At 72.7% G+C, this 115,343-nt stretch carries 91 protein-coding genes, 1 pseudogene and 1 riboswitch (1 of these 93 only partly in view); of the genes and pseudogenes, 29 read left to right on the forward strand and 63 right to left on the reverse strand.

The annotated features are described in order from the left end of the window. Positions 1-711: 711 nt before the first annotated feature. Positions 712-2,205 carry an exopolysaccharide biosynthesis polyprenyl glycosylphosphotransferase gene (locus ACFZA0_RS20690; protein ID WP_391018853.1) on the forward strand — a complete coding sequence of 498 codons (1,494 nt, stop codon included), beginning with the start codon at positions 712-714 and terminating at the stop codon, positions 2,203-2,205. Between the two features lie 110 nt (positions 2,206-2,315). Here the strand turns inward: ACFZA0_RS20690 and ACFZA0_RS20695 are convergent, their stop codons facing one another. Continuing rightward, a complete protein-coding gene (locus ACFZA0_RS20695) occupies positions 2,316-3,296 on the reverse strand; it encodes an NAD-dependent epimerase/dehydratase family protein (RefSeq protein WP_391018856.1) in 981 nt (326 codons plus the stop codon). Between the two features lie 104 nt (positions 3,297-3,400). On the opposite strand from ACFZA0_RS20695, the gene gmd reads away from it, so the two are divergent. The 4 genes from gmd to ACFZA0_RS20715 all read left to right on the forward strand — a co-directional run bounded on the left by gmd (position 3,401) and on the right by ACFZA0_RS20715 (position 10,219). Continuing rightward, positions 3,401-4,414 carry a GDP-mannose 4,6-dehydratase gene (gene gmd / locus ACFZA0_RS20700; protein ID WP_391018859.1) on the forward strand — a complete coding sequence of 338 codons (1,014 nt, stop codon included), beginning with the start codon at positions 3,401-3,403 and terminating at the stop codon, positions 4,412-4,414. Next, positions 4,411-7,188 carry a LamG-like jellyroll fold domain-containing protein gene (locus ACFZA0_RS20705; RefSeq protein WP_391018862.1) on the forward strand — a complete coding sequence of 926 codons (2,778 nt, stop codon included), beginning with the start codon at positions 4,411-4,413 and terminating at the stop codon, positions 7,186-7,188. Before gmd ends, ACFZA0_RS20705 begins: the two co-directional genes overlap by 4 nt. Positions 7,189-7,313: 125 nt before the next feature. Then, positions 7,314-9,554 carry a LamG-like jellyroll fold domain-containing protein gene (locus ACFZA0_RS20710; RefSeq protein WP_391018865.1) on the forward strand — a complete coding sequence of 747 codons (2,241 nt, stop codon included), beginning with the start codon at positions 7,314-7,316 and terminating at the stop codon, positions 9,552-9,554. Further along, on the forward strand, positions 9,551-10,219 hold the full coding sequence (locus tag ACFZA0_RS20715; protein WP_391018868.1) for a hypothetical protein: 669 nt from the start codon (positions 9,551-9,553) through the stop codon (positions 10,217-10,219). Before ACFZA0_RS20710 ends, ACFZA0_RS20715 begins: the two co-directional genes overlap by 4 nt. A 59-nt stretch (positions 10,220-10,278) precedes the next feature. Here ACFZA0_RS20715 and ACFZA0_RS20720 read toward each other — a convergent pair whose 3' ends face one another. Together ACFZA0_RS20720 and ACFZA0_RS20725 are read right to left on the reverse strand one after the other, a co-directional pair. Further along, a complete protein-coding gene (locus ACFZA0_RS20720; RefSeq protein ID WP_391018871.1) occupies positions 10,279-11,394 on the reverse strand; it encodes a glycosyltransferase in 1,116 nt (371 codons plus the stop codon). After that, complete coding sequence (locus tag ACFZA0_RS20725; RefSeq protein ID WP_391018873.1) at positions 11,391-11,987, reverse strand: WcaF family extracellular polysaccharide biosynthesis acetyltransferase; 597 nt, start codon at positions 11,985-11,987, stop codon at positions 11,391-11,393. Before ACFZA0_RS20725 ends, ACFZA0_RS20720 begins: the two co-directional genes overlap by 4 nt. Positions 11,988-12,123: 136 nt before the next feature. Here ACFZA0_RS20725 and ACFZA0_RS20730 point away from each other — a divergent pair, with 136 nt between their 5' ends. After that, complete coding sequence (locus tag ACFZA0_RS20730) at positions 12,124-13,608, forward strand: hypothetical protein (RefSeq protein ID WP_391018876.1); 1,485 nt, start codon at positions 12,124-12,126, stop codon at positions 13,606-13,608. On the opposite strand, the gene ACFZA0_RS20735 is transcribed toward ACFZA0_RS20730, so the two are convergent. Genes ACFZA0_RS20735 through ACFZA0_RS20745 form a run of 3 tightly spaced genes read right to left on the reverse strand, consistent with a single transcriptional unit; the run spans position 13,568 to position 17,666 of the window. After that, positions 13,568-14,797: a hypothetical protein gene (locus ACFZA0_RS20735; protein WP_391018879.1), complete on the reverse strand. Its 1,230-nt coding sequence runs from the start codon at positions 14,795-14,797 to the stop codon at positions 13,568-13,570. The genes ACFZA0_RS20730 and ACFZA0_RS20735 overlap by 41 nt on opposite strands. Then, a complete protein-coding gene (locus ACFZA0_RS20740) occupies positions 14,794-16,440 on the reverse strand; it encodes a lipopolysaccharide biosynthesis protein (protein WP_391018881.1) in 1,647 nt (548 codons plus the stop codon). The genes ACFZA0_RS20735 and ACFZA0_RS20740 overlap by 4 nt, the downstream gene beginning before the upstream one ends. After that, on the reverse strand, positions 16,437-17,666 hold the full coding sequence (locus ACFZA0_RS20745; RefSeq protein ID WP_391019459.1) for a glycosyltransferase: 1,230 nt from the start codon (positions 17,664-17,666) through the stop codon (positions 16,437-16,439). Before ACFZA0_RS20745 ends, ACFZA0_RS20740 begins: the two co-directional genes overlap by 4 nt. Before the next feature lie 205 nt (positions 17,667-17,871). Between ACFZA0_RS20745 and ACFZA0_RS20750 the strand changes: the two genes are divergently transcribed. After that, positions 17,872-18,324: an adenylyltransferase/cytidyltransferase family protein gene (locus ACFZA0_RS20750; protein ID WP_391018883.1), complete on the forward strand. Its 453-nt coding sequence runs from the start codon at positions 17,872-17,874 to the stop codon at positions 18,322-18,324. Here ACFZA0_RS20750 and ACFZA0_RS20755 read toward each other — a convergent pair. After that, entirely contained in the window at positions 18,287-19,015 is a 729-nt protein-coding gene (locus ACFZA0_RS20755; RefSeq protein WP_391019461.1) for a CDP-alcohol phosphatidyltransferase family protein, read from the reverse strand. The genes ACFZA0_RS20750 and ACFZA0_RS20755 overlap by 38 nt on opposite strands. Positions 19,016-19,377: 362 nt before the next feature. On the opposite strand from ACFZA0_RS20755, the gene ACFZA0_RS20760 reads away from it, so the two are divergent. Next, positions 19,378-20,397 (forward strand): substrate-binding domain-containing protein, encoded by a 1,020-nt coding sequence (locus ACFZA0_RS20760; protein WP_391018886.1) that lies wholly within the window; start codon positions 19,378-19,380, stop codon positions 20,395-20,397. A gap of 90 nt (positions 20,398-20,487) precedes the next feature. Here ACFZA0_RS20760 and ACFZA0_RS20765 read toward each other — a convergent pair whose 3' ends face one another. From ACFZA0_RS20765 to ACFZA0_RS20790, 6 genes are all read right to left on the reverse strand, one after another. Then, complete coding sequence (locus ACFZA0_RS20765) at positions 20,488-21,201, reverse strand: hypothetical protein (protein WP_391018889.1); 714 nt, start codon at positions 21,199-21,201, stop codon at positions 20,488-20,490. Beyond that, entirely contained in the window at positions 21,171-23,474 is a 2,304-nt protein-coding gene (locus ACFZA0_RS20770; protein ID WP_391019464.1) for a glycoside hydrolase N-terminal domain-containing protein, read from the reverse strand. The genes ACFZA0_RS20765 and ACFZA0_RS20770 overlap by 31 nt, the downstream gene beginning before the upstream one ends. 101 nt (positions 23,475-23,575) lie before the next feature. Next, positions 23,576-25,597 (reverse strand): beta-galactosidase, encoded by a 2,022-nt coding sequence (locus ACFZA0_RS20775; RefSeq protein ID WP_391018892.1) that lies wholly within the window; start codon positions 25,595-25,597, stop codon positions 23,576-23,578. 92 nt (positions 25,598-25,689) lie between these two features. Then, positions 25,690-26,670, reverse strand: coding sequence for an ABC transporter permease subunit (locus ACFZA0_RS20780; RefSeq protein WP_391018895.1), 981 nt, complete (start codon positions 26,668-26,670; stop codon positions 25,690-25,692). Further along, entirely contained in the window at positions 26,667-27,740 is a 1,074-nt protein-coding gene (locus ACFZA0_RS20785) for an ABC transporter permease subunit (RefSeq protein WP_391018898.1), read from the reverse strand. The genes ACFZA0_RS20780 and ACFZA0_RS20785 overlap by 4 nt, the downstream gene beginning before the upstream one ends. A gap of 26 nt (positions 27,741-27,766) precedes the next feature. Beyond that, positions 27,767-29,440: a Tat pathway signal sequence domain protein gene (locus tag ACFZA0_RS20790; RefSeq protein ID WP_391018901.1), complete on the reverse strand. Its 1,674-nt coding sequence runs from the start codon at positions 29,438-29,440 to the stop codon at positions 27,767-27,769. A gap of 356 nt (positions 29,441-29,796) precedes the next feature. Between ACFZA0_RS20790 and ACFZA0_RS20795 the strand changes: the two genes are divergently transcribed. Continuing rightward, positions 29,797-32,703: a glycoside hydrolase family 3 C-terminal domain-containing protein gene (locus ACFZA0_RS20795; RefSeq protein WP_391018904.1), complete on the forward strand. Its 2,907-nt coding sequence runs from the start codon at positions 29,797-29,799 to the stop codon at positions 32,701-32,703. A gap of 84 nt (positions 32,704-32,787) precedes the next feature. Here ACFZA0_RS20795 and ACFZA0_RS20800 read toward each other — a convergent pair whose 3' ends face one another. From ACFZA0_RS20800 to ACFZA0_RS20815, 4 genes are all read right to left on the reverse strand, one after another. Then, positions 32,788-34,245: an aldehyde dehydrogenase family protein gene (locus ACFZA0_RS20800; protein WP_391018906.1), complete on the reverse strand. Its 1,458-nt coding sequence runs from the start codon at positions 34,243-34,245 to the stop codon at positions 32,788-32,790. 141 nt (positions 34,246-34,386) lie between these two features. Next, complete coding sequence (locus ACFZA0_RS20805; RefSeq protein WP_391018909.1) at positions 34,387-36,447, reverse strand: restriction endonuclease; 2,061 nt, start codon at positions 36,445-36,447, stop codon at positions 34,387-34,389. 182 nt (positions 36,448-36,629) lie between these two features. Next, positions 36,630-38,192, reverse strand: coding sequence for a PucR family transcriptional regulator ligand-binding domain-containing protein (locus ACFZA0_RS20810; protein ID WP_391018912.1), 1,563 nt, complete (start codon positions 38,190-38,192; stop codon positions 36,630-36,632). Between the two features lie 129 nt (positions 38,193-38,321). Then, the gene (locus ACFZA0_RS20815; RefSeq protein ID WP_391018914.1) at positions 38,322-40,829 is read right to left on the reverse strand and encodes an ATP/GTP-binding protein; all 2,508 of its coding nucleotides are present in this window, start codon (positions 40,827-40,829) and stop codon (positions 38,322-38,324) included. 258 nt (positions 40,830-41,087) lie between these two features. Here ACFZA0_RS20815 and gabT point away from each other — a divergent pair, with 258 nt between their 5' ends. Further along, complete coding sequence (gabT, locus tag ACFZA0_RS20820) at positions 41,088-42,422, forward strand: 4-aminobutyrate--2-oxoglutarate transaminase (RefSeq protein WP_391018917.1); 1,335 nt, start codon at positions 41,088-41,090, stop codon at positions 42,420-42,422. Between the two features lie 594 nt (positions 42,423-43,016). Continuing rightward, on the forward strand, positions 43,017-43,757 hold the full coding sequence (locus tag ACFZA0_RS20825; protein WP_391018920.1) for a phosphatase PAP2 family protein: 741 nt from the start codon (positions 43,017-43,019) through the stop codon (positions 43,755-43,757). Positions 43,758-43,798: 41 nt separating this feature from the next. Here ACFZA0_RS20825 and ACFZA0_RS20830 read toward each other — a convergent pair whose 3' ends face one another. The 7 genes from ACFZA0_RS20830 to ACFZA0_RS20860 form a co-directional block, all read right to left on the reverse strand. Continuing rightward, positions 43,799-44,317, reverse strand: a complete 519-nt coding sequence (locus ACFZA0_RS20830) for a hypothetical protein (RefSeq protein ID WP_391018922.1) — start codon at positions 44,315-44,317, stop codon at positions 43,799-43,801. 211 nt (positions 44,318-44,528) lie between these two features. Then, the gene (locus tag ACFZA0_RS20835) at positions 44,529-45,947 is read right to left on the reverse strand and encodes an FAD-dependent oxidoreductase (RefSeq protein WP_391018925.1); all 1,419 of its coding nucleotides are present in this window, start codon (positions 45,945-45,947) and stop codon (positions 44,529-44,531) included. A 105-nt stretch (positions 45,948-46,052) separates the two neighbouring features. Next, positions 46,053-46,853, reverse strand: coding sequence for an ABC transporter permease subunit (locus tag ACFZA0_RS20840; RefSeq protein ID WP_391018928.1), 801 nt, complete (start codon positions 46,851-46,853; stop codon positions 46,053-46,055). Next, complete coding sequence (locus ACFZA0_RS20845; protein WP_391018931.1) at positions 46,854-47,783, reverse strand: ABC transporter permease subunit; 930 nt, start codon at positions 47,781-47,783, stop codon at positions 46,854-46,856. Continuing rightward, a complete protein-coding gene (locus ACFZA0_RS20850) occupies positions 47,783-48,934 on the reverse strand; it encodes a polyamine ABC transporter ATP-binding protein (protein WP_391018934.1) in 1,152 nt (383 codons plus the stop codon). Before ACFZA0_RS20850 ends, ACFZA0_RS20845 begins: the two co-directional genes overlap by 1 nt. A gap of 5 nt (positions 48,935-48,939) precedes the next feature. Next, entirely contained in the window at positions 48,940-50,187 is a 1,248-nt protein-coding gene (locus tag ACFZA0_RS20855) for an extracellular solute-binding protein (protein WP_391018937.1), read from the reverse strand. 49 nt (positions 50,188-50,236) lie between these two features. Beyond that, entirely contained in the window at positions 50,237-51,829 is a 1,593-nt protein-coding gene (locus ACFZA0_RS20860; protein ID WP_391018939.1) for an aminobutyraldehyde dehydrogenase, read from the reverse strand. A 210-nt stretch (positions 51,830-52,039) separates the two neighbouring features. Here ACFZA0_RS20860 and ACFZA0_RS20865 point away from each other — a divergent pair, with 210 nt between their 5' ends. Both ACFZA0_RS20865 and ACFZA0_RS20870 read left to right on the forward strand, forming a co-directional pair. Further along, positions 52,040-52,597 (forward strand): NADAR domain-containing protein, encoded by a 558-nt coding sequence (locus ACFZA0_RS20865; RefSeq protein WP_391018942.1) that lies wholly within the window; start codon positions 52,040-52,042, stop codon positions 52,595-52,597. A gap of 220 nt (positions 52,598-52,817) precedes the next feature. Next, positions 52,818-54,053, forward strand: a complete 1,236-nt coding sequence (locus ACFZA0_RS20870; protein ID WP_391018944.1) for a hypothetical protein — start codon at positions 52,818-52,820, stop codon at positions 54,051-54,053. On the opposite strand, the gene ACFZA0_RS20875 is transcribed toward ACFZA0_RS20870, so the two are convergent. Further along, positions 54,013-55,143, reverse strand: a complete 1,131-nt coding sequence (locus tag ACFZA0_RS20875) for a DUF4190 domain-containing protein (protein WP_391018947.1) — start codon at positions 55,141-55,143, stop codon at positions 54,013-54,015. The two genes, ACFZA0_RS20870 and ACFZA0_RS20875, sit on opposite strands and share 41 nt — an antisense overlap. A 31-nt stretch (positions 55,144-55,174) precedes the next feature. Here ACFZA0_RS20875 and ACFZA0_RS20880 point away from each other — a divergent pair. The 5 genes and pseudogenes from ACFZA0_RS20880 to ACFZA0_RS20900 all read left to right on the forward strand — a co-directional run bounded on the left by ACFZA0_RS20880 (position 55,175) and on the right by ACFZA0_RS20900 (position 59,597). Then, a pseudogene (locus tag ACFZA0_RS20880) lies at positions 55,175-56,385 on the forward strand (adenosine deaminase). A gap of 19 nt (positions 56,386-56,404) precedes the next feature. Beyond that, on the forward strand, positions 56,405-57,082 hold the full coding sequence (locus ACFZA0_RS20885) for a glycerophosphodiester phosphodiesterase family protein (RefSeq protein WP_391018949.1): 678 nt from the start codon (positions 56,405-56,407) through the stop codon (positions 57,080-57,082). Between the two features lie 268 nt (positions 57,083-57,350). Beyond that, positions 57,351-58,523 (forward strand): serine hydrolase, encoded by a 1,173-nt coding sequence (locus tag ACFZA0_RS20890; protein WP_391018952.1) that lies wholly within the window; start codon positions 57,351-57,353, stop codon positions 58,521-58,523. 289 nt (positions 58,524-58,812) lie between these two features. Further along, positions 58,813-59,100 (forward strand): hypothetical protein, encoded by a 288-nt coding sequence (locus ACFZA0_RS20895; RefSeq protein WP_391018955.1) that lies wholly within the window; start codon positions 58,813-58,815, stop codon positions 59,098-59,100. Between the two features lie 104 nt (positions 59,101-59,204). Beyond that, positions 59,205-59,597 (forward strand): DUF805 domain-containing protein, encoded by a 393-nt coding sequence (locus tag ACFZA0_RS20900; protein ID WP_391018958.1) that lies wholly within the window; start codon positions 59,205-59,207, stop codon positions 59,595-59,597. A 77-nt stretch (positions 59,598-59,674) separates the two neighbouring features. Here ACFZA0_RS20900 and ACFZA0_RS20905 read toward each other — a convergent pair whose 3' ends face one another. Together ACFZA0_RS20905 and ACFZA0_RS20910 are read right to left on the reverse strand one after the other, a co-directional pair. After that, positions 59,675-60,874, reverse strand: a complete 1,200-nt coding sequence (locus tag ACFZA0_RS20905) for an extracellular solute-binding protein (RefSeq protein WP_391018960.1) — start codon at positions 60,872-60,874, stop codon at positions 59,675-59,677. 221 nt (positions 60,875-61,095) lie between these two features. Then, positions 61,096-62,544, reverse strand: a complete 1,449-nt coding sequence (locus ACFZA0_RS20910) for an aminobutyraldehyde dehydrogenase (protein ID WP_391018963.1) — start codon at positions 62,542-62,544, stop codon at positions 61,096-61,098. Between the two features lie 193 nt (positions 62,545-62,737). Here ACFZA0_RS20910 and ACFZA0_RS20915 point away from each other — a divergent pair, with 193 nt between their 5' ends. The 7 genes from ACFZA0_RS20915 (at position 62,738) to ACFZA0_RS20945 (ending at position 69,738) form a co-directional block, all read left to right on the forward strand. Beyond that, complete coding sequence (locus ACFZA0_RS20915; protein ID WP_391018966.1) at positions 62,738-63,247, forward strand: Lrp/AsnC ligand binding domain-containing protein; 510 nt, start codon at positions 62,738-62,740, stop codon at positions 63,245-63,247. After that, positions 63,232-64,614, forward strand: coding sequence for an aspartate aminotransferase family protein (locus ACFZA0_RS20920; protein ID WP_391018969.1), 1,383 nt, complete (start codon positions 63,232-63,234; stop codon positions 64,612-64,614). Before ACFZA0_RS20915 ends, ACFZA0_RS20920 begins: the two co-directional genes overlap by 16 nt. 235 nt (positions 64,615-64,849) lie before the next feature. Continuing rightward, positions 64,850-65,590 (forward strand): ATP-binding cassette domain-containing protein, encoded by a 741-nt coding sequence (locus ACFZA0_RS20925; RefSeq protein ID WP_391018971.1) that lies wholly within the window; start codon positions 64,850-64,852, stop codon positions 65,588-65,590. Further along, positions 65,572-67,053 (forward strand): hypothetical protein, encoded by a 1,482-nt coding sequence (locus tag ACFZA0_RS20930; RefSeq protein WP_391018974.1) that lies wholly within the window; start codon positions 65,572-65,574, stop codon positions 67,051-67,053. The genes ACFZA0_RS20925 and ACFZA0_RS20930 overlap by 19 nt, the downstream gene beginning before the upstream one ends. 128 nt (positions 67,054-67,181) lie before the next feature. Next, positions 67,182-67,595, forward strand: coding sequence for a VOC family protein (locus tag ACFZA0_RS20935; RefSeq protein ID WP_391018976.1), 414 nt, complete (start codon positions 67,182-67,184; stop codon positions 67,593-67,595). Between the two features lie 121 nt (positions 67,596-67,716). Next, positions 67,717-68,880, forward strand: coding sequence for an LOG family protein (locus tag ACFZA0_RS20940; RefSeq protein ID WP_391018979.1), 1,164 nt, complete (start codon positions 67,717-67,719; stop codon positions 68,878-68,880). A 180-nt stretch (positions 68,881-69,060) separates the two neighbouring features. Further along, positions 69,061-69,738, forward strand: a complete 678-nt coding sequence (locus ACFZA0_RS20945; protein WP_391019467.1) for an LAETG motif-containing sortase-dependent surface protein — start codon at positions 69,061-69,063, stop codon at positions 69,736-69,738. Positions 69,739-70,406: 668 nt separating this feature from the next. Here ACFZA0_RS20945 and ACFZA0_RS20950 read toward each other — a convergent pair. The 9 genes from ACFZA0_RS20950 to rpsB form a co-directional block, all read right to left on the reverse strand. Further along, complete coding sequence (locus tag ACFZA0_RS20950) at positions 70,407-71,477, reverse strand: ATP-binding cassette domain-containing protein (protein ID WP_391018982.1); 1,071 nt, start codon at positions 71,475-71,477, stop codon at positions 70,407-70,409. Then, on the reverse strand, positions 71,477-73,078 hold the full coding sequence (locus ACFZA0_RS20955) for an ABC transporter permease subunit (RefSeq protein ID WP_391018984.1): 1,602 nt from the start codon (positions 73,076-73,078) through the stop codon (positions 71,477-71,479). Before ACFZA0_RS20955 ends, ACFZA0_RS20950 begins: the two co-directional genes overlap by 1 nt. A 95-nt stretch (positions 73,079-73,173) precedes the next feature. After that, entirely contained in the window at positions 73,174-74,214 is a 1,041-nt protein-coding gene (locus ACFZA0_RS20960; protein WP_391019470.1) for a thiamine ABC transporter substrate-binding protein, read from the reverse strand. Between the two features lie 140 nt (positions 74,215-74,354). Then, a riboswitch (TPP riboswitch) is annotated at positions 74,355-74,458 on the reverse strand. Between the two features lie 200 nt (positions 74,459-74,658). Next, a complete protein-coding gene (gene rlmN / locus ACFZA0_RS20965) occupies positions 74,659-75,768 on the reverse strand; it encodes a 23S rRNA (adenine(2503)-C(2))-methyltransferase RlmN (RefSeq protein ID WP_391018987.1) in 1,110 nt (369 codons plus the stop codon). 190 nt (positions 75,769-75,958) lie between these two features. Beyond that, the gene (locus tag ACFZA0_RS20970) at positions 75,959-77,083 is read right to left on the reverse strand and encodes a phosphatidate cytidylyltransferase (protein ID WP_391018989.1); all 1,125 of its coding nucleotides are present in this window, start codon (positions 77,081-77,083) and stop codon (positions 75,959-75,961) included. After that, on the reverse strand, positions 77,083-77,640 hold the full coding sequence (gene frr / locus ACFZA0_RS20975; protein ID WP_391018991.1) for a ribosome recycling factor: 558 nt from the start codon (positions 77,638-77,640) through the stop codon (positions 77,083-77,085). The genes ACFZA0_RS20970 and frr overlap by 1 nt, the downstream gene beginning before the upstream one ends. 180 nt (positions 77,641-77,820) lie before the next feature. Continuing rightward, entirely contained in the window at positions 77,821-78,579 is a 759-nt protein-coding gene (gene pyrH / locus ACFZA0_RS20980; protein ID WP_391018994.1) for a UMP kinase, read from the reverse strand. Positions 78,580-78,760: 181 nt separating this feature from the next. Continuing rightward, positions 78,761-79,597 (reverse strand): translation elongation factor Ts, encoded by an 837-nt coding sequence (gene tsf / locus ACFZA0_RS20985; protein WP_391018997.1) that lies wholly within the window; start codon positions 79,595-79,597, stop codon positions 78,761-78,763. 179 nt (positions 79,598-79,776) lie between these two features. Next, positions 79,777-80,703, reverse strand: a complete 927-nt coding sequence (gene rpsB, locus ACFZA0_RS20990; protein WP_391019000.1) for a 30S ribosomal protein S2 — start codon at positions 80,701-80,703, stop codon at positions 79,777-79,779. A 552-nt stretch (positions 80,704-81,255) separates the two neighbouring features. On the opposite strand from rpsB, the gene ACFZA0_RS20995 reads away from it, so the two are divergent. Next, positions 81,256-81,795 carry a peptidoglycan DD-metalloendopeptidase family protein gene (locus ACFZA0_RS20995; RefSeq protein WP_391019003.1) on the forward strand — a complete coding sequence of 180 codons (540 nt, stop codon included), beginning with the start codon at positions 81,256-81,258 and terminating at the stop codon, positions 81,793-81,795. A 79-nt stretch (positions 81,796-81,874) separates the two neighbouring features. Here the strand turns inward: ACFZA0_RS20995 and ACFZA0_RS21000 are convergent, their stop codons facing one another. From ACFZA0_RS21000 to proS, 18 genes are all read right to left on the reverse strand, one after another. Continuing rightward, on the reverse strand, positions 81,875-82,432 hold the full coding sequence (locus ACFZA0_RS21000) for a TetR family transcriptional regulator (RefSeq protein WP_391019473.1): 558 nt from the start codon (positions 82,430-82,432) through the stop codon (positions 81,875-81,877). Positions 82,433-82,507: 75 nt separating this feature from the next. After that, positions 82,508-83,350: an RNA polymerase sigma factor WhiG gene (gene whiG / locus ACFZA0_RS21005; protein WP_391019005.1), complete on the reverse strand. Its 843-nt coding sequence runs from the start codon at positions 83,348-83,350 to the stop codon at positions 82,508-82,510. A gap of 282 nt (positions 83,351-83,632) precedes the next feature. Continuing rightward, entirely contained in the window at positions 83,633-84,748 is a 1,116-nt protein-coding gene (dprA, locus tag ACFZA0_RS21010; RefSeq protein ID WP_391019476.1) for a DNA-processing protein DprA, read from the reverse strand. A 350-nt stretch (positions 84,749-85,098) separates the two neighbouring features. Further along, positions 85,099-86,724: a YifB family Mg chelatase-like AAA ATPase gene (locus ACFZA0_RS21015; protein ID WP_391019008.1), complete on the reverse strand. Its 1,626-nt coding sequence runs from the start codon at positions 86,722-86,724 to the stop codon at positions 85,099-85,101. A 1-nt stretch (position 86,725) separates the two neighbouring features. After that, positions 86,726-87,070, reverse strand: a complete 345-nt coding sequence (locus ACFZA0_RS21020; RefSeq protein ID WP_391019479.1) for a YraN family protein — start codon at positions 87,068-87,070, stop codon at positions 86,726-86,728. A gap of 373 nt (positions 87,071-87,443) precedes the next feature. Further along, on the reverse strand, positions 87,444-87,752 hold the full coding sequence (locus ACFZA0_RS21025) for a DUF2469 domain-containing protein (protein ID WP_003965949.1): 309 nt from the start codon (positions 87,750-87,752) through the stop codon (positions 87,444-87,446). A 56-nt stretch (positions 87,753-87,808) separates the two neighbouring features. Continuing rightward, on the reverse strand, positions 87,809-88,351 hold the full coding sequence (locus ACFZA0_RS21030; protein ID WP_391019010.1) for an NUDIX domain-containing protein: 543 nt from the start codon (positions 88,349-88,351) through the stop codon (positions 87,809-87,811). Continuing rightward, a complete protein-coding gene (gene lepB / locus ACFZA0_RS21035) occupies positions 88,341-89,123 on the reverse strand; it encodes a signal peptidase I (protein WP_391019013.1) in 783 nt (260 codons plus the stop codon). The genes ACFZA0_RS21030 and lepB (ACFZA0_RS21035) overlap by 11 nt, the downstream gene beginning before the upstream one ends. A gap of 362 nt (positions 89,124-89,485) precedes the next feature. Then, positions 89,486-90,502, reverse strand: coding sequence for a signal peptidase I (lepB, locus tag ACFZA0_RS21040; protein ID WP_391019016.1), 1,017 nt, complete (start codon positions 90,500-90,502; stop codon positions 89,486-89,488). After that, positions 90,396-91,478 carry a signal peptidase I gene (gene lepB / locus ACFZA0_RS21045; RefSeq protein ID WP_391019018.1) on the reverse strand — a complete coding sequence of 361 codons (1,083 nt, stop codon included), beginning with the start codon at positions 91,476-91,478 and terminating at the stop codon, positions 90,396-90,398. The genes lepB (ACFZA0_RS21040) and lepB (ACFZA0_RS21045) overlap by 107 nt, the downstream gene beginning before the upstream one ends. Then, positions 91,471-92,187: a signal peptidase I gene (lepB, locus tag ACFZA0_RS21050; RefSeq protein ID WP_391019021.1), complete on the reverse strand. Its 717-nt coding sequence runs from the start codon at positions 92,185-92,187 to the stop codon at positions 91,471-91,473. Before lepB (ACFZA0_RS21050) ends, lepB (ACFZA0_RS21045) begins: the two co-directional genes overlap by 8 nt. A gap of 57 nt (positions 92,188-92,244) precedes the next feature. Beyond that, positions 92,245-92,595, reverse strand: coding sequence for a 50S ribosomal protein L19 (gene rplS, locus ACFZA0_RS21055; RefSeq protein WP_391019024.1), 351 nt, complete (start codon positions 92,593-92,595; stop codon positions 92,245-92,247). Between the two features lie 134 nt (positions 92,596-92,729). Beyond that, positions 92,730-93,563 carry a tRNA (guanosine(37)-N1)-methyltransferase TrmD gene (trmD, locus tag ACFZA0_RS21060; protein WP_391019027.1) on the reverse strand — a complete coding sequence of 278 codons (834 nt, stop codon included), beginning with the start codon at positions 93,561-93,563 and terminating at the stop codon, positions 92,730-92,732. Next, a complete protein-coding gene (gene rimM, locus ACFZA0_RS21065) occupies positions 93,563-94,216 on the reverse strand; it encodes a ribosome maturation factor RimM (RefSeq protein WP_391019029.1) in 654 nt (217 codons plus the stop codon). The genes trmD and rimM overlap by 1 nt, the downstream gene beginning before the upstream one ends. A 118-nt stretch (positions 94,217-94,334) precedes the next feature. Then, on the reverse strand, positions 94,335-94,574 hold the full coding sequence (locus ACFZA0_RS21070; protein ID WP_005479813.1) for an RNA-binding protein: 240 nt from the start codon (positions 94,572-94,574) through the stop codon (positions 94,335-94,337). Position 94,575: 1 nt separating this feature from the next. Next, positions 94,576-95,004 carry a 30S ribosomal protein S16 gene (gene rpsP / locus ACFZA0_RS21075; protein ID WP_391019031.1) on the reverse strand — a complete coding sequence of 143 codons (429 nt, stop codon included), beginning with the start codon at positions 95,002-95,004 and terminating at the stop codon, positions 94,576-94,578. Between the two features lie 389 nt (positions 95,005-95,393). Then, positions 95,394-95,990, reverse strand: coding sequence for a hypothetical protein (locus tag ACFZA0_RS21080; RefSeq protein WP_391019035.1), 597 nt, complete (start codon positions 95,988-95,990; stop codon positions 95,394-95,396). A 323-nt stretch (positions 95,991-96,313) separates the two neighbouring features. Further along, positions 96,314-97,729, reverse strand: a complete 1,416-nt coding sequence (proS, locus tag ACFZA0_RS21085) for a proline--tRNA ligase (protein ID WP_391019038.1) — start codon at positions 97,727-97,729, stop codon at positions 96,314-96,316. Between the two features lie 197 nt (positions 97,730-97,926). Between proS and ACFZA0_RS21090 the strand changes: the two genes are divergently transcribed. Continuing rightward, positions 97,927-98,781 carry a methyltransferase domain-containing protein gene (locus ACFZA0_RS21090; RefSeq protein WP_391019041.1) on the forward strand — a complete coding sequence of 285 codons (855 nt, stop codon included), beginning with the start codon at positions 97,927-97,929 and terminating at the stop codon, positions 98,779-98,781. Positions 98,782-98,802: 21 nt separating this feature from the next. Here the strand turns inward: ACFZA0_RS21090 and ftsH are convergent, their stop codons facing one another. The 6 genes from ftsH to ACFZA0_RS21120 all read right to left on the reverse strand — a co-directional run bounded on the left by ftsH (position 98,803) and on the right by ACFZA0_RS21120 (position 108,682). Continuing rightward, on the reverse strand, positions 98,803-100,737 hold the full coding sequence (gene ftsH / locus ACFZA0_RS21095; protein ID WP_391019043.1) for an ATP-dependent zinc metalloprotease FtsH: 1,935 nt from the start codon (positions 100,735-100,737) through the stop codon (positions 98,803-98,805). A gap of 161 nt (positions 100,738-100,898) precedes the next feature. Then, positions 100,899-102,467: a signal recognition particle protein gene (ffh, locus tag ACFZA0_RS21100; protein WP_391019046.1), complete on the reverse strand. Its 1,569-nt coding sequence runs from the start codon at positions 102,465-102,467 to the stop codon at positions 100,899-100,901. 225 nt (positions 102,468-102,692) lie between these two features. Next, positions 102,693-105,191, reverse strand: coding sequence for a [protein-PII] uridylyltransferase (locus ACFZA0_RS21105; protein ID WP_391019049.1), 2,499 nt, complete (start codon positions 105,189-105,191; stop codon positions 102,693-102,695). A gap of 25 nt (positions 105,192-105,216) precedes the next feature. Further along, entirely contained in the window at positions 105,217-105,555 is a 339-nt protein-coding gene (locus ACFZA0_RS21110) for a P-II family nitrogen regulator (protein ID WP_391019052.1), read from the reverse strand. After that, a complete protein-coding gene (locus ACFZA0_RS21115; RefSeq protein ID WP_391019055.1) occupies positions 105,552-106,889 on the reverse strand; it encodes an ammonium transporter in 1,338 nt (445 codons plus the stop codon). The genes ACFZA0_RS21110 and ACFZA0_RS21115 overlap by 4 nt, the downstream gene beginning before the upstream one ends. A gap of 314 nt (positions 106,890-107,203) precedes the next feature. Next, positions 107,204-108,682, reverse strand: a complete 1,479-nt coding sequence (locus ACFZA0_RS21120) for a hypothetical protein (protein ID WP_391019057.1) — start codon at positions 108,680-108,682, stop codon at positions 107,204-107,206. A 469-nt stretch (positions 108,683-109,151) separates the two neighbouring features. Between ACFZA0_RS21120 and ACFZA0_RS21125 the strand changes: the two genes are divergently transcribed. Next, a complete protein-coding gene (locus ACFZA0_RS21125) occupies positions 109,152-109,823 on the forward strand; it encodes a bifunctional DNA primase/polymerase (protein ID WP_391019060.1) in 672 nt (223 codons plus the stop codon). Between the two features lie 174 nt (positions 109,824-109,997). Here the strand turns inward: ACFZA0_RS21125 and ftsY are convergent, their stop codons facing one another. Beyond that, entirely contained in the window at positions 109,998-111,200 is a 1,203-nt protein-coding gene (gene ftsY / locus ACFZA0_RS21130; RefSeq protein ID WP_391019063.1) for a signal recognition particle-docking protein FtsY, read from the reverse strand. An 86-nt stretch (positions 111,201-111,286) separates the two neighbouring features. On the opposite strand from ftsY, the gene ACFZA0_RS21135 reads away from it, so the two are divergent. Further along, positions 111,287-112,705 (forward strand): cytosine permease, encoded by a 1,419-nt coding sequence (locus tag ACFZA0_RS21135; RefSeq protein ID WP_391019065.1) that lies wholly within the window; start codon positions 111,287-111,289, stop codon positions 112,703-112,705. Between the two features lie 147 nt (positions 112,706-112,852). Here the strand turns inward: ACFZA0_RS21135 and ACFZA0_RS21140 are convergent, their stop codons facing one another. Together ACFZA0_RS21140 and smc are read right to left on the reverse strand one after the other, a co-directional pair. Continuing rightward, positions 112,853-114,271, reverse strand: coding sequence for a sugar porter family MFS transporter (locus ACFZA0_RS21140; RefSeq protein ID WP_391019068.1), 1,419 nt, complete (start codon positions 114,269-114,271; stop codon positions 112,853-112,855). Between the two features lie 360 nt (positions 114,272-114,631). Beyond that, positions 114,632-115,343: the 3' portion of a chromosome segregation protein SMC gene (gene smc / locus ACFZA0_RS21145; RefSeq protein WP_391019070.1), read on the reverse strand. The gene runs 2,843 nt beyond the window's last position; only the last 712 of its 3,555 coding nucleotides appear in the window; its start codon lies beyond the right edge, outside the window — the gene reads right to left on this strand; it ends in the stop codon at positions 114,632-114,634.

Raw genomic sequence — 115,343 nt, forward strand, 5'->3', positions numbered from 1 at the left:
CCTGGGCGGATGCCGGCCGGGCGGGGCCGGGGCCGGCGGGCGGGGCGGTCCGCGGAGTCCTCGCCGGGGCGGCGGGGCGGGGGGAACCCGCGGCGGGCGGGTCACCGGATCGGACGACGGAGGGTGTCGCGTGCCTCACGTCACGGCGCGCGCACGGAAGGCGCCGCGGGCACACGGCGGGTGTTTCCGGCGGCGCGGCTGACGCTCCGTGACCGCGGGGCGCGGGCGGGCGCGGGCGCCGTGCGTCCGTTCCCAGAAAGGGGAATGGTGCGGTCTGTGACACTGCGGCGTCCCGCCGTAGACTTTCGCTCGTTACCGGCGGTTCCACCGGGTCGTGCCCGGACGTCCCGCGCGGGGGACACCGGACGGGGCGGACCGGCACCCGGGGTACGGCGGCTGTTTCCGCCGCGTTTCCCCCTGCCTGTCGTGGCGATGTCGTGAAGACACGCCTTCAACTTCTCCACCGAATTTCTGTGAATTCCACGAAAACTCCAACCAACGCGCACAGTTGTGCCATAGGGTCCACGATCACTTGGGTCTGTCCGTCCGGTGGGGAACGGAGTGCGGCGGCGGGACCCTGACGACCGTATGGCTGGGGGGCACATGCGAGATGTCGGCGTGTCGGAATCCGCGGGGGAACCGGGGGCGGAGACGACCAGTGAGCCGGTAGAGGAAACGAATCGTCGGACCACGACGGCGCAGTTGCGCGGCGTGGCCGCACGGAGCGTGACGGCGGGACCACCGTCCCGCTCCCAGGAACGGCGCGGAAGGACCCTCGAACGGGGCGGGGACGGACTCGGCAAGGCCCGCTGGTACCGCCCGTTCGCCCTGCTGACGGACGCGGCCGGGGCGGGCGTCCCGCTCGGCCTGCTGCTGGCCGCGGGCGAGCGTCAACTGCCCTGGCTGGGCGGCCTGTTCGGGGCCGCCGCCTGGACGGGCATCCGGGGCCTGCGGCGCCGGTACGCGTCCCGGCGGCTCGGTGAGTCGTTCGGCGTGCTGGCCACGGCGCGGGACTGGGTCCTGCTGGCCGGTGCGATGGCGCTGGCGCTGCTGCTCACGGACGTCTACGGGAGCACCCGGCCCACGACCGTGTTCGCGGCGACGCTGCCGGCCCTGCTGCTGACCGCGACGGCCACTCCCGTCGTGCGGCTCCACCTCAACAGGCAGCGCAGGCAGGCCCGTTCGGTCCGCCGGGCGCTGGTGGTGGGCGAGTCGGCCGCGGTCGACCAGGTCGTGGGGCGGCTCGCCTCGCGCACCGATCATCCCTACGTGGTGGTGGGCGTGGTGCCGGTCGGGCTGCAGAGCCCGCAGGCCGGGGTCCCGCTGCTCGGCAGGCTGGCGGCGGGCGCTGAGCCCGGCGACCGGGACGCCGACATCGTGCTCGGCGCGGTCGAGGACTGCGGGGCCGACGTGGCACTGGTACTGCCGGGGTTGAGGATGACGGGCGACCGGCTGCGCCGCGTGACCTGGGCGCTGCACGGCGCGGGGCTCCAACTCGCCGTGGTGCCGGGGCTGACGGAGGTCGCGCAGGCCCGGGTGCGGCCGACGTCGGCGGCCGGGCTGACGGTGCTTCAGATCGTGGCTCCGGCACAGCAGTTCGGGACGCCGTTCTTCAAGTCCGCGCTCGACAAGGTGGGTTCGGCGTTCGGGCTGCTGCTGCTCGCGCCGCTGTTCGCCGTGATCGCGCTGGCGGTGCGGTGCTCCTCACCGGGGCCGGTGTTCCACCGGCAGACCCGCTGCGGGCTGCACGGGGAGGCGTTCCTGATGTGGAAGTTCCGCACGATGGTCGTCGACGCGGAGGAACGGCTCGCCGAGCTGACCCGTTCGGGCGCCAACCAGAACGACGGGCTCATGTTCAAGATGCGCCGCGACCCGCGGGTGACACGGGTCGGGGGCGTGCTGCGCAGGCTCTCCCTGGACGAACTGCCGCAGCTTTTCAACGTACTTCGTGGTGACATGTCCCTGATAGGGCCGCGTCCGCCGCTGCCGGCGGAGGTCGCCCGCTACGACCGGACCGCGCTGCGGCGGCTCGCCGTGCGGCCCGGGATGACGGGCCTGTGGCAGGTCAGCGGCCGGTCCGACCTGTCCTGGGACGAGACCGTGGCGCTGGACCTGTTCTACGTGGACAACTGGTCGGTCGCCGCCGACATGGAGATCCTGACCCGGACCCTGCGCGCCGTCGTCGACGGCCGCGGGGCCTACTGAGGGGACCGCCGATGGGCGGAACCCACGGGCCGGGCGTGCCCGCCGCCGGTTCGCCGTGCTCCCGCGCCGCCTCGGCGGTGCGGGAGGGCGGGGCCCCGGCCCGGCACCGCTCAGGCGGCCCGGCGCCGCTCCTCCAGCCACCACGCGTACGTCGCGGCGATGCCGTCGCGCAGCGCCACCGCGGGCTTGAAGCCCAGGGAGGTCAGCCGGGTCACGTCCAGCAGCTTGCGCGGGGTGCCGTCGGGCTTGCTCGTGTCCCACACGATCTCGCCCTGATAGTCCGTCACCTCCCGTACGACTCGGGCCAGTTCGCTGATCGGCAGATCCTCGCCGCAGCCGATGTTCACCGGGCCCTCGTCGTCGTAGCGGTCGAGCAGCAGCGCGCAGGCGGCGGCCACGTCGTCGACGTGCAGGAACTCGCGGCGCGGGGTGCCGGTGCCCCAGAGGGTCACCTCGGGCGCCCCGTTCTCGCGGGCCTCGTGGAAGCGGCGGATCAGCGCGGGCAGGACGTGCGAGGTGGCGAGGTCGAAGTTGTCGCCGGGGCCGTACAGGTTGGTCGGCATGGCGCTGATGTACGCGGCGCCGTACTGGCGCCGGTACGACTGGACCTGCGCGATGCCGGCGATCTTGGCGATGGCGTACGCCTCGTTGGTGGGCTCCAGGGCGCCGGTCAGCAGCGAGTCCTCACGGATGGGCTGGTCGGCGAGTTTGGGATAGATGCAGGACGAGCCGAGGAACAGCAGGCGCGGGACACCGGCGGCGTGCGCGCCGGCGATCACCGCGAGCTGTATCCGGAGGTTGTCCTCCAGGAACTGCACGGGGTACGTGCTGTTGGCCATGATCCCGCCGACCTTGGCGGCGGCCAGCACGACGGCGTCCGGACGGACGTCGCGCAGGAAGGCCCCGGTCTGCCCGGCGTCGCGCAGATCGAGCTGCTCCCGGCCGCGAGTGACCACCTCGTGGCCGTCGGCCTCCAGCCGGCGGGTCACCGCCGAGCCGACGAGGCCCCGGTGTCCCGCGACGAACACGCGGGCCGGGCGCGGGAGCAGAGGGGGTGTGGACGGGGGCGTGGGCGAAGCGTCAGCAGTCATGGGCGGATTGTGCCAGTGACCGGCCACGCCGGGGGATGTTCCACGAAAAGTCGGGTCAATTCGCATGAAACGCGGCCCAGTTGGCCGCTCAGGAGGGGGTAGGGATGGCCAAGTCGGCTCTCATCACCGGAGTCACCGGTCAGGACGGCTCGTATCTCGCGGAGCTGCTGCTCGAAAAGGGATACACGGTGCACGGCCTGATACGCAGGTCGTCGAGTTTCAACACCGAGCGGATCGACCACATATACCAGGGCCCCGACCAGCCCGAACGCTCCTTCGTCCTGCACCACGCCGACCTCTCCGACGGGGTGGCGCTGGTGAACCTGCTGCGGGACATCCAGCCCGACGAGGTCTACAACCTCGGCGCGCAGTCCCATGTCCGGGTCTCGTTCGACGCGCCGCTGTACACGGGCGACGTCACGGGGCTCAGCACGATCCGGCTGCTGGAGGCGGTGCGGGCGAGCGGGGTCAACACCCGTCTGTACCAGGCGTCTTCGTCGGAGATGTTCGGCGCCACCCCGCCGCCGCAGAACGAGGGCACGCCGTTCCACCCGCGCAGCCCGTACGGCTGCGCGAAGGTCTACGGCTACTGGGCCACGGTCAACTACCGCGAGGCGTACGACATGTTCGCGGTGAACGGCATCCTCTTCAACCACGAGTCGCCGCGCCGCGGCGAGACCTTCGTGACCCGGAAGATCACCCGCGCCGTCGCCCGTATCAAGGCCGGTCTCCAGGACCGGCTGTACCTGGGCAACCTCGACGCGGTGCGCGACTGGGGCTACGCGCCCGAGTACGTCGACGCGATGTGGCGGATGCTCCAGCGCGACACCCCCGACGACTACGTGGTGGCCACCGGCGAGGCGGCGACCGTGCGGCAGTTCCTGGAAGTCGCCTTCGCCCATGTCGACCTGGACTGGGCCGAGTTCGTGCGCTACGACCCCAAGTACGAGCGGCCCAGCGAGGTCGACGCGCTGATCGGCGACGCCTCCAAGGCGGAGGAACTGCTCGGCTGGAAGCCGTCGGTGCGGGTGCGGGAGCTGGCCGGCATCATGGTGGACGCGGACGTGCGCCGACTGGAGAGCGAACTCACCGGCAGCGCCGTACGGGTGGACAGATGAGACACGGGGGCCGGCTGCGCGGCGCCCTGCTGTCCGTCGTCGCCCTGACCGCCGGTCTGCTGGGCGGCGCGGCGGCGACCGCGCCGCAGGCCGGTGCCGTCACCGCGCCGGTCGCGTTCAGCGCGGACAACCTGTCCACGTGGCAGACCAACGGCATCGTGTGGGCCCTCGCCCGAAGCGGGTCCACGGTCTTCGCCGGCGGCACCTTCTCCGCGATCCGGCCGCCCGGCGTCGCGGCCGGCGGCACCGGCACGCGCTCCGCCGTCAACTTCGCCGCGTTCAACGCCGCCACGGGCGTGCCGACGAGCTGCGCCCTGTCGTTCACCCGCACCTCCGGGACCGCGACCGTGCGGGCGCTCGCCGTGTCGCCCGACGGCGCGACGCTGTACGCGGGCGGCTACTTCACCTCGGTGGGCTCCGTCGCGGTCAACGGCCTCGCGGCCATCGACGTCGCCACCTGCACCGCGCGCGCCGCCTTCAACCCGGCGTTCAACGCGACCGTGCGCGCGCTGGACGTCGCCGCGGACGGCACCGTCTACGCGGGCGGCGACTTCACCACCGTGCGCGGCACGGCCCGGCAGCGGTTCGCCGCGCTCACGCCGGCCGGGGCGCTGACGTCCTGGACGGCGAACGCGGACCTGTCCGGGCGCGCGGTGAAGGTCACCACGGACGGCCAACACGTCGTCCTGGGCGGCGACTTCACCACCGTGGGCGGCGAGAACTCGCACGCGCTCGCCGTCGTCGCGAGCGGCACCGGCGCCGTCGAGCACACCTACCCGACCGGGTTCATCCCGGCCAACGCCAACATCAAGGCACTGGTGACCGACGGGACCGGTGTGTACGCGGCGAGCGAGGGCATGGGCGGTGCCTCCTTCGACGGGCGTCTCGCGCTGGACACCAGTGACTGGTCGCAGCGCTGGCGGGACACCTGCCAGGGCGCCAACCAGGCACTCGTCGTCTACCAGACCGTCCTCTACAGCGGGAACCACTCGCACGACTGCTCCTCCATGGGCTGGTTCGCCAACGTCGAGCGCAAGCACTTCATCGCGGAGACCACGGCCGATTCGGTCCCGACACCGCTGGCCTGGGCCCCCGACACTAACGAGGGCACCGGCGAGCAGCTCGGCCCGCGCGCGCTGACCCTGGCGTCGAGCGGCAGCTCCCCGTTCCTGTGGGCGGCGGGCGAGTTCACCACCGTCAACGGGGCCGCGCAGCAGAGCCTGACCCGGTTCGGGACCACCGACACCGGCGCGCCCTCGACGCCCGCGGTGTGGGCGTCGGCCGACACGAGCGGTGCCGTGGACGTGCGGTGGCAGGCGAGCCAGGACCTGGACGACGGGAACCTGACGTACGCGGTCTACCGCAACGGCTCCACCACCCCGATCCACACCGAGACGGACTACTCCCTGCCGTGGGAGCGCCCGCAGTTCTCCTGGACGGACACCTCGGTGACCGCCGGGACGACGTACTCGTACCGGATCACGGCGAGCGACGGCACCGGCACCAGTGCGCTGTCGACCGCCCGCACGGCGACGGCCGCCTCCTCGGCGGACGCGTACGCGGCGCGGGTGCGGGCCGACGGTGCCGGGCTGTACTGGCGCTACGACGAGTCGTCGGGGACGTTCGCCTCCGACAGCAGCGGCAACGACGTGGGCGGCGCCTACGTGAGCACCCCGTCGTACCGGCAGACCCCCGCCGCGGTGCCCGGCTCCAGTACGGCGCTCGGACTCAACGGCACCTCGGAGTACGTGTACACCGAGCAGCGCCAGCCCGCGCCGGCCGCGTACAGCGAGGAGACCTGGATCAGGACGACCACCACCAGTGGCGGCCGCATCCTCGGCTTCGGCGACAACATCGGTACCGGCGACTACGCGAGCCGCAGTTCCGACCGGGTGCTCTACATGACGGACGCCGGCCTGCTGACGTTCGGCTCGGGCAACTCCCGTGCGGGTACCCAGGCGACGCTGACGACACCGCGGGCGTACAACGACGGCGCCTGGCACCACGTCGTCGCGACGCAGGGCGCGGGCGGCATGGCGCTGTACGTGGACGGGGAGCCGGTGGGGTCCAACACGAACACCAACTCCGCGACGGCGAGCGGCTACTGGCGCGTCGGCGGCGACTCGCTGAGCGGTTTCCCCGCCGTGCCGACCAGCTCGTTCTTCGCGGGCACGGTGGACGAGACGGCGGTCTACCCGACCGTGCTGAGCGCCGCCCAGGTCGCGGCGCACCACACCCTCGGCACCGCCACCGGCGGCGGGGGCGGCGGGAGTTCCACGGTCACCCTCACGGCGACCGAGGACTCGTACGTCAACGCCGGTGCGACCGGCACCAATTACGGCACGTCCACGTCGCTCGCCGTGCGTGGCAGCGGTGCGTACGTGTCCTATCTGCGCTTCCAGCTGCCTGCCGCACCCAGCGGCACGACGCTGACGGGCGCCCAACTGCGGCTGCGGACCACGTCGCTCGACTCGGCCGGTTCGGCCGACTCGTTCACCGTGGTGCCGGTCACCGGGACGTGGACGGAGGCGGGCGTCACGTACGCGAACCGTCCGGCGCTGTCGTCGACGGTGCTCGGGACGCTGGCCGCACCGAACGCGGTGTCCACCGACTACTCGGTGGCGCTCGGGGCGGACGGGCTGAGCGCGCTGCTCGGTTCGGCCTCCTCACTGGCACTGACGAGTACCGGCACCGACGCCCTGTGGCTGTGGTCCGGCGAGATCGGCACCGCGGACTACCGGCCTCGGCTCGTGCTGACGTTCAGCTCGGACTGAGGACCGGTACACCGGACGCCGGGCGACCCGGTCCACCCCTCCCCCGGGCCGCCCGGCCCTCTTGCACCACCCGCTTGATTCTCAGGGAGAAGCACATGCACGGCAGTTCGACTCACAAGGGCTCGATGAGCCGCAGATCCCGATTGCGACGGGGCCTGACAGCCCTGGCCGCAGCCCTCGCCGTACCGCTGCTGGGGCTTCCGCTCACGGCGGCCCCGGCGTCCGCGCTGACGGCGCCGGTGGCGCTCACCGCGGACAACCTGTCCACCTGGCAGACCAACGGCGTCGTCTACGCGATGGCGCAGGCAGGCGGACAGGTCTTCGCCGGCGGCACCTTCTCGGCGATACGCCCCGCGGGCGCCGCCGCCGGGGCCGCCACGGAGCAGTCGGCGGTGAACTTCGCCGCGTTCGACGCGTCGACCGGCGCGCCGACCGGCTGCACCCTGTCCTTCACCGTCGGCAGCGGTACCGCCACCGTGCGCGCCCTCGCGGTGTCGCCCGACGGCAGCACCCTCTACGCGGGCGGCTACTTCGGCGCGGTCAACGGCGTCGGGGTCAGCAGCCTCGCCGCCATCAACATAGCCACCTGCACGCCCAGTTCGACCTTCCACCCGGCGGTGTCCTCGACCGTGCGGGCGCTGGACGTGTCCGGCTCCACCATCTACCTCGGCGGCGACTTCACCACCGTCAACGCCACCGCGCGCCAGCGGTTCGCCGCGGTCACCTCGACCGGCACGCTGACCGGCTGGACCGCCGACACGGACGCGCCGGGCCGGGCTGTCGACGTCACCGCGGACGGCGAACACGTCGCGATCGGCGGCGACTTCTTCACCGTCAACGGCACCGACTCGCACGCCCTCGCCGTCACGGACGCCACGACCGGCGCGGTGACGAAGGCGTACCCGCGGGGCTTCTTCCCGGACACCTCGGTGGTCAAGGACATCACCTCCGACGCGTCGGGGATGTACACCGCCAACGAGGGCACCGGCGGCGGCGTGTTCGACGGCCGTACGGCCTTCGACCCGACGACGTTCGACCAGAAGTGGCGGGACACCTGCCTGGGCGCCACCCAGGCCCTGCAGATCTACCAGGGCCTGGTCTACAGCGCCTCGCACGCCCACGACTGCTCCTCCATGGGCGAGTACCCCGACGGCCAGCGCCGCCACCTGCTCGCCGAGGGCACCGACGACCCCACCCTGGTCGGCTGGGCGCCGGACACCAACGACGGCATCGGTGAGGGCATCGGCCCGCGGGTGTTCGCGCTCGCGCCCGACGGCGGCACCGACTACCTGTGGGTGGGCGGCGAGTTCACCACCGTCAACGGCTCGGCGCAGCAGGGCCTGACCCGCGTCTCCTCGGGCCCGGACACCGGCGCCCCGACGCTGCCGCAGGTGAAGGTCGAGAGCAACGAGCCCGGCAAGGTGCAGGTGCACTGGCGTTCCAGCTACGACACCGACGACAGCCACCTGACGTACCGGGTCTACAAGGACGCCGCGACGACGCCGGTCTACACGGTCGCCGCCGACTCCCTGCCCTGGTCGCGTCCGCAGCTCACCTGGACGGACACCTCGGTCGCGGCGGGCGAGACCCACTCGTACCGGATCACCGCCTCCGACGGCACCAACACGACCTCCAAGACCGTCGCGCAGTCGGTGACCGTGCCGAGCACGGCCGAGGCGTACGCGTCGGCGGTCAAGGGCGACGGGGCGTCGCTGTACTGGCGCTTCGGCGAGGCGTCGGGTGCCTACGCGGCCGACAGTTCCGCGTCCGGCGACGACAGCGGTGTGCACTGGAACGCCCCGGCGCAGGCCGTGACGGACGCCGCCGCGGGTTCGGGCAGCGCGGTCCGCTACACGGGCACGTCGAGCCAGTGGACGTACACCGACAAGCGGCACAGCACCCCGTCGTCGTTCTCCGTGGAGCTGTGGTTCAAGACCGCCAGCACCACGGGCGGCAAGCTCATCGGGTTCGGTGACAAGGTGCAGCTCACCTCGTCGAGCTACGACAAGCACGTCTACATGACGAGCAACGGGCGGCTGGTGTTCGGCGTGTACCCGGGGTCGGCGAAGACCGTGACCACGACCGCGTCGTACAACAACAACGCCTGGCACCACGTGGTGGCCACCGAGGGCAGCACGGGCATCCGGCTGTACGTGGACGGCGTGCTGCGGGCCTCCGACAGCACGGTCACCACCAGCCAGCAGTACGACGGCTACTGGCGCGTCGGCGGTGACTCGCTGTCCGGCTGGCCGAACGTGCCGTCGAGCATCTACTACAGCGGTCTGATCGACGAGGTCGCCGTGTACAACTCGGTCCTGACGCCCAGTCAGATCGCAGCGCACTACAGCCTGGGGTCCACTCCGTGAGGCGAACACCCCTGACGGCACTGCTCGTTCTGTCCCTGCCCCTGTTCGCCGCGTGCGGCGGCGGGGGCGGGGGCGGGGCCCGCACCGACGCGGCCGGCACCGCCACACCGCCGGCCGCCTCGGCGGCGGCCCCCGCACCGGGGTCCGCCGCGCCGTCGGCGGCCCCCTCCCCGCAGGAGCCGTACAGCAGCTCGACGAAGCCCGCGGCGGGGCCGAAGGACACCGTCCCCGACGACGAGATCACCCCGGCCACGGGGTCGTTCACCAAGAAGGAGAAGAAGTACCTGTCCGGGAGGGTGCCCAAGGGCAACGACCCGGCGGCGATCCTCCAGGCCGGCCAGGACACCTGCGACCGGCTGCGGTCCACCGCGAAGATCGACCGCACCGCGACCGTGGGCGCGATCGTCACCGGTGACATCAGCGGCGCCGCAGCGGCGGTGGACGGGCTCTGCCCCGACCTGAAGTCACTGGTCGAGGACGCCGACGGAGGCTACGCGGACGGCAGTTACACCCACCCGGCGCCCGGCACCTACAAGGCCCTGACGCCCACGAAGAGTTGCGCGTGGACGCTGGACGGCACGTCCGGCCGCACGCACACCATCACCGTCAAGAAGGGCACCAAGTCCTTCACGTCCACCGGCTGTTACGCCTGGGGACGGGTCTGACGGCACCACGCGCGCGGGGGCCGTCCGGGGCATGCCGCCCGGACGGCCCCCGAGGCGCGTCAGAGCAGCGAACGGTAGAGCGTGTGCAGCCGGTCGGCGACCGCGTCCAGCGAGAAGGACGTACGGGAGAGCCGCCAGGCCGCCGCGGACGCCGCGTCGCCGGCGGCCGGGTCGAGGAGGGCCAGGATCTCCCCGGCCAGGTGACCGGGCTCCGGCGCGACGCGTCCGGCGCCGGAGCGCACCAGGTCGTCCGCGAGGCCGTTGGTCGGCGTGACCACCGACGGCACGCCCACGGCGAGGGCCTCCAGGACCGACATGGGGAACGGCTCGTCGACGGACGGCAGTACGTGCACGTGCGCGCGCCGCAGTTCGCCGAGGACCGCGGCGGGCGCGAGGCTCCCCAGGTAGTCGACGGACCCGGCGACACCCAGTTCCCCGGCGAGCTTCAGCGCCGCGCCGAGTTCGCCCTCGTCGGCGCCGGCCATCACGAACCGCGCGTCGGGGTGGCGCCGCAGCACCTCGGGGGCGGCCGCGACGAAGTCGGCGGGACGCTTGCGGGCCTGCATCCGGGCCAGGTAGAGCACGCGCGGCGGGCCCTCGGGGCGCGGGCGGCGCTCCTGCGGTGGCACACCGTTGACGAGCCGGACGCCGTTGCCGGGGTCCTCGCCGCCGAGCACCGCGTCCAGCCCCTTGCGCTCGTAGGAGGTGAGGTGGAGCACGGCGTTCGCGCGGCGCAGCACCCGGCGCACCGCGACCGCGTCGAGGACCTTGGCGAGCGCCTTGTCGCTGGGGTCGACCATGCCGTGGGTCTGCACCACGAGCGGACGGCGGGCGGCGAGCGCGGCAAGGGCGAGGGGCAGCGTCACCAGGTCGCGGGCGAGGTGGACGTGCACGACGTCGGCGTCACGCACCAGACGGCGGGCGCCCGCCAGCAGCGACGGCGAGGTGATGCCGCTGAACCCGGCGCCGGGCAGCACCCGGCGGGCCGGGTAGAGGCGTGCGGGGCGGCCGTCGACGTCGTCCGGCAGCGGCCCCTCGAAGCCGGACCCGAGGGCGACGATGCGGCTCTCGACACCGTGCGCCGCGAGCCCCCCGGTGAGGTTCACGGCGACGCGGACGGGGCCGCCGAAGGCCTGTGTGGGCGTGTGCAGCGTGACGGCGTGCAGGGCCCTCACGGGGTGGTCTCCTGGGCGGGGGCCGCGGGTCCGGCCGTCCGGCGTGCCTGCTCCCCCGCCGCGGGTTCCGGCAGCGGGCGGGTGCCCGCCGGGCCGTACAGGGTCAGCTCGGGCAGGTCGCGGCCGAGGACCGCGCCCGCGGACACCACCGCGTGCCGTCCGACGGTGACCCCGGCCAGCACGGTGGCCCTGGCCGCGATCCAGGCGCCGTCCTCGACGCGGATCGGCGCGTTGCGGTACCGGAAGTCGGCCGCGCGGTGGTCGTGGCTGCCCGCGCACAGCAGCGCCTCCTGCGAGACGCAGACGTGGGCGCCGATGCTGACCGGTTCGAGGTTGAGCAGCCAGGCGCCCTCGCCGATCCAGGTGTGGTCGCCGATGTCGAGCTTCCACGGCCACAGCACCCGCACCCGGTGCCGGATCAACACGCCCTCGCCGATCCTCGCCCCGAAGGCGCGCAGCAGCGCGACGCGCAGCCGGGCCGGGCAGAACCAGGCCATGAACAGCGTGTTCATCACGGCGAACCAGAGCGCCTGGACGGCGACGCCGCGCCCCTTGTCGTACCCGGACAGGGTGAACGACCGTAGATCGCGCACGAGTTACCCCCTATGTGCCTCGCACAGACCTCGACGGACTGCGGCGGACCCCACCCGCGTGATCCACCCTAGGCATTCCGCACCCTGTTCGCACACAAATCCGTAGACTCTGTGAACGAAAAGCAGAGGGGGGCTTATGGGGGCGGGAATACCGGCTGCCGTCGCGCCGGTGCGCGCCAATGCGGCCCGGAACGAGCGCAGTTCACCGCGCGGCACGCTGCGGCGCGCGCTCGCGCTGCCGCTGGTACTGGGGCTCACCGTGCTGCTGCCGGCGTTCGTGGTGCTGCGGCAGGGGCCGGGACTGCACGACCAGGCGTACTGGCTCCAGCTGGTGCTGACCGTGTACGCGGGAGTGCGGCTGTCCGCGATGATCCTGGGCCGGCACCGCAAGCTGCTCCAGGGCACGTTCTGGCTGTTCGTCTACATGGCGATGGGCATCGCGCCCCTGGCGCAGGCCGTGATGGGCAAGTACCCGGTGCCGGTGGCCGGTTCGCGTTCCGACCTGGCGCTGGCGGTGGGCCTGGTGCTCGCGGCGTGCGCGGCGTTCGACGCGGGCGCGATGCTGGTGCGGCCGGACATGCGGCCCCGCTCGCGCACGGTGTTCGGCACCGCGCTGGTGGCCCGGCGGCGCCTCGCGGCGCTGGTGGTCCTGGCGTTCGCGGGCAGCGGCCTGTTCATCATGAAGCTCGGCGGGCTCGCCGTGTTCTTCGCCAGCCGCATGGAGATCAGCGAGACCATCGACGGGGGTGACACCTCCGGCGCCGGCTCCCAGGTGGGCACCGCCACGTTGCGCGGCTTCGGCACGGTGCCGGCGCTGCTCGCGCTGATGGTCCTGGTGCGCTGGCTGATCGCCTCGCCCGAGGCCCGCAAGCGCCCGCTGCCGTGGATCACGCTGGGCGGCCTCGTCGTCCTCAACGTCATCGTCAACAACCCGATATCCAACCCGCGTTACTGGTTCCTGACGGTGCTGCTCGCGCTGCTGTTCACGGTGTTCCCGCAGAGCCCCGCGATGTACCGCGCGGCGCTCACCATCGGGGTGGCCGCGGCGGTGCTGATCTTCCCGTTCGCCGACAAGTTCCGTTACGACGCGGCGAACACGCAGACCACCGAGACGACCTCGGTGCTCGATCCGCTGGTGCTCAAGGACTACGACCAGATGGCGATGTTCGCCAACACCATCACGTACGTCGAGGCGGGCAACGGCCACACCTACGGCGGGCAGTTGGCGGGCTCGGTGCTGTTCTTCGTGCCCCGCTCGGTGTGGACGACGAAGCCCAGGGACACCGGCGTCATGGTCAGCGAGTGGATGGCGGCGGCGAACACCAACCGCTCCTCGCCGCTGTGGGCCGAACTCTGGCTGGACTTCGGCCCGGTGGGCATGGTGACCGGCTTCGGGCTGATCGGCTGGGTGGCCGCCCGCGTCGACCGCCGCTACGCCCACGGGGTGGTGGAGGGCGGGCCCACCCGGATCCTCACCCTCGCCGTGCCGCTGGTCGCCGGCTACTCCTTCATCCTGCTGCGCGGACCGCTGCTCCAGGCGTCCGGGCGGATCGCCATCGGCGTGCTGTGCCTGGTGCTGATCACGACGCTGCGCCCGGAGCGGTGGCGGCAGTTGCACTGACGGACGCCGCGGCCCCGGGGGCGCGCGCGGCCTGGAGCCACGCCGCGGCGCCCTTGAGGACCGAGCCCGCGCACAGCCCCCAGGCGGCGCCCGCGACGCCGTCCCACGCGTATCCGGCGAGCAGCAGCCCGGCCGAGACGGGCGAGAACATCAGCTGCACCGGCAGGGTGGCGCGCGGGGCGGTCACCCGCAGGGCGAGCAGCCCGCACACGCCGAACGCCATCGCCGCGTACTGGGCACCGGTGGCCGGCATCAGCTTCGACGCCGACTCCCAGGTGTCGCCCAGGAGTTGACGCCCCAGGTGGGCGGGGAGCACGTACAGGACGGCCGCCCAGGACGCGGAGACGACCGCGAGCAGGGTGCCCGCGAACAGCGCGGCCCGGCGCGGCGCACCGTGGCGGGTGAGCAGCGGCGGACCGAACCCGGTGGCCGCGTTGAACGCCACGTTGAGCGGCCCGAACAGGGTGGTGGCGCCGCGCAGCGCGCCCACCGCGAGCGGTGTCGCGAACAGGCCGAGGGCGAGCACGGCGAGCTGGCTGGTGGCGTTGCCGACGCCGAACTCGACGAGGAAGCGGCGCCCGAGGTGGCCGCGCACCAGGTACTTGCGCAGCCTGGTGCGCGCGCCCCGCACGTGCGGCCGCAGCAGGTACAGCGACAGCAGCAGCGCGGGCACCGCGGACGCGCCCCACACCAGCATGGTGCGGGCCGCGGAGGTGCCGTCGGGCTGGAGCGCGAGCACGGACAGCGCGGCGACCATGCGCAGGGTGTCCGCGAGCAGCGCGAGGTGCGGGCGGCGCAGCACCGAGAAGCAGTACCGCAGGGTGTCCTGGGTGAGCGTGACCGGCAGCACCAGGGCGAGCGCCTCGTAGACGGCGGGCGCGTCGGTGGCGACGGCCGCCACCGCGGCGAGCAGCACCCCGAGCGCGGCGGAGGCGCACGCGGTGAACACGGGCGCGGTGCGGCACGACTCGCGCAGGGTCTCGGGCTCGCCCCGGTGCAGGACGAGTTCCTGCCCCACGTACGCGCCGAACGCGCCGAGCAGCACGCTGAAGACGACGTACGCCGTGGCGAACAGGGCGAACGTGCCGGCCTCGCTGTGCCGGGCGACCAGGACCAGGACGGCGATGTTGGTGAGCGCGCTCACCGCCTGGTCCAGGACGGACGCGACGACGGCGGTGCGCGCCCTCACCTCGTTCCCGAGGTGACGCTGTCCGGGGCCGCCGCCAGGTCGGCCGGTGCCGGACGCTCCGGACGCACCCCGCGGGCGGGCCGCCCGGCGTCCGGGGTGCGGCGGGAGCGGCGCTGGCGGCCGCCCTGGTGCAGGACGACGCCGAGGACCTGGCCGCCCGCGCCCTCGATCAGCTCCCGGATGCGTTCGAGGTCGGTGCGGGAGACCGTGCGCGGGTCGCACACCACGACCACGCCGTCCACCCGGTCGACGAGGGCGAGCGCGTCGGCGTACGACAGGACGGGCGGCGCGAGGACCACCACGGACGTGTTGAGCGCGTCCGCCTGGTCGATCAGACGGGTGGTGGCCGGCGAGGTGAGGGTGCGGGCCACGTGCGGCACCCGGGCGCCGGGGACGAGTTCGAAGGTGCCCGACTCGCCCGCGTCCACGGTGACGGGACGGCCGCCGGGCCACGGGGCGCCGTCCAGGCCGTCGCGCCCGGCCCACGTCGGGCGGATCTCGGTCATCTCGGGCAGCCGCTGCCGCAGCCCCGGGCGGCGCAGGTCGGCCTCGACGAGCAGGGCGGTCATGCCGGTCTCGGCGAAGCAGGCGGTCAGGTTGACCGCGACGGCGGAGGCGGTGCCGCCCTCGCCGTTCGGCTCGACGACCAGCAGCCGGCGCCGGTCGGCGAAGTGCCGGTCGTAGGCGAGGCGGAACGCCACCGAGCGGTACTGCTCGGCGAGTTTGCCGTCCCCGTGGCCCGCCGCGAGCAGCGGTTCCTCGGGGACCCTGGGCAGGGCGCCGAGCACCGGGGCGCGCAGCGCGCGGGCGACGGTGTCCTCGGAGCGGGCGGCCGGGTCGAAGACCATGCGCAGCCACGCGCCGAGCAGGCCGAGCGCGAGGCCGACCACGCCGCCGAGCCCGATGAGCAGCGGCTTGCCGAGCCCCTCCGCCCCGGTGGCCGGCTCCGCCGTGACGGTGACGTAGCCCGGGGTGGTGTCGAGCGCCTGCAACTCGCTGATGTCGTTGGTGAGTTCGGTGATCTGGCTGAGCAGGTTGGCCTGCGCGGCGAGGGCGGTGCCCTTCTCGGTGTCGTCCTGGAGCTGGTCGATCTGGTCGAGGAGGTCCTGGCGCTGCTTGGTCAGCGGGTTGAGCTGCTTCTTGTAGCCGGAGATCATCGCGTTGACCGTGCCGGCGGTCTGCTTCTGCCGGTAGTCGAGGTAGGCGGCGGCGAACGCGTCCGCGCCGCGCGCCGCGGCCTTCGGGGTCGTTCCGACGTAAGTGAACTTCAGGACCAGGGTGTTGGGCGGGTTGGTCACCTGGAGGTGCCGCTGGAGGGCGCCGACGTCGCCGGGCTCCCTGCCCAGCTTGGCGGCGGCGCGCGCGGCGACCGCGTTGCCGCCGGCCATCTGCCGCTCGCTGCTGATGCTGATCTGCTTGTCGACCGAAACGCCGCTGGTGGCATAGGGGTTGATGGTCGCCGCCCGCACCAGGACCTCGCTGGAGGACTCGTACGTCGGGGAGGACCCGAAGGCGAACCAGCTTCCCGCGAGCAGACCGGCCACCAGGCCGCCGACGACCAGGACGCGGTGCCGCAGCACCTGCTGGACCTGGTCGCGCAGCAGTTCCGGCTCGTCCTGCTGCGCGCGTGCCTCTTCGTTCATGAGCGTGCCGCTCCTTCGTGCGCGGTGGTGCCGCTGTCCAGTGCTTCCGCGAGCAGGTCGTCGAGGCGGCCGAGCCCGGCCGCGCTGGAGAGGTGCTCGTCCACGTACACGGGCCCGCGGGCCCCTGTCTCCTCGGCCGCCCCGGGGTCGGCCGCCAGTTCGCGCGCCGCGTCGAGCAGCGCCCGCGGGTCCTCCGGCGGCACCAGCACACCGGCGCCCGCGCGGCGGACCTCGTCGGCGGTGCCGCCCCGGTCCGCGACGGAGGCGATCACCGGGCGTCCGGTGGCGAAGTACGACGTGAGCTTCGAGGGGACGCTCATGTCGAGGACGGAGGCGCGCTGGGTGACGACCAGGACGTCGGCGGCGGCGAGCACGTCCGGGAAGTCCGCCTCGTCGGCGGCGGGCGTGAAGTGCAGGTTGGGCAGTCCGGCCGCGCGTTCCTCCAGTGCGGTGCGCTGGTTGCCGTCGCCCATCAGGACCACGTCCACGGACGGGTCGAGACGGGCCGCGTCGACGAGCACCTCCAGGCCCTGCTTGAGCCCCATGTTCCCGGCGTGCAGCAGGACCTGCCGGTCCGGGGCCCAGCCGAGCCGGGCCCGGGTCGCCTCGCGTGCGGCCGAAGGACGGGCCACGTGCGACCAGTTGGGCACGAGCCGGATCCGGGCGGGGTCGACGCCCATGGCCTCGACGCGCGGCCGGAAGCTGTCGTGGATGATGCCCACCAGGGTCGCGCGGCCCAGCGCGTAGCGCTCGGCGCGGCCGGCGACGGCCGCCGCGCGGTCGCCCCCGCTGATGCCGCTCTGCTCGGCGGCGGCCCCCATCAGGTCCTGCACGACCGGCACGAACGGCACCCGGTGACGACGGGCGAGCCGGGCGGCGACGACGGCGCCCGCCAGGCTCGGCATCTGCGCGACGACCGCGTCCGGGCGCGGTGTGCGCGGGGGCGCGACGCTCTGGTGCGCGAGCAGCGATGCCTCGAACAGGGCCCGGCGCAGGGCGGTCTGACGGGCGGGGACGGTGTGTCTTCGCCGGTGCACGGTGACTCCGCCGCGCGTCTCGGTGGTCCGCCAGCGCCCCCGGTACGCCGGGTCGAGGCGCCAGGACGGGTAGTGCGGCATCCCCGCGAGGACGTGCGTGTCGACGCCGCGGGCAGCCCAGTGCTCCGCGAGCCCGGTGGCGTACGGCCCGATCCCCGTGTGCTCGGGCGCGTAGTTGGTGGACACCAGCAGCAGGCACCGGCCTGCCAGGGTGTGGTGTTCATCGTGGGCACGCGTGGGCTCAAATCCGGTCAAAGCCGGTTCCCCTTCCCCCCAGAAGCGATCCTCGACCACCTTAACCGTTCACCGGATCTCCAGTCCGGCTTCACAGTAAGGTCGTCTGGACCACCAACTGCCGTTTGGCGCAATGACGTTCACCATGGGGGGAGAACGCATGGTCCATCGTGTCGGTTATGCACCCGGCGTCTACGACCTGTTCCACATCGGTCACCTGAACATCCTTCGGCACGCCCGCAGTCAGTGCGACTACCTCGTCGCGGGCGTCGTCTCCGACGAGATGGCCGAACTCGCCAAGGGACGGCGGCCGGTGATCCCGCTGCCGGAACGGCTGGAGATCGTGCGCAGCGTCCGCCACGTGGACGCCGCGTTCGTCGAGACGGTCCCGGACAAGCTGGAGACCTGGCAGCAGGTCCGCTTCGACGTGATCTTCAAGGGCGACGACTGGCGGGGCACCGAGAAGGGCCGCCGCCTGGAACGGGACTTCGCGACCGTCGGCGTCGAGGTCGTCTACTTCCCGTACACCGTGCACACGTCCAGCACCCTGCTGGGCAAGGCACTGAACGCGCTGGTCACGCCGGGTTCCGGGGAAGCGCTGACAGCTCCCTGAACCACTTCGCGAGAAACGCCACCAGGAAGAGCGCGTGCACGGCGGCGAGGACGGCGTACACCGTGCGGAACACCCCGGGCGCGCCCAGGGTGAGGAACACCAGGCAGAACACCCCGTAGTCCACCGGCAGCAGGGCCACGGCCCGCAGCCGGGAGGGCGGAGCCGCCGGGGTGGCCGCCGTCCCCGCGGGGGCGGCGGGCGCGGTGCGTCCGCGCTTGAGCTGCTCGGTCAGCAGGCCCGCGCAGAAGGTCAGCACGGCCGCGAGCTGGAATCCGAGCGGGAGCAACAGCCAGGCGTCGTTGGGGAGTTCGAAGAAGCGGTAGAACGAGATCAGGACCGCCGTGTGCAGCGTGACCATCTTGGCGCAGTCCACCACGTGGTCGAGCCACTCCCCCGCGGGGCCGCCCCGGCCGGTGAGCCGGGCGAGCTGCCCGTCCGCCGAGTCGAAGGCGAAACCGACCACCAGGGCCGCGTACACGGCGACGGCGAGCGGCCAGGACGGCCGCGCCAGCGCCACGGCGGCGATCGCGCCCAGGGTGAACGCGGCGCTGATCAGCGTGACTTGATTGGGCGACAGACGGGCCTTGTGCGCCGCCGCCGCGAGCAGCCGCCCGGCCGGCCGGTTCACGTGGCGGGAGTACAGCGACACCCCCTTGGCCGACTTCTGGGCGCCGCGCAGAGCGCCCAGCACGCCCGGCCCGGCAGCGGCCCCGGCGTCCCCGCCGGGCCGCGCGTCCGTACCTGTGGTGGTCCCCACGAGCCCCCCTCGTGTCCCGCGCGGCGCCCCCCGGCACCGCGGTGAACGTCATGATGACACGGGGTGAACGGTGCGGGCGGGTGTTCGAGGCCACCGGTGTCCGCGGGCGGCGCACCCGGCCGGGGCGCGCACCACGACGGCGCGGACGCCGCGCGCCACGGCGGAACACCCTTGAATCGAAGCGCTTCGACTCGCTCTGGACACCCTGTACACACCGGAGTTAGGGTCGTGGCACCCTCATCCACCGCGCCGGAACGGCGCGTTGTCGAAGCGCTTCGCACAGCTTGGAGAGCTGGATGGTCACTCTCGCCGAGGTCGCCCAGCACGCCGGAGTCTCGGCGAGCACGGTGAGCTACGTCCTCAGCGGCAAGCGGTCCATCTCCGCCACCACGCGCGAACGCGTCGAGCAGAGCATCCGGGAACTCGGCTACCACCCCAACGCGGGTGCCCGCGCCCTGGCCAGCAGCAGGTCGAACATCATCGCACTGATGGTCCCGCTGCGGACCGACATGTACGTACCGGTGATGATGGAGATAGCCATCGCGGTGGCCACCACGGCCCGCACCCACGGCTACGACGTCCTGCTGCTCACCGGCGAGGAGGGTTCCGACGCGGTGCGCCGGGTCACCGGCAGCGGACTGGCCGACGCGATGATCCTGATGGACGTCGAGCTGAAGGACGAACGGTTGCCCCTGCTGCGGGCCACCGGCCAGCCCTCGGTACTGATCGGCCTGCCCTCCGACACCACCGGACTGACCTGCGTGGACCTCGACTTCACGGCGACGGGCGCGCTGTGCGTGGAACACCTGGCCATGCTCGGCCACCGTGACATCGCTGTCATCGGCGAGGCACCCGCCGTCTACGAACGGCACACGGGCTTCGCGGAGCGCACCCTCGACGGGCTGCGCACCCGCGCCTCCGAACTGGGCCTGCGGATGCTGCACCGCCCCTGCGAGGGCGGCTACGACGCGCTGGCCGTGACCCTCGCCCGGATCTTCGACGAGCGGCCCGGCACCACCGGCTTCGTCGTGCAGAACGAGTCCGCCGTCGAACCGCTGCTCGCCCTGCTGCGCCAGCGGGGCCGGGCGGTCCCCGAGGACGTGTCGGTGGTCGGGATCTGCCCCGAACAGGTCGCCGTCCAGGCCTCGGTGCGGCTGACGTCGGTCGCCATTCCCGCGCAGCAGATGGGCCGGTACGCGGTGGAGTACCTGATCGCCAAACTGGAGGGCCGGGCGGCCGAGGAGGTCGTCCTGATCGCCCCCGAGCTGACCGTCCGGTCGAGCACGGGACCGGTGCCGTCCGCGTCCGCCTCCTGATCCGCGCCGCGCTCCTCCCCGCGCGACGCACATGTGCGGCCGGTCCCGGGGGACGGGGCCGGCCGCACGGCGCTTTAGCGGCGGGTCAGGTCAACTGCTGCTCACCGTCAGGCTGTTGGTGACGAAGTTGAGTCCTCCGGCGGACGAGGTGATCTCGTAGCCGAACTGCACGTCACCGATCGTCTCGTTGCCGAACCAGCCCTTGGTGTCCTTGATCCACTTGAGGATCGGCAGGACGTTCACGGTGCCGGACGTCGAGTCGGACGTGCGCAGGAACGAGAAGACGTCGTTCGCGCCGTTGTTGCCCTTGTAGACGGTCCAGGTGTGGCCGCCGAGGGTGAGCGTGCCCTGCGAGGTGCCGAGCGGCCCGACGGCGCCGTTGTAGTTGACCCAGAGCATGATCTCGTAGTCGTAGTCGGTGTCCCAGATGTCGTACGAGGTGTTGTACGCGCCGGAGGACGGGACCGTGACGTTGTAGCTGCTCGTGAGCGACGACAGGGAGGTGATCGACTTGTTGACCACCTTCTTGGAGTTGGGGTACGCCTTGATGCCGCCGGTGTTGGGGTGGTCGGCCCAGACACCCCAGTTGGTACCGGAGTTGGCCCAGATGCACTGGCTGCCCGCGCCGGAGCCCCAGATGTCGTTGTAGAGCGTGTAGCCGTTCAGCGTGGTGCTGCCCCACTGGTCGCAGGAGTTCCAGACCGCGGCCGAGGCCGGAGCGGCGGCGAGCCCCAGGGCGGCGCCGAGGGCGAGGGCGGGCGCGAGCAGTAACGTCACGGTTCTTGCGAGCGGGTGTCGTGCCATGGTGTCCCTTCCATGGGTGGTGGGGGGATGTGGGGGTGCCCCGCGTCCTCGACGAGCAGGACGCGGGCTTCTCCGGCGGTCAGGTCGAGCGTCCGTGCGCCGGAGGAAGTCCGCAGTTCGACGCGGCAGTCGCGGGTGGGGCGCACGACGGCGCGGGCCCGGCCCCGGTTCCAGCCGAGGTCGACGGTGGCGCCGAACCTCGTCCGGATCCCGCGCAGCCCGCCCTCGGGGCAGTCGGGCGGCGGGGCGGGCAGCAGCACCAGGCGGGTGGGGGTGGACTGGACGAGCGCCTCGACGAGGACGGCGGGCAGCGCGTGGGCGGCGTCCGCGTTGTAGACGTCGCGGCCGGGGTAGTGCGCGCTCATCAGGGACGCGTGGAAGTAGTCGCCGTCGAGCACCCGGCCCAGCGCCCGGCCCACGAGTCCGGCGTCGCGCAGCCGGGCGGCGATCAGCGCCCGGTGCAGGTGCCCGTGCGCGGAGCCGTCCTCGGCGCCGCGCAGCACCAGCGCGCGGTGCGCGGCGCGGGCCAGGTCCGGGGTGTCGTACGGGGTGATCTCGTCGAGGGGCCAGACACCGTAGAGGTGGCTGAGGTGGCGGTGGTCGTAGACGTCGTCGATGCCCGCCGGGGCCCATTCCGCGAGAGCGCCGTCCGGGTTGACGCGGTGCGGGGGCAGCCGGTCGGCGAGGGCGAGCCAGCGTTCGGCGTCCGCGCCGCCGGGGTGGTAGGCGGCGGCCGTGCGCAGGGCGTGCCGGGCGGCGGAGAGGTCCATGGCCGCGTCGACGGCGCCGGTGGTGGCGGGGAGGTTCTCCGGCGAGTAGGAGGGAACGGCGGCCGGGCGGCCGTCGGGTGCGGTGGTGAGGAAGTCCTCGTAGAACAGCGCGGTCTCGGCGAGGGCGGCCGCCGTGCGGGGGTCGCGCTCGCCCCGGGTCTCGTCGTGGTCCACGAGCGGTTTGAGCAGCCAGTCGGCGCCCGCCGTCCACAGGTGCAGGGGGTGGGACGGGCTGAAGTGGTAGGTGAGGCCGGACTCGCCGTCGGTGTGCGAGGGGGCCACGACGCCGCGGGCCCCGAAGATCGTGCGGGCGTTGGTGCGCCAGTCGTCGAGCTGCCCCGCGACCAACCGGGCCTGTGCCGCGGTCACTTCGGGCAGGCCGGCGGCGACGGCGGAGGCGGTCTGGAGGTTCAGGTTGGCGTTGGCCGTGAACGCGCCGGACCAGGCGGTGTCCCAGTCGCCGGTCCACAGGCCGGTCAGCCGGGGCGGCAGCAGGCCGCCGGAGGAGAGCAGGTGGTAGCGGCCGGCGGCGAACAGCCGCTCCAGGAGGGCGGGACTGCGCGGCTTCAGGAGCAACTCCGAGCCCGGCAGCGCGCGTTCACGGGGGTCGGCGCGCAGGTCCAGGCTGACGCGTTCGTAGGCGGAGCGGTGCGGGGCGAGATGGCGGTCGAGGAGGCCGTCCCAGGAGTGGGCCGCGAGGAGTGCGCGCAGCGCGTTGGCGTCGGCCGCCGTGTCCTGCGGGCCGGTGCCGCGCCGCACCCGGGTGAGCAGCAGCACGCGGGCGGCGCCCCGGACCCGCAGTCCGGGCGGTGCGCCGGGGGTGCCTCCGGCACCGGCGGGCTCGGCGCTCCCGCCGTGCACGGCGACCACCGTGGTGCCCGCGTAGGCGCGGTCGCTGTGCGGGTAGCGGGCGTGCAGGGTGAGGACGGCGCCGTCCTCGGTGGGCAACGCCCGTTGGGTCACGTCGAGTTCGGCGGGGGCGCCGGGCAGGCGGTGGTCGAGCGCGACACCGAGGTCGAGTTCCGTGCCGTCGGTCGCCGTGACCCGGTGCACGATCACGTCGTCCGCGCGCGAGACGAACACCTCGGCGCACCGGCCGGCCGTCTCGGCGCGCACGACGCCGGTCGCGAAGTCGACGGAGCGGCGGAAGGGGCGGCCCTCGGCGGGCCCCGGGCCGCCGGGCACGTCCACCCGGACGGCGAACGCCGGGTGGAAGGGCTGCACCCATTGCAGGGGGCGGCCGTCGGTGAAGTCCGCGGCGGCTCCCAGGTCACCGGCGAGCATGCGGTCCCGGATCGACGGCAGCAGGGGCGCGAGGCGGGGTGGACGGGCGTGTTCGCCGCCGTTGGGGCGGACCAGGGTGTGGTGGGTGACGATCACGCGCTCTGTGCACGGGTCGCCGAGCACGAGTGCGCCGTGCCTGCCGTTGCCGGCGAGGAAGGCGTCCTCCCAGCGGGCGGCGGGTTCGCGCTCCCACGTGCCGTGCGCGGGGCCCGTGTTCAGGGGGTCCGGGTTCGGATCCGGGGCGGTGGTGGTCACGGCGTCCGGGTCCGAGGCGGTGGTGTTCACGGCGTCCGGGTCCGGGGCGTCCGGGTTCGGGGCGGTCACGGGCGCAGCACCGCCGCCCCGTACCGGCCGAGGGTGACGCGGTCGGTGACCGTCTCCCCGGTGAGCAGGTCGCGGTGGCCGCCGGGGACGTCGACGGTGACGGTGCTCCGGCCGTGGTGCAGCAGGAACAGCAGGTCGCCCCGGCGGACGGCCTCCACCCCCGCGGGCAGCCCGTCGAGCACCGGGCGGACACCCGCGTCGGCGGCGATGGCGGTCAGCAGGGCCTTCAGCGCTCCGGGTTCGGGGAGCGTGGAGAAGTACCAGGCCCGGTCCCGGCGCAGCACCGCGGGCAGGCCGTCGAGTTCGCCGCCCCGGTAGCGGAACGCCGCCTCGGCGCTGGGGGCCGCCTCGATCTCCTCGGACCACAGGGTGCCGCGGAAGACCCTCAACTGCCCGCCGAGAGCCGTCCTGTTGCTGCCCAGCTCCCCCTCCCAGCCGTCGCACTCGACGCTCTCCCCCGCCTCCAGCGGCCACAGCTCGTGCAGCACGCGGATGCCGAACAGGTCGCGCAGCCGGGCGTCCATGCCGCCGGGCCGTACCCGGTCGTCCGGGTCCACCACGCCCGTACGGAAGCCGCAGACCAGGGTGGCTCCGGCGGCGACGCGGGCCAGGAGGTTGTCGGCCGCGGTGTCGGTGAGCAGGTGCAGGCGGGGCACCACCAGCACGCGGTACGCGGACAGGTCGCTCTCCGGGTGGGCGAGGTCGGTGGTGAGACCGGCCTCCCACAGGGCGCCGTGCCAGGCGCTCAACAGCTCCGCGTGACCGGTGCCGTTGGTGGGCCGGCCGTCCTGGTCGCCCGCCCACCAGGCGTCCCAGTCGTGCAGGACGGCGATGTCCGCCCGCACGCCGCTGCCGCTCACCTCCGGCCCCAGCAGGGCGAGTTCGGCGCCGATACGGCGGACCTCGCCGAAGCCGCGGCCCTCCTCGCCCGCGTGGCCGAGCATCGCGGAGTGGAACTTCTCGGCGCCCTGGCGGGACTGGCGCCACTGGAAGTAGTGGACGGCGTCGGCACCGCGCGCCACGGCCTGGAGCGTCCAGAGCCGGTTGAGGCCGCGGGGCTTGGGATGGTTGACCGGCCGCCAGTCGACCGCGCCCGCCGCCTGCTCCATCAGCATCCAGGGGCCGCCCGCCTGCGACCGGGCGAGGTCCTGCACGAGGGCGCCGTGCCGCGGCCCGTCCGGGTCGCGCGGGTCGGGGTAGAGGTCGACGGAGACGACGTCCTCCTCGGCCGCCCAGCGCCAGCCGTCCTGGCCCGACCACAGGGGCATGAAGTTGGTGGTGACCGGCAGGTGCGGGGTGTGGCGGCGGACGATGTCGCGCTCGGCGGTGAAGCACGCGAGCAGCGCGTCGGAGCTGAAGCGGCGGAAGTCCAGCACCTGGGCGGGGTTCTTCAGGTAGTGCACGCGGCGCGGGGGCAGCACTCCCTCCCAGCTGTCGTGCTCCTGGCCCCAGAAGGCCGTTCCCCAGGCGGTGTTGAGCCCGTCGAGGGTGCCGTACCGGTCGCGCAGCCAGCGGCGGAACCCGGCCGCGGCCTCGTCGCCCCAGTCGTAGGTGCAGTACTCGTTGTTGATGTGCCACATGACGAGGGCGGGGTGCGCCGCGTACCGGGCGGCGAGGTCCTCGGTGATGGCCGCGGCGTGGCGGCGGTAGACGGCGCTGGAGGGGGCGAAGTGCTGGCGCCCGCCCCACCGTTCGACGTGGCCGTCCTCGTCGCGGGGCAGCGTCTCGGGGTGCAGCCGGCCCAGCCACGGGGGCGGTGCGGCCGTGGGGGTGGCCAGGACCACGGCGACGCCGTTGTCGTGCAGCAGGTCCAGGAGCCGGTCCAGCCAGCCGAACTCCCGTGCTCCCGGACGTGGTTCGAGGCGGGACCAGGAGAAGACGCCGACCGTGACGGAGGTGACGCCGGCGTCCTTCATCAGCCGGACGTCCTCGTGCCAGGTCTCCTCCGGCCACTGCTCGGGGTTGTGGTCGCCGCCGAACAGGATGCGGCCGCGGGTCGCGTCGCTCAGTGCGGGCACGGGATCTCCTCGGGGGCGAGCCACCGCGGCCGGCGGTTGCCAGGTGCCGCCGGCCGCGGCGGGTTCCAGGGGGACGGGGGGATGCGGTGGGGTCAGCCCTTGACCGCGCCGGTGAGCATGCCCTTCCTGAAGTGGCGCTGGACGAACGGCGAGAGGAAGGCGACCGGCAGCAGCGCCAGCACCATGACGGCCATCTGCACGGCCAGCGGCGAGAGTTGTCCGGTGTTGATCTGCGTGGACAGCCCGATGGGCCGCTGCTGCTTCTGCACGAGCTGGATCATCACGTTCTGCAGCGGCATCATGTTCTGGTCGCTGAGGTAGATCGACGCGTTGAACCAGGCGCTCCAGTAGCCGACGGCGTAGAACAGGGCGATCACCGCGAGGACGGCCCGGGACAGCGGCATGACGATGCGCAGGAGGATGCGCCAGTCCCCCGCGCCGTCGATGCGGGCGCTGTCGATCAGTTCGGGCGAGATGCCCATGAAGAACGAGCGCAGCACCAGGATGTTGAAGACGCTCACCGCGCTCGGCAGGATCAGCGCGAGGTAGGTGTCGGTGAGTCCGAGCGCCTGCACCAGCAGGTAGGTCGGGATCAGGCCGGCGCCGAAGAACATGGTCGCGAGCAACAGCATGAGGATCCAGCGGTGCCCCAGCGAGCCGCTGCGGGAGAGGCCGTACGCGCACAGCACCGACACCGCCATGCTGAACAGCGTGCCGACGACGGTGACGCCGAGGCTGACCAGGGCGGCGCGCTGCACCTGTCCGCCGCCGAGGAGTTCGCGGTAGGCGAGGAAGGTGATGTCGCGCGGGACGACGACGAGTCCGCCGGCCGCGTCGATGGTCCTCTTCGACGACAGGCTGGTGACGACGACGATCCACAGCGGGAACAGGACGGCGAGGCAGGCCAGGGTCAGGGCGAGCCCCTTGCCCGCGAGCCCGGCCCGCGCGGGCTCCTCCTCCCACGCGGGCCGGGGTGGTGCCGCCCAGCGGAAACCCGGGCGGGTCGCGTCGCGCGGGGCGCGGGACTCGGTCTCGGTCTCGGTCTCGGCGGGCGGGCCGACGACGGCGGTCATTTCTTGTACACCCCCTGCTCGCCCATGAGATGGGCGGTCTTGTTCGCGGTCAGGACGAGGCCGAGACCGACGACGCCCTTGATCAGGCCGGCCGCCGCCGCGTAGCTGAAGTCCTGGTTGCGGATGCCGTTCCACCACACGTAGGTGTCCAGCACCTCGGAGGCGCCGGGACCCACCGAGTCGCGCTGGAGCAGGAGTTGCTCGAAGCCGACGGTGAGGGCGTCCCCGACGCGCAGGACGAGCAGCAGCGCGATCACGGGGCGCAGCGCGGGCAGCGTGATGTGCCACATGCGGCGCCAGCGTCCGGCGCCGTCCATCGCGGCCGCCTCGTAGAGGTCCGGGGAGACGGAGGCGAGGGCGGCGAGGAAGACGATGATCCCCCAGCCCGCGTCCTTCCAGACCCCCTCGGCGGTCACCAGGAACTTGAAGACGCCCGGGTCGGTCATCAGGTCGAAGCCGCCGTGGCCGTGCTGACGCAGGGTCTGCGCGATGATGCCGGCGCCGCCGAAGATCTGCTGGAAGACGGTGACGACGAGCACCCAGGAGAAGAAGTGCGGGAGGTACATGACGGCCTGCGCGACGGCCCGCACCCGGGGCCTGACGACGCTGTTGATGAGCAGCGCCAGCGCCACGGGAATCGGGAAGAACAGCACGAGCTGGAGCAGGAACAGCACGAAGGTGTTCTGCACGGCGTGCCAGAACGCGGGGTCCTGGAAGATCCGGTCGAACTGTTCCAGCCCCACCCACGGGCTCTGGAGCATGGCGACGAAGCCGTTGTCGCTGAGGTAGGGGTCGTAGTCCTCGAAGGCGACGATGTTGCCGAGGATCGGGATGTAGTTGAAGACGAGCAGGAGCAGGACGGCGGGCACCGTCATCAGGATCAGGGTGCGGTCGCGCCGGAGTCTGATCCGGAACGCGAGCCGTCCGGCCCGGCGTTCGGGCCTTCGCTCCGCCCGGCCGGCGTCGCCGGGCGGAGGGTGTCCGGCGGCGCCGCCGGACACCGCCGGAGTCCGGGAAACCTTGGGTGACGCTGTGGCGTCGGCCCCGTCACGGGGCACCGTGCTCGACACGGCCGTTCTCCTTGCCTCGGGCCGGGTCAGCCGGCACTGCCGTTGTCGTCGAGCAGCTTCTGGTACCAGGCGCGCAGGCCGTCCCCGCCCTTGCCGCGCCAGGCGGTGACCGCGGACTGCATGTCGGCGATCTTCTTGCGGCCGCGGACGATGTCGTCCTCCAGCTGCTCGAAGTCGTCGGAGAGGTTGGTCCAGCGGGTGGGTTCGGTGACGGTCAGCCCGTAGAAGGAGGACTTCTTGGTGAAGGCGCCCATCCGCTGCTGCCACTCGACCTGGAGCTTCGCGATCTCGGGGAGGTCCGGGTGGGCGAGGAACGGGGCCGGGTAACCGGGGTAGTTGTAGGCGCCGTTGACCTCGTTGGTGCCCTGGGTGGTCTTGGTGGGCAGCCCGTCCTTGACGGTGTAGTCGGTGCCCTCGACCCCGTAGTCGGCGAGCATGCGTTCCTTGGTGCCGTAGGGCGCGGCGCAGTAGTCGGCGAGGGCGAGGAAGTCCTTGACCTTGGTCGGGGTCGCCTTCTTGCTGACGAAGGTGAAGATGTTCGCCGGCTGTACCGCCCACAGGGTGGGGTCGCCGCCGTCCGCGCCGAAGATGTCGAACGCCGCCATCTCGAAGTCGGTCTTCTGGGTGCGCTGTTCGGCGGTCGAGCCGTACCAGTAGGAGAGGTCGCCGTTGAAGACGAGGACCTGGCCGGCGGTGAACCGGTTGGAGGCGTCGCCCTTGACGGCCTTGGCGTCGGGGTGGACCACGCCGGCGGCGTACAGCTTGCGGGTCCACTCCAGCGCCTCCAGGTAGGCGTCGGTCTCGGCCCGGTACACCAGCTTTCCGCCGTCGAGGTTCCAGGCGAGCGCCTTGTCGCTGCCGCTGAGCACGCCGAACATGTTGAACGCGGTCCACTTCAGGTCGTCACAGGCCCAGACCTTGTTCTTCGCGTCCGTCGCCTCCTTCGCCCAGGAGAGGAACTCGTCGGCCGAGGTGGGGAGTTGGTAGCCCTTCTGGGCGAAGAGGTCCTTGCGGTAGAAGGGCGCGATGTTCGTGACGTACGAGGCGGGCATGGGGACCGCGCGCAGCTTGCCGCCGAAGATGGCGCGCTGCCAGGCGTCGGAGGGGACGGCCGCGAGGTTGGGGTAGTCCTTGACCTTGTCGCCGGACAGGTAGGGGCCGAGGTCGGCGAACTTGGCGGTGACGGCGCCGGGTATCCGGCCGGTGAGGTTCCAGCCCGGGACCACCACGACGTCGGGGATGTCGCTGGAGGCGAGCACCGCGCCGAGCTTCTCGTCGTAGACGTTGCCGTCCTGGTTCTGCCAGGTGATCCGGACGCCGATGCCCTTGTTCATCGCCGTGTAGTACGCGTTGTCGTTGGCGGGCGGGGTGCCCCACAGGGGCGACATGACGGTGAGCTTCCCGCCGCTGCCGAGCGCCTTCGGTACGGACGTCTTCAGGGTGGCGGTGTCGATCGGCCGGGTGAACCCGGCCGCCGAACCGTTCTTCGCGGGGATGTCCGGGGTGACGACGTTCGACGCCGTGAAGGCCGGAAGGATCTTCCGCGCCGCCTTCCCGGAGGTCGTGCCCTCCTTCCGGCTCTCCTGCCCGCTGCCGCAGGCGGCGAGCAGGGGCATCCCGCCGGCCAGCGCCGCGGTGACGACCGCGGTGGAGGCGAGGAAGTTTCTCCGGCTGGGAGCGGAGGCGGCGTTCGGCGTCATTGCGTCAACCCTTCGTGGCGCACCAGGACACCCGGCGGAGGGGCCGTCGGCTGCGGTGTCATCGGTGGAACTGGCTGAGCGGAAGCGGCTTGCGGGGGCCTGCACACCCCGGGGGCGGCGGTCGTAGTCGAAGCGCTTCGATGTTGCTGCGAGGTTAAGTGCACCTCCCAGAGGGCGCAAGACTCGGTTCCAAGATTCTCGAACGGGGCCTCAACTCAACCTATCCATGGGCCCCTTGACTGTTTCGGCCGCATGCACACCCGTTCCGCACGGTGTCTTGACACTGGCAGGGCTGTCGAATGAGCATCGAAGCGCTTCGAACGCGTCCCGCCGCTCCATCGCAAGGGGATCCCCACGTGACCGCAGACCTCCCTCCCGCGCCGCCGTTCCGCGATCCGCGCCTTGCCCGCGCGAAGCGCGTCGACGATCTGCTGTCGCGGCTCACCCTCGATGAGAAGGCCGCGTTCCTGCACCAGTACGCGCCCGCGGTGCCACGCCTGGGCGTCGCCGCGTTCCGCACCGGGCAGGAGGCGCTGCACGGGGTGGCGTGGATGGGGCCGGCGACCGTGTTCCCGCAGGCCGTCGGGCTCGGCGCCAGCTGGAACCCGGACCTGGTGCGGCGGGTGGGCGCGGCGGTGGCCGCCGAGGTCCGCGCGATGCGGTCCCGCGACGACCGGGTGGGCCTCAACGTGTGGGCGCCGACGGTGAATCTGCTGCGCCACCCGCTGTGGGGACGCAACGAGGAGGGCTACTCCGAGGACCCGGCGCTCACCTCGGCGATCGCCACCGCGTACACCGCGGGCCTGCGCGGCGATCTGCCGGAGCGGTGGCACACCGCGCCCGTGCTCAAGCACTGGCTGGCCCACAACAACGAACGCGACCGGGCGGTCACGTCGTCTTCCGTCCGCCCCCGGGTGCTGCGCGAGTACGACCTGCGGGCCTTCCGCGACACGGTGCGCGCGGGCGCGGTCGCGGGAGTGATGCCCGCGTACAACCTGGTCAACGGCCGCCCCAACCACGTCTCCCCGTACCTGCGCGAGCACCTGCGCACGTGGACGGGCGAGGACCTGCTGGTCTGTTCCGACGCGGGCGCGCCCACCAACCTGGTCGACTCCGAGCACTACTTCGCCACCCACGAGGAGGCGACGGCGGCCGCGGTGCGGGCGGGCGTCGACAGCTTCACCGACCACGGCACGGACAGCTCGACGATGGTGGCGCGCATCCAAGGGGCGCTGAAACAGGGCCTGTTGACGGAGGCCGACATCGACACGGCGGTGCGTCGGCAGCTCTCGGTGCGCTTCCGGCTGGGCGAGTTCGATCCGCCGGAGGACCGGGACGGCTCCGCCGGAACCGCGGCCGGGGCGGGCGCGTTCGACACACCGGCGCACCGGGCGCTCGCCCAGGAGGCCGCCGAGCAGTCGGTCGTCCTGCTCCGCAACGACGGCCTGCTGCCGCTGGCGCCCGACACCCGCGTCGCGGTGGTCGGACTGCTGGCCGACGAGTGCAAACTCGATTGGTACAGCGGCACGTTGCTGCACCGCTCCACTCCGCTGGAGGGGCTGTACGAGCGGTTCGGCGCGGAACGGGTCGTGTTCGCGGAGGGGGTCGACCGGATACGGCTGCGCACCGGCGCGGGGACCTTCCTGCGCGTGCCGCCGGCCGACGATGCGGCGGACCGGGCGGCGCGCGGTGCCGAAGGGGCCCTGGATCCCGCCCTGTTGTCGGGCCGCACCGACCTGCCGCCGCTGACCTGCGACGCCGAGGGCACCGAACTCGCCCTCGTGGACTGGGGGGACGGCGTCCTGACGCTGCGCGCACCGGACGGCCGCTACCTGGCAGTCGCCGACGACGGCCGCGTGCGCGCCGCCGCGGACCAGCCGGGCGGCTGGGTGGTGCAGGAGACGTTCCGGCTGGAACCCCACGGACACGGCCACCTCCTGAAGCACCTGGGCACGGGACGACATGTCCAGGTCGCCGCCGACGGCGTGAAGGTTGCCGCGGCCGACGGGAATTCGGCGCCGTCCCCCGGCGAACTCCCCTCCCCCGGCGAGGTCTTCGAGGTGGTGATGGTCGAGCGGGGCGAGGACGCGGTGGCGCGGGCGGCGGCCGAGGCGGACGTCGTCCTCGTCGTCGCGGGCAACGACCCGCACATCAACGGCCGGGAGACCGAGGACCGTTCGACCCTGCTCCTGCCCGGCCACCAGACCCGGCTGCTGCGCGCGGCCCGTGCGGTGAACCCCGACACGGCGCTGGTGCTGGTGTCCTCCTACCCGTACGCGGTCGACCCGGCGCCGCTGCGGGCGGTGCTGTGGACCGCCCACGGCGGCCAGGCGGCCGGCACGGCGCTGGCCCGGGTGCTGGCCGGCGACGTCTCACCGTCCGGCCGCCTCCCGCAGACCTGGTACGCGTCCGACGGCGACCTGCCGGACCTGCTCGACTACGACGTGATCGGCAGCCGCCAGACCTACCTCTACTTCGAGGGCACCCCGCTGTTCCCGTTCGGCCACGGCCTCTCCTACGCGGCGTTCTCCTACGCGGAACTCGCGGTGCGGGCGGACGGGCGCACGGTGCGGGTCTCCTGCGCGGTCACGAACACGGGCGACGTCACCGCCGACGAGGTGGTCCAGGTCTACGTGCGCGCGGCCGACCCCTCGGTGCCGCGCCCGCGCCGCGAACTGGCGGCCCACCGCAGGGTGCGGCTCGCGCCGGGCGAGCGGACCGCGCTGGACTTCGAACTGCCTTCCTCGGCCTTCGAGTTCTGGGACGTGGCGCACGGCGGGTGGCGGCGCGAGCCCGGCCCGTACGACGTGCTGGTGGGGGCGTCCAGCGAGGACGTCCGGCTGCGCACGACGGTGGTCCTGGCCGGTGGGGCGGCGATCCCCCGCCCGGTCCCGCGGCGCGGCCTGGAGGCGGCCGACTTCGACGAGCAGGCGGGCATCGACATCGTCGACCTGACCCGCGCGAACGGTGACGCGGTGCGGGTGTCGGCGGGCGCCGGGGCGGGCGAACTCCTCTACCGGGCCTGCGACTTCGGCCCGCGGACCGGACGCGTCCGCACCCGCGTCGCGGGCACCGGGCCGGGATCCGTCGAACTGGCCCTGGACGGCGACGGCGTGCGCACGGTCCTCACCCTGGACACCCCGACGGCGGGCCCGTACGACTACGTGACGCTGGAGGCGCCGCTCGCGGTGACCGGCGTGCACGACCTGCGGGTGACGGTGCGGGGCGGACTGCGCCTGGCGCGGCTGGACTTCACGGACTGACCGGCCGCGAACCGGCCGGAAACCCCACCGGCCCGAGCCCCCGCACAGCGGGCTCGGACCGGTGGGGCCGCGGGACGCGGAGGGTCAGAGGGCGAGGTCCGTGAGGACCAGCACCCGCTCGTAGGTGTAGTCGTCCATCGCCGAGCGCACGCCCTCGCGGCCGACGCCGGACTGCTTCACGCCGCCGTACGGCATCTGGTCCGCCCGGTAGGACGGGACGTCGCCGACGACGACGCCGCCCACCTCCAGGGCGCGGTGCGCGCGGAACGCCGCCTGGATGTCGTGCGTGAACACCCCTGCCTGAAGGCCGTACTTGGAGTCGTTGACCGCCGCGAACGCCGCGGCCTCGCCATCGACCCTGCGCACGGTGAGCACCGGGCCGAAGACCTCCTCGCAGGCGATCGTCGTGTCGGCCGGGACGTCGGCGAGCACGGTCGGCGCGTAGGTGGCGCCGTCGCGCTCGCCGCCGGTCAGCAGGGTGGCGCCGGCCTCGACGGCCTCGCGCACCCAGCTCTCGACGCGCCGCGCGGCCGCCTCGCTGACCAGCGGGCCCACGTCCGTCTTGTCGTCGGACGGGTCACCGGTGACCTGCGCCTCGACGGCGGCGACGAGGCGCGGCAGCAGCCGGTCGTAGACCGCCGCGTCCGCGACGACGCGCTGCACGGAGATGCAGGACTGGCCGCCCTGGTAGTTGGAGAACGTGGCGATGCGGTTCGCCGCGCGGTCGAGGTCGGCGTCGCTCGCCCAGTCGGCGAGGACGACGGCCGCGCCGTTGCCGCCGAGTTCCAGGGTGCAGTGCTTGCGCGGCACCTGGTCCATGATCTCGTAGCCGACCTTCTCGGAGCCGGTGAACGAGATGACGGGCAGCCGCTCGTCCTGGACGAGGGCCGGCATTCTGTCGTTGGCGACCGGCAGGACGCTGAACGAACCGGCGGGCAGGTCGGTCTCGGCGAGCAGCTCGCCGAGGATCAGCCCGGACAGCGGGGTGGCGGGCGCCGGCTTCAGGATGATCGGCGCGCCGGCGGCGACGGCCGGGGCGATCTTGTGGGCGCACAGGTTGAGCGGGAAGTTGAACGGCGCGATGCCGAGGACGACGCCCTTGGGGAAGCGGCGCACCAGCGCCAGCCGGCCCTGGCCGCCCGCGTCGGTGTCGAGGCGCTGGGCCTCGCCGCCGTTGAAGCGCCGGGCCTCCTCGGCGGCGAACCGGAACACGGACACGGCGCGGCCGACCTCGCCGCGGGCCCACTTGATCGGCTTGCCGTTCTCGGCGGAGATCAGCTGCGCGATCTCCTCGGTGCGCTCGGCCAGGCGCCTGCCGACGTGGTCGAGGGCGGCGGCCCGGACGTGCGCCGGGGTCGCGGCGAACTCGTCCCGCACGGCGTGCGCGGCGGCCACGGCCTCCTCGACCTGGGCGTCGGTCGGCACGCCGACCCGGCCGACGAGGCGGCCGTCCCACGGCGAGGTGACGTCGAAGGTGTCGTCGCCGGTGACCCGGCGGCCGGCGAGCCAGAAGGCATGGACGGCCACATTTTCGTTTGCCATGGACGAGTCCCGGCCCTTCCGCGAGGGGATGTGCGATGTCTCCGGCACCACGGTAGGGCCGCCCCCGCGCGGGGACGTTTGTCCGGGCCGTACCACTCGCGGGGGCGGGTGCGCCGGAATGGCACGTATGGACCCGCGGAACTACTCCACGTCCATGCCGTAGTCCTGGACGAGTTCCTCCAGGCCGCCCGGGTAGCCCCTGCCGCCGAGGACGAAGTCCCAGTCCCCGTTCGGCCTGCGGCGGAAGGAGCCGAGCACCAGGGCGGTCTCGTGCGGCCGGCCGTCGGAGACCTCCAGGCGGCCCAGCTCGGTCATCGCCGGGTCGAGCAGCCGGATGCGGGCGTCCGTGAAGCCGGAGAGATCGCCGTGCGGATCGGCCTCCGGGTCGACGGCCGCCGCGAGCACGAGGCGGTCGGCCTCTTCCGGCAGCCCGTCGAAGGCGACACAGAGCGCGGCCTTGTCCGGGGCCGTCGCGGGAAGGGCCCGCACCGAGCCGTCCGGGGTGCGGAGGTTGTTGAAGAAGACGAAGTGATCGTCGCTGAGGACACGGTTGCCGCGGCAGACGAGGGCGCACACGTCGAGGGCGGTGCCGCCGGTCCACGACATGCCCAGGACGTTGTAGTCGGCGGGCAGCCGGGGATCCGGTGCCGGCGGCGCGGGGCGGGCCGGGGCGCCGCCGGCCGGGGCGCCGAGCCGTCCGCCCAGCCCGTGCCGGTGCAGCAGGTCGACCAGCTCGGGGCCGGAGACCAGTTCCAGCGGCTTGCCGTTGGCGAAGGTGTGCGAACCGGGCCCGAACCCCGACGTCGTGACGAGGACGCCCTTGTTCGCCCCCGTGTCCTGCACGGTTCCGTAGAGATCGCGCACGGCGGTGGGCGGCACCGTGTTGCGGTAGCGCTTGACCTGGACGACGATCTTGCCGCCCCGGATCGGTGCCGGGTCCAGTGCGTCGACGTCCACGCCGCCGTCGTGGGAACGCTGGGTGGTCACCGCCTGCATGCCCATGGCGCGGAAGAGATCGGCGACGAGGTTCTCGAAGGCGATCGGGTCCATGGCGTACAGGTCCGGCTCCTCGTCGCCGCCGTGAGCCACGACGCGGTTGCCGACCTCCTGCGGCTGCCTGCCCGGCCGCACCGGAACGAGCTGGTCCGGCCTCGGCGAGAGCCGGCCGCGCAGGGCGTCGGCCAGGCAGCTGCCCGCGTCGACCTGCGCCAGGTGCAGACCGCGGAACGCCGCGCGGGGGGCCATGACCGTCGCGAGGACGATGTGGCCGGGCCGTCCCGTCACCGGGTCGTGGCCGTCGACGAATCCGTTCAGGGCGACGGACTCCAGCGCCCCCGACTCGTCGGCGGCGAACAGCTCGCGCAGGACGAGGAGCACGCACTGCGCGAGCACCTCCCGGTACAGGGCACGGCGCTGTCCCGCGGGGCGGGGCGTCTCCTTGTCCTGGTCGGTGCCGAACATGTAGCGAACGGCCTTGGCCTCGGGTACCACCCCGAAGGCGGGCAACTCCCAGTCCAGTACCAGCTGTTGGGCCGCCGGGTCGTAGGCCGCCGCGAGCCTGCGCGGGAAGTCGTCCGGCCACGCCGCGGAGGCGTAGAGGGCGGCGGTGAAGTACTCGACCACGGCGTCGGGGTCCCGGCCGCGCACCCCGTCCGTCAGCGCGGCCACGGACGCGTTGTGCCGCCGCACCTCGGCGAGGTGGGCTTCCGTCCGACGCTGGTGATCACGCTGGTACGCGGCCAGTTGCTGCTGCCGCCGGGTCTCCGCGGCCTGGGCGGCCCGCAGGTCCCGCTCGAAGGCGGCCTGCGCCTCCGCCGCCGCCTGCGCCCTGCGGTTCACGGTCCAACCACCCTGCGCCCTGTACCGGTTGAAGTCCGGCATGGGCACCGGCTGGGCCAACTGCCCCGGCGAGAAGGGCTGCACCTCCTCCGGCCGCAGCAGGGAGGACGCCGTGAAGGCCGGCACCCGGCAACCCGAGGCGAGCAGATCCTGCAACGAGGCCACCTGCGCGTCCAGTTCGTCCGTACGGCGCTGCGCCTCGGCCTGCCGGTACTCGCGGTGGCTCTGGGCGGCCCGCCGCTGGTAGGCGCGGGCCTGCTGCTCCTGCTGTCTGCGCCTTCTGGCCTCGGCCTCCGCCTGGCGCTGCCGCTGCCGTTGCGCCTCGGCCCAGACACCGACAAAACCGGTGGAACGACGACTCATCTGCTCCAGGCCCTCCCCAGGACGTCGGCAGCCGAGAACAACGTGGTTGTCCCCACAACCAGTTGTGACGAGCCGACTCTATCCAGCAATCGCTGCCTCGGGCATGCACTCCGCAAGGGCAACCCGGGCGGGCCGTCTCCGCAGTTCAGCCGCCGTGTCCGCGACGCCGCCCGCGCGGGCCGTCACTCCCCCGCCGTGGCCTTCAGCGCCAGCCACAGTTCCATGCGGACGTCCGGGTCGTCGAGGGAGCGGCCGAGGATCTCCTCCACCCGGCGCATGCGGTAGCGCAGGGTGTGGCGGTGGACTCCCAGGTCGGCCGCCGCCGCGTCCCACTGGCCGTGGCGCGAGAGCCAGGCGCGCAGGGAGGCCACCAGGTCGCCGCGGCCCGTCTCGTCGTGTTCGCGCAGGGAGCGCAGCAGGCCGTCCGCGAAGGCCCGCACCGCGTCGTCGGCGAGCAGCGGGAGGACGGACCCGGCGGCGAGCTGTTCGTGCTCGACCAGGACGCGGCCGCGCCGGCGGGCCACCGACAGGGCCTGCTCGGCCTGCTTGTACGCGCCGCCCGCGGCGGTCGGGCCGGACGGGGCGGAGAGGCCGACGGCCAGGTCGTCGGTGCCCCCGGCGGATCCGGTGGCGCCGTCGGGACCGTCCTCCCTGGCGTTCGCGTACCGCGTGCACGCGGCGACCACCGCGCCGTCGTCCGGGGCCAGCACCACGAGGCGTTCCGGGCCCGCCACCACGAGGACCGCCTCCCCGGAACGGGCCGCGGCGGCCTCGACGACCTCGCCCAGCGCGGCCGGGGCGCCCGCCTGCTCGGCGACGAGGACGCGGAACGGGGCGTCCAGCAGGTCGCCGTAGAGGTCGCCGGCGGCGGCGCGGGCGTGGTCCGGTTCCCCCGCGAGCAGCATGCGCAGCACGGCGGCGCCGATCCGCTGCTCGGCCGCGTGCAGCGAGCGCGAGCGTTCCGTGGTGAGCGTGAGCAGGGCGATCGCCGAGTGCAGGGCGTACCGCTCGGCGGTGCCCAGGGGCGCCCCGGTACCGACCGCAAGGGCGGCGCGCGGGCGGCGGCCCGTGCCCAGGGTGTGCAGCTCGACGCGGTCCTCGTGGTCCGGGCCGCCGACGACCGAACTGGCCGGGGCGGGCCGCTCCCGCAGCCGTTCCACGTCGGCGGTGAGCCGGGCGGCCCGGCGGCCGGCCCACTCGGGCGCCGCCGCGACGACCGCGCCCGACGCGTCGTACAGCGCGGCCCAGCCGTCGACCTGCGCGGCGAGCGCGCCGAGCAGCCCTTCGGGGCCGTCGTTCAGGGCCTGCCGGGTCAGCTCGCGCTGGGCGGCGAACCCCGCGGTCACCGACCGGTACTGGTCGGCGGCGATCGCGGCGGAGACCGCCTTGCTGATGGCGAGGAACGGTGTGCGGCGCGGCACTTCGAGGAGCGGCAGACCCTCTTCGCGGGCCGCGTCGAGCAGGGCCTCGGGGATGTCCGCGTAGTTGACCCCCACGGCGAAGCCGATCCCGACGACGCCCGCGCCGGCGAGCCGCTTCACGTAGCGGCTCATGGCCTCGGGGTCCTCCGCGTCCAGCTTCAGGGCGGTGACCAGCAGCAGCTCGCCGCCCTCCATGTACGGGACGGGGTCGGCGAGTTCGCTGACGTGCGCCCAGCGGACGGGCACGTCCAGCCGGTCCTCCCCCGCGCGCACGGTCAGCTTGAGCGCGGAGTGGTGGACGAGCGAGGCGAGCGTGGGTGGCATGGCGCCTTCAGGTGTTCCGGGTGGTGCGGGTGTGCGGGGAGTCGATCTTTTGGCCGTCGCGTACGAACGGCCTCCGCCAATTCTGCCTCACCGTACGGTTCCGGGTTCCCCCTCCGCGCGGCGCCCGCCTCAGCGCGTGCCGGCCGGGCGCCCGTCCCGCCGCTCGCCGTCGCCGTCGCCGCCGTCGCGTGTCGCGCGGAGGTCCACCAGCGAGGGGGGCGCGTGCTCCCCGTCCACCGTGGTCAGCGACAGCACCGCGTGGCCCGGCGGCACCGCGTGCGCCAGCTCGGAGGCGGACCACCGCTCGCGCTCGACCTGCCGCACGGTCACCGCCTCCGTGGTCACCGCGCGGCCGGTGATCAGCTTGCGCAGGGCGTGGATGGCGCGGGTCATGGGCTGGTCGGCGAAGACGGTGTGCTGGGCCACGTCCCGGGTCTCCACCCACTCGGTGCCCCAGGCGTGCGCGAACTTGCTGCCGTCCCACGTGGTGACGCCCGCGAGGGCCATGCGGCAGCCGACCGCCCCGAGCAGCGGCCCGTGCAGCGCCTCGGGGACGTCGCCGAGCGTGCGCAGCGAGAGCAGGACGCCCGCGTTCTGCGAGCGCAGCCGCTGCACGCGGCGTACCGATTCGGCGGTGACCGTCCCCGTCGCGTCGTCGAGGACGAGGCACGCGAAGTGGCGGCGGCCGGTGCCGTGCGTGACGGCGCCGAACTGCGCGAGGACGAGCCGGGTGATCAGCCGGCACGCCTCCTCGTGGCCGTGCGCGGGCAGGTCGACGCGCACCCGCAGCGGGTGGTGGGCGAGGTTGTGCAGCGAGAACGGGCGGGTGGCGGCGCCGCCCGCGCCGAGGAACCCGGCGAACGCCGGCCGGTCGAGCAGCGCCAGCCGGTCCGCGAGCGCCGGGCCCGGGTCGGCCGGGCCGCCCGCCTGCCGGGCGCGCGCGTCGAGTTCGCGGCGCATCACCGCGTGCTCCGGACCCGCGAGCGCGGCACGCAGTTCGGCGAGCGGGGCGGGGTCGCCCTCCAGCAGTTCGCGCAGCACGGGCAGGGTCGGGAACACCCCGTACACCGCGCGGTAGGGGCCGAGCAGCTGGGCGACGGCGGTCGCGGCGCGCTGCGCGCCGACGGAGTCGAGGTCCCCGGCGAGCGCCTCGGCGAGGAAGCCCGCGGCCTCGTCGGGATCCTCGGAACCGGCGTACGGGTCGAGGTCGTACACGCCGTCGCGGTCCCCGACGCGGATCACCACGTCGAACGCCCGGTCGGGCGCCAGTGCCGTGCCCGCCGCGCAGACCGCCACGACCGCGGCGCCGCCGGTGAGCGCCTGGAGCGCGAGGGACTCGACGACCGGCGCGACCACGTGCCGGGTCTTGCCGGAACCGGGCGGCCCGACCAGCAGCAGCGAGGTGCCGAGGGCCTCCGGCGCGAGGGCCGTGCCCGCTCCCCGGTAGGCGGCGGGCGTCCGCTCGCCGGTGGTCCACCGGCCGATGCGGACCTGGCGTTCGAGCAGGTCGTGGCGGGCGGCGCGGGCCGGCAGGTCGCGGTCGCCGGACGGGTGGGTCCAGGCGGCGGCGCCGTCGCGCAGGACGGTGCCGGTGAAGTCGGCGAGCCGGGCACCGGCGCGGGCGGCGTCCCACGCGCGGTCGACGCGGGCGCAGTCCACGTCGTTCATCCGGCCGCCCAGCACCTCCGCGGTGAGCGTCTCGGCGGCCCGGACCTGCCCGGCGTCGCGCAGTTCGGGCCAGTACGCGCGCGGGAGCCTCGGCGACACCTGCGCGGCGCCCGCCGCGGCGGCGCGTTCGCGCGCGGCGAGGCGCTCCCGGACGAGCGCCCACCAGCCGCCGGTGCGCGCGAAGGGCCACAGGACCAGGAGCGTGATGACGGTGTAGATCGCGTCGGTGGTCAGCCGCGAGCTGAAGACGCCGTACCCGCCGGTCACCAGCACCACGAGGGACAGCACCGGGTCGACGACGGGCAGCGGGTCCCAGCCGACGAGCGGGAAGGCCCCCGGGAAGACGAGGCTCAGCGCGGCGAGCGCGCACAGCGCGGAGATCAGGGCCCGCGCGGGCTGGTCGCGCCGGGTGATGACGTGCCGCACGATCTCGGACCAGCTGCCGAGCCGCCCCATGGCGTAGACGAGGACGCCGAAGAACACGCCGTCGCCGACCACCACGGCCTCGACGCCCATGCCCTTCGGGGTCGTCGTGCCGCCCCACCACCAGTCGTCCGGCGTGAACAGCCGGAGCAGCGCCCACTGGTACGGGATGCGGCCGTCGCGCCACAGCGACCAGAGGACCAGGCCCACGACGAGCGGGACCAGGACGCCGACGATCGTGACCATGGAGAGGCGCTCGCCGCTCTGCGCGGCCTTCGGCGGGCGGTGCCCGAAGCGCCAGACGCCGGGCCCGGCGGCGGGGCGGGGCTCGTTCAGCCAGTCGGCCACCGGGGAGGCGGGGGGCGCGGGCGACGCGGCCGTCCGCGGCGGCCGCTGGGGGGCGGGCGGCACCTTCGGTGCCGCCGCGGGCCGCGCCGGCACCTGCTGCCCGCCGTACGGGCGCGCGGAGCCGTCCGCGGGGCCCGCCGGACGCGGCACGGGGTTCGCATGCGTGCCCCGCGCGTCCTGTGTCCCGTCGCTGTCCATCGCCCTGCCCCCTGAGCAGCCGTTCCGCACCTTGTCCCGCATGCCGCCGCGCACACCGCCGGCGAGTCAATCTAACGCGCCCGCAAGGGGAGTTCACCGCTCACACGGCCGGGCCGACGGCGCCGCGGGCACGGCCGCCATGTCCATCGCGGACAACCCGGGCCGCAGAAACCGCCCACATGGAGCATGCCCACCCCTCACCGCCGCCTCTAGCCTGCGAGAAAAGAGGAAAAATCCGCACCACCCCAGGAGCCCCGCATGACCGCACTGCCGCAGGAGCGCCGCGTCGTCACCGCCATCCCCGGTCCGAAGTCGCAGGAGCTTCAGGCCCGCCGTTCCGCCGCGGTCGCGCAGGGCGTCGGCTCCACGCTGCCCGTGTTCGCCGCGCGCGCGGGCGGCGGCGTCATCGAGGACGTCGACGGCAACCGCTTCATCGACTTCGGCTCCGGCATCGCGGTGACCTCGGTCGGCGCCTCCGCCGAGGCCGTCGTGCGCCGCGCCACCGCGCAGCTCGCCGACTTCACCCACACCTGTTTCATGGTCACCCCGTACGAGGGCTACGTCGCCGTCGCCGAGGCGCTCGCGGAGCTGACGCCGGGCGACCACGCCAAGAAGAGCGCCCTGTTCAACTCGGGCGCCGAGGCCGTCGAGAACGCCGTCAAGATCGCGCGCGCCTACACCAAGCGCCCCGCGGTCGTCGTCTTCGACCACGGCTACCACGGCCGCACCAACCTGACGATGGCGCTGACCTCGAAGAACATGCCGTACAAGAACGGCTTCGGTCCGTTCGCGCCCGAGGTCTACCGCGTCCCGGTCGCCTACGGCTACCGCTGGCCGACCGGTGCGGAGAACGCCGGTCCCGAGGCCGCGAAGCAGGCCGTCGACCAGATCACCAAGCAGGTCGGCGCGGACAACGTGGCCGCGATCATCATCGAGCCGGTGCTCGGCGAGGGCGGCTTCATCGAGCCGGCCAAGGGCTTCCTGCCCGCGATCCGCCAGTTCGCCGCCGACAACGGCATCGTGTTCGTCGCCGACGAGATCCAGTCCGGCTTCTGCCGCACCGGCCAGTGGTTCGCGTGCGAGGACGAGGGCATCGTGCCCGACCTGATCACCACCGCCAAGGGCATCGCGGGCGGTCTGCCGCTCGCCGCCGTCACCGGCCGCGCCGAGATCATGGACGCCGCGCACGCGGGCGGCCTCGGCGGCACCTACGGCGGCAACCCGGTCGCCTGCGCCGGCGCGCTCGGCGCGATCGAGACGATGAAGGAGCTCGACCTCAACGCGCGTGCGCGGCGGATCGAGACCGTGATGAAGGCCCGGCTGACCGCGATGGCGGAGAAGTTCGACCTCATCGGCGACATCCGCGGCCGGGGCGCCATGGTCGCCGTCGAGCTGGTCAAGGACCGTACGACGAAGGAGCCCGCGCCGGAGGCCACCGCCGCGCTCGCCAAGGCCTGCCACGCGGAGGGCCTGCTGGTCCTGACCTGCGGCACCTACGGCAACGTGCTGCGGTTCCTGCCGCCGCTGGTGATCGGCGAGGACCTGCTGAACGAGGGCCTCGACATCATCGAGCAGGCCTTCGCGGGCGTCTGAGGCACAGCCCGGCCGGCCGCGCCGGCGCGCGCCCGGCGCCCGCGCGTCGGACGGTGTGAAGAACGTGTGGGGGGTGGATGGCGGGATGGGGTTCCCGCTGCCCAACGCGCCAACCCTGCCGTAGCTTCTTGGTGGTTGAGAGAAACACGCCGTCCACGGGGCACCGCGGACGGTTCCGGGTCGGCGCCTCCCCAGCCTCGGCCCGGTCGTGCCCTCGCGCACACCACCGGAGCCTTGTGCTCCGGATCTCCTCACCGATCGGACGGTCGCCGCCCCAGACCCCCCGGGGCGCGCGACGTTCCGATCCGGACGGCCGCCCGGCGTCGTTCCGCGGGACCGCGCGAGCGGTACCGACGGCCGGCCCGCGGGCGGTCCCCCGAAGGGCCGGCGCACAACCCCCCCTTGCGCCGGCCCTTCGCTGTGCCCGGAACCGGCGCGGGACACGCGCGCGGCGAGCGGCTGTTCGGTCCTCGCACACCCGGCGGTGACACACGTGGGGCACAAGGGACCGAACCGGGCACGCGCGGCGGACGGGACGCCGGCACCCGAAGCGGGATTCCTCGCCGCCGCCCGCGGCCTGCGAAGCTGGTGGACGTGTCGACCTCCCCAGTCCAGCGTTCCCGCGACGAACGCGCCCCGGGCGGCCGGGGCCGCCCGGCCACCGGTCGCGACGCGTCGCGCGGACCGCGCCCCGGCCGGGTCCCGGCCCGGCGGCCGCCGCTGCTCCCGCTCGCGCTGCTCGTCGTCCTGCCGGCCGTGCTCTTCGCGCTGATCACCTGGCAGGTCGCCGCGCGCGGACCGCTGCTCCGCACCGACGCGCGCCTCAGCCGCGCCCTGGTCCGCCCCGACCGGGCCGGCGAACTCCTGTCCGACCTCGGCAACATGCAGGTCGCCGTGCCCGTCCTCGCCGTCGCCCTCGGGTACGTGGCGTGGCGGGGCCGCCGGGCGGGAGTCCCCCGGTGGTGGCTGCCGCCGGCGGCGGGGGCGGTCGTGATGATCCTGGTGCCGCTGGTGATCGTGCCGCTGAAGGACCTCACCGCCCGGCACGGCACCCCCGCCGTGCCGCCGGGCATCGGCTACTTCCCCTCCGGGCACACGGCCACCGCCGCCGTCGCGTACGGCGCGGCGGTGCTGCTCCTGCTGCCGTGGCTGCGCACCGCCGCCGCCCGGCGCGCGCTCGTGGCGGCGGGTGCCGTGCTGGTCCTGGCGGTCAGCTACGGACTGGTGCGGCGCGGCTACCACTGGCCGCTGGACGTCGTGGCGAGTTGGTGCCTGTGCACGGTGCTGCTGAGCGGCCTGTGGCTGACCCTGCGCGGACCGGCCACGCCCGGCTGACCGTCGGCCGAGGCGCGCGTGCCCCCGCGCCTCCCCGCCCGCTATCCGTCCCGCCCGGAGCCGTCCTCCCCCGTGCCGTCGCCGTCCGCGTCCGGCCGGGCCCCCTCCGGGCCGGACCCCTCCAGGGCAAGCCCCGCCGCCGCCTCGTGCATCGCCAGTTCCAGCAGCGCGGGGTCGGTGAGCGTGCCGGAGCCGTCCGGTACGACGAGCCAGCGCACCCCGCCGGTGGACCGCCCCGGGTACGGCACGACGATCCAGGTGCCGGGCCCCGCGGTACGGATGCCGGTGCCGATCCAGCGGGCCGCGGTGCCCGGCGGCACGAGGAACCCCATCCGCGCGTCGCCGAAGTCGACGAGCACCGGGCCCGGCCGGTCGACGACGCGGGTGAGCACGTCGAGCGTGGGATAGCCGAGCTCCCCCGGCAGGATCAGTACGTCCCACGCCTTGCCGGCGGGCAGCAGCGCGATCCCCTGCGGGTTGCGCTCCCACTCCCACCGGCACGCGTCGGGATCGGGAGCGGCCGACGCGAGCCACTCCACCGCCGTCTTCGCCCCAGTCATGACGGGGTCCTCCCTCTTCGCCGAGTTCACGTGGACGCCGTGGGCGTCACGAGGGAGAGGGAGGAACCCCGGGGAGCATTACGCGACTCGGGGCGACGAATTGGCGGCAGGCCGGATCGCGCCCCCGCGCACCGCGACCGCCGGGCGTACGCCGCCGTGCGGGAACCGCGCCGACGCGCCGCCCGGCGGCCCGGCAGCCCGGCGCCGGGGGTCAGCTGTCGAAGCCGAGTCCCACCCGGTCCATCGAGCGCAGCCACAGGTTGCGCCGCCCGCCCCGCTCGTCGGCCCTCGCCAGGGACCACTTGGTGAGTGCGATACCGGTCCAGGCGAAGGGCTCGGGAGGGAACGGCAGCGGCTTCCTGCGCACCATCTCCAGTTCGGTGCGCTCGGTGCGCTCCCCCGCGAGCAGGTCGAGCATCACGTCCGCGCCGAACCGGGTGGCGCCGACGCCGAGTCCGGTGTAGCCGGCCGCGTACGCGACCCTCCCCGCGTGCGCGGTGCCGAAGAACGCGGAGAAGCGCGAGCAGGTGTCGATGGCGCCGCCCCAGGCGTGCGTGAACCGCAGGCCCTCCAACTGCGGGAAGCAGGTGAAGAAGTGCTCGGCGAGCCGGGCGTACGTCTCGGGCCGGTCGTCGTGCTCGGCGCGCACCCGGCCGCCGTACGGGTACACCGCGTCGTAACCGCCCCACAGGATGCGGTTGTCGGCGGAGAGCCGGAAGTAGTGGAACTGGTTGGCCGAGTCGCCGAGACCCTGGCGGTTCTTCCAGCCCACGGAGGCCAGTTGGCCGTCCGTCAGCGGTTCCGTCATCAGCGCGTAGTCGTAGACGGGGACGGTGTACGCGCGCACCCGGCGCACCAGGTTCGGGAAGACGTTGGTGCCGAGCGCGACGCGGCGCGCGCGGACCGAGCCGTACGGGGTGCGGACCGCCATCCCGCCGCCGTGCGGCCGCAGTTCGAGGGCGGGGGTGTGCTCGTGGATGCGGACGCCGAGGCGCAGGCAGGCCCGCTTGAGACCCCACACCAGCTTGGCCGGGTGCAGCATCGCGACGCCCCTGCGGTCCCACAGCCCGCCGAGGAACGTCGGCGAGTCGACGTGCTCGCGCACCGCGTCCGCGTCGAGGAACTCGGTGCCGCCGTCGAGGCCGTGGCGCCGTGACTCCTCGTGGAACTCCCGGAGTTCGGCGACCTGGTGGGGCTGGGTGGCGACGTCGATCTCGCCGCTGCGCTCGAAGTCGCAGTCGAGCCCGTGGCGGGCGACGGCGGCCTCGATCTCGTCGAGGTTGCGCGCGCCCAGCTCCTCCAGGCGGTGGATCTCGTCGGGCCAGCGGGCGAGGCCGTTGGCGAGCCCGTGGGTCAGGGAGGCGGCGCAGAAGCCGCCGTTGCGGCCGGAGGCGGCCCAGCCCACCTCGCGGCCCTCGACGAGCACGACGTCCCGGCCGGGGTCGCGCTCCTTGGCGAGCAGCGCGGTCCACAGGCCGCTGTAGCCGCCGCCGACCACGAGCAGGTCGCAGGTCGCGGCGCCGGTGAGGGCGGGTTCGGGGGCGGGCCGGCCGGGGTCGTCGAGCCAGTAGGAGACGGGGCGGGCGTCGGAAAGGGAACGGGTCCAGCGGTTCATGGCGCTCGGGGCCATGATTGTCAACTCCCTACGAATTACCGTGCTTTGCGGACGCGAGGGAAATCGGGAGCCCCGGGGAAGACGGGAGGCCGCCTTTCCCTCGCGTCGCGCGGTGGCCGTTCACGCCTTGTGGCGGTTGCGGCGGTTTCCGAGGGCCATGGAGGCCAGGACGAACAGTACGGCGACGATGAACATGGCCGTGCCGATGACGTTGATCTGAACGGGTGTTCCGCGCTGTGCCGAGCCCCAGACGTACATGGGGAAGGTGACGGTCGAACCCGCGTTGAAATTGGTGATGATGAAATCGTCGAAGGAGAGCGCGAAGGCGAGCAGCGCGCCCGCGGCGATTCCGGGTGCCGCGATGGGCAGGGTGACCCGCAGGAACGTCTGCGCCGGACCGGCGTAGAGGTCCTGGGCGGCCTGTTCGAGCCGCGGGTCCATCGACATGACGCGTGCCTTGACGGCGGTCACGACGAAGCTGAGGCAGAACATGATGTGGGCGATGAGGATGGTCCAGAAGCCCAGCTTGGCACCCATGTTGAGGAACAGGGTGAGCAGCGAGGCGGCCATGACGACCTCGGGCATCGCCATCGGCAGGAAGATCAGCGAGTTGATCGCGCCGCGCGCCCGGAAGCGGTAGCGGACCAGCGCGAAGGCGATCATCGTGCCGAGCACGGTGGCGCCGATGGTCGCCCACACCGCGATCTGGAGGCTGATCGACAGCGATCCGCACATTCCGGAGACGCTGCACGGGTGTTCCCAGGCGTCCAGGGAGAACTGCTGCCACTCGTAATTGAAGCGCCCCTTCGGCTTGTTGAAGGAGAACACGGTGACGACGACGTTGGGCAGCAGCAGATAGCCGAGGGTGACAAGCCCCGCGATGACGACGAGGCGGCGCTTGAGCCAGTTGACGAAGGTCATTTAAACCAGATCCTCCGTGCCGGACTTGCGGATGTAAATCGTGACCATGGCCAGGATCGCGGCCATCAGGATGAAGGAGAGGGCGGCGGCCGTCGGGTAGTCGAGGACCCGGAGGAACTGCGTCTGGATGACGTTGCCGACCATGAGGGTGTCCGTCGAGCCCAGCAGGTCGGCGTTGACGTAGTCGCCCGCCGCCGGGATGAAGGTGAGCAGCGTGCCGGAGACGACGCCCGGCATCGACAGCGGGAAGGTCACCCGGCGGAAGGTGGTGACGGGCCGGGCGTAGAGGTCGCCCGCGGCCTCGTGGAGCCGGCCGTCGATGCGTTCCAGGGAGGTGTAGAGCGGCAGCACCATGAACGGCAGGAAGTTGTACGTCAGACCGCACACCACCGCGAGCGGTGTCGCGAGGACCCGGTCCCCGCTCGTCACCCCGAGCCAGCTCGTCACGTCCAGGACGTGCAGGGAGTTGAGGGCGCCGACGACGGGTCCGCCGTCCGCGAGGATCGTCTTCCAGGCGAGGGTGCGGATCAGGAAGCTGGTGAAGAACGGGGCGATCACCAGGATCATGATCAGGTTGCGCCAGCGGCCCGCGCGGAACGCGATGAGGTAGGCCAGCGGGTAGCCGAGCAGGAGGCACAGCACGGTCGCGGCGGCGGCGTAGCAGACGGACCGGGTGAACTGCGGCCAGTACGAGGTCAGCGCGTCCCAGTAGGTGGCGAAGTGCCAGGTGACCTTGTAGCCGTCCTCCAGCGACCCCGTCTGCACGGAGGTCGACGCCTGGTACACCAGGGGCAGCGCGAAGAAGACGACCAGCCACAGGATGCCGGGCAGCAGCAGCCAGTACGGGACCAGCCTGCCCCGGCGGCGCGGGGGCTTCTTGTCGGGGGCGGGCGGCGCGAGCGGCGCCGGCGCCTCGGTGACGGCGGCCATCAGGCGGCCTCCTCCTCGACCGATCCGACGCCCGCGTCGATGTCCTGCGAGGCGTCGAGGCCGAAGGTGTGGGCCGGGTTCCAGTGCAGGACGACCTCGGCGCCGGGCACCAGCCGGGAGTCGCGGTCGACGTTCTGCACGTACACCTCGAACTCCGGACAGACGCCGCTGTCCACGAGGTACTGGGTCGAGACGCCGATGAAGCTGGTTTCGGCGATGCGGCCGGTGATGCGGTTGCGGCCGGCCGGGATCGAGCCCTCCTCGTCGGTGTGCGTGAGGGACACCTTCTCGGGGCGCACGCCCACCAGCACCTTGCCGCCGGCCGTGGCGGGCGCGGAGCAACGGGCCGCGGGCAGGCCGAGCTTGCCGTCACCGGCCTTGACCACGATCTCGTCACCGCTCACCGAGTCGACCTCCGCCTCGATGAGGTTGGAGGTGCCGAGGAAGTTGGCGACGAAGGTGGACTGCGGGTTCTCGTAGAGGTCGGCGGGCGAGCCGAGCTGCTCGACGCGGCCCGCGTTCATCACGGCGACGGTGTCGGCCATGGTCATGGCCTCCTCCTGGTCGTGCGTGACGTGGACGAAGGTGATGCCCACCTCGGTCTGGATGCGCTTGAGTTCGAGCTGCATCTGGCGGCGCAGCTTGAGGTCGAGGGCGCCCAGGGGTTCGTCGAGCAGCAGCACCTTCGGGGTGTTGATGAGCGCGCGGGCCACCGCGACGCGCTGCTGCTGTCCGCCGGAGAGCTGGTGCGGGCGCTTGCGGGCCTGCTCGCCGAGCTGCACCAGGTCGAGCATGTCCTCGACCTGCTTCTTCACCGACTTGATGCCGCGCCGGCGCAGACCGAAGGCGACGTTCTCGAAGATGTCGAGGTGCGGGAAGAGCGCGTACGACTGGAAGACGGTGTTCACCGGCCGCTTGTACGGGGGCAGCCGGGTCACGTCCTGGTCGCCGAGGTGCACGGTGCCGGAGGAGGGTTCCTCCAGGCCGGCGATCATGCGCAGGGTGGTGGTCTTGCCGCAGCCGGACGCGCCGAGCAGGGCGAAGAACGAGCCCTGGGGGACGGTCAGTTCGAGGGGTCGCACGGCGGTGAAGGAGCCGTACGTCTTGGATATCCCGGAGAGGCGGACGTCGCCGCTGGAGTCTGTCGTCATCGTGGTCACGCCCCTGTGAGCTTTGCGAACTTCGCCTCGTACGCCGTCTCTTCCTTCTCGCTCAGCGAGCGGAAGGCGTGCGACTTCGCGGCCATGGCCTTGTCGGGAATGATCAGCGGGTTGTTCGCCGCGTCCTTGTCGATCTTCGCGAGGTAGGGCTTCACCCCGTCGACGGGACACACGTAGTTGATGTACGCGGCGAGTTCCGCGGCCGGCTCGGGCTCGTAGTAGTAGTCCATGAGCCGTTCGGCGTTCGTCTTGTGACGCGCCTTGTTGGGCACCAGCATGTTGTCGGTCGACGTCATGTATCCGCTGTCGGGGATGACGAAGTCGACGTCCGGGCTGTCGTTCTTGAGCTGCACCACGTCACCGGCCCACGCGATACAGGCCGCGAAGTCGCCCTTGGTGAGGTCGGACGTGTAGTCGTTGCCGGTGAAGCGGCGTATCTGGCCGCTGTCGACGCCCTTCTGGATCCGGGCGATCACCTTGTCGTAGTCGTCGTCGGTGAACTTCGCCGGGTCCAGGCCCATGTCGAGCATCGTCATGCCGATGCTGTCGCGCATCTCGGAGAGGAAACCGACGCGCCCCTTGAGCTTGGGGTTGTCGAGCAGGTCGGAGATCGACTTCACCTCGACGCCGTCCAGTGCCTTCTTGTTGTAGGCGATGACGGTCGAGATGCCCTGCCACGGATAGGAGTAGGCGCGGCCGGGGTCCCAGTCGGGGTTGCGGAACTGGGCGGACAGGTTGGTGTACGCGTGCGGCAGGTTCGCCGGGTCGAGCTTCTGCACCCAGCCGAGGCGGATCAGCCGCGCGGCCAGCCAGTCGGTCAGCACGATGATGTCGCGGCCGGTGTCCTGGCCCGCGGCGAGCTGCGGCTTGATCTTGCCGAAGAACTCGTTGTTGTCGTTGATGTCCTCGGTGTACGTGACCTTGATGCCGGTCCGCCTGGTGAACGCGTCCAGCGTCGGGTGCTTCTTGCCGCTGTCGTCGACGTCGATGTACTCGGTCCAGTTGGAGAAGTCGATCTCCTTCTCCTTGGCCGAGTGGTCCTCCGCGGAGACACCGCCCTGGGTCTTGCCGGCCGCGGGGATGCCGCAGGCGCTCAGGCCCGCGACGCCGCCCAGCGCGAGCGCGCCGCCCGCCGAGGCGCGCAGCAGCGAGCGCCGGGTGAGGGAGGCCCTGCCGCTTCGGAAACTGCGGCGGATCGCCGCCAGTTGGACCGGACTCAGGCGGTCTGGTTCGTAACTCTCCATGCGCGTGGTGCCCTTTCGGAAGGGTTGGCCCCGGTCACGGGCCTCGTCGCTATCGGTCCCCGAAGATCGTGCGGTGCCAGTCCTTCCGGGCAACCGCGGTGTTGTCGAACATGACGTGCTTGACCTGCGTGTACTCCTCGAACGAGTACGTGGACATGTCCTTGCCGAAGCCGGACGCCTTGTAGCCGCCGTGGGGCATCTCGCTGATGATCGGAATGTGGTCGTTGACCCACACGCAGCCCGCCTTGATCTCGCGGGTGGCCCGGTTCGCCCGGTAGACGTCCCGGCTCCACGCCGACGCGGCGAGCCCGTAGGGGGTGTCGTTCGCGAGCCGGATGCCTTCGTCGTCACTGTCGAAGGGCAGCACCACGAGCACGGGTCCGAAGATCTCGGACTGGACGATCTCGCTGTCCTGCGCGGCGTCCGCGATGAGGGTGGGGCGATAGTACGCGCCGTCCCTGAGCGCGCCGCCGGGGATCTCGCCGCCGGTCACGACGCGCGCGTAGCCGCGCGCCCGCTCGACGAAGCCGGCGACCCGGTCGCGCTGCGCGTGCGAGATCAGCGGCCCGAGGTCGGTGTCCGGGCCGAACGGGTCGCCCAGCCGTACGCCCGCCATGAGTTCGGCGGTACGGGCGACGAACTCGTCGTAGAGCGGACGCTGCACGTACGCGCGCGTGGCGGCCGTGCAGTCCTGGCCGGTGTTGATGAGCGCGCCCGCGACCGCGCCGTTGGCGGCGGCCTCCAGGTCCGCGTCGTCGAACACCACGAACGGGGCCTTGCCGCCGAGTTCGAGGTGGAGCCGCTTGACGGTGGCGGTCGCGATCTCGGCGACCCGGCGGCCCACCGCGGTGGACCCGGTGAACGACGTCATCGCCACGTCCGGGTGCCCCACCAGATGCTCGCCGGCGACGCGGCCGGTTCCCGTGACGATGTTGATCACGCCGTCGGGCAGCCCGGCCGCCGTCGCCGCCTCGGCGAACAGGACGGAGGTCAGCGGGGTCAGCTCGGCCGGCTTCAGGACGATCGTGTTGCCCGCGGCGATCGCCGGGAGGATCTTCCAGGCGGCCATCTGCAACGGGTAGTTCCAGGGCGCGATCGAGCCGACCACCCCGATCGGCTCGCGCCGCACGTACGAGGTGTGGTCGCCGGAGTACTCGCCCGCGGACTGCCCCGCCAGGTGCCGGGCCGCGCCCGCGAAGAACGCGGTGTTGTCGATCGTGCCGGGCACGTCGAACCCGCGGCTCAGCTTGAGCGGCTTGCCGCACTGGAGCGACTCGGCCTGCGCCAGGTCCTCCGCGACCTCGGCGAGACGCGCGGCGAACGCGTGCAGCGCGTCGGAACGCTCGCCGGGCGTGGCTCCGCCCCAGCCGGGGAACGCCGCGCGGGCGGCGGCGACCGCCGCGTCCACGTCGTCGGTGCCGGCCAGTTCGTAGGTGAGGACGTCCTCGCCGGTGGCCGGGTCGACCACGGAGTGCGTCTGTCCCGACGTGCCCTGCGCCGTCCGGCCCGCGATGTACTGCACGCCCCCGGCGAAACGGTCCCTCACGAGGTATCGCCCCTCCCCGGCAGAACGGTCCTTCGCGGGGGGACGACCGGATACGGTCTCCGGCTCGTCCGGGGTGGAACTGCCCGGGTTGTGCATGTCGCTCTCCTCCGCCGTCCTTGCGCACGTCGGCGCGGGGTCGGCGTAGCTCCAGCTCGATTTGAGTGCCGATCCTGACAGAGCCATGGGTCGCCAACAAGTGATTCCGTTGTTGCCTTTTGGTTACGCGACGGAATCTGTCGACCAGGTGTCGAGTCGTCCGGTAAAAGGACGGACGGTCTGTCCGTGGTTCCTGCCAGACTCGCGTGCATGGCGAAGATCGACTCCCGGGAGTCCCTGGTCAGCGAGGTCCGCGCGGGCACGAAGGTGAAGTACCTGATGTTCTGGGGACACCGCCCGCGACCGGACGGGACCGTCGGCGCGAGCTGCCTGAGTCAGTGGTGGCCCTCGCCGTTCACGGTCGACGGCGTCACGTACGCGACGGCCGAGCACTGGATGATGGCCGGCAAGGCGCGGCTGTTCGGCGACGCGGAGGCGGAGCGGCGGGTCCTGGCGGCGGGCCACCCGTCCGTGGCGAAGAAGGCGGGGCGGCTGGTGCGCGGCTTCGACGAGACGGTGTGGCGGCGGGAGCGGTCCCGGATCGTCGCGGAGGGCAGCGTGCACAAGTTCGCCGCCGACCCGGAGCTGCGCGCGTTCCTGCTGGGCACGGGCGAGCGGGTCCTGGTGGAGGCGAGCCCGCTGGACCGGGTGTGGGGCATCGGCCTGGCCGCGACGGACGAGGCCGCGGCCGACCCCGAACGCTGGCGCGGCGAGAACCTGCTGGGCTTCGCGCTGATGACGGCACGGGAGCGGCTGGCGGAGGGATGAGGATCCCGCGCGGCGGGGACGAGGTCTGCTCCGTTCCGGGCGACGGCCGCGGCCCGCCCGCGCGGCCGCCGCGCACGGCTCACGCCAGGGCCACCACCCCTGTGCCGCGGGCGAGTTGAACGGAACACGGCTCGGCCCGCCGTACGACGGGCCCCGGCGGGGCGTCACCTACGATCTCCGCAGCGGGACGGCGGAGGCGGCAGGGGCAGGGGGCGGCGGCATGGGCGGACGTGGGTGGTTCCGGTGGCGGCGGGACGGTGGACCTGCCCTGTTCGACGAGGACATCACCGCCTTCGGCGAGGAACTGGCCCGGTACGAGTTCGTGCTGACCGGACAGGACTCCGACCGCCTCGCGCTGGCCGACTACGAGCGCGCCCTGGAGGCGTACGAGGCGGCGAAGCGGCTCGTCGCGGGCGGCCGGGACCGGGCGGACGCCGCCGCCGACGTGGAGCGCGCCCTGGCCGACGGACGCCACGCGCTTGCCCTCGCGCGGGCGCGGGCCGCCGGTGAACCGCTGCCGGCACCGCGGCCCCCGTGCTTCTTCGACGCGCGCCACGGCCCCTCCGTCACCGATGTCCACTGGGCGCCGCCCGAGGGGACGCCACGGCTCGTCGCCGTGTGCGCAGCCGACGCCGTACGGCTCGCGGAGGGGCGGGGGCCACTGCTCACCGGACGGGTCTCCCCCGCCCCGACCCCCGCCGCCGGGGCGGGGGTCCGGGCCCGGCGCGCGGAGCCGCGGCCGACGCGGACGGCTCCCGTACCGGCGGGACAGGGGGCCGGGTGGCGGCCCTACCGCACCTGGCCGCCCGGGACCGACGCCGGACAGCGGGCCGAGGGGCGCGGGGACAAGGACGTACGTCTCGCGCGGCCGGAGCCGGAGCGCGCGGTGATCCTGGTGGTCAGACTGTCGGGCGCCGGTTCCGCCACGCTCCCGGAGCGGTACGGGGCACAGGTGCTCGGGCGCGGCGGCTCGCCGCGGCGGGCGGTCGTGCCGCTGCCGCCGAGCGAGGTCGACTCGGTCCGGGTCAGGGTCGAGACGGACGGGGGGTGGCACATGTGGCTCCAGCCGCTCGGGCCCGGCGACCACGTGCCGGTGCTGACCGACGGGACGGACAGCGGATCGGACGGCGGGGCGGGCGGCGGATCGGCGAGGCTGCGGTCCCGGGGGCCGTACCTGTTCCGGTACGCGGGCGGCCCGGTCACCGTGCGGGCGGGACAGCGCGGCGGCGGGGCACTGCGGTTCGACGCGCTCCCCGAGACGCTGGACTCGGAACGGCGGCTGCTCGACGGCAGGGGCACGTGCGAGGGTGAGTTCCGGGTGGACGGGCCGACGCTGGTCCGCGTCTGGTCGGAGGCGGACTGGCACGTCGCCGTCGTCCCCGACCAGAACCTCCGGTCAGGGCCCTTTTCCCCGGTCACCACGAGCCCTGGCTGGCCCCGATCACCACGAGCGTGACGATCGCGGCCCCGATGACGAAGGCCACGGACCCGCAGATGATCCCGGCGAGCGCCTGGCCGCCGTTGGTGGCCTGACCGCGCCGGGCCTTGCGGCGCCCGAGGATGCCGAGGACGACCGCGGCGGCCCCGATGAACGGCGTGACGGGCCAGAGGCAGAAGAGGACGATCCCGACGATGCCGAGGACCATCGCGGTGACGCCCATGCCGTTGCTGGGCCCGGTCCCGGGGGCGTACCAGACCGGCTGCCCCAGCGGACCGGGCATCATCCCGGGCTGCGGGTAGCCGTAACCGGCGGGGCCCTGCTGCGGGTACTGGCCCGGGTACGGGTACTGGCCGAGGGCGGGGCCCTGTTGTCCCGGGTGGCCGGGAAGCGGCTGGGGCGCCCCCGGGTAGCCGTAGCCGTACGGCACCTGGCCCGGACCCTCGGGGCCGGTCGGCGGCGGGGGCACGGCACCGGCGGCGGGCGACGCGAAGGGGTTGCCGGGACCGGCCGCCGGGGCGGCGGACCCCGAACCCGGCGCGGGCGCCGCCCAGTTGGCGCGGGCGGCGGCATCGGCGTTCGACGCGCCGCCGTCCCCGGCCGGCGCGGCCCACGGGTCGCGCCCCTCAACAGGCGTCTCCGGCGCGGGAGTCGGCGTCGCCTCCGGCACGGAGCCGGGATACCCGGGCTCGGTCCGCGCGGGGTTGGCAACGATGTCGGGGCGGGTGGCGCCGTCGGGCGCCGGCTGCTTGCCGAGGGAGAGGGCGGCGGTCCCGTCCTCCGGGGCCGCCGCGTCGGCGGGCGGGAGATCGACCTTCGTGGGCGGCACGACCGTCGGGGGCAGCGCCCACGGCGGCGTGTCCTCGTCGTCCTCCCCCGCGGGCGCGGGCCACGCGACCGGTGCGGCGGCCGGGGGCACGGCGTCGGCGGGCGCGGCCGGCGGCGCCCACGGGCCGCGGGCGTCCCCGGCGTCCCGGGCGTCGTCGGGGCGGGCGGCGCGCGGGTCGGCGGGACCCCGGTCCCCGTGCGCCGTCCCCGCGGCTTCGCCGCCCTCCCCGGACCCCTCTGCGTGCTGCCCCGTCCCCGGCCTGTGCGTGTCGTCGGACATGCGCGGGCTCCCCCTCTGCTCGATCAACTCGATCACGCGTGCGGGTCATGCTACGACCACGTGCCCCGCCCGCCGAGGCCCGGCCTACGATGATCCCCGGGCCACGAGCCCGCCGATCAGCCGATCACCCGCGTCCCACCGCTTCCGTCCGGGACGCCGTCCCGGGGAGGACCCTTGCCCGACCACCGCACCGCACCCGACACCACCGGCGGGCGCGACCTGCACGCGTTCATCGCCTCGCTGCCCAAGGCCGAACTCCACGTGCACCACGTCGGTTCGGCCTCTCCCCGCATCGTCTCGGAACTCGCCGCCCGGCACCCGGACTCGGCGGTGCCGACCGACCCGGAGGCGCTGGCCGACTACTTCAGCTTCACGGACTTCGCGCACTTCATCCAGGTGTACCTGTCCGTCGTCGACCTGATCCGCACCCCCGAGGACGTCCGGCTGCTGACGTACGAGGTGGCGCGCGACATGGCACGCCAGCACGTGCGGTACGCGGAGCTGACCGTCACGCCGTTCTCCTCCGTCCGGCGCGGCATAGACGACCGTGCCTTCATGGACGCGATCGAGGACGCCCGCAAGGCCGCGGAGGCCGACTTCGGGACCGTGCTGCGCTGGTGCTTCGACATCCCGGGCGAGGCCGGCCTCGACGCCGCCGAGGAGACCGTGCGGCTGGCCACCGACGACCGGGTGCGGCCCGAGGGGCTCGTGTCGTTCGGGCTCGGCGGCCCCGAGATCGGCGTCCCCCGGCCGCAGTTCAAGCCGTACTTCGACCGGGCGATCGCCGCAGGCCTGCACTCCGTGCCGCACGCCGGCGAGACGACGGGACCGCAGACGGTGTGGGACGCGCTGACCGACCTGCGCGCCGAGCGCATCGGCCACGGCACGAGTTCCGCCCAGGACCCGAAGCTGCTGGCCCACCTCGCCGAGCACGGCGTCGCGCTGGAGGTGTGCCCGACGTCCAACATCGCGACACGCGCGGTGGCCCGCCTCGACGAGCACCCGATCCGGGAGTTCGTGCGGGCCGGGGTCACCGTGACCGTCAACTCCGACGACCCGCCGATGTTCGGCACCGACCTCAACAACGAGTACGCGGTGGCCGCACGGCTGCTGGACCTCGACGAGCGGGGCCTGGCCGACCTGGCGAAGAACGCGGTCCGCGCGTCCTTCCTCGACGAGGCGGGCAAGGCGCGGCTGGCGGCGGAGATCGACACGTACACCGCCGCGTGGCTCGCCCCCTGAGCCCAGCACAATGGTGCGCATGCGCACCGTTACAGCAGTGGCCCACCGCGGCGACCCCTACCGCGTCCGGGAAAACACGACCGACTCGATCCGCGCGGCGCTCGCCCTGGGCGCCGACGCGGTCGAGATCGACGTACGGCTCACCCGCGACGGCGTCCCCGTCCTGCTGCACGACGAGACGCTGGAACGGCTGTGGGGCGAGGAACGCCCCGTGCGCTCCCTGACGGCGGCCGAGGTGCGGGACCTGACGGCGGGCGGCGTCCCGACGCTCGCGGAGGCGCTGGCCGCGTCGGGCGAGGGCCGCGTGATGGTGGACCTGCCGGGCGCACCGAGCGCGCGGGCCGTGCGGCGCGTGGTGGACGTGGTGCGGGAGAACGGTGCCGGGGAGCGCGCGTACTACTGCGGCGACGCCGACACCATGCTCGGCGTCCGCGCGGCCGACCCCGGCGCGGAGATCGCCCTGACCCGCAAGACCCTCGCCCCGGTCCGGTCCGCGCTGCTGGAGGCGGTACGCCCGCGCTGGCTCAACTACCGCTTCGGCCTGGTCGACCGGGACCTCGCGACCCGCGTCCACGACTCGGGCCACCTGCTGTCCGTGTGGACCCCGGACACCCGCCGCTCGATGCGCCGTCTGATCGCCCTGGGCGTCGACTCGATCACAACGAACCGCGTGGACACACTGCGGTCGCTGCGGTAGCCGCACGGGGGCGGGAGGGCCGAGCCCGGGGGCGGGGCGCACGGACGGCACAGCGGGCGGAGCCCGCGACCAGTAAGGGGAATTCCCTACAACTCGCCTTTCCGACCAGGCGAGTTGATGAGGGAGGCGTCCGGGTGGGGTGCCCTCCCCGGTGACGATCCCCGGCGGCCGATCACGCGCCCAGGATGGTCCGGCGGCACCTCGCCGCGGACACACCGGCGGACCGGCCGAACAGCGGACCGGCAGCCGGCGACCCACAGGAGCTCCCGTGCCCCGCCACACCCGTCGCGCGACCGTCCTCGCGGCCTCCCTCGTCCTGGCCCTGACCACGGGGGCCGCGGCGGCCCCCGCCCTCGCCGCGTCGCAGGCGGCGCCCTCGCGCCCCTCCGTCGCCCCGGCCGGGACCGGCATCGACACGGCGGCCCTGCGGGAGGCCCTCGCCGGCCTCCCGGACGCCGACGCGACGGCCGCGCTGGTCCGCGTGCGCTCCGGAAGCACCTCCTGGCAGGGCAGTTCGGGTGTGCACGACCTGGCGAGCGGTCGGGCGGCCGATCCCGACGCGCGCTTCCGTGCCGGTTCCACGACGAAGGTGGTGACGGCGGCGGTCGTCCTCCAACTGGCCTCCCAGGGACGGGTGAGGCTCGACGCACCCGTGCGGCGCTATCTGCCCGGTCTGCTCGGCCCGGCGTTCCGGGCCGTGACCGTACGGCAGTTGCTCGACCACACCAGCGGCATCCAGGCGGGTGACGGCTTCGGGGACGACTTCGCGAGCCAGTACGCCCACCGCTTCGACACGATCACTCCGCGAGCCGTGGTGGCGTCGGCGGTGGCCAGGGGCCCGGAGTTCGCGCCGGGCACCGAGCAGGACTACCTGAACGTCAACTACACGGTTCTCGGGCTGCTGATCGAGAAGGTGACCGGCAACTCCTACGCCGACGAGGCGACCCGTCGGGTGCTGCGGCCGGCCGGGATGCGGGACACGTACTTCCCGGGCACCGACCCGCGCATCCGAGGCCCGCACAACCATGGCTACCAGGCGGTCCGACAGGCCGACGGCACGACGAGGTTCGTGGACGTCACGGAATGGAACCAGGCGGACCGGTGGGCGGCGGGCGACATGATCTCCACGACCGCCGACCTGGAGCGCCTGCTCACCGCCCTGTTCCGGGGACGGATCGTGCGGGGCGCGGCACTGGAGGAGATGTTCACCGTCCCGCCGGGCATCGAGGGCGCCACGTACAGCGCGGGTCTCCAGCGCTTCGAGTACGGGGGCACCGTCTACTGGATCAAGTCGGGCTCCCGGTACGGCTACAGCGTGGTCCTCGGCGGCACCCGCGACCTGAGCCGCACGCTGGTCCAGTCGGTCAACGCGACGGACGCGAAGGGCGAGGGTATGAACCCGGTGTCCGAACGCATCGTCATGGCTGCTCTCGCCCGGTAGGACGCGCGCGGGGGCGAACCGTCCCGGCCGGGCTCACAACTCCCTTGTGCGGTGGTGCCGTTGCGCACACGAAAGCCCGCGCACGGCGCCGTCGCGGATCCGCCGACCGCTCGGCTGGACCGCCGCTCACCCGGCGCTCGTGCGCCTCGGTGGCCGGCGGTCCGCGTCTCCGTGGGACCCCCCGCCCGCCGCGGTCCGAGACGGGCGGCGCTGCCCGAAGTCCCCTGTCTTCGCCCGCCGTTCACCCTGCCGTCCGCTCCGGTAGGCGGACACCGGCTAGCGTCCCGGCGTGACCGCACCGGCCCCGTGGCCCGACACCCCCGTGAGCGACACCGTGATGCTGTGCTTCGACGGGCGGGTCCTGGAGGTGTTCGGCTTCACCGACGCCTCCCGCTTCCACGTCTGGGAACGGCCCCGCATCGAGATCGGCGAAGGCCGCCGTTTCCGCCGGTTCACCATCGTCACCCGGGGCGGGCGACGGCACCCGCTCCTCTACGACGCCGAACGCCTCGCGGACCTGCGGGCGTTGGGCGAACACCTGGCACGGATCGCCGGTCAGGACCCCGGGCACCCGTAACCGAAACGTTCTTGACCTTGGACGTCCCGGCCACTTACGTTCAAGCGCTCTGGTCGCAACACGCCGACCGTACAACCCACTTCGCACCGTCCCTGGGGGGAACCATGCATTACTACACCGACGTCCTGAAGAAGTACGCGACGTTCGAGGGCCGCGCGAGACGGTCCGAGTACTGGATGTTCGCGCTCTTCCACTTCATCGTCATCGCCGTCCTGGCCGTCCTGGCCGGTGTGACGGGCGCCAAGATCTTCGCGATCCTCTACGGCCTGTACTTCCTGGCGACCCTGCTGCCGGTGATCGCCCTCACGGTGCGACGCCTGCACGACACCGGCCGCTCGGGCGGCTGGATCTTCATCGTGCTCGTGCCGTTCGTCGGCGGCATCTGGCTGTTCGTGCTCACCCTGCTCGACAGCCAGCCGGCCCCGAACCAGTACGGCCCCAGCCCCAAGGCCGTCGCCGGCCCGCAGCAGGGCTACCCGAACCCGTACCAGGCCTGACACGGCCGGCTCCCTTTCCGGGGCCCCTCGACGAGCGCTCCGGTCGGTGCACCGCACCGACCGGAGCGCTCGTCGTTTCACAGCCCCACGATCGCGTTCCACCGCTTCGCGAACGCGGAGCGCTCCTTCGACGTGACGTCGCGGGCGATCGCCAGGTGCTTGCGCATCGTGGCGTCCGGGAAGATCAGGGGGTTCGCCGCGAGGGCCGCCGTGTCCTTGTCCTTGGAGTCGGCGAGGACGTCCTGGGCGGCGGGGACGGGACACACGTAGTTGACCCAGGCGGCGAGCTCCGCGGCGATGTCGGGGCGGTAGTAGTAGTCGACGAGTTCTTCCGCGTTCTTCTTGTGCCGGGCCAGGTTGGGGATCATCAGGGAGTCCGACCACAGCTCCGCGCCCTCCTCGGGGACCACGAAGTGGATGTCGGGGTTGTCGGCCTGGAGCTGGATGACGTCGCCCGAGTAGGCCTGGCAGGCCAGGACGTCGCCGCTGACCAGGTCCTTGGTGTAGTCGTTGCCGGTGAACCGGCGTATCTGGCCCGCGCGGACGAGCTTCTCCACCTGGTCGCACACCCGGTGGAAGTCGTCGGCCGTCCACTTCGTGATGTCGACGCCGTTGCCCTGCATCAGCAGCGCGAACGCCTCGTCCATGCCGGACAGCAGCGTGACGCGCCCCTTGAGGTCCGCGGCCCACAGGTCGGAGACGCTGCGCACCTCGCGGCCCAGCCGCCTGCGGTCGTACGCGATGCCGGTGATGCCCGACTGCCACGGCACCGTGTACTTGCGGCCCCGGTCGAAGGCGGGCGAAAGCAGTTGCGGGTCAAGGTACTTGGTGATGTGGGGCTGCTTCGCGCGGTCCATCTCCTGGACCCAGCCGAGCCGCACGAAGCGGGCGCACATCCAGTCGCTGATGACGATGAGGTCGCGGCCGGTCTGCTGGTGGTTCATCAGCGCCGGGCTGATCTTGCCGAAGAACTCGTCGTTGTCGTTGATCTCCTCCGTGTAGTCCACGGTGACGCCGCTGTGCTTCTCGAAGGAGTCGAGGGTGGGGCGCTTGGACGTGTCGTCGTCGTCCGTGTCGATGTAGAGGGGCCAGTTGGCGAACACCAGCTTGTGGTCGCTGGCGGACACGTCGGCGGCGGCCCGGTCGCCGGGCTTGACGTACGCGGCGGGCACGCCGCAGCCGGCGAGGGTGCCGAGGGCCGCGGTGCCGCCGAGGGCGCGCAGCAGGGACCGGCGGGAGACAGGAGACACGGGGGACCTCTGCGACGTCTGGGGCATGCGGGCAGCATGTCGCGCCGTCCGCGGGGCGGGCAATGGACGCTGCGTCGAGCGGACCGGAGGGGACCCGCACACCTTGTCGACCTCGGAGGTTCCCGTCGTGTTAATCAGCGCGGGCGGGCGGGACGCGGGCGCCCAACACCGCGGCCCCGGACGGGAGATGTCCCGTCCGGGGCCGCGGCGACGGCACGGCGGGCGGGCTCGGCGCCCGCCCGCGCGGCTCACGCGTCCAGCGACGTCATGACGTGCTTGATGCGGGTGTAGTCCTCGAAGCCGTACGCGGAGAGGTCCTTGCCGTAGCCGGACTTCTTGAAGCCGCCGTGCGGCATCTCGGCGACCAGCGGGATGTGGGTGTTGATCCACACGCAGCCGAAGTCGAGCTTCTTGGACATCCGCATGGCGCGGGAGTGGTCCTTGGTCCACACCGAGGAGGCCAGCGCGTACTCGACGCCGTTGGCCCACTCGACGGCCTGGTCCTCGTCCGTGAAGGACTGCACGGTGATGACCGGGCCGAAGACCTCCTGCTGGATGATCTCGTCGTCCTGCTTGAGGCCCGAGACGACGGTCGCGGCGTAGAAGTAGCCCTTGTCGCCGACCCGGTGGCCGCCGGCCTCGACCTTGGCGTGGGCGGGCAGCCGCTCGACGAAGCCGGCGACCTGCTTGAGCTGGTTGGCGTTGTTGAGGGGGCCGAAGAGCACGTCCTCGTCGTCCGGCTGCCCGGTCTTCGCCTCGGCGGCGGCCTTGGCGAGGGCGGCGGTGAACTCGTCGTGGATCGACTCGTGGACCAGGACGCGGGTGGCGGCCGTACAGTCCTGGCCGGCGTTGAAGAAGCCCGCGACCGAGATGTCCTCGACGGCCTTGGCGATGTCGGTGTCCTCGAAGACGACGACGGGCGCCTTGCCGCCGAGCTCCAGGTGGACGCGCTTGAGGTCCTTGGAGGCCGACTCGGCGACCGACATGCCGGCGCGCACGGAGCCGGTGATGGACGCCATCGCCGGGGTGGGGTGCTCGACCATCGCGCGGCCGGTGTCGCGGTCGCCGCAGATGACGTTGAAGACGCCCTTGGGCAGGACCGAGCCGATGATCTCGGCGATCAGCACGGTCGAGGCGGGGGTGGTGTCGGACGGCTTGAGGACGACGGTGTTGCCCGCGGCGAGCGCCGGGGCGAACTTCCACACGGCCATCATCATCGGGTAGTTCCAGGGGGCGACCTGCGCGCAGACGCCGATCGGCTCGCGGCGCACGATGGAGGTCAGGCCCTCCATGTACTCGCCGGCGGAGCGGCCCTCCAGCATCCGGGCCGCGCCCGCGAAGAAGCGGATCTGGTCGACCATCGGCGGGATCTCCTCGGAGCGGGTGAGCCCGACGGGCTTGCCCGTGTTCTCCACCTCCGCCGCGATGAGGTCCTCGGCGCGCTCCTCGAACGCGTCAGCGATCTTCAGCAGCGCGCGCTGCCGCTCGGCGGGCGTGAGGTCGCGCCAGGCGGGGAACGCCGCCGCGGCGGCCGCCATCGCGGCGTCCACGTCGGCGGGTCCGGACAGGGGTGCGGTCGCGTACGCCTCGCCCGTCACGGGGTTGACCACCTCGGTGGTCCGTCCGTCGGCGGCGTCCCGGAACTCCCCGTCGATGTAGTTCCGTAGTGTGCGCAGCCCACGCAGCTCGGTGCTCACTGCGGCCTCCAGTCGGGTTCTGACGTCAGGATCTCGGTCCCACGGATGGGACATCCACCCTAGTCCGCCGCTCCACGTTTTCAACACCCCGGATCGCGTCATTCCTGCGAAATCCGCAAGACTCGATGCCGTAAACGACGGATTTCATCGCCAGCGCCTTGCGAAAGTGCCGGATCGTCGTGCACAGTGAGGCGTGGCCAGTCGCAGCGCAGACCTCAGGGACTCCCGGGACCTCCGCGAGTCGAGGAACGGCGGTCCTCACCTGGACTCCGTCTCCCTCGCCATCATCGAGCAGCTCCAGGAGGACGGCCGCAGACCGTACGCCGCGATAGGCAAGGCCGTCGGCCTGTCCGAGGCGGCGGTGCGCCAGCGCGTGCAGAAGCTGCTCGACCAGGGCGTGATGCAGATCGTCGCCGTGACGGACCCGCTCACCGTGGGCTTCCGCCGCCAGGCGATGGTCGGCGTCAACGTCGACGGCGACCTCGATCCGGTGGCCGGTGCGCTGGCCGCGATGTCGGAGGTCGAGTACGTGGTGATGACCGCGGGCTCGTTCGACATCCTCGCGGAGGTCGTCTGCGAGGACGACGACCACCTGCTGGACGTCATCAACAAACGCATCCGGGCGCTGCCCGGTGTGCGCTCCACCGAGAGCTTCGTCTACCTCAAGCTCAAGAAGCAGACCTACATGTGGGGAACCCGATAGCCGTGAGCACCAAGGACCTCAGCCGAACCGCGTACGACCACCTGTGGATGCACTTCACCCGCATGTCCTCGTACGAGAACGCCCCCGTCCCGACCATCGTCCGGGGTGAGGGCACCTACATCTACGACGACAAGGGCAAGCGCTACCTCGACGGTCTCGCGGGTCTGTTCGTGGTCCAGGCCGGCCACGGCCGCACGGAGCTCGCCGAGACCGCGTTCAAGCAGGCCCAGGAACTGGCCTTCTTCCCGGTGTGGTCGTACGCCCACCCGAAGGCCGTCGAACTGGCCGAGCGGCTCGCCGACTACGCGCCCGGCGACCTCAACAAGGTGTTCTTCACCACCGGCGGCGGCGAGGCCGTCGAGACCGCGTGGAAGCTCGCCAAGCAGTACTTCAAGCTGACCGGCAAGCCCGAGAAGTACAAGGTCATCTCCCGCGCGGTGGCCTACCACGGCACCCCGCAGGGCGCCCTGTCCATCACCGGCCTGCCCGCGCTGAAGGCCCCCTTCGAGCCGCTGGTGCCGGGCGCGCACAAGGTCCCGAACACCAACATCTACCGCGCGCCGCTGTTCGGCGACGACCCGGAGAAGTTCGGCCGCTGGGCCGCCGACCAGATCGAGCAGCAGATCCTGTTCGAGGGCCCCGAGACCGTCGCCGCCGTGTTCCTGGAGCCGGTGCAGAACGCGGGCGGCTGCTTCCCGCCGCCGCCCGGGTACTTCCAGCGCGTGCGCGAGATCTGCGACCAGTACGACGTGCTGCTCGTCTCCGACGAGACGATCTGCGCGTTCGGCCGCCTCGGCACGATGTTCGCCTGCGACAAGTTCGGCTACGTCCCGGACATGATCACCTGCGCCAAGGGCATGACCTCGGGCTACTCCCCGATCGGCGCGTGCGTGATCTCCGACCGCATCGCCGAGCCGTTCTACAAGGGCGACAACACCTTCCTGCACGGCTACACCTTCGGCGGCCACCCGGTCTCCGCCGCGGTCGGCATCGCCAACCTGGACCTGTTCGAGCGCGAGGGCCTCAACCAGCACGTGCTCGACAACGAGGGCGCGTTCCTGTCGACCCTCCAGAAGCTGCACGACCTGCCGATCGTCGGCGACGTCCGCGGCAACGGCTTCTTCTACGGCATCGAGCTGGTGAAGGACAAGGCCACCAAGGAGACGTTCACCGACGAGGAGACCGAGCGCGTCCTGTACGGCTTCCTCTCCAAGGCGCTCTACGACAACGGCCTGTACTGCCGTGCCGACGACCGCGGCGACCCGGTCGTCCAGCTCGCCCCGCCGCTGATCTCCAACCAGGAGACCTTCGACGAGATCGAGCAGATCCTGCGCGCCACCCTCACCGAGGCGTGGACGAAGCTGTAGCCCCCAGGGGCGCCAGACGCTCCGATCTTCCTTCTGGATGATCAACACCGGCCCCGGTGCCGCCCGTTCGAGTGAGAATGGGCGGCCCGGGGCCGCGTGCTGTCCGGCCCCGCGCCACCGAATACCTAGCGTGCCCAGTGACCGATCGGCCCTGCCTTCGTTCCCCCGCACGGGGGACTCGCGGATTCCATCCGGCATTCCGCGCGGCTGTGATCTGAACCGAGGTGTTACGCCCATGGTGGCCCCGCCGGACAACGACGTGCTCTGGGCACGCGCCCTGCACTTCCAGCACAAGGACGGCTCCCCCGCGCTCGGCGGCGTCTCGCTGGGCGTCGGGGAGGGCGAGATCCTCGCCGTGACCGGCCCGCGCGGCAGCGGCAAGACGACCCTGCTGAGCTGCCTGTCCGGGCTGCTGCCCGCACAGCGCGGCGAGGTCTGGTTCAACAGCGTGCCCGTGCACACCATGGGCACGCTGACCCGGGAGCGGCTGCGCCGCGACCGGTTCGGCTGGATCGACCCGGCCCCCGTGCTCGTCCCCGAACTGAACGCCTGGGAGAACGCCGCCCTGCCCCTCATGCTGCGCGGCACCGGCCGCCGGCGCGCCAAGGCCGCGGCCCTGGAATGGCTGGAACGCCTCGACATCGGGGACCTGGCCCGCCGCCGCCCGCACGAACTGCGCCAGGCCGACCGGCAGCGCGTCTCCATCGCCCGCGCGCTCGCCCCCGCGCCGACCGTGCTGTTCGCCGACGAGCCGACCGCGCCGCTGCACCGCGCCGACCGGCTGCACGTCCTGCGCACCCTCACCACCGCGGCCCGCTCGCACGGCATCACGGTCGTGCTCGCGACCCACGAGGCCGAGACCGCGGCGCTCGCCGACCGCACGGTGGCGCTGCTCGACGGGCGCCGGGTGCACACCGTGCACCTGCCGCCGGTCGCCGAGTCGGAAGGCCGGGCCGCGTGCTCGCTCTCCGTCTGACCCGCGGCGCCCGCCCCGCCGTGCTGCTGCGCCGGACCCTGGTGGCGCTGGCGTCCGCGGGCACCGGGTTCCTGCTGCTCTGCGTCCTCGGTCACGCCCTGATCCACCCGGAGGCCCCCGCGGGCGCGGCGCTGCGGCTCGCCTGGTGCGCGGTGCCGCTCGCCGCCACCGTCCACTTCGCGGTCGCGGTGGCCCGCACCGACCCGGCGACCCGCCCCCGCCCCGGGCTGTCCGCGGTGGGCCTGGGCCCCGGCCGTCTGATGGCGGTCTCCGCGGCGACCACCGCCCTGTCCTGCCTGGCCGGGTCGGCCCTCGCGCTGCTGCTCTTCGTCGATCTGCGCGGCGGCGTGACCGGCGCGCCGTCCGCCGGCGGGCCCGAGTTCCTCGCCACCGGTGAACCCCTGCCGCTGCCCGCCACGCTGACCCTCCTCGCCATGGTCCCGGCCGCCTCGTCACTGGCGGCGGCCCTGGTGCTGCGGCCCCGCGCGGCGGTGCGCCCGGCCCGCCGGGACGAGGCGCACACGTACGGCAGGTTCGGCGCGTACGGGCGCGCGGGGACCCGTGAGACGTTCGGCGCGTACGGACGCTTCGGCGCGCGCCTGCGCCGCGGCGACCGCCGCACCGGCGGCAGGGGCGCGAAGGGGGCGGCCGACGCCCCGGACGCGGTGAGCGCGGACGCGCCCACGACGGCGGCCGTGACGGCGGCCCCGACGGCCGCCTCCGCGAACGCCGTCGGCGTGGAGACGTTCGCCGTCCCCCGGCCGGTGCCCGACGCGTCCGCCGTCGCCGTGGCGGACGGACCGGCCGTCGCCGACGCCCTCGCCGACGCCGACGCGCTCACCGCCCCGGTGCCGCGCCCCGCGCCCGGCACCCTGCCGTGGGGCGTGGCCGTACTGGCGGCCGGCCTCGCCGTCGAGACGTACGCGAGCCGCACCGCCGCCGGGTCCGGGCTCGTCGTGCCCGGCGGTCTGTCGAGCGGCCCGGTGGGCGTGCTCGGCGGCTGGCTGATGACCGCGTTCGGCCTGGCGCTGGCGGGGCCCGGCCTCGTGCACCTGTGCGGCCGCCTGCTCCAGGCGGTGCGGCCGGGCGCCCTGCGGCTGCTGGCCGGCCGGGTGCTGATGACGGAGGCGAACCGCATCGGGCGCCCGCTGGGCGTGGTGTGCGCGGTGATCGCGGGCGGCTACGCGACGGCCGCGCTCGCGGGGGCGGGCCGGCCCTCGCTCGGCCCCCTGGTGACCCTCGGCGGGATCCTGGTGACCGGCTGCACGGTCGCCACGCTGCTGACGGCGGCCGTCGAGGCCCGCCAGGACCGGGCGGACACCACGGCCGCGCTGGTCCGGCTCGGGGCGCCGGCGACCGTTCTGCGGTGGGCGGCGGCGCTGCGCGCCGGGGTGCTGATCGCCGTGTTCGGTCCGCTGACCCTGGTGATCTCCGCCCTCGCGGCCACCCCCCTGGCCCGCTGACGGCCTCCCCGGACGGCGCGACCGCGAGACCGGCAACCGAGGGGCCCGGCACCGATGAGTTCGGCGCCGGGCCCCGGTCTCATTGTCCGACGGCACCACAGGGTGACGCGGCGACCGAGGAGGACCCCATGTCCACGTACCAGCAGATGATCTTCGTGAACCTCGCGGTGGACGACGTGGCCGCCTCGCGCGCCTTCTTCACCGCGCTCGGGTACCCGATCAACGAGCAGTTCAGCAACGACGACACCGCGAGCGTCGTCATCAGCGACACGATCGTCGTGATGCTGCTCGCCAAGAAGCGCTACGCCGACTTCACCACCAAGGACATCGCCGACTCCGTCAGCACCAGCGAGGTGCTGCTGTGCCTGAGCGCGGAGAGCCGCGACAAGGTCGACGAACTCGTCGGGAGGGCACTCGCGGCGGGCGGCACCGAGCCCCGCGAGGCCCAGGACCACGGCCAGATGTACGGCCGCGCCTTCGACGACCTCGACGGGCACACCTTCGAGGTCATGTGGATGGACCCGGCGGTCGTGCAGGGCTGAACCGGCCCCCACCGGGCCCCATCGGGCCCCAACCGCCGCTCCGCGCACGGGAGTCGGCGAGCCGGACGGGAATCCCCGCCGCCCCGCACGGGCGGGCGGGGCCACTCCCTAGCATGGGCGGATGCATCAGACACCCGCCGCCCCCGCCCCCGGACCGTCCGCGCCCGGCGCCCTCCCGGACACCCCCGCCGCGCCGGACGACCGGGAGATAGAGACCCTCGCCGAGTTCGACGCGCTCGTCGCGCGCGGGGGCACCCTGGCCCACCACCGCTTCCAGGCCGTCGACCTGACCGGCCGTACGCAGGTGCTGCTGGCCGCCGAGACCGAGGGCGCCGTCTTCCTCGGCTGCCCGATGACCCCGGAGGCCGCGGCCCGGGTGCGCGCCCGCGGCGCCCTGGTCTTCCCTCCCGTGCCGGGGCTGCCCTTCGACCCGTACCGGGGCGCGGTCTACACGCCCGACGAACTGTTCGCCGGGCTGGCCGGCGGCTACGACAGCACGCCCGACGCCCGCGCGTACGCGTGGTTCCAGCGCACGAAGGCCGACGGGGACATCTTCTCGTCGATGCTGCGCGCCGTCCACGACGACGCCGTGTCGGACGCGCTCGACGAACTCCTCGCCGGGCAACGGGTGGTGGGGGTCATGGGCGGTCACGCGATGGCGCGCGGCACGGACGCCTACGCGGGCGCGGCACGCCTGGGGCGCTCGCTGGCGCGGGCCGGGCTGACCGTCGCGACGGGCGGCGGGCCGGGCGCGATGGAGGCGGCGAACCTGGGCGCGTACGCCGCCCCGTTCCCCGACGGCATGCTCGACGAGGCGCTCCAACTCCTGGGCGGCACACCGTCGTTCGCACCGTCCGTCACCGACTGGGCGGACGCCGCGTTCGCGGTGCGGGCCGCCTGGCCGGGCGGCGGGCCCTCGGTGGGCATCCCCACCTGGTTCTACGGGCACGAGCCGCCGAACGCCTTCGCCTCGCACGTCGCGAAGTACTTCGCCAACGCGACCCGCGAGGACGGACTGCTGGCCCGGTCCACGGCGGGCGTCGTGTTCCTGCCGGGCGCGGCCGGCACCGTGCAGGAGATCTTCGACAACGCCACGCCCAATTACTACGGTTCGCGGGGAGAGCCCACCCCCATGGTGCTCGTGGACCGCGCCCACTGGACCGAGGACCTGCCGGCCTGGCCGCTGCTGCGGGCTCTCGCCCGGGATCGGGCGATGGAGTCCCGTATCGCCCTGGTCGACCGGATCGATGACGCTTCGGACGCCCTGAAACGTCTCGGGGATTAATAACCCGGCAAAGCCAACGCCCTTGCGGGGCCCACGGATTGACACACCTTACGAAACGCTTATAGACCTGTGTGTCTCTTGGGGGCGGTGAAACGGGGCAGGGGGGTCCCACTCCCGGCGCCGGGTCATCTCCCCCTCAACCCCCCTCAGTTGTGCATCCCGTGAAGGGCAAACGTGGCCATCTCCATATCCCGCAGAACCGGACGGACCCTGCGCGCGCTCGGTGTCGCCTCGGCGTCCGCCGCACTGGCGGTCGGCGTCGCGGGCCAGGCTCTCGCCTGCAACATCAGCGACTTCAAGGCCGAAGCCAAGTGCGACGGCACCAAGGGTGTCATCAGCGTCACCGACATCGACTCCTCCCGCACCGCGGCGACCGTCTCCGTGTACCTGGAGGAGAACGGCGCGGACGCGAAGCAGATCGGCAGCCAGCAGGTCACCGGCTCCAAGACCGGCACCACCATCGTCTTCGACGAGGACTGGAAGCCCGGCGCCGTCTACCGCGTCCACGTGGTGGCCGGCAAGATCGTCGACGAGGACATCAAGGGCAACGTGACCGCCCCGTCCACGTCGTGCGCGCCGGAGTCCTCGACGCCGACGCCGACCGACACCGGCACGCCGAGCGACACCGCGTCGACCCCGGCCGCCTCGGACACCCCGACCGCTCCGGCGTCGGAGGGCACCACCGCCCCGGCCGCCGCCGCGAGCAACGCGCCGTCCCCGGCCGCCGGTGAGTCCAACCTCGCCGAGACCGGCGCCAGTTCCAACACCCCGCTGATCGCGGGCATCGCGATCGCGCTCGTCGTCGTGGGCGGCGGAGCCGTCTTCTTCGGCATGCGCCGCCGCGGAGCGAGCAACTGACGCTCCGCACAACTGCGTTGCACGGCGGCCCGCCCCTCACGGGGGGCGGGCCGTCGGCGTGGGGGCGGCTGTCGCGGGGGCTGCGCGCACCGGGGGGCGGCTTCCAGCCGGGGCCCCGCCGATTTGGGGCCCCCGGGGCGCCCGGCGCGGGTGCCCCGTTGCCTGCGGGGCGTCGGGGCGTCGGGATTTCCCCGTCCACCCGCGTGGGCGCCCGCAGGGTCGGTCCGACGGTCGCGGCGCGCTTCAGTCCCGTCGGTGGTGTCGCCGCCGCCAACGGCCCGCCAGCCAAGGGCACTTGATCCCGCACACCAGCCTCCGCCACGGGCTGGAGACCAGCCGCGCACGCCTCGGCGGCACCGCGGGCCCGCCGCCGCCCCCAACGGCCCACCAAGACCCGGCACCGCCCCGGCACCGCACCCTCATAGGCACCGCAGCGCCCCCTACAGGCGCCGCAGCCTCCGACCGGCCCCTCACCCCTCGCCTCCCGCACGCGGGCCGACGTCGGGGATCGCGTCGGGCGCGCGCCCCGCCCTCCGCCGGGCGTCGGGGCGCCGGGGTCGGGAGCCGGGCGTCGAGAGCCGAACGTGCGCCTCAACTGCCTTCCCGCGCAGCCCCGTTGCACCGCTGCCCGTTGCACCGCCGCCCGTTGCACCGCTCGCCGGTGCGGCTCAGCTCTCGGGCGGCGCGCCGCCCAGTACCACCGTCTCCGCCGCGTCGAACTCCACGCCCACCTCGTCGCCCACCGCCGGTGCCTGCCGCAGCGCGCACGCCGCCTCGATGCCGGGCGTCGCGCCGACGGCCGGGGTGCCCGCGTCGGGCGCGTCCAGCGGGCGCAGGCGCACCGACACGTGGGTGCCCTTGAAGGTGCGGGCGACGACCCCGCAGCGCAGGCCCTGGCCGACGGGGCCGAGCAGCACCCCGGCCGGCCGTACCAGCAGGGGGTGTTCGCCCTGCGAGGCGTCCTCGGGGACGGGCACCTTGCCCCACGGGGTGAGCGCGACACGGCCCTGGACACTCGCGGCGACCACGTTGTCGAAACCGAGAAAGCGCGCGACGAACGGATCGGCCGGCCGCTGCCACACCTCAAGTGGCGTGCCGGACTGGGCGATCCGGCCCTCCCGCATCACCACGACACGGTCGGCGAGCGCGAACGCCTCGCCCTGGTCGTGCGTGACCGCGAGCACGGTGGTGCCCAACGTGCGGAACAGTTCCCGCAGTTCGACGACGAGGCGCTCGCGCAGCGACCGGTCGAGCTGCCCGAGGGGCTCGTCCAGCATCAGCAGGCGGGGTCTCGGGGCGAGGGCGCGGGCGAGCGCGACACGCTGCTGCTCGCCGCCGGAGAGCGAGGCGACGGCCCGCCGGTCCGCGCCGGGCAGCCCGACCAGTTCCAGCAACTCCCCGACCCGCGAAGCCTGTTCGGCCCTGCCCGCACCGCGCATGCGCAGCCCGAACGCCACGTTGCCGCCGACGTCGCGCTGCGGGAACAGCTGGTGGTCCTGGAACATCAGGCCCACCTCGCGCCGGTGGGCGGCCACCCGCGCCTGGTCGCCGCCGTCGAGCAGCACCCGCCCCCCGTCGAGGGGTTGCAGCCCCGCGACGGCACGCAGCAGCGTCGACTTGCCGCTGCCGCTGGGGCCGAGCACACACACGATCTCGTGCTCCGCGACCGCGAGGTCCACGGCGTCCAGGACGGCGCGCCCGCCGAACCGCACGGTGGCCCGCTCAAGACCGAGCAGCATCAGAACTCTCCCGTCCGGTCGGTCCGCAGCCGCTCCAGGACCAGCAGGGACACCGCGCACACCACCATCAGAATCGTCGAAAGGGCCATCGCCTGGCCGTAGTTGAGGTCACCGGGGCGGCTCAGCAGCCGGGCCACGGCGACCGGCAGCGTCGGGTTGTCCGGGCGCGCGATGAACACGGTCGCCCCGAACTCGCCGAGGGAGACGGCGAACGCGAAGCCCGCGGCCACCAGCAGCGCCCTGCGCACCATCGGCAGGTCCACCTCCCGCCACACCCGCCACGGCGACGCCCCGAGCACGGCCGCGGCCTCCCGCAGCCGCTCGTCCACACCGCGCAGCACGGGCAGCATCGTCCGTACAACGAACGGCACGCCCACCAGCGCCTGCGCGAGCGGCACGATGATCCAGGAGGCGCGCAGATCCAGGGGCGGCCTGTCCAGCGCGATCAGGAACCCGAAGCCGACGGTGACCGCGGACACGCCCAGCGGCAGCATCAGCAGCGCGTCGAAGCCGCGCACGAGCCGTCCCGCGTCGCGCCGCGTCAGCGCCGCCGCGGCGAGCCCGCCGACCAGCACGGCGAAGACCGTCGCGACGACCGCGTACAGAAGGGAGTTGCCGATCGCGTTGATGGGCGGCACCAGGAACGTGCCCCCGTCGTCCCGGGTCAGCGCCCGGTAGTAGCGGAAGCCGGGGGCGTCCAGGGACCGCTGCACCAGCACCGCGAGCGGCAGCACCACCAGCACGGCGACCGTGGCCAGCACCCCCGCCAGCAGCGCCCACTGCCCGGCACCGCGCGGGCGCCGCGCGGTGACCGACGCGTCCACCAGCCGCAGCGCGCCCTCGCGGCGGCGCACGGTACGGGCGTGCACGAACAGGATCAGCGCGACCGCGGCGAACTGCACGACCGTCAGCACGGCGGCCGTGGACAGGTCGAAGATCTCGGCGGTCTGCCGGTAGATCTCCACCTCCAGCGTCGAGAACGCCGGGCCGCCCAGGATCTGCACGACGCCGAACGACGTGAACGTGAACAGGAACACCATGAGCGACGCGGCGGCCACGGCGGGCGCGAGCGCCGGCAGCGTCACCCGCCGCCACGCCGCGAACCGGGAGGCGCCCAGCATCCGGGCGGCCTCCTCCTGCCGCGGGTCGAGCTGCGCCCACAGCCCGCCGACCGTGCGGACCACCACCGCGTAGTTGAAGAAGACGTGCGCCAGCAGGATCGCCCACACCGTGGTGTCCAGCCGCACGCCCCACAGGTCGTCGAGCAGTCCGCCGCGCCCCACGAGGGCGAGGAACGCCGTGCCGACGACGACCGTCGGCAGCACGAACGGCACGGTGACGACCGCCCGCAGCGCCTGTTTGCCGGGGAAGTGGAGGCGGGCGAAGACGTAGGCGGCGGGCAGCGCGACCAGGAGCGTCAGCCCGGTCGAGGCGAGCGCCTGCCACAGCGTGAACCACAGCACGTGCCCGACGTCCGGGTCGCCGAGCACGTCGGCGACCCGGCCGAAGTGCCAGTGCCCGTCGGCGTGGAAACCGCGCAGGACGATCGCGACGACGGGGTAGGCGAAGAACACCGCGAAGAACACCACGGGCACCGCCATCAGGGCGCCCTGCACCAGCGGGGCACGGCGCGCGCGCCCCGGGGCCGGGCGCCGGTCCGCGGGACCCGCCGCCCCGCCGCCCGGCTCCCGCCCGGTCACTTCACTACGAGCGAGGTCCACGTCTTGACCCACCGGTCGCGGTTGTCGGCGATCTTCTGCGGCGCCACGGTCTCCGGGTCCTTGGCGGGGGGCCCGTACTTCGAGAACTCCGCGGGCACCGTCGCACCGTCGACCACCGGGTACACGAACATGTTCAGCGGCATGTCCTCCTGGAACTTCTTCGTCAGCAGGAAGTCGATGAGCGCCTTGCCGCCCGCGGTGTTCGACGCGTTGCTCAGCAGCCCGGCGAACTCGACCTGCCGGAAGCAGGTCCCCGCGGCGACACCGGTCGGCGCCGTCGACGGCTTCGGGTCGGCGTAGACGACCTCGGCGGGCGGCGACGACGCGTACGACACGACGAGCGGCCGGTCGCCGCCCGCCTTCCTGCCGCCCGCCGACCCGGAGAACTCCTCGTCGTACGCCTGCTCCCAGCCGTCGACGACCTTGACGCCGTTGGCCTTCAGCTTCTTCCAGTAGCCCTGCCAGCCGGAGTCGCCGTAGGCGGCGGCACTGCCGAGCAGGAACCCGAGGCCGGGCGAGGACGTGGACGCGTTCTCGGTGACCAGCAGGTTCTTGTACGCGGGCTTGGCGAGGTCGGCGAACGAGGCGGGCGGCGCCAGGTGGTGCTCGGTGAAGTACGCCTTGTCGTAGTTGACGCAGATGTCGCCGTAGTCGACGGGCGTGACGCGGTTCTTGTCCGGGTCGAGCCGGAACTGCGAGCCGACCGTGTCGAGGCCCTTCGCGGTGTACGACTGGAACAGCCCGTTGTCGAGGGCACGCGACAGCAGCGTGTTGTCGACGCCGAAGAAGACGTCGCCCTGCGGGTTGTCCTTCGTCAGGATCGCCTTGTTGACGGCCTGCCCGGCGTCACCGTCCTTGAGGACCTTGACCTTGTAGCCGGACTGCTTCTCGAAGGCGGCGAGGACGCTCTTGGAGACGGCCCACGAGTCGTGACTGACCAGCGTCACGGTCTTGGAGCCGCCGGACGCCTGCCCGCCGGACGAACCGCAGCCGGACAGCGCGGCGACGCCGGCCATGCCGAGACCCACGGTCGCGGCGGCGAACCGGCGGCGGCTGATGCCCCTGGTGATGCTCACGGAAATCCTCCTGGAGGGACCAGGAAGAGACGCGGCCCCGCCCGGGAACCCCGAAGGGGGCCGCGGGCAGGGCGCAACAGCTTGAGTGGTGACCGAACTTCCTACCCAGAATGACCTGGGCGAGGTTCAGAGGGTCTGCGGTTGCCCGCACTCTCAGCGCTGTGGCGCTCCCCTGTCGGATATGAAGATCTTCAGTTGTACCGATGCACGGCCGACCGTTTCTGCGGATCACCGTACGTACGGATTGCCGTACATGCGGATTGCCGTACCTACAGCTACCCGTACATGCGGCTGAACCGACGTTCGGACTGTCCGACATCCGGATCGGCCGACGTACCGACATTCCGACGTACCGACAACAACACGGTACGTCCGCCGGTCAGACTACCGCTCGGTCGCGGCGAGCTGGCCGCACGCCCCGTCGATCTCCTGGCCACGGGTGTCCCGGACGGTCACCGGCACCCCGTGGGAGGCGATGGCCTCCACGAACGCCTTCTCGTCCTCGGGCCGCGACGCCGTCCACTTCGAGCCGGGCGTCGGGTTCAACGGGATGAGGTTGACGTGCACGGGCTTGCCCCGCAGCAGCCGGCCGAGCCGGTCACCGCGCCACGCCTGGTCGTTGATGTCCCGGATCAGCGCGTACTCGATGGACAGCCGGCGCCCGGACCGGGCCGCGTACTCCAGACCCGCGTCGAGCACCTCCCGCACCTTCCACCGCGTGTTGACGGGCACGAGGGTGTCGCGCAGCTCGTCGTCGGGTGCGTGCAGGGAGATCGCGAGACGGCACTTGAAGCCCTCGTCGGCGAACCGGTTGATGGCGGGCACGAGGCCGACCGTCGACACCGTGATGCCCCGCTGCGACAGGCCCAGCCCGTCGGGCTCCGGGTCGGTGAGGCGGCGGATCGCGCCGACGACGCGGTTGTAGTTGGCGAGCGGCTCGCCCATGCCCATGAACACGATGTTCGACAGCCGTGCCGGGCCGCCGGGGATCTCGCCGTCACGCAGGGCGCGCATGCCGTCGACGATCTGGTGCACGATCTCCGCGGTCGACAGGTTCCGGTCGAGACCGGCCTGCCCGGTCGCGCAGAACGGGCAGTTCATGCCGCAGCCCGCCTGTGAACTGATGCACATGGTGACCCGGTCCGGGTACCGCATCAGCACCGACTCGACGAGCGTCCCGTCGAACAGCCGCCACAGCGTCTTGCGGGTGGTCTCCTGGTCGGTCGACAGATGCCGCACGACCGTCATCAGCTCGGGCAGCAGGGCGTCCCGCAGCGCGGTGCGCGAACCGGCGGGGATGTCGGTCCACTGCTCCGGGTCGTGCGCGTACCGCGCGAAGTAGTGCTGCGAGAGCTGCTTGGCGCGGAACGGCTTCTCGCCGGTCGCGGCCACCGCTTCCTTGCGCTCGGCGGGCGTGAGGTCGGCGAGGTGCCGCGGCGGCTTCTTGGCTCCGCGCGGGGCGACGAACGTGAGTTCTCCGGGCTTTGTAGGCATGGCTCTACCAGTGTCGCAGATCCGATCGGGTGACCCGACCGGCCGGATTCCGGAGGCCGCGACGCCGCCCCGCGCGGACCCGCACGGCGCCCGGCACCGCCCGCCGCGGGCGTACGCGCGGTGGTACGCGTGCGGGCCGCCGCCCCGAGGGGTGGCGGCCCGCACGAGGACCGTCGCGTGAACCGGACGCTCAGCCCGAACCCACGAACAGCACCAGCAGCAGCCACACCACCGGCGCCGTCGGCAGCAGCGAGTCCAGGCGGTCCATGATGCCGCCGTGGCCCGGCAGCAGCGTGCCCATGTCCTTGATGCCGAGGTCCCGCTTGATCATGGACTCGCCCAGGTCGCCGAGCGTGGCACTCGCCGCGACCGCGAGACCCAGCAGCAGGCCCTGCCACCACTCGCCGTCGTCGATCATGAACTGCATGCACAGCGCGCCCGCGACCATCGCGAACGCGACAGCACCCGCCAGACCCTCACGGGTCTTGCCGGGGCTGATGCGCGGCGCCAGCTTGTGGCTGCCGAAGCGCCAGCCGACCGCGTACGCGCCCGTGTCGCTGACCACCGTCAGCACCAGGAACATCAGCACCCGCCACGGCCCGTCGTGCGCGGTGAGCAGCAGCGCGACGAACGTCGCGAGGAACGGCACGTAGAACGCGGCGAACACGCCCGCCGTGACGTCCTTGAGATAGCCGTCCGGCGGTTCCGTCATCCGCCACACCAGGACCGCGAGCGCGGTCAGCGCCATCGCCACCCAGGCGCCCTCGGGCCCCCGGACATAACCGGCGACCACCATCGCGGCACCGCCGACCGCCAGCGGCACGAGCGGCGCCTTGATGTCCTTGCGCTCCCGCAGCCGGCTGGTCAGCTCCCACAGGCCGACGACGACCGCGACCGCGATGACGCCCACGAACACGGCCTTCACCACGAACAACGACGCGATGATCACCACGCCGAGACCGACGCCGACGCCTATGGCCGCACCCAGGTCCCGCCCCGCGCTCTTCCTCTGCGGCGCGGGCGCCGGCTGCGGGGCGTCGGGCATGGGCTCCGGATTCTGCGGCACCGTCCCGTGGGGCGGCGCCGTCGGCGTCTCGTCGCGGAACAGGGGGCCGCTCGGCCGAGCGGCCCCCGGGTCGTCATCCTGGTCTCCGCCGTGTGCGGGTACGTCGGGCACGATGGGCATGGGGCGAGTCTGCTGGGCGTCATGCGCATCGTACGCGGGACCCGCCGGGGCTACCCCCTGGACAGGTCCCCCGTCGGACGGCCCCCAGTACCCGGCCTGTGGCGCAGCACCCCAGGAAGAGTCGTTCATCAGACTTCGAGCAGCTCCGATTCCTTGTGCTTCAGAAGCTCGTCCACCTGGGCGACGTACTTCGCCGTGGTGTCGTCGAGCTCCTTCTCCGCACGGCGGCCCTCGTCCTCGCCGACCTCGCCGTCCTTGACGAGCTTGTCGATGGCGTCCTTGGCCTTGCGGCGCACGGAACGGATCGAGACCTTGGCATCCTCGCCCTTGGTCCGCGCGACCTTGATGTAGTCGCGGCGGCGCTCCTCGGTCAGCTCCGGGAACGTCACCCGGATGATGTTGCCGTCGTTGCTCGGGTTGACGCCCAGGTCGGAGTCCCGGATCGCCTGCTCGATGTTGCGCAGCGCGGTCTTGTCGAACGGGGTCACCACCGCCATGCGCGGCTCCGGCACGGAGAACGAGGCGAGCTGGTTGATCGGCGTCGGCGCCCCGTAGTAGTCCGCCACGATCTTGTTGAACATCGCCGGGTGCGCACGGCCGGTGCGGATCGCGGCGAAGTCCTCCTTGGCGACCACGACGGCCTTCTCCATCTTCTCCTCGGCCTCGAGGAGGGTCTCTTCGATCACCACTTGCTCCTGCGTGTCTTGAGTAGGCCCGGCCGCGGCACCTCGTCGGCGCCGTCGGCCGGCTGCGTCGCGTCTTCTTCCTGCACGGTTCCCGACCGGCAGGACATTGTCCATCCCCCGGCCGGGGTCCCGTCCCCGGCGTCCTCGGACAGACGGCCCCGCGGACGGCTGGTTCTGCGCTCAGGCGCGTGCGGCCCGGTCCCCCACGAGTGTGCCGATCTTCTCACCCTTGACGGCCCGCGCGATATTGCCCTCGGCGAGCAGTTCGAAGACCACGATCGGGAGCTGGTTGTCACGGCACAGCGTGACGGCCGTCGCGTCCGCGACCTTCAGGTCCCGGGTGATGACCTCGCCGTAGCCGAGCGAGTCGAACTTGACCGCGTCCGGGTTCTTCTTGGGGTCGGAGTCGTACACACCGTCGACGCCGTTCTTGCCCATCAGCAGCGCCTCCGCGTCGATCTCCAGGGCGCGCTGCGCCGCGGTGGTGTCGGTGGAGAAGTACGGCATGCCCATCCCGGCACCGAAGATGACCACGCGGCCCTTCTCCAGGTGACGGACGGCGCGCAGCGGAATGTACGGCTCGGCGACCTGCCCCATCGTGATGGCGGTCTGCACCCGGCTGTCGATGCCCTCCTTCTCCAGGAAGTCCTGGAGGGCCAGGCAGTTCATGACGGTGCCGAGCATGCCCATGTAGTCGGAGCGCGCCCGGTCCATGCCGCGCTGCTGGAGCTCCGCGCCGCGGAAGAAGTTCCCGCCGCCGATGACGACGGCGATCTCCGCGCCGTCACGGACGACGGCGGCGATCTCACGGGCGATGGCGTGCACCACGTCGGGGTCCACGCCCAGGCCGCCGCCGCCGGCGAACGCCTCTCCGGACAGCTTCAGCAGGAACCGGCGGCGCACTTTGCCGCCGTCGCTCTTCTCGGCCTTGGTGGTCATGGAGTTCTCCTCGTGGTGCACATGCGAAGGAGGCCACTGCCGGTGGGGTGTCGTTCGCATCCCATGCGGCAATGGCCTCCTCGTCAGATCTGCTGTCGCCCGGCACACGTGCGTGCGTGCCGGCGTACGCGGACGACTGCTGCCGACCCTATCCGGGCCGTGCGTCCTTCGCGGTACGGACTCAGATGCCGACCTTGATGCGCGAGAAGCGCTTCAGGGTGACACCCGCCTCGTCCAGAACCTTCTGGACCGACTTCTTGTTGTCCAGCGCGTAGGGCTGGCCCAGGAGCGTCGCGTCCTTGAAGAACCCGTTGACGCGACCCTCGACGATCTTCGGGAGCGCGGCCTCGGGCTTGCCCTCGGCGCGGGTGGTCTCCTCGGCGATACGACGCTCGGACTCGACGACCTCGGCCGGCACGTCCTCGCGGGACAGGTACTTCGGCGCGAACGCGGCGATGTGCTGGGCGACGCCCTTGGCGATCTCGGCGTTCGGCTTGTCCAGCTCGACGAGGACACCGATCTGCGGCGGCAGGTCGGGCATCGTGCGGTGCATGTACGCGGTGACGTAGCCGTCCGCGAACTGGGCGAAGCGGTCCAGGACGATCTTCTCGCCCAGGTTCGCGTTGGCCTCGTCGACGAACGCCTGAACCGTCTTGCCGGGCTCGATCTCGGAGGCGAGCAGCGCCTCCAGGTCGGCCGGAACGGTCTTCGCGACGTGCTCGGCGATGGTGTTGGCCACGGCCTGGAACTTGTCGCCCTTGGCGACGAAGTCCGTCTCGCACTTCAGCTCGACGAGGACGCCGGAGGAGTTGTCGTCGGCGATGATGGAGACCACGGCGCCGTTCTCGGCGGAGCGGCCCTCGCGCTTGGCGACGCCCTTCTGGCCCTTGATGCGCAGCTCCTCGACGGCCTTGTCGACGTTGCCGTCGGCCTCGTCGAGAGCCTTCTTGCAGTCCATCATGCCGGCGCCCGTGAGCTCACGGAGCTTCTTGACGTCGGCGGCGGTGTAGTTCGCCATGATCTGTAAATCTCTTCTCGGAGTTCGAAGTCTCGAAGTCGGCGGCGGCACCACGCCCTCGGGCGGGCGACCGCCCAAGAGCTCGGGCCGCGAAGATCGCGGGACCCTGCGCGTGGACGGCGGGCGGCGCGCTCGGCGCCGCCCACCGTCACATCACGTCAGGCCCTGCGGCCCGGGGGTCAGGCCTGCTCGGCCTCGGCGGCCGGGGCCTCGGTGGCGGCAGCCTCGTCGGCGGGCTTCTCGGCCTCGGCGGCGGGGGCCTCGTCGGCCTGCTCGGCGTCGGCGACCTTCTCCGTCTCGGCGGAGGTCTGCACCTCGGCGTCGTCGGCCTTCTTCTCACCCTCGAGCAGGTCGCGCTCCCACGCGGCCAGCGGCTCGCCCGCGGCCTTGTCACCCTCGGCGGCCTTGCCGGCGCCGGAACGGGCGATGAGGCCCTCGGCGACGGCGTCGGCGATCACGCGGGTCAGCAGCGTGACGGAGCGGATCGCGTCGTCGTTGCCGGGGATCTTGTAGTCGACCTCGTCGGGGTCGCAGTTGGTGTCGAGGATCGCGACGACCGGGATGTTGAGCTTCCGGGCCTCACCGACCGCGATGTGCTCCTTCTTGGTGTCCACGATCCAGACGGCGCTGGGCACCTTCTGCATCTCGCGGATACCACCGAGGGTCTTCTCCAGCTTGGCCTTCTCGCGCGACAGCACGAGAAGCTCCTTCTTGGTCAGACCGGACGCGGCGACGTCCTCGAAGTCGATCTGCTCAAGCTCCTTGAGGCGCTGCAGACGCTTGTAGACGGTCGAGAAGTTGGTGAGCATGCCGCCCAGCCAGCGCTGGTTGACATACGGCATGCCGACGCGGGTGGCCTGCTCCGCGATGGCCTCCTGCGCCTGCTTCTTCGTGCCGACGAACATGACCGTGCCGCCGTGGGCGACGGTCTCCTTGACGAACTCGTAGGCGCGGTCGATGTACGACAGCGACTGGAGCAGGTCGATGATGTAGATGCCGTTGCGCTCCGTGAAGATGAAGCGCTTCATCTTCGGGTTCCAACGACGGGTCTGGTGACCGAAGTGGACGCCGCTTTCCAGCAGCTCCCGCATCGTGACGACGGCCATGGCCGTTCTCCTTGATTTGCTCGGTTGTGCCGCGGGGACCGGACGGCTCCCGCGCCTGACGCACCCGATACGCCGTGCCACAAGGGACCGAGGGGCGTGACCAACGACTTCGAGAAGCGTGCGAAGGCTTCTGGGAGGCCGCTGTCGGGGCGTGCGAAGTCGACCCGGACACCCGGGTCGCCATGAGAAGTGTACGGGACCCGCGGAGCGACGGGTGACGCCGTTGTCCACAACCGAGCACCGGTCCACAGGTCCCAGCCATGATCACCCCACCTGCGAGAACCTACCCACATGCGACGAGCAGGACGAAACACACGTACCGCCCTCCGACTGCTCCTGGCAGCCACCGCGGCCCTCCCCCTCGCGACGGGAAGCCGGGCGCACGAGACACCGCCGGGAACGCGCACGGCCGGGCTGGGACCGGCGGGCGTGGTGGTGCGCGCCTCCGGGGACGGGGCGGAGGGTGCCGTTCCGGGGAGGGGTGCGGGTGCGGGTGCGGGCAGAGCTTGGGGCGGGGTGGGTGAGGGGGTGGGGAGGGGGAGGGGGGTGGGGGTGGGGCCCCCGGGAGGGGCGACAGAACCGCCCGCCCCCGCCCCCGACGACCCCCCGCCCCGGCTCGCCCGGGCCTGGCCCGTCGCCCCGCGCCCTCCCGTGCTGCGCGGCTGGGCTCCGCCCGCGACGCCGTACGGGGCCGGGCACCGCGGGGTCGATCTCGGCGCCCCGCCGGGGTCGCCGGTGCGGGCGGTCGCGGCGGGCCGGGTCGCCTTCGCCGGCCGGGTCGCGGGGCGGGGCGTCGTGTCCGTCGACCTCGCGGGCACGGGTAGTCCCCCGCTGCGCACGACGTACGAACCGGTGTCGGCGCCGGCCTCGGTGAAGAAGGGCACGGTGGTCGCCGCAGGCGCGGTGCTGGGGACGATGGAGGTCCCGCCCGCTCCCGCGCACTGCCCGGTGTCGTGCCTGCACTGGGGGCTGCGGCGCGGGGACGCCTACCTCAATCCGCTCGCGCTGCTTCCGCCGTGGCTGCTGCGCGGGAGTCCGTCGCGGCTGCTTCCGGTGCTCGGGGTGCCGCTGCCGGGACGTCCGGCGAGCTGACGAGGCCGGCCCCGGTCACGCGAAGGCGCGGCGTCCACGTCCACCGGACCTCGCTCCGGGCCGGCGCGGCAGGCCGGAGTCAGCCCCCAACGCCCCGCAGGGCCATCGCGACCGCCGCTTCCGTGATCACCGTCGGTTTCTCCGCGGCGCCCAGTTCGATGCGTCGCACGGCGGCGTCGACGACGCCTTGCAGCAGCATCGCGGCCAGCCTGGGTTCGGCGTGCCCCATGTCGCGCAGCGCCTCGACGATCATCGCGACGAGTCCGCCGTGGGCGGCGCGGATCTTCTCGCGGGCGCCGGCGTCCAGTTCGCCCGCGGAGATCGCGACCACGGCGCGGTGCCGGCGGTCACCGACGAGGGCGAGCTGGCTGCGTACGTAGGCCTCGACCTTGCCGTCGGGGGTGTCCGCCCGGCGCATGGCCTCGGAGACCTCGGCCGCCCAGACGGGGAAGTCGACCTCGCAGAGTTCTTCGACGACGGCGGCACGGGAGCGGAAGTACTCGTACACGGAGGAGCGTGCGAGTCCCGTCCGCTCGGCCAGGGCGGGGAAGGTGAGTGCTTCCGTCCCGCCTTCGGACAGCAGGGACCGAGCCGCGTCCAGCAGGGCGGCTCGCTGCATCGACCGGTGCTCGGCCACGGAGGCCGCTCGAATCCTTGGCACGTCGCCCACTGTACGGAGGGGTCCCCCGCGGAGGGAATCGCTCCCGCCGGGTCATCGGCCGAAGGACGCCAGCTTGGCTCGAAGCTGGAGGACGGACTTGGTGTGGATCTGGCTCACCCGGCTCTCGGTCACGCCGAGCACGTTGCCGATCTCGGCGAGGGTGAGTCCCTCGTAGTAGTAGAGCGTGACCACGGTCTTCTCCCGGTCGGGGAGGGTGTTGATGGCGCGGGCCAGGAAGCGGCGGAGTTCGCGGTCCTCGGCGACCTCGACCGGGTTGTCGGCGGCGGTGTCCTCCAGGGTGTCCATGAGGCTGAGCCGGCCGCCGCCCTCGCCTCCGACGTGCAGCAGTTCCTCCAGGGCGACCACGTTGGCCAGGGAGAGCTGGCTGAAGACGGCGTGCAGGTCCTCGACGCCGATGCCCATCTCGGCGGCGACCTCCGTCTCGGAGGGGGTGCGCCGCATCCGGGCTTCGAGGGTGGCGTAGGCGCGTTCGACGTTGCGTGCCTTCTGGCGGACCGAGCGGGGGATCCAGTCCAGTGCGCGGAGTTCGTCGATCATCGCGCCGCGGATCCGGGTGATCGCGTAGGTCTCGAACTTGATCTCGCGGTTGATGTCGAACTTCTCGATGGCGTCGATGAGTCCGAACACCCCGGAGGAGACGAAGTCGGCCTGTTCGACGTTGGGCGGCAGTCCGACGCTGACCCGGCCCGCGACGTATTTCACGAGGGGCGAGTAGTGCAGGATCAGTTGCTCGCGCAGTCGCTCGTCCCCCGTCGCCTTGTACGACCGCCACAGCTCGTCGAGCGTCGAGGGAGCGGGGGGCCGCACGCTGCCACCGTCGCGAGCGGCTGGGGGGAGCGCCGCCCGGTCGGACCCGGAGGTGTGCTGGGGCATTCGTCGCCTTGTGCCGTTCTGCCGTGATGTGGGGGGTGTCTGCCGGCTGTCCGCCGGACCTGTCGGTCTGGTGTCGAGTTGGCCGCCTGCTCGGAAATCCTTGTGAGCGTAGCGTGACTGATGTGTCGCGGTGAGCGAAGGCGGGCCCGCAATCATGCGCAGATACGTTCCGCTCGGCGCTCCTGCGGGTCACCCGGACAGGTCCGGGTGACCCGTGGTCGGTGTCAACTCCGCTGTGGCGCAAGGGCGTCGGGATTACCTCGGATGGCTGAACGGGCGTGGTCAGGGCCGGTTTCGGCGTTCCTGGCCGGATGTTGTCGCCTGGCGTGTCAACTGCCAGCCGTCGCCCAGCCGTTCGACGTGGCCGAGGGAGCGGAGTTCGTACAGTCTCGCGACGGCGTCGTCCTGGGTGGTCCCGGCCGCGCGGGCGACGGCGTCCGCCGGGAGCGCGGTGCGTGCGGGCAGCGCGTCGAGGACGCGGAGGGTGTCGGGGTCGAGGAGGTCGCGGGGCACAACGGGGCCGTGTCGTTCGGGGGCCAGTTCGCCGATGGCGCCGACCAGTTCGACGACTTCGGCCGCGTCGGTGACCAGTTCGGCCTCCGCGCGCAGGAGTTCGTGGACTCCGGCGGAAAGTGGGCTGGTGGCGGGGCCGGGGACGCCCATGGTGAAGCGGCCGAGGCGTTGTGCCGCGCGGGCGGTGACGAGGGAGCCGCTGCGGTGGGCGGCCTCGACGACGACGGTGCCTCGGGTGAGGGCGGCGATGACGCGGTTGCGTACCAGGAACCGGCTGGGGGTCGGATGTTCGCCCGGCCCCAACTCGGCGATGACGAGGCCCTGTTCGGCGATCCTGTTGATCAGCTGGGTGTGACCGCGCGGGTAGGGGCGGTCGACGCCGCAAGCGAGGACGGCGATGGTGGCGCCGCCCGCGGCGAGGGCACCGCGGTGGGCGGCGCCGTCGATGCCGTAGGCCCCGCCGGACACGACGACCCAGCCCCGTTCGGCGAGTCCGGCGGCGAGGGCGGTGGCCATGTGTGCCCCGTAGCCGGTGCAGGCGCGGGCGCCGACGACCGCGACGGAGCGAAGTGCCCATGTCCGCAGGCCGGGCCGACCGCGTACCCACAGGCCGATGGGCCGTCCGTCGCCCAGGTCGTCGAGTTGGGCGGGCCATTCGGCGGTGCCCGGCCGTACGAACCGTACGCCCGCCTCGTGTGCGGCCGTCAGGTCCCGGGCGGGGTCGGCCCGTTCGGCGCGGGCACGGTAGCCGGCCCAGCGCCGGGCGGTGAGTCCGGGGGGCGGCGGCCCGTGTTCGCCGAGCCGGCGCACGGCCGCGACGGCTCCGGTCCGGTGCACCCATCGTCCGCCGGCCTCGTCGCCGGGTTCGACGACCCGGTTGAGCAGGACCCGGGCGTGGAGGTCGGTGTCGGCATCGTCGGTGCCCTCGTCAACGGGGCAGCGTCGCCCGTCGGTTCGGTCGCAGGGGCCGGTCCGGGCGCCTCCGGCGCCAGGGTCGTGCCCGGCGCCCGGGCCGTGCCCGGCGCCCGGGTCGTGCCCTGCGCTCGGGCCGTCCCGGCCGTTCCGCTCACGGGTGTCGTGGCGGTCGCTTCTCCATCGGGGGGCGGGAGCCCGTGGTGCCGTGCCCGTCGCCGCGCGGTGGTCGCCGGTCTCGCCGGTGACGCCCTCCGTGCCTTCCGCGTCCCCGGGGCCACGCGCCTCCCTTTCGTCCCGCTCCCCCGCACCCCGCGTGTCCCTCACCGCGCCGCTCCCGTCACCATCGGCACTCCGCGCGGCACGCCCGTGCGCAGTTGCAGTGCCTGGGCGACGTCGCCCGCGTCGGGGCGGTCGTGGCCGGCCAGGTCGGCGACGGTCCAGGCGACGCGCAGGACGCGGTCGAGGCCGCGGGCGGTGAGGACGCCGCGTTCCAGGCAGCGTTCGGCCTCGTCCATCGCGCCGGGGGCCGCCCGCCAGCGGCCGCGCAGTTCCCGTCCGGGTACTTCGCTGTTGGTACGCCAGGGGGTGCCGTCGAGCCGGGTGGCGGCGCGGCTCCTGGCGTCGAGGACGCGGTCCGCGACGCGGGCGGTGGACTCCCCCGGGCCGTTGTCACCGGCGAGTTCGCTGCGGCTGACGCGTTCGACCTCGACCCGGAGGTCGACGCGGTCGAGCAGGGGGCCGGAGAGCCGGGCCTGGTAGCGGCGGACGGCAGAGGGCGCGCATTCGCAGAGGTCGCCGTTGCGGGAGTAGCGCCCGCAGGGGCAGGGGTTGGCGGCGAGCACCATCAGGAACCGGGCCGGGAAGCGTACGACGCCGGTGGAGCGGGCGACGACGACGTGTCCGGCTTCCAGGGGCTGGCGCAGCGCGTCGAGGGCCTTGCCGCTGAATTCGGGACATTCGTCGAGAAAAAGTACGCCTCGGTGCGAGAGGGAGACGGCGCCGGGCCGGGCGACGCCGCTGCCGCCGCCGACGAGGGACTGCATGGTGGCGGAGTGGTGCGGGGCGCAGTAGGGGGCGGTGGAGATGAGGGGTTTGCCCGGGGGCAGCAGGCCGGCGACCGAGTGCACGGCGGTGACTTCCAGGGACTCCTGGCGGCCGAGGGGCGGCAGGAGTCCGGGGAGGCGTTCGGCGAGCATGGTCTTGCCTGCGCCGGGTGGTCCTTCGAGGAAGAGGTGGTGGCCGCCGGCGGCGGACACTTCCACGGCGGCGCGGGCGGCGAACTGTCCTGCCACGTCGGCGAGATCGTGTTCCCGGTAGTGGTCGGTGGCGGTGTCGGCGTGCAGGCCGGTGGCCGGGTCGGTGCCGGGGACGTGCAGGCCGGTGGTGCGTGGCCGGGGGCGGTTGTCGTCGTCGGGTTCCTCGTCGGGGACGGGTTCGTCGGCGAGGACGGCGATGACCTGGCGCAGGGTGCGGACGCCGAGGACGGAGACTCCGGGGACGAGGGATGCCTCGGCCGCCGCGGATTCGGGGACGATGACTTGTTCGTACCCGGCGTCGGCGGCGGCGAGGACGGCGGGCAGGATGCCGCGGACGGGGCGCACCCGGCCGTCGAGGCCGAGTTCGCCGATCATGACGATGTCGGCGAGGACGCGGGGGGCGACGCGTCCGGCGGCGCCGAGGACCGCTGCGGCGACCGCGATGTCGAAGCCGCTGCCGCCCTTGGGGACGGACGCGGGGCTGAGTCCGACGGTGAGTTTTTTCTGGGGCCATTCGGCACCGGAGTTGACGACGGCGGCGCGTACCCGGTCGCGGCTCTCGCTGAGGCTCTTGTCGGGCAGGCCGACGAGGGTGAACGCGGCGACGCCGGGTTCCAGGTCGGCCTGGACCTCGACGACGACGCCCTCGACGCCCACCAGGGCGACCGAGCAGGTGCGGGCGAATCCCATGTCAGGCCACCCCTCGCGCGTGTTCGACGCGGGCGGCGCCGCGTGCGGGGAGGACGACGCCGACGAGGTCGATGCGCACTCCGCCGGGTGGTGCTCCGCCGTGGGTCTGGATCCAGCGTTCGGCGAGGTCGCGCAGGCGGTGGGCCTTGCGCGGGGTGACGGAGGCCATCGGGTGCTGGTAGCGGCCGCCTCTGCGGGTCTTGACCTCGCAGATGACGAGGATGTCGCCGTCGCGGGCGACGATGTCGATCTCTCCGGCTCGGCCGCTGCGCCAGTTGCGGGCGAGGACGGTCATGCCGGCTTCGGTGAGGCGTCGGGCGGCGACGTTCTCGCCGTGTCTGCCGATGGCGCCGCGTGCGGTGCGGGCGCCGGTGTCGCGGTCCGCGGTCCGTGCGGTGCGCGGTTCCCTGGCGGTCCTGGTGTCCCTGGTCGTGTGCGGGCCTCGGCCGCCGGGTGCCCGTCGGGCGTTGGCTGTCTCTTTCGCCGTGTGCGTGCTCATGTCGGCACCACCTCCGGCACTCACGATGGGGGAGGCGGCGCGGGCGTGTGGATCTTGGTGGACGGTCCTCGGGATGTGGAAAACTCCGCCACTCGTGCGAGTGACGGAGCTGTGTTCGTGCTGCCGGTGACCGGGGCCCTTCGTTCTGTGCCGCCGGTGACCGGCGCCCGGTACCTCTGGTGCGGCGGGCGGCGGCCGGCCGCCGCCCACGGCGCCCGCCTTACCCGCCGGGCAGTTCCAGGTCGCTCTTGTTCAGCTCCTCGATGTTCACGTCCTTGAACGTGAGCACTCTGACCTGCTTCACGAACCGGGCCGGCCGGTACATGTCCCACACCCAGGCGTCAGCCATCGACACCTCGAAAAACACCTCACCCTGGACCGAGTGGACCTGCATCTCGTAGTCGTTGGTGAGGTAGAAGCGCCGTTCGGTCTCAATCACGTACTTGAACAGACCGACGACATCGCGGTACTCCCGGTAGAGCTTCAGCTCCATCTCGGTCTCGTACTTCTCGAGGTCCTCGGCGCTCATGGCATGTTCCCCTTCAGCCGTGCGATCCCACCATTGTGCGCCACTCGCGTACGCCCCTAGACGATTTCGGTGTCGAGGACCTCGGGACTGGCCGGGGGACCTTCGTCGAGCAGCCTGCGCAGCAGCTCGGCGAGTCTGGTCGGATACACCGTCTCATGCGCCAGGCCCAGTTCCCGGCACGTCCACCAGCGTGCTCCGGCGACGCTGCGGCGCTCCAGCTCGGTGAGGGCCGTCGCCCGGGTCTCGGTCTGCGTGGTGCGGGCCAGGAAGTACCACTCGTCCTGTTCCCAGCGGCGGCCGGCGAACGGGAAGGCGCAGCGACGGGTCCACAGCACCGGCCCGAGTTCGACGTCGGTGACGCCGGTCTCCTCGACGAGTTCCCGCAGGGCGGCCTCGGCGTGGGTCTCGGTGCCTTCGAGGCCGCCGCCGGGGGTGAACCACCAGTCGTCGGCCGGGTTGTCGGGCTCGTGGCCGTGCAGCAGCAGGATGCGGTCGTCGGGGTCGAGGAGGACGACGCGCGCCACCCGGCGCAGCCCGCCCTCGTAGGTGTCCGGCGCGGGCCCGGTGCCGTCGGCTCCCTGCGTCGTCTCAGCGGACACGGCCGGGCTCCGTCCGGGGCCGTGCGCGCCGGGCGGCCCGGCGTTTGGCGAGGGGGCCGTAGGCGGCGCCCGCCAGGACGAGGACGGCGCCGACGACGACGGCCAGCCCGATGGCGAACAGCGGGCCGGGCTGCGAGAGGGCGCCGAGGGGCTTGAAGCCGGTGGGCTGCGCGAGCATGCCCTTCATCGGCCAGACGACCGCGTCCACGCGCCCGGAGACGGCGCTGCGGGGCACGGTGCCGCTGGCGGCGTCGCTGAGGTGGGCGGTGGAGTCGAGGGAGCCCTGGCGTTCGTCACCGAGGAGGAAGAGGCGTCCGGCGGGGACCTTCACCGTCGGGAAGTCGGTGATCTCGGCGGCTGTGCCCTTGGCCAGATACGGTTCGGATATTTGCCTGCCGTTGACCGTGAGGTGGCCGTCGGTGCAGCAGGAGACGGTGTCGCCGCCGACGGCGACCACGCGCTTGACGACGGGGGCGTTGGTGACCCAGGTCGTGTCCTTGAAGACGACGACGTCGCCGCGGCGCACCTCGCTGCCGTCGACGCGCTGCGCGAGGACCCGGTCGCCGATGTCGATGGTCGGGGTCATCGAGCTGGTGGGGACGGTGTAGGGCCGGTAGACGACGGCCCCCCAGGCGAATCCGCCGAGGAAGAGCACCAGTCCGAGGCCCACGGCCAGTCCGGACAGCACCTGCCCCGCCCGGCCGCCGGCCGCCCTGCCGTTCGTGCTCCCGCTGCGCGGGACCGTTCTCGTCGCGCTCTCGCCACCACCCATGGACCCGCACCCTACCCGGCGGTACGCGGGCGGGTCAGCCCTTGTCCCGGGCCCGGACGGGCAAGCTCCACCAACACTTCACGGGTGCGTGCCGGTGCCCGGCGCCCGGCCGCCGGGTCCGGACACCGCCGCCGTCGCGCCTGCCCGTGGCAGCCGCCACCGCCCGCCACCGCCCGCCACCGGTGCCAGTCGCCGGTGCCCGTCTGGCGGGTGCTCCGGGGCGCGCGCGGCGAGGGCCCCGCCCCGCGCGGCCGGTTGCCGCGCGGAACGGGGCCCGTTCCGACTTCTGCCTGCTCAACGCCCTTGCGCCGGGCCCGACTTGGGGTCTCCCCCGTGGCCGGCCCGCAGGCGTGCGCCCGTGCTCAGCGTCCCGAGGTCTCCGTGCGCTCGCGGCGCGCCGCCCGGTCGCCGCGGGTGACCTTGCGGCGGCGCCACATGGCCAGCGGCACGACGGCCACGAGGGCGGCGCCCGAGGGGGCGGCCGTCAGGCCGGCGGCGGCGGAGGACTGGTCGTTGATGCCGACCTGGTCGAAGGTGTCGGGGACCGGCAGGGTGCCCCAGCGGTTGATCGGCCAGGCCTTGACGATGGCGCGGCCCACGACGTCCTTCACGGGGACCATGCCGTGGTTCACGTCGGACTGGTTGTAGCGCGAGTCGCGCGAGTTCTGCCGGTGGTCGCCCATGACCCAGATGTCGCCCTTGGGGACCTTGACCTTGAACTGGCCGCCCTGGTCGTCGTCGCTGCACGGGGTGTTGCCCGGGTAGACGTAGGGCTCGTTGAGCGCCTTGCCGTTGACCTTCAGCGGGCCGGTGCCGTTGCACTCGACGGTGTCGCCGCCGACGCCGATGACCCGCTTGATGAGGTCCTTCTCCTGCGCGGACGGCATCAGGCCGATCCAGCTGAGCACCTTCTGGAGGGCGTTGGGGTTGGCCGTCGGCTCTCCGGCCAGCCAGTCCGCCGGGTCGTGGAAGACGACGACCTCGCCGCGGTTCGGCTCGGCGCCGAACCAGGGGGTGAGCTTGTCGACCAGGACGCGGTCGCCCTCCTGGAGGGTGTTCTGCATCGAGTCGGAGGGGATCGAGAACGCCTGCACCAGGAACGTCTTGATCAGCAGCGCGAGCACCAGCGCGATGACGATCAGGATGGGCAGTTCCTTCCAGAAGGAACGCTGCGTCCGCTGCGGGGGATCCGTCTCGTCCGGGGTGTCCGGGGCGTCCGGTCCGGCCGGCCGGTGCCCGGTCCCCGGGGTACCGCCGCCGTCCGCCGTGCCGTCACCGCCGGGGGTCACGGCGCCGTCCGGGGCGGGACCGTCCGCGGGGCGCCCGCGGTGCTCCTCGCCGTCGTGTCCGGACCGTGCGCCAACCGCCACATCCCCCACGCCAACTCCTCACTCTGTGCCGCCGCCTGCCCCATGTTCGACGCAGGCCCACCACTCCCATAACGAGCGGGAGTTCCGCAGGGGTCGGGAGCTGGATCAGTACGTTCTGATTGCCGGGAGCAACCATAGGGGACCCGCGGGGGGCCGCGGACGACTCCGACGCCGCGTCGGTCACGGAACCGTAGGTTCCCGGCTCCTTCAAGGTACTCCAGTGACCCATGGGCCAGGCGACGACGACGGCCCTGCCCACCACCTGCTTCAGGGACACCGTGCCGCCGTAGGCGGTGTTCTGGTGGAAGCGGGAGTCCGCGGAGTTGCTGCGGTGGTCGCCCATCACCCACAACCGCCCCCGGGGCACGGTGATGTCGAACGCGTCGATGGAGGGCTTGTCGCCGGGGTAGAGGTAATTCTCGGTCAGGGGGACGCCGTTGACGGTCATCCGCCCTTTCTCGTCGCAGCACTTGACGTGGTCGCCGCCCACGCCGACGACCCGCTTGATGAGGTCCTTCTCGTTGCTGGAGGGCAGCAGACCGATGAAGGTGAGCCCCTCCTTGACCTGCTTGACGACGGGCGGGTCGTTCTTGGCGGTGGTCGCCTCGTCCTGGAGCCAGCCGCCGGGGTCGTGGAAGACGACGACGTCGCCGCGCTTGGGCTCGTCCCCGAACCAGGGCGTGAACTTGTCGACCAGGACCCGGTCGCCGATGCGGAGGGTCTGCTCCATGGACCCCGAGGGGATCACGAACGCCTGGACGAGGAACGTCTTGAGGACCAGCGCGATGAGGACCGCGACGAGGATCAGGAGGGGTATCTCCTTGACGGCGGAGCGCCGCCGGCGTCGTTTGACCTTGCGCTGGAGCTTGCGCCGTTCGGCGCGGGTGCGGCCGCCGGAGGACACGGGGGCGCGCCGGTAGCCGGTGGGCAGCAGTTCGTCGGCGGCGTGGGGCTGGTCGCCGCGCTGCCGGCCGCGGTTACCCACGGCCGCCGTTCGCGGCCGGTACGCGCGCGTAGGCGGCGGGGCGGGTCAGCCGGGTCCAGCGGCCGGCGGGCCAGGCGATCCAGTCGGCGCGGCCGATCACCTGGCCGACGGGGACCATGCCGCCGCCCGGGGAGCCGAGGTGGGCGCGGGAGTCGCTGGAGTCGGCGCGGTGGTCGCCGAGGAGGAAGAGGGTGCCGTCGGGCACGACGACGTCGAAGGAGTCCTCGGAGGGGCTGTCACCGGGGTACAGGAAGGTCGACTCGTCGACCGGCCGGCCGTTCACCTGGATCCTGCCCTTCTCGTCGCAGCAGACCACGTGGTCGCCTCCCACGCCGACAACGCGCTTGACGTAGTCGGCGTTCCCGAAGTAGCCGGTGCCGTCGAAGACGACGACGTCGCCCCGCTGCGGATCGGCACCGAAACGGTACGCCAACTTGTTTACGAGAACGCGGTCCCCGGCCCTCAATCCGGGTTCCATCGATCCGCTGGGGATCGCGAAGGGCTGGGCCACGAAGAGGTTGAGCAGGAGGACGGACACCAGGCAGAACAGGACGGTGAGGGTGATCCGGCCGCCGGGGACCGCGTCGGCGGCGCGGGAGGCCAACGCGAAACGCGACCGCTCCCCCGGGTCCTTCGCCGGCCGGGTGTCCCCGGTTTCGGAAGGGCGGGAGGAGCGGTCGCGCTCCGTGTGCTGTGTCTCGGTGTCCATCGGGCCCAGATGTTATCCGGCCCCGCTGTGGAGTCCCGAGCCGAGTCCCGAGGGGACTCAGTTGTCGCGCTTCTCCTTGATCTTCGCGGCCTTGCCGCGCAGCTCACGGAGGTAGTAGAGCTTGGCGCGACGCACGTCGCCGCGGGTGACGAGCTCGATCTTCTCGACGATCGGCGTGTGCACCGGGAAGGTGCGCTCGACGCCGACGGAGAAGGAGACCTTGCGGACCGTGAAGGTCTCGCGGACGCCCGCGCCCTGGCGGCGGATCACGACGCCCTTGAACTGCTGCACACGGGAGCGGTTGCCCTCGATGACGCGCACGTGGACGTTGACGGTGTCACCCGGGCGGAAGGCCGGGATGTCGCTGCGCAGCGACGCGTTGTCGACGGTGTCGAGCAGGTGTGCCATTTCGTCTGCTTTCTTCGCCCATGCCACAGGTCATCGGCGGAAGCTAGGTGTTCTGTAGGAGGGTCGTGCGGATCGGGACGGGCGTCGTGTCCCCCTGTGGCAGGGACGCCTTCCGGACGGCGCACAACAGCGGCCTATTGTTCCACGTCGTGGGCCCTGCGCCAAAATCGGCCGTGGGGCTCGCCCGCGGGGTCCGGGGACCAGCCGAGGATGGAGAGCATCTCGCGGTCCTTCTTGTCGAACGCGGCGGGGGCGCAGCGCTCGATGAGGTCGGGCCGGTTCTCGCTGGTGCGCCGCAGGGCCTCGTCGCGGCGCCAGCGGGCGATCTTCCCGTGGTGGCCGCTGAGCAGGATGTCGGGGATCTCACGGCCGCGCCACTCGGGCGGCTTGGTGTAGACGGGCCCTTCGAGCAGGTTGGCCATGGCGCCGGGGGCGAAGGAGTCGTCGCGGTGGGACTCGGCGTTGCCGAGCACGCCGGGCAGCAGGCGGGCGACGGCCTCGGTGATCACGAGGACGGCCGCCTCGCCGCCGGCCAGGACGTAGTCGCCGATGGACACCTCGTGGACGGGCATGCGGGTCGCGTACTCGTCGACGACGCGGCGGTCGATGCCCTCGTAGCGGGCCGGGGTGAAGATCAGCCAGGGGCTCTCGGAGAGCTCGACGGCGAGTTGCTGGGTGAAGGGCCGGCCGCTGGGAGTGGGGACGACGAGCGCCGGGGAGCGGCCGCCGTTCTCGTAGCCGTCGGCGAGCGCGCTGTCGAGGGCGTCGGCCCAGGGCTGCGTCTTCATGACCATGCCGGGGCCGCCGCCGTAGGGGGTGTCGTCGACGGTGTTGTGGCGGTCGTAGGTCCACTCGCGCAGGTCGTGGACGTGGACGTCGAGCTGCCCGCGGGCGCGTGCCTTGCCGACGAGGGAGACGTTGAGGGGGTCGAGGTACTCGGGGAAGATCGTGACGACGTCGAGCCGCATTACGCCTCGTCCCCGCGCTGCTCGTCCTTCTCGCGGTTCTCGGGCTTCGCGTCCGCGCCGTCCGACCCGTCCGTCCCGTCGGTGTCGCCGTCGCTGTCGGTGTCGCCGTCGCTCTCGGCGTCCCGGGCGGAGGCGATCTCGGCGCGGTCGTCGATCAGGCCGGGCGGGGGGTCGATGACCGCGCGCTGCCCGGCGAGGTCGATCTCGGTGACGATCTCCTCGACGAAGGGGATCAGGACCTCGGTGCCGTCGGGGCGTTCCACGACGAACAGGTCCTGCGAGGGCAGGTGGGAGATCTCGGTGATGCGGCCGACCTCGGTGCCGTCGACGGTGACGACGTCGAGGTCCATGAGCTGGTGGTCGTAGAACTCGTCCTCGTCCTCGGGCAGTTCGTCAGGGTCGACGTCGGCGATGAGGAGGGTGTTGCGCAGGGCCTCGGCGCCGGTGCGGTCGCTGACGCCCTCGAAGCGCAGCAGCAGGCGTCCGCTGTGGACACGGCCGGCGGCGATGGTGAGCGGGCCGGTGGCGGCGGGGTCGGTGGTGAGGACGGCGCCGGGGCCGAGCCGCAGCTCGGGCTCGTCGGTGCGGACCTCGACGGTGACCTCGCCCTTGATGCCGTGGGCGCGGCCGATGCGCGCGACTACCAGCTGCACGGTGCTTGTTCTCCTGTGTACGACTGCTGCGGCTTGAGGGGTCCGCGCGGGGGCGGACATGCCTCGGGCCGGGGAGGGCCAGTGGCCCTCCCCGGCCCGAGCCGGTGCTGCGAACGCGTCAGCGGACGTGGTCCACGTCGACGAGGTCGACGCGGACTCCGCGGCCGCCGATGGCACCCACGACGGTGCGCAGGGCGCGTGCGGTGCGGCCGTTGCGGCCGATCACCTTGCCGAGGTCGTCGGGGTGCACCCGGACCTCCAGCACTCGCCCGCGACGCAGGTCGCGCGAGGCGACCTGCACGTCGTCAGGGTTGTCGACGATGCCCTTCACGAGGTGCTCGAGAGCCTCCTCGAGCATTTCAGGCCTCGGTCGACGCAGCCGAGGAGGACTCAGCAGCGGCCTCGTCCTTCTTTTCGGCCTTCTTCTTCTGGGTGATGGCCTCACCCTTGCTGTCGTCGTCGCCACCGAGGGCCTCGAAGGACGGGCGGGCCGTCTTCTCGGCGGGCTGGAGCAGCGGCGCGGGGGCGGGCTCGCCCTTGAACTTCTGCCAGTCGCCGGTCTTCTTGAGGATGGCGAGCACGGGCTCGGTCGGCTGGGCGCCGACGCTCAGCCAGTAGGCCGCGCGCTCGGCGTCGACCTCGATGCGCGAGGGGTTCTGCACCGGGTGGTACAGACCGATCTCCTCGATGGCCCGGCCGTCACGGCGGGTACGGGAGTCGGCGACGACGATGCGGTAGTGAGGCGCACGGATCTTGCCCAGACGCTTCAGCTTGATCTTGACTGCCACGGGAGTTGACTCTCCTGGATTGACGTGGTTGGGCACAACGGGATGCCGCGTGGGGTTGCGGTACCCGAATCGCCCGATGGACGCGTCAGCCGGAGGAGAGAGGGGTCCTGTTCGACTGTCGAGTACAGCTGTCCATTGTGCCATACGCGGCGAGTCGGCCCGACCGGCGCTGTGGACGCGCTCCGCGGGCGCACCCGGCGCCGCGGGTGCTGGTCACGCCGCCTCCCGCGGGCCCCGCGGCCACTGGCCGGCACCCACGAGATGCCGGGTTCGGTGACGCGGTGCGCCGGGGAGGGCGTGCGGTGGACGTGCCCGTTGACGTGGACGTTGACGGTTGAGGCCCGGTCGTGGGGACGGACGGGACGCGGACAGGACGGAGGCGGGCCGGTTCAGCCCGCCGCGGCGCCGACGACCTCCGGGATCCGGAACGGCTTGCCGCAGCCGCCGCACACGATCGGTGCCTGGGCCAGGACGGAGGGGACGACGCGGACGTTGCGGCCGCAGTCGCAGACCGCCTTGACGCGTACGCCGCCGCCGGACGAGCCGTGGCGGGCGGCCGGGCCGCGGAAGCTGCGGGCGGTGTCGGCCGTGGTCGCCGCCGTGTGGGCCTTGAGGGCCCGCTGGAGGCGTTCCATGGTCGGCCGGTAGCGGCGCTTCGCCTCGGGGTTGAGCGTGACCAGGGAGAAGCCGCTGCTGGGATGCGGCTCGTCGGGATGGTCGAGGCCCAACTCCTCGGCGATCGCGAGGAATCGGCGGTTGTGGTAGCGGCCGGCGCGGGAGGTGTCGCGGACTCCTCGGGCGGCGGCGATGCCGTGGACTGCCTCGTGAAGCAGTCGTTCGAAGGAGAGTTCGTGGCCGCAGGCGGACGACGACTCTCCGATCAGGGACTCGGGCGCGGCAAGATCGGGCAGCTCGGGGTGGTACCGCTGAATGTCGGCCCACGCCTGCGCCAGCTCTGCGGCGAGAACAGGTGGTGTCGTGCTCACGTAATGACAACGAACCGGGGTGCCCCTGTGTTCCTATTCCGGGGCATCCCAAATAATTTGCACGTACCCGTCAGTTGCCGCTGATGCGTCGTGACGAGGGCGGGTGCGCTGATCTGCGGAGAAGCCTCACAGCTCGTACCAAGGTGGTGCGTAGTCGGCGGTGCGCGGCGGCGCCGAGAGGCCGTCCGGGGCCGGGACTCCCGGCGTGCGCGACGGCGCAAGGGCCGTTTCGGCCGTCCTCGCGGACGGCCGGTCCGGGTCCGCGGCGCACCGGTCCGGGCCGGCGGCGGGGCCGCCCGTACGTCCGGTGCCGGTGCGCGGGGTCAGTAGGCGCGTGCGACGACCGCGACGTTACCGGGTGCGTCGTCGGCGTCCGGCACCGACCCGTCCCCGGCGACGAGGCACCGTACGGTGACGGCGTGTTCGGCGAGCGCGGCCTCCCCCTCGGGGCCGAGACGGGCCCAGTCGATGCGGGCCCAGCCGCCCGCCGCGGCGGCCTCGACGGCCTCCTCGGCGGTGGTGACGTCGGCGGTGCGGGACTCGCGGCGTTCGCGGGACTGGCGCAGCAGCAGCGCCTGGTCCTCCTCCAGCAGGCCGGGCAGCAGCGCGGCGAGGGCGTCGAGGGCGACGGGTTCCTTGCCCCCGGGGATGCGGCGGGCGAGCATCGCGGTGCCGTTCTCCAGGTCGCGCGGTCCGATCTCGACGCGGACGGGGACGCCCTTGAGTTCCCAGTCGACCGCGCGGCGGCCGAAGGGGGTGTCGGTGCGGTCGTCGACGTGGGTGCGGACGCCGGCCGCGGTGAGGCGGTCGCCGATCTCGCGGACCTTGGCCAGAACCGCCTCGTCGTCCTTGATCGCGAGGACGACGGCTTGGACGGGGGCGAGGCGGGGCGGGACGCGGAGGCCCGCGTCGTCGCCGTGCGACATGATCAGGCCACCGACCATGCGGGTGGAGGAGCCCCAGGAGGTCTGCCAGACGTACTCCTGCTTGCCCTCCCTGGACAGGTAGCGGGTGTGGAAGGCCTTGGCGAAGTTCTGGCCGAGTTCGTGGCTGGTGCCCATCTGGAGGGCCTTGCCGTCGCCCATCATCCCTTCCAGGGTGAGGGTGTTGACGGCTCCCGCGAAGCGTTCGGCGGCGGTCTTGCGGCCGAGGACGACGTCGACGGCCAGGACCTCGGACATGAAGTCGGCGTAGACGTCGCGGTGGATGCGGGCGGCGTAGTCGCGGGCCTCCTCGTAGGTGGCGTGGGCCGTGTGGCCCTCCTGCCACAGGAACTCCGTCGTACGCAGGAACACCCGCGGGCGCATCTCCCAACGCACCACGTTCGCCCACTGGTTGATCAGCAGGGGCAGGTCCCGGTAGCTCTGGACCCACTTGGCGAAGTAGTCGTTGACGATCGTCTCGGAGGTGGGGCGCACCACGACGGGTTCTTCGAGTTCCTTGCCGCCGGCGTGGGTGACGACGGCGAGTTCGGGGGCGAAGCCCTCGACGTGCTCGGCCTCGCGGGTCAGGTAGGACTGCGGGATGAACAGGGGGAAGTAGGCGTTGGCGGCGCCGGCGGCCTTGATGCGGGCGTCCATCTCCTGCTGCATCCGCTCCCACAGGCCGTACCCGTACGGGCGGATCACCATGGTGCCGCGCACCGGTCCGTTGTCGGCCAGTTCGGCCTTGCCGATCAGATCCTGGTACCAGCGGGGGAAGTCGTCCGCGCGGGGCGTGAGAACGGGTGCCTTGGCCATGCCGCGATCGTAGGGCGCACGTTGCCGGGAGGTGAAATCTCGTCCCGGTGGCGGCGTGCGGGCAAGCGGGACGCACAAAACCCTGGACGCCGGGTCGGGTGCGGAGTTACCTGGCATACGGGGGAAGGGCGGCCGCACCGCACGGGGGCGATGGAATCGGACGCGACGACAACTCTCGGCGAATTGGGGCGCTTTTGATGACACCTACGCTCGTCCGACATCACGCGACGCGGCCGGGGCGGATGCCCCGGGTCGACCCGTGGGCCCGTGCGCGCGACTGGTCGGAGATCCAGGAACGGATGCTGGTCCCGCTCTACGAGGCCGTTCACGACCGTCTCGAAGTGGGCGCCGGCACAAGGCTGTTGGGGCTGGGCTGCGGCTCGGGTCTGGCACTGCTGCTCGCGGCGAACCGCGGGGCCGCGGTCACCGGCGTCGACGCGAGTCCCGAACTGCTGGACCTGGCGCGGGAGCGGTTACTGCCGCGCCCCGCGGCTTCGCGCGCGCGGGGCGGGGTCCGGCTCGTGGAGGGCGCGGTCCGTGACGCGGGCGGTGCCCGGGGCGGCCCGTACACGGTGGTGACGGCGTTCGACCCGTTCGGGTGGCCGGCCGACGATCCGGCGGACCAGGCGGGGCGGCTCGCGGAGGCGGTGCCGCTGGCGCGGCGCGGGGCGGCCGTGGTGCTGGCCGGCTGGGGGCCGCCGGAGCGGTGTGCCACGTCGTCGGTGCTGCGGGTGGCGACGAAGCTCGCCGATCCGCTGCGCGGGGGCGCCGGGTGGCGTCCGGCACGGCGCGACGATCTGGAGCAGGTCGCGGAGCGGGCCGGGCTGCGGCCGGACGGTTCGGGCCGGGTGGCCTGCCCGTTCGGGTACGCGGACCTGGACAGCGCGGTGCGCGGTCTGCTGTCGACGGGCGCGTACGACGCGGCGACGGCCGCCTCGGACCGGGCGCAGGTCGACAAGGAGCTGACGGAGGCGCTGCATCCGTACGTGCGGGACGACGGCACGGTGTGGATGCCGAACGTGTTCCGGTACCTGGTGGCGCGCACGCCGTGACGGCGGCCCCCGGGCCCGCGGTCAGTCCTCCTTGGTGAGCCGGGTGATGCCGGCGATGCGGTAGGCGTCGGCCTCGTCCAGCGTCTCGTTCTCCAGCAACGCCGAGGAGAGCGCGTCGAGTTGGCCGCGGTGCTCGCGGAGTTTGCGGCAGGCCTCGTCGTAGCAGTCGTCGACGATGCGGCGCATCTCGATGTCGATGACGTCGAGGGTGCGGGGCGCGGCGGCGAGTCCGTAGGCCTGCTGGGCGTCGCCGGGCAGGGCGGACAGCCGTCCGACGCGTTCGCTCATGCCCCAGCGGGCGACCATGCCGCGGGCGAGGTTCGTGACCTGTTCGAGGTCGTTCTCGGAGCCGGTGGTGACGACGCCGAAGACGACCTGTTCGGCGGCCATGCCGCCGAGGGCGCCGATGATGCGGCCGCGCAGGTACTCCTCGGTGTAGGCGTACTTGTCGGCGTCCGGGGTCGACAGGGTGACGCCGAGGGCGCGGCCGCGCGGCACGATGGTGATCTTGCGGACGGGGTCGGCGCCGGGGCGGAGCATGCCGAGCAGGGCGTGGCCGCTCTCGTGGTAGGCGGTGCGGCGGCGCTCCTCCTCGGGCATGACGAGGGGGCGTTCGGCGCCGAGCTGGACCTTCTCCAGTGCCTGCGACAGGTTGGTCTGCGTGACCTCGTCCTGCTGGTGCTTGACGGCGAGGAGGGCGGCCTCGTTGGCGAGGTTGGCGAGGTCCGCGCCGGTCATGCCGGGGGTGGTGCGGGCGACCTGGGCGAGGTCGACGTCCCCGGCGAGGGGGATCTCGCGGGTGTGGATCTCCAGGATGGCCTCGCGGCCGCCGCGGTCGGGCGGGGAGACGCTGACGACGCGGTCGAAGCGGCCGGGGCGGGTGAGCGCGGGGTCGAGGATGTCGGCGCGGTTGGTGGCGGCGAGGACGATGACGCCCTCGGCGCCGGAGAAGCCGTCCATCTCGGTGAGGATCTGGTTCAGCGTCTGTTCGCGTTCGTCGTGGCCGCCGACGCCGGAGCCGCCGCTGCGGGCGCGGCCGATGGTGTCGATCTCGTCGATGAAGATGATCGACGGGGCGACCTTGCGGGCCTCCGCGAACAGTTCCCGTACCCGTGAGGCGCCGACGCCGACGATCATCTCGATGAACTCGGAGGCGGAAGCGGAGAAGAACGGCACGCCCGCCTCGCCGGCGACGGCCCGTGCGAGGAGGGTCTTGCCGGTGCCGGGCGGGCCCGCGAGGAGGACGCCGCGGGGCATCTTCGCGCCCATGCGGCGGTAGGCGTCGGGGTTCTTGAGGAAGTCGACGACGTCGTTGAGCTCGCCCTCGACCTCGTCGATGCCGGCGACGTCGGCGAACGTGGTGCGCTGCGCACCGGGCCGGAGTTCGACCGGCTTGGGCGGGGCCTTGCGGCCGAGCATGCCGCCGCCGCCCATGCCCTGGCTCATCCGGCGGGCGACGAACAGCCAGATGACGACGAGCAGCAGCATCGGGGCGAGCGAGATCAGCAGGTTGGCGAGGAAGCTGCGGTGCTGGACGACGGGTTCCGCGGTGACGGTGACGTCGTGCTTGGTGAGGTCCGCCCAGAGCTGGTCGTCGGCGAAGGAGGGGCGCTGGGTGTTGAACTTCTTGTACGAGTCGCCGCCGTCGGGGTTGTCGCGGGACTTCCGCAGTTCGCCCTGGATGGCGTCGCCCTTGGCGTAGATCTTGCTGACGTTGCCCGCGTCGACCTGCTTGCTGAACTCGGTGTAGGAGATCGTCGGCTCGTCGCCCTGGTCGAAGAACGACAGGACGAGGTTGGCGATCAGGTACACGATCAGCGCGGTGAGGACCAGCCGCCACCAGCCGCCGCGCATCCTCCGGCCGCCGGGAGGCGGCTTCGGCGGCTCGTCGTCCGGGGTGCCCTCGGTACGCCACGGGGGTTCGGCGTCCTTGCGCGGCGGCACGGGAGTGGTCATATCGGGACGTTACGACAGGAAGGGCACACCGGCACCCGCGCGTACGGGCCGCCGTCCCTCCCCCGCGAACGCCGCGGGCGCCCCTGCTGGAGGGGCGCCCGGGGCGTGTGCGCGCGTACGTGCGCGGGGCGGGCCGCCCCGGTGAGGGGCGGCCGGGGGCGTCAGCCCATGAACTTCTTGAACTCGTCGGGCAGTTCGAAGTCCTTGCCGCCCTGCTGCGGCAGGCCGAAGGCGTTGCCGCCCGCGCCGCCCTCGCCGCCCTGCTGGGCCGCGGCCCGGCGCGCGGCGGCCTCCTCCTCCTGCTGCTTGCGCTTCATCGGGTTGCCGGAGCGCTGCTTGCCCTTGGCCGACTTCTGCTGCTTCTTCTGGCGGCCGGGGCCGCCGCCCATGCCCGGCATCCCCGGCATGCCCGGCATGCCGCCGCCCTGGGCCATGCGCGACATCATCTTGCGGGCCTCGAAGAACCGCTCGACCAGGTTCTTCACGGCGCTGACCTCGACGCCGGAGCCCTTGGCGATACGGGCGCGGCGGGAGCCGTTGATGATCGTCGGTTCCTGGCGCTCGCCCGGGGTCATCGACTTGATGATCGCGGCCGTCCGGTCGACGTCCTTCTCGTCCAGGTTGGCGATCTGGTCCTTGATCTGCCCCATGCCCGGGAGCATGCCGAGCAGCTTGGAGATGGACCCCATCTTCCGGACCTGTTCCATCTGGGACAGGAAGTCGTCGAGGGTGAAGTCCTGGCCCTTCTTGGAGGCCAGCTTCGAGGCCATCTTCTCGGCCTCGGCCTGGTCGAACGTCTTCTCCGCCTGCTCGATCAGGGTGAGCAGGTCACCCATGTCGAGGATGCGGGAGGCCATCCGGTCCGGGTGGAAGGCGTCGAAGTCCTCCAGCTTCTCACCGCTGGAGGCGAACATGATCGGCTTGCCGGTGACCGACGCGATCGACAGGGCGGCACCGCCGCGGGCGTCGCCGTCGAGCTTGGAGAGCACCACGCCGTCGAAGCCGACACCGTCGCGGAAGGACTCCGCGGTGTTGACGGCGTCCTGGCCGATCATCGCGTCGACGACGAAGAGGATCTCGTCGGGGCTGACCGCGTCGCGGATGTCCGCGGCCTGCTGCATCAGCTCGGCGTCGATGCCGAGGCGGCCCGCGGTGTCGACGACGACGATGTCGTGGACCTTCGACTTCGCGAACTCGATGGAGTCCCGGGCCACCTGGACCGGGTCGCCGACGCCGTTGCCCGGCTGCGGCGCGTACACGGCGACGCCGGCGCGGTCGGCGACGACGCTGAGCTGGTTGACGGCGTTGGGCCGCTGGAGGTCGGCGGCGACGAGCAGCGGGGAGTGCCCCTGGTCCTTGAGCCACTTGCCGAGCTTGCCCGCGAGGGTGGTCTTGCCCGCGCCCTGGAGGCCGGCGAGCATGATCACGGTCGGCGGGTTCTTGGCGAAGCGCAGCCGGCGGGTCTCACCGCCGAGGATGGTGACCAGTTCCTCGTTGACGATCTTGAGGACCTGCTGGGCGGGGTTGAGCGCCTTGGAGACCTCGGCCCCCATGCAGCGTTCCTTGACGCTCTTGATGAACGCGCGGACGACGGGCAGTGCCACGTCCGCTTCGAGGAGCGCGATGCGGATCTCGCGGGCCGTGGCGTCGATGTCCGCCTCGGAGAGCCTGCCTTTCCCGCGGAGATTTTTGAACGTCGCGCTGAGGCGGTCTGAGAGGGTGTCGAACACGGCGGCGTCGGTCCTCGGGGTCGGAGTGGTCTGGGTCGCCCTCCAGGGTATCTGCCCGTCGGCGGTTGGCGGATCCCGCCGGTGCGAATATCCGTCCGAAGCGGGTCGCACGGTGCGCGGGAGGGCCTCCGGCGGCACGCGGGCACGGCCGCCGGGCGCCGGAACGGCGGGGACGCACGCGCGTACCCGGCCGCCCCGCCGCTCCCGCCCCGCCGCTCCCGCCCGCTACTCCCGCAGCGTCTCCTCCAGCGAGCGGGCCACCGACGCCGCCTCCTGCTCCGGCAGCGGCGCGCCCACGCCGGTCGTCACGTAGAAGGCGTCGACCGCGTTCGCGCCGAGCGTGCCGGCGTGGGCGCTGCGCACGCGTACGCCCGCCTTCTCCAGGGCCCGCCCGATGCGGAACAGCAGGCCGGGGGCGTCCTCGGCGCGGACCTCGATGACCGTGGCGTGCCGCGAGGCGGCCGGGGCCACCGTCACGCGGGCGGCGGGCGCGACACGGCCGCGGCGCCTCGGGTAGGCGGCGTCGCGCTCGGCGAGGCGGCCGGCGATGTCGAGGCTGCCGTCGAGGGCGCGCACCAGGTCGGCGCGGAGCCGGGCGGCCTGCGGCAGGGAGCCGTACTCGGCGGCGACGCGCCAGTTCAGCAGCAGGACGGAGCCCTCGTCGACGCCGTCGGGCAGTCGCAGGGCGCGCAGTTCCGCGGTGCGCACGGTGAGCCGGTGCACCGCGAGGACGCCGGCCACGGCGGGCAGCACGCCCGCCTGGTCGGGGACCGCGATGATCAGCTCGACGCCCAGCGGCTCGGGGGCGGCGGGCGGCGCGCCCTCCTCCTCGGCGGGCGGTTCCGTCTGGGCGCGCAGGGCGAGGACGGGGCTGCCGGTGCGGAACGCCTCGACGGCGAGGCGTTCCTGCTCCGCGGTGGGCGCGCCCGGTTCGGGTTCGGCCGGTGCCTCCCCGGCGAGCACGGCGGAGACACGGCGCACCAGGTCGGCGACGAGCGAGGCGCGCCAGGACGACCAGGCGGCGGGGCCGGTGGCGAGGGCGTCGGCCTCGGTGAGGGCGTGCAGCAGTTCGAGGGTGCCCTGCGAGCCGACGGCCTCGGCGACGGAACGGACCGTCTCGGGGTCCTCCAGGTCGCGGCGGGTGGCCGTGTCGACGAGCAGCAGGTGGTGCCGGACGAGGGTGGCGAGGACGGCGACGTCGGCGTTGTCGAAGCCGATGCGCGCGGCCACGTCGCGAACGATGATCTCGCCGGCCAGCGAGTGGTCGCCGGGCCAGCCCTTGCCGAGGTCGTGCAGCAGGGCGGCGACGAGGAGCAGGTCGGGGCGGCTGACGCGGCGGGTGAACTCGGCCGCGCGCACGGCGGTCTCGATGAGGTGCCGGTCGACGGTCCACACATGGACGGCGTTGCGCTGCGGCCGGCAGCGGACGCGTTCCCAGTCGGGGATCATGCGGGTGATCAGGCGGTCGGCCTCCAGCGCCTCCCACACCTCGACGGTGGGGCGGCCCGCGCCGAGCAGCGTCACCAGTTGTTCGCGGGCCTCGGCGGGCCACGGGGTGGGCAGCGGGCGGGTGGTGGCGGCCATGCGGCGCACGGCGTGCAGGGACAGCGGCAGCCCGGCCTGCGCGGCCGCGGCCGCGGCGCGCAGCGGCAGGACGGGGTCGCGCTCGGGGCGGGCGGCGCGGGCGAGCACGACCTCGCCGTCGGCCTCGACGACGCCCTCGGCGAGCGGGGAGCGCTCGGTGGCGGGCTTGCCGGCGCCGAGCATGGCGCGCAGGCGCGGACGCACGGCCCGGGAGCGCAGCACGCGGTCCACCTCGCGCCAGGTGACGTCGCTGGCGTACGAGACGACGCGGGCGGCCTCGTAGACCTGGCGCAGCAGGGTGTCGGCGTCGAGGAGGCCGAGTTCGGCGGCGACCTGGTCCTGTTCCTGGAGGGCGAGGCGGTCGGTGGCGCGGCCGGTGGCCAGGTGCAGCGCGTCGCGCACGTCGAGGAGGGTGCGGCGGGCGTCGTCGAGGCCCTCGCGGGGCGCGTCGGCGAGCCAGGACGCGGCGACCGCGCGCAGGGCGGTGGCGTCGCGCAGACCGCCGCGGGCCTCCTTGAGGTCGGGTTCCAGGAGGTACTGGAGCTCGCCCTGGCGTTCGGCGCGTTCGGCGCACAGTTCCTGGAGTTCGGGCAGCCGCTTGGGGGCCTGGTTGCGCCAGTCGGCGAGGACGGCGGTGCGCAGGCCGGCGGTGAGGCTCTGGTCGCCGGCGATGTGGCGGGCGTCGAGCAGGCCGAGCTGGACCTTGAGGTCGTCGCCCGCGGTTCTGCGTGCCTCGCCGGGGGTGCGCACGGAGTGGTCGAGGGCGAGGCCGAGGTCCCACACCGGGTACCAGAGGCGGTCGGCGAGGGTCGCGACGACCTTGCTGTCGGCGCCCTCGTGCAGCAGGAGCAGGTCGAGGTCGCTGCGCGGGGACAGCTCGCCGCGGCCGTAGCCGCCGACGGCGACGAGGGAGATGCCGCGCGGTGCCGCGGGGCGGCCGGTGCCGTCCTCGCCGCGGGCGCCCGCGGCGGCGGCCGCCGCGGTGAACAGACCGGTGAGCCAGTCGTCGGTCAGTGAGGCGAGGGCGGAACGGCGCGGCGGCCCGGACCGCGCCCCCTCGGTGAGGAGGTGCAGCCGGGCCGCCGCGTAGCCGCTGGGTCCCGAGTCATCTGCCTGGTTGCGCACGTCCGTACTCGTCACCCAGCGACTCCTGTTCGTGTTCCGCCTAGAGGGCGTCCGGACCGCGTTCGCCGGTCCGGACCCGGACGGCGGTCTCGACCGGGAGGGCCCAGACCTTTCCGTCGCCGATCTTGCCGGTGCGGGCGGCCTTGACGACGACGTCGATCAACTGCTCGGCGTCGTCGTCCTCGACCAGTACCTCGATACGGATCTTCGGCACCAGGTCGACGGTGTACTCGGCACCGCGGTAGACCTCGGTGTGTCCGCGCTGCCGACCGTAGCCGCTGGCCTCGGTGACCGTCAGACCGTGCACGCCGAAGGCCTGGAGGGCTTCCTTGATCTCGTCGAGACGGTGGGGCTTGACGACGGCGGTGATGAGCTTCATGCGTCCACCTTCTTGCTCGTCGCGACCGTGGGGTCGACCGTCGCGCTCAGGGAGGAGCCGCCGCCGGCCCCGCTGTAGTCGTACGCCGTCTCGGCGTGCTCGGCCTGGTCGATGCCGGCGATCTCGACGTCCTCGGGGACGCGCATCCCCATGGTCTTGTCGATCAGGAAGGCGAGGATCGCGGAGACCACCAGCGAGTAGCCGAGGACCGCGAAGACACCGGCGCACTGCTTCCAGAACTGGTCGAGGCCGCCGCCGTAGAAGAGGCCCTCGACGTCGGACTGGCCCTTGCCGCTGGCGAAGAAGCCGATCAGCAGGGAGCCGATGACACCGCCGACCATGTGCACGCCGACCACGTCGAGGGAGTCGTCGTAGCCGAACTTGTACTTCAGGCCGACCGCCATGGCGCAGAGCACACCGGCGATGGCGCCGACCGCGATCGCGCCGAGCGGGGAGACCGCGCCGCCGGACGGGGTGATCGCGACGAGGCCCGCGACCGCGCCGGAGGCCGCGCCGAGCGTGGTGAACGCGCCGTGCCGGATCTTCTCGTAGATCAGCCAGGCGAGCATCGCGGCGGCGGTGGCGACCTGCGTGTTGACGAACATCAGCGGGCCGACGCCGTCGTCGTTGCCGAGCCACGAGCCGGCGTTGAACCCGAACCACCCGAACCACAGGAGACCGGAGCCGAGCATGACCAGCGGCAGGTTGTGCGGGCGCATGGGGTCACGCTTGAAGCCCTTGCGCTTGCCGATGACGAGGATCACACCGAGTGCCGCGGCACCCGCGTTGATGTGGACCGCGGTACCGCCGGCGAAGTCGATCACGCCGAGGTCGAACGCCCAGCCGCCCGTGCCCCAGACCCAGTGGGCCACCGGGAAGTACACGATCGTGACCCACAGGACGAGGAACAGCGACCAGGCCGTGAACTTGACGCGGTCGGCCAGGGCGCCGCTTATCAGTGCGGGGGTGATGATGGCGAACATCAACTGGAAGACGGCGAAGACGAAGACCGGGATGGTGTATCCGGGCCAGAGGTCCATCTTGCCGATGTTGCTGAATCCGACGTAGTCGGAGGTCCAGCCGACGATCGATCCCTTGTCGGTGCCGAAGGCCATGGAGAAGCCGTAGAGCACCCACAGGATGGTGACGATGCCCAGGCTGATGAAGCTCATCATCAGCATGTTCAGCGTGCTCTTGACCCGGACCATGCCTCCGTAGAAGAAGGCGAGACCCGGTGTCATGAGCATCACCAGGGCGGAACAGATGAGCATGAAGCCTGTGTTCGCGGACGACAGCGTGGGTGCGTCCGCCGCAAGCGTGATGGCTGGGGCCATCTGCGTCTCCTCGTCGTTGGGTGCGGCCCGTGCGGGCGATGCCTGAGCGGAATGAGGGGTGGGCCGGTTATGCGCCATGAGATTGACGCAGCGCCGTTTCGGTCATTGCCACTCGTTGTTTCGCCGCAGTGACGAAGGCGTCCCGGGTGTTACGCGTCGATGAACTGCCTGATCTCGGGCAGGTCGATCGTTATCGTGACGCAACCTTCCCCGAAGGAAAAGAACCGGCCGCGGCGGGCCCTCCGACGACCTGGCACGGGGGAGCCGAGTCGGGCAGTTCGGGAGGGCCGGCCGCGGCCGGGGTTCACGGGGCGTCAGACGGCTTCGGCGGTCTCCGGAAGCTCCTGGGAGAGCCGCGCGGTCAGGTCCACGACCTCGGAGACGTCACCGAAATCGCGTACGGCCGTGTCGACGGTCTTTCGGATACGAGTGTTGACGCGCTCGGAGCGGACCTTCTTCGCCACGGCGAGCGCCCGCGTGGCGAGTTCCGTGCTCTGCTCGGGCTCGCGGCGCAGCAGGTGCACGGTGGCGAGGCCCACGAGGTTGAGCGCGTACGAGCGCTGGTGCTCGGCGTCGTCGGCGAACAGCTCGACGGCGCGCCGCATCAGGGGTTCGGCCTCGGAGGCGTAGGTGGGGCTGCGGCCGGCCACGTAGGCGAGGTCGCGGAAGGAGTGCGAGTTCTCGCCGTAGAGCTCGGCCTCGGAGAAGAACCGGATCCAGTCGGGATCGGGATCGTCGCCGGGGTCGATGTCGCCGAAGGTGTCCTCGGCCATCCGGACCGCCCGCTTGCACTTGCCGGGCTGGCCCATGTTGGCGTACGCGCGGGCCTCCATCGCATACAGCATCGACTGCACCTTGGGGCTCGCGCAGTCCCGGCTGCCGTACTGCGCGAGGTGGATCAGTTCGAGGGCGTCGTCGGGCCGGCCGAGGTGGATCATCTGGCGGCTCATGCTGGACAGGACGTACGAGCCGAGGGGCCGGTCGCCGGCCTCCTTCGCCGCGTGCAGGGCGAGCACGAAGTACTTCTGGGCGGTGGGCTGGAGCCCGACGTCGTAGCTCATCCAGCCCGCCAGCTCGGCCAGTTCGGCGGCGACCCTGAACAACTTCCTTGTGATGGCGCCCGGTTGGGGCTCCTGGAGGAGGTCGGTCACTTCGTGGAGCTGGCCGACGACGGCCTTGCGGCGCAGGCCGCCGCCGCACTGCGCGTCCCACTGGCGGAACATCGCGGTGGTGGACTGGAGCAGCTCCAGCTCCGGCCGCGAGAGCCGTCCGCCGCGCCGGGCGACGGCCGACGCCTCCGGCTCGTCCTCCTGGAACGCGGCGGGCCCGGGGACCAGCCAGCGCTGGAGGGGTTCGACGAGGGACGGGCCCGCGGACAGCGCCAGCGACGTCCCGAGGAAGCCGCGCCGCGCCAGCATGAGGTCGCTGCGCGAGAACTCGCTGAGCATTGCCACCGTCTGCGGGCCCGTCCAGGGCAGGTCGATCCCGGTGACCGAGGGTGACTGACGGCCGGTGCGCAGGCCGAGGTCCTCGACGGAGACGACGCATCCGAAGCGCTCGGAGAACAGCTCCGAGAGGATGCGCGGGATCGGCTCGCGCGGATTCTCCCCGTCCAGCCAGCGGCGGACGCGGGAGGTGTCCGTGGAGATGTGATTGGCGCCCAACTGCCGTGCCCTGCGGTTGACTTGACGGGCCAGCTCGCCCTTCGACCAGCCGCTGCGCACGAACCACGAGCCGAGCAGCTCGTTGGGGCGCTTCTCAGCGTTCGTACCGCCTTCGCCGTTGCCGCCCACTGGAACGCCCCCATCCCTGCTGCCACTTGTCACCGAGTGCGCCAAGCCCTATCAGGATGCCGCTACTCGGGGCCGTCCGTACGCCGCTTGTCACCCTTCGAACAGGGGGTCGAGTTGCCTGCGGCATACCCGTCAGTGCATGTGCCCCACGGGCTTGTGCACTCAAAGTAATCCTACGATCACCCGTCCAGCCATGGCGATCGCGGAATCGCCACCATTCGCCACCCCTTCGAATGAACTCAGTTTCGGCTGCGCACGATTCACTTGACATTCAACGACGCGTGACGGAAGAAGCGATGCACGCCGGGGCGCGAGCGGTCCGCCGCACCACCTTCCGTGCTTCCGGGCGCCGTGTGCCGCGGGTGGGCCACCCGACCGGGGCGGGGTAGCTGGACACCAGGGTGGACACGGAGGGTGACCGAACACCTCCGTCACGTAACCACTGGCGCGTTGACCCGTTGGAGGGGGCATGGGCTTCACGATCGGCATCAGCAGCCGCGGCATCCGCGACATCCGGTCCGGCACCCGTCGCCGCGGACGCGCGCCGGAGTGCACGGCGGTGGCCGAGTTCACCGGGCTGTGGGGGTGGGACGTCGTCCCCGGCGCCAGAGCCTGCGCGGGCACCTGCTCCTGCGGCCGGTCCGACTGCCGCGTCCCCGGTGCGCACCCCCTCCCCTTCGCCCGCGAGGTACCGGCCGGCGCCACCCTGAGCGAGGTGTCCGAGGCGTGGGCCGCGTGTCCCGGTGCCTCGGCGATGCTCCCGGTGGGCCGCACCTTCGACGTCATCGAGGTGGCCGAGGCCGCCGGCCGCCGGGCGCTCGCCCGCCTGGAGCGGATGGGACTGCCGGTGGGCCCGGTCGCGGTGACGCCCGAGGGCCGCGCCCAGTTCTTCGTCGCCCCCGGGGCCGCGGCCGAACTGCCGGACCTGCTCTACCGGTTGGGCTGGGACGACCCCTGGTACCTCGACCTGCACGGCCTCGGCCCCGGCACGCACATCACCGCGCCGCCGTCCGACCGGGGCGGCCGGGGCCCGGTGCACTGGCTGCGCTCCCCCGTGCCCGGCTCGGGGTCCGAACCGCCCGCCGCGCGCCTGCTGCTCGGCACCCTGGCCTACCTGGCGCACCGGTCGCGGGCCTCCTGAGCCCGCGGGCCCCGGCCCGCCCTGCCCGCACACGGCGAAGCGCCCGTCCCCCGGTGTCCGGGGGTACGGGCGCTTCGGCGTCCGGTCGTGCCGGGCGGTGTTCCTGCGACGGGCGGGCCGGCGGTCGCCGGGCCCGGTGGCGGGGCTCCTGCCGGGGCGGGCGGCCCCGGCCGCTCAGTCACCGATCAACGCGTCCACGAAGGCTTGCGGTTCGAAAGGCGCCAGGTCGTCGGCGCCCTCGCCGAGACCGATCAGCTTGACCGGCACACCCAGTTCGCGCTGCACGGCGACGACGATGCCGCCCTTGGCGGTGCCGTCCAGCTTCGTCAGCACGATGCCGGTGATGTCGACGACCTCGGCGAACACGCGCGCCTGGACCAGGCCGTTCTGGCCGGTGGTGGCGTCCAGGACGAGCAGCACCTCGTCCAGCGGGGCCTGCTTCTCGACGACGCGCTTGACCTTGCCCAGCTCGTCCATGAGGCCGGTCTTGGTGTGCAGGCGGCCGGCGGTGTCGATGAGGACGACGTCGGCGCCGGTGTCCTTGCCCTCCTTGACGGCGTCGAAGGCGACGGACGCGGGGTCCCCGGCCTCCGGGCCGCGCACCGTGCGGGCGCCGACGCGCTCGCCCCAGGTCTGCAACTGGTCGGCGGCGGCGGCACGGAAGGTGTCGGCGGCGCCGAGGACGACGGTACGGCCGTCGGCGACGAGGACGCGGGCGAGCTTGCCGGTGGTGGTGGTCTTGCCGGTGCCGTTGACGCCGACGACCATCACGACGCCGGGGCCGCCGGTCTCCGGCTCGGTCCGCACGGCGCGGTCGAGGTCGGGGCCGACCAGGGTGAGCAGTTCCTCGCGCAGCAGGTTGCGCAGTTCCTCGGGGGTGCGGGTGCCGAGCACGCGCACGCGCTCGCGCAGCCGGTCGACGAGTTCCTGGGTGGGCTGCACGCCGACGTCGGCGGTCAGCAGCGTGTCCTCGATCTCCTCCCAGGTGTCCTCGTCGAGGTGCTCGCGCGACAGCAGGGTGAGCAGGCCCTTGCCCAGCGCGTTCTGCGAGCGGGAGAGCCGGGTGCGCAGCCGCACCAGGCGGCCGGCGGTGGGCTCGGGGATCTCGACCGGGGGCGCCCCGGCCAGCGGCGGTTCCTCGACGACGACGGGGGCGGAGCCGTCCGGAAGGTCCACCTCCTCGATCGTCCGGCGCGATTCGTCGTTCGGGGCCTCGGCCTCGTCGCCGACGTGCGGCTCGGCCGGAGGGGCGGTGAGGTCGGGCGTGCTGGGCGGCGGCGGGGGCAGCGGCTTCCTGCGCCGGCTGCCGACGACGAGCGTGCCCAGCGCGCCGAGCACGACCACGGCGATGACTACAGCAAGGATGACGGTTTCCATAACCCGTCCAGTATCAGTCATGGGCGCCGGGAAACCCCGCCCCCCGAGCGGCCGTCCCGGAGGCAGAGGCACGGAGAGAAACCGCCATGAGCGAGCGCACCCGTCCGACGGGCACCCTGGAGACCCGCGGCATCGAGCAGGTGCCCGAGCGGGAGCGCACCGCGCGGGTCCGGGGGCTGTTCCCCACCTGGGCGGGCGCCAACATCACCGTGCTGCTGCTCACCATGGGCGCGGTGCTGGTGGCGCACCGGCTGGCGTTCTGGCAGGTGCTGGTGGTGGCCGTGGCCGCCCCGGCGGCGTCGTTCGCGCTGGTGGGGGTGGCGGGCATCGCGGGGCGGCGCGGCGGGGCGCCGGGCATGGCGCTGTCGCGGGCGGTGTTCGGGCAGCGGGGCAATCTGCTGCCGGGGGCGCTGATCTGGACCGCCCGCTGGGGGTGGGAGACGATCAACGCGGTGACGGGCGCGTACGCGCTGCTGACGGTGCTGGACATCGGTCTCGGGGTGCGGGACGGCACCGCGCTGCGGGTGGTGGCGCTGACGTGCTTCGTCGCGGCGACGTTCGCGATCTCGGGGCTCGGCATCCGCGCGGTGCGCGCGTGCACGGCGTACGCGGCCGTGCTGTTCGGGCTGTTCTCGGTGCTGGTGCTGGCCTACCTGCTGCCCACCACGGACTGGTCCCCGGTGCTGGGCCGGCCGGCCGGGCCGGCGGCGGCGATGCTGACCGGGTTCGGGGTGATCGCGGCGGGCGGCATCAGCTGGCTGCCGTCCGCGCCGGACTTCACGCGGTATCTGCCGGGCGCGGCGTCCGGGGGCGCGATCGTGGCGGTGACGGTCGCGGGGGCGTGCGTGGTGGCGGCGCCGCTGATCCTGCTGGGCGCGGTGCTGGCGGTGGGCACGCCGGACCTGGCGGCGGCGCACGACCCGGTGTCCTTCCTCGGCGAGTCGCTGCCGACCTGGATCGCGGTGCCGTACCTGCTGATCGCGCTGACCGGCTCGCTGCTGATCAACGCCCTGTCGATGTACTCGGCGGGCTTCACCGCGCAGACGCTGGGGTTCCGCGTGTCGCGGCTGTCGGCGGTGCTGGTGAACGCGGTGATCTCGCTGGTGCTGGGAACGGTGCTGATGCTGACGGCGCGTGCCTTCGTCGCCGAGTTCACGGCGTTCCTGTCGCTGCTCGCGGTGACGTTCTCGGCGTGGGGCGGGGTGTTCGGCGCGGACATGCTGCGCCGGCCGGGTTACGACGGGGCGGCGCTGTCGGACACCGGGCCCGGCAGCGCGTACTGGTACCGGCACGGGTTCTGCCCGGCGGCGGTGACGGCGTGGGCGGCGGGGCTGGGCACGGGGCTGCTGTTCCTGCGGTCGGTGTGGTTCGACGGGCCGCTGGCGCGGGACACGTTCGTGGGCGAGTACGGCCTGGGCTGGATCGTGACGATCGCGGTGTCGGGGCTGCTGTACCTGGCGCTGCCGAAGCCGGCGGTGGTGGCGGCGGCCGCGGACCGGGGCTGAGCGGCACGCGCGTGCGTACGGAACCGGTGGCGCGCCGCGTACGCGAAGCGCCGCCCCGGCTCCAGGGGGAGCCGGGGCGGCGCTTTCACGGAACGAGGAGAGGGGCAGCGGGGATGTGGCCCGTCTCCCCGAGTGCGGGGTGGGCGGTCAGCCCATCTCCTCCAGCCGCTTGCCCTTCGTCTCCTTGAGGAACTTCAGGACGAACGGGATGGAGAGCGCGGCGAAGATCGCGTAGATGCAGTACGTCGCGGAGAGGTTCCAGTCCGACAGGGACGGGAAGCTCGCGGTGATCGCCCAGTTGGCGATCCACTGGGCGGCCGCGGCGACACCGAGGGCGGCGGCGCGGATCTTGTTCGGGAACATCTCGCCGAGCAGCACCCAGACCACGACGCCCCAGCTCATGGCGAAGAAGAACACGAACCAGTGGGCGGCGACGAGGGCGACCCAGCCCTGCGTGGAGGGCAGCTTGCCGTCGACCAGGTGGTAGGAGAACGCCCAGGCCTCCAGCGCGAGGCCGATGACCATGCCGAAGGAACCGATGAGCGCCAGCGGCTTGCGGCCCACGCGGTCGATCAGGAGCATCGCGACGACGGTACCGATGATGTTGATGATCGACGTCGTGAACGAGTACAGGAACGAGTCGCTCGGGTCGATGCCGACGGACTGCCACAGCGTCGAGGAGTAGTAGAACGCGACGTTGATGCCCACGAACTGCTGGAACACCGAGGCGCCGATGCCGATCCAGACGATCTTCTTGAAGAAGAAGCTGCCGCCGAGGAGGTCCTTGAAGGAGGCCTTCTCCTCGGTGTGCATGAAGTGCTCGATCTCGGCGACGCGGGCGTCGATGTCGGTGCCCGGGGCCTCGACGTCGGCGAGGACGGCCTTGGCCTTGTCGTGGCGGCCGACCGAGATGAGGAAGCGCGGCGACTCGGGGATGACGAAGGAGAGCAGGCCGTAGATGACGGCCGGGATCACCATGACGCCGAGCATGACCTGCCAGGCCTCAAGACCGATGATCTTGCCGCGCTGGTCGCCGCCGGCGGCGTTGAGGATGCCCCAGTTGACGAGCTGCGAGATGGCGATGCCGACGACGATCGCGCCCTGCTGGAAGGAGCCCAGGCGGCCGCGGTAGGCGGGCGGGGCGACCTCGGCGATGTAGGCCGGGCCGATGACGGAGGCCATGCCGATGGCGAAGCCGCCGATGATGCGCCAGAAGGTCAGGTCCCACAGGGCGAACGGCAGCGCGGAGCCGACGGCGGAGATCGTGAACAGGATCGCCGAGATCTGCATGACGCGGATGCGGCCGATGCGGTCGGCGATCCGGCCGGCGGTGGCGGCGCCGATGGCCGCACCGATCAGCGCGATCGCGATGACCTGGGCCAGGGCCGCCGAGCCGATGTCGTACTTGTCACGGATTGCCTCGACGGCACCGTTGATGACGGAGCTGTCGTAACCGAACAGGAAGCCGCCCATGGCGGCTGCCGCGGTGATGAAGATGACATGCCCGAGGTGGTCGGATCCCCCCGAGGGGGATCCCGCCACGGGGGCTTTCGCTGTGCTGGTCACGTGTGCTCCTCGGGCCACCGGCGTCGCTGCCGGGGGTGGGGTTCAGCCGTTCCAGGCGGGAGGTTCGGGTGGTACCAGTGGCGCACACCAACGAACCGCTCACACCTGAAGATAAAAACAACATTGCAGAGAATATGCCTTCAAGACTCGAAGTCAATTCCTGCATGATCGCGAATCGACCCCCACAGCGGCGCCTCGCTAGATTCAAGTGTTGAACTCAACTCATCGTCACGATCCTGGTACCCCGCGGATCGCCGCACACGCCGCGGCCCACGGTGTCCGTCCGGGACGGCGACCGTGGGCCGGGGAAAAGCGCTGGTGGCAGGCGTGGTGGGCAGGCGGGCGGGATCGGGGCGCCGCTCAGTGCAGCCGCTGGCTGATGACCTTCGAGACGCCGTCGCCCTGCATGGAGACGCCGTACAGCGCGTCGGCGACCTCCATCGTGCGCTTCTGATGGGTGATCACGATGAGCTGCGACGCCTCCTGGAGCTCCTGCATGATCCGGATCAGCCGTTGCAGGTTCGTGTCGTCCAGGGCCGCCTCGACCTCGTCCATGACGTAGAACGGGCTGGGCCGCGCCTTGAAGATCGACACCAGCAGCGCCACCGCGGTCAGCGAGCGTTCGCCGCCGGAGAGCAGGCTGAGGCGCTTGACCTTCTTGCCCGGCGGCCGTGCCTCCACGTCGACACCGGTGGTCAGCATGTTGTCGGGGTCGGTCAGCACCAGCCGCCCGTCACCGCCCGGGAAGAGCCTGCTGAAGACCCCCTCGAACTCACGGGCGGTGTCCCGGTACGCCTCGGTGAACACCTGCTCGACCCGGATGTCGACCTCCTTGACGACCTGGAGCAGGTCGGCGCGGGTCTTCTTCAGGTCCTCCAGCTGCTCGCTGAGGAACTTGTGGCGTTCCTCCAGCGCGGAGAACTCCTCAAGAGCGAGCGGATTCACCTTCCCGAGTTGCTGGTACGCCCGTTCGGCGGACCGCAGCCGCTTCTCCTGCTCGCCGCGCGCGAAGGGCCGCGGCCGGTTGCGGGGATGCTCCGGGTCCTCGGGCAGCTCCTCCCCCTCGGCGGGC

This window comes from Streptomyces sp. NPDC008150 (genome assembly GCF_042956945.1).
In the GTDB taxonomy this organism is placed as follows: Bacteria; Actinomycetota; Actinomycetes; order Streptomycetales; family Streptomycetaceae; genus Streptomyces.

What these genes read in the sequence shown, in the direction of transcription:
- ACFZA0_RS20810 (WP_391018912.1), bottom strand. Translation starts at nt 38,192, where the DNA reads ATGCCACCCACGCTCGCCTCGCTCGTCCACCACTCCGCGCTCAAGCTG.
- ACFZA0_RS20970 (WP_391018989.1), bottom strand. Translation starts at nt 77,083, where the DNA reads ATGAACGACTCTTCCTGGGGTGCTGCGCCACAGGCCGGGTACTGGGGG.
- ACFZA0_RS20800 (WP_391018906.1), bottom strand. Translation starts at nt 34,245, where the DNA reads ATGGCAAACGAAAATGTGGCCGTCCATGCCTTCTGGCTCGCCGGCCGC.
- ACFZA0_RS20710 (WP_391018865.1), top strand. Translation starts at nt 7,314, where the DNA reads ATGAGCCGCAGATCCCGATTGCGACGGGGCCTGACAGCCCTGGCCGCA.
- ACFZA0_RS20790 (WP_391018901.1), bottom strand. Translation starts at nt 29,440, where the DNA reads ATGACGCCGAACGCCGCCTCCGCTCCCAGCCGGAGAAACTTCCTCGCC.
- ACFZA0_RS20900 (WP_391018958.1), top strand. Translation starts at nt 59,205, where the DNA reads ATGCATTACTACACCGACGTCCTGAAGAAGTACGCGACGTTCGAGGGC.
- ACFZA0_RS20840 (WP_391018928.1), bottom strand. Translation starts at nt 46,853, where the DNA reads ATGACCTTCGTCAACTGGCTCAAGCGCCGCCTCGTCGTCATCGCGGGG.
- lepB (WP_391019021.1), bottom strand. Translation starts at nt 92,187, where the DNA reads ATGGACACCGAGACACAGCACACGGAGCGCGACCGCTCCTCCCGCCCT.
- proS (WP_391019038.1), bottom strand. Translation starts at nt 97,729, where the DNA reads ATGGCCAAGGCACCCGTTCTCACGCCCCGCGCGGACGACTTCCCCCGC.
- ACFZA0_RS21090 (WP_391019041.1), top strand. Translation starts at nt 97,927, where the DNA reads ATGACACCTACGCTCGTCCGACATCACGCGACGCGGCCGGGGCGGATG.
- ACFZA0_RS21115 (WP_391019055.1), bottom strand. Translation starts at nt 106,889, where the DNA reads ATGGCCCCAGCCATCACGCTTGCGGCGGACGCACCCACGCTGTCGTCC.
- ACFZA0_RS20875 (WP_391018947.1), bottom strand. Translation starts at nt 55,143, where the DNA reads ATGTCCGACGACACGCACAGGCCGGGGACGGGGCAGCACGCAGAGGGG.
- ACFZA0_RS20750 (WP_391018883.1), top strand. Translation starts at nt 17,872, where the DNA reads ATGGTCCATCGTGTCGGTTATGCACCCGGCGTCTACGACCTGTTCCAC.
- gmd (WP_391018859.1), top strand. Translation starts at nt 3,401, where the DNA reads ATGGCCAAGTCGGCTCTCATCACCGGAGTCACCGGTCAGGACGGCTCG.
- ACFZA0_RS20940 (WP_391018979.1), top strand. Translation starts at nt 67,717, where the DNA reads ATGCATCAGACACCCGCCGCCCCCGCCCCCGGACCGTCCGCGCCCGGC.
- ftsH (WP_391019043.1), bottom strand. Translation starts at nt 100,737, where the DNA reads ATGACCACTCCCGTGCCGCCGCGCAAGGACGCCGAACCCCCGTGGCGT.
- trmD (WP_391019027.1), bottom strand. Translation starts at nt 93,563, where the DNA reads ATGCGGCTCGACGTCGTCACGATCTTCCCCGAGTACCTCGACCCCCTC.
- ACFZA0_RS20955 (WP_391018984.1), bottom strand. Translation starts at nt 73,078, where the DNA reads ATGGCGGTGCCCGTGGTGTTCTTCGCGGTGTTCTTCGCCTACCCCGTC.
- ACFZA0_RS20835 (WP_391018925.1), bottom strand. Translation starts at nt 45,947, where the DNA reads ATGGCCCCGAGCGCCATGAACCGCTGGACCCGTTCCCTTTCCGACGCC.
- ACFZA0_RS20705 (WP_391018862.1), top strand. Translation starts at nt 4,411, where the DNA reads ATGAGACACGGGGGCCGGCTGCGCGGCGCCCTGCTGTCCGTCGTCGCC.
- ACFZA0_RS20695 (WP_391018856.1), bottom strand. Translation starts at nt 3,296, where the DNA reads ATGACTGCTGACGCTTCGCCCACGCCCCCGTCCACACCCCCTCTGCTC.
- ACFZA0_RS20855 (WP_391018937.1), bottom strand. Translation starts at nt 50,187, where the DNA reads ATGGAGAGTTACGAACCAGACCGCCTGAGTCCGGTCCAACTGGCGGCG.
- ACFZA0_RS21110 (WP_391019052.1), bottom strand. Translation starts at nt 105,555, where the DNA reads ATGAAGCTCATCACCGCCGTCGTCAAGCCCCACCGTCTCGACGAGATC.
- rpsB (WP_391019000.1), bottom strand. Translation starts at nt 80,703, where the DNA reads ATGGCCGTCGTCACGATGCGGGAGCTGCTGGAAAGCGGCGTCCACTTC.
- ACFZA0_RS20730 (WP_391018876.1), top strand. Translation starts at nt 12,124, where the DNA reads ATGGGGGCGGGAATACCGGCTGCCGTCGCGCCGGTGCGCGCCAATGCG.
- ACFZA0_RS20860 (WP_391018939.1), bottom strand. Translation starts at nt 51,829, where the DNA reads ATGCACAACCCGGGCAGTTCCACCCCGGACGAGCCGGAGACCGTATCC.
- rplS (WP_391019024.1), bottom strand. Translation starts at nt 92,595, where the DNA reads ATGGCACACCTGCTCGACACCGTCGACAACGCGTCGCTGCGCAGCGAC.
- gabT (WP_391018917.1), top strand. Translation starts at nt 41,088, where the DNA reads ATGACCGCACTGCCGCAGGAGCGCCGCGTCGTCACCGCCATCCCCGGT.
- ACFZA0_RS20950 (WP_391018982.1), bottom strand. Translation starts at nt 71,477, where the DNA reads ATGCTGCTCGGTCTTGAGCGGGCCACCGTGCGGTTCGGCGGGCGCGCC.
- ACFZA0_RS20760 (WP_391018886.1), top strand. Translation starts at nt 19,378, where the DNA reads ATGGTCACTCTCGCCGAGGTCGCCCAGCACGCCGGAGTCTCGGCGAGC.
- ACFZA0_RS20925 (WP_391018971.1), top strand. Translation starts at nt 64,850, where the DNA reads ATGGTGGCCCCGCCGGACAACGACGTGCTCTGGGCACGCGCCCTGCAC.
- ACFZA0_RS20780 (WP_391018895.1), bottom strand. Translation starts at nt 26,670, where the DNA reads ATGACCGCCGTCGTCGGCCCGCCCGCCGAGACCGAGACCGAGACCGAG.
- pyrH (WP_391018994.1), bottom strand. Translation starts at nt 78,579, where the DNA reads ATGACCACCAAGGCCGAGAAGAGCGACGGCGGCAAAGTGCGCCGCCGG.
- ftsY (WP_391019063.1), bottom strand. Translation starts at nt 111,200, where the DNA reads ATGGAAACCGTCATCCTTGCTGTAGTCATCGCCGTGGTCGTGCTCGGC.
- ACFZA0_RS21125 (WP_391019060.1), top strand. Translation starts at nt 109,152, where the DNA reads ATGGGCTTCACGATCGGCATCAGCAGCCGCGGCATCCGCGACATCCGG.
- ACFZA0_RS20865 (WP_391018942.1), top strand. Translation starts at nt 52,040, where the DNA reads ATGGCGAAGATCGACTCCCGGGAGTCCCTGGTCAGCGAGGTCCGCGCG.
- ACFZA0_RS20740 (WP_391018881.1), bottom strand. Translation starts at nt 16,440, where the DNA reads ATGAACGAAGAGGCACGCGCGCAGCAGGACGAGCCGGAACTGCTGCGC.
- ACFZA0_RS21025 (WP_003965949.1), bottom strand. Translation starts at nt 87,752, where the DNA reads ATGAGCGCCGAGGACCTCGAGAAGTACGAGACCGAGATGGAGCTGAAG.
- ACFZA0_RS21015 (WP_391019008.1), bottom strand. Translation starts at nt 86,724, where the DNA reads ATGGGATTCGCCCGCACCTGCTCGGTCGCCCTGGTGGGCGTCGAGGGC.
- ACFZA0_RS20885 (WP_391018949.1), top strand. Translation starts at nt 56,405, where the DNA reads ATGCGCACCGTTACAGCAGTGGCCCACCGCGGCGACCCCTACCGCGTC.
- ACFZA0_RS21070 (WP_005479813.1), bottom strand. Translation starts at nt 94,574, where the DNA reads ATGCTCGAGGAGGCTCTCGAGCACCTCGTGAAGGGCATCGTCGACAAC.
- whiG (WP_391019005.1), bottom strand. Translation starts at nt 83,350, where the DNA reads ATGCCCCAGCACACCTCCGGGTCCGACCGGGCGGCGCTCCCCCCAGCC.
- lepB (WP_391019013.1), bottom strand. Translation starts at nt 89,123, where the DNA reads ATGGGTGGTGGCGAGAGCGCGACGAGAACGGTCCCGCGCAGCGGGAGC.
- ACFZA0_RS21135 (WP_391019065.1), top strand. Translation starts at nt 111,287, where the DNA reads ATGAGCGAGCGCACCCGTCCGACGGGCACCCTGGAGACCCGCGGCATC.
- ACFZA0_RS20805 (WP_391018909.1), bottom strand. Translation starts at nt 36,447, where the DNA reads ATGAGTCGTCGTTCCACCGGTTTTGTCGGTGTCTGGGCCGAGGCGCAA.
- rlmN (WP_391018987.1), bottom strand. Translation starts at nt 75,768, where the DNA reads ATGCCTACAAAGCCCGGAGAACTCACGTTCGTCGCCCCGCGCGGAGCC.
- ACFZA0_RS20845 (WP_391018931.1), bottom strand. Translation starts at nt 47,783, where the DNA reads ATGGCCGCCGTCACCGAGGCGCCGGCGCCGCTCGCGCCGCCCGCCCCC.
- ACFZA0_RS20765 (WP_391018889.1), bottom strand. Translation starts at nt 21,201, where the DNA reads ATGGCACGACACCCGCTCGCAAGAACCGTGACGTTACTGCTCGCGCCC.
- ACFZA0_RS20815 (WP_391018914.1), bottom strand. Translation starts at nt 40,829, where the DNA reads ATGGACAGCGACGGGACACAGGACGCGCGGGGCACGCATGCGAACCCC.
- tsf (WP_391018997.1), bottom strand. Translation starts at nt 79,597, where the DNA reads ATGGCGAACTACACCGCCGCCGACGTCAAGAAGCTCCGTGAGCTCACG.
- ACFZA0_RS20850 (WP_391018934.1), bottom strand. Translation starts at nt 48,934, where the DNA reads ATGACGACAGACTCCAGCGGCGACGTCCGCCTCTCCGGGATATCCAAG.
- ACFZA0_RS20905 (WP_391018960.1), bottom strand. Translation starts at nt 60,874, where the DNA reads ATGCCCCAGACGTCGCAGAGGTCCCCCGTGTCTCCTGTCTCCCGCCGG.
- ACFZA0_RS20870 (WP_391018944.1), top strand. Translation starts at nt 52,818, where the DNA reads ATGGGCGGACGTGGGTGGTTCCGGTGGCGGCGGGACGGTGGACCTGCC.
- ACFZA0_RS20935 (WP_391018976.1), top strand. Translation starts at nt 67,182, where the DNA reads ATGTCCACGTACCAGCAGATGATCTTCGTGAACCTCGCGGTGGACGAC.
- ACFZA0_RS20960 (WP_391019470.1), bottom strand. Translation starts at nt 74,214, where the DNA reads ATGGCCGGCGTCGCCGCGCTGTCCGGCTGCGGTTCGTCCGGCGGGCAG.
- ACFZA0_RS20830 (WP_391018922.1), bottom strand. Translation starts at nt 44,317, where the DNA reads ATGACTGGGGCGAAGACGGCGGTGGAGTGGCTCGCGTCGGCCGCTCCC.